The sequence below is a fragment of the Streptosporangium vulgare genome (assembly GCF_042428775.1).
In the GTDB taxonomy this organism is placed as follows: Bacteria; Actinomycetota; Actinomycetes; order Streptosporangiales; family Streptosporangiaceae; genus Streptosporangium; species Streptosporangium vulgare.
Genome location: NZ_JBHMBS010000030.1, coordinates 1 through 94,827, shown reverse-complemented (window position 1 = coordinate 94,827; position 94,827 = coordinate 1). Strand labels below are relative to the sequence as shown.

The 94,827-nt window shown below is 71.5% G+C and carries 76 protein-coding genes and 1 pseudogene; 37 read left to right on the top strand and 40 right to left on the bottom strand.

The genetic code is table 11. From position 1 onward, the window contains the following. The first annotated feature begins 472 nt into the window (after positions 1 to 472). Positions 473 to 2,026 (top strand): pectate lyase family protein, encoded by a 1,554-nt coding sequence (locus ACFFRH_RS37330; protein ID WP_386162270.1) that lies wholly within the window; start codon positions 473 to 475, stop codon positions 2,024 to 2,026. Positions 2,027 to 2,203: 177 nt separating this feature from the next. On the opposite strand, the gene ACFFRH_RS37325 is transcribed toward ACFFRH_RS37330, so the two are convergent. After that, complete coding sequence (locus ACFFRH_RS37325; RefSeq protein ID WP_344744787.1) at positions 2,204 to 2,926, bottom strand: VOC family protein; 723 nt, start codon at positions 2,924 to 2,926, stop codon at positions 2,204 to 2,206. A 377-nt stretch (positions 2,927 to 3,303) separates the two neighbouring features. Between ACFFRH_RS37325 and ACFFRH_RS37320 the strand changes: the two genes are divergently transcribed. Next, entirely contained in the window at positions 3,304 to 3,741 is a 438-nt protein-coding gene (locus ACFFRH_RS37320; protein ID WP_344744785.1) for a hypothetical protein, read from the top strand. A 315-nt stretch (positions 3,742 to 4,056) separates the two neighbouring features. Here the strand turns inward: ACFFRH_RS37320 and ACFFRH_RS37315 are convergent, their stop codons facing one another. The 4 genes from ACFFRH_RS37315 to ACFFRH_RS37300 all read right to left on the bottom strand — a co-directional run bounded on the left by ACFFRH_RS37315 (position 4,057) and on the right by ACFFRH_RS37300 (position 7,920). Further along, positions 4,057 to 5,640 carry a carboxylesterase/lipase family protein gene (locus ACFFRH_RS37315; protein ID WP_344744784.1) on the bottom strand — a complete coding sequence of 528 codons (1,584 nt, stop codon included), beginning with the start codon at positions 5,638 to 5,640 and terminating at the stop codon, positions 4,057 to 4,059. 138 nt (positions 5,641 to 5,778) lie between these two features. Beyond that, positions 5,779 to 6,783: a HEAT repeat domain-containing protein gene (locus ACFFRH_RS37310; RefSeq protein ID WP_344744783.1), complete on the bottom strand. Its 1,005-nt coding sequence runs from the start codon at positions 6,781 to 6,783 to the stop codon at positions 5,779 to 5,781. Positions 6,784 to 6,789: 6 nt separating this feature from the next. Then, complete coding sequence (locus ACFFRH_RS37305) at positions 6,790 to 7,458, bottom strand: HEAT repeat domain-containing protein (protein WP_386162267.1); 669 nt, start codon at positions 7,456 to 7,458, stop codon at positions 6,790 to 6,792. 48 nt (positions 7,459 to 7,506) lie between these two features. Continuing rightward, entirely contained in the window at positions 7,507 to 7,920 is a 414-nt protein-coding gene (locus ACFFRH_RS37300; protein ID WP_344744782.1) for a nuclear transport factor 2 family protein, read from the bottom strand. 106 nt (positions 7,921 to 8,026) lie between these two features. Between ACFFRH_RS37300 and ACFFRH_RS37295 the strand changes: the two genes are divergently transcribed. Next, complete coding sequence (locus tag ACFFRH_RS37295) at positions 8,027 to 8,524, top strand: MarR family winged helix-turn-helix transcriptional regulator (RefSeq protein WP_344744781.1); 498 nt, start codon at positions 8,027 to 8,029, stop codon at positions 8,522 to 8,524. Between the two features lie 34 nt (positions 8,525 to 8,558). Here ACFFRH_RS37295 and ACFFRH_RS37290 read toward each other — a convergent pair whose 3' ends face one another. Continuing rightward, on the bottom strand, positions 8,559 to 9,977 hold the full coding sequence (locus ACFFRH_RS37290) for a sensor histidine kinase (RefSeq protein ID WP_344744780.1): 1,419 nt from the start codon (positions 9,975 to 9,977) through the stop codon (positions 8,559 to 8,561). Between the two features lie 236 nt (positions 9,978 to 10,213). Beyond that, the gene (locus tag ACFFRH_RS37285; protein WP_344744779.1) at positions 10,214 to 11,014 is read right to left on the bottom strand and encodes an IclR family transcriptional regulator; all 801 of its coding nucleotides are present in this window, start codon (positions 11,012 to 11,014) and stop codon (positions 10,214 to 10,216) included. Between the two features lie 130 nt (positions 11,015 to 11,144). Here ACFFRH_RS37285 and betA point away from each other — a divergent pair, with 130 nt between their 5' ends. Further along, a complete protein-coding gene (gene betA, locus ACFFRH_RS37280; protein ID WP_344744777.1) occupies positions 11,145 to 12,785 on the top strand; it encodes a choline dehydrogenase in 1,641 nt (546 codons plus the stop codon). A 95-nt stretch (positions 12,786 to 12,880) separates the two neighbouring features. Here betA and ACFFRH_RS37275 read toward each other — a convergent pair whose 3' ends face one another. After that, positions 12,881 to 14,248, bottom strand: coding sequence for a hypothetical protein (locus ACFFRH_RS37275; protein ID WP_344744776.1), 1,368 nt, complete (start codon positions 14,246 to 14,248; stop codon positions 12,881 to 12,883). Between the two features lie 329 nt (positions 14,249 to 14,577). Here ACFFRH_RS37275 and ACFFRH_RS37270 point away from each other — a divergent pair, with 329 nt between their 5' ends. The 8 genes and pseudogenes from ACFFRH_RS37270 to ACFFRH_RS37235 all read left to right on the top strand — a co-directional run bounded on the left by ACFFRH_RS37270 (position 14,578) and on the right by ACFFRH_RS37235 (position 23,890). Next, on the top strand, positions 14,578 to 15,381 hold the full coding sequence (locus ACFFRH_RS37270) for an IclR family transcriptional regulator (RefSeq protein ID WP_344744775.1): 804 nt from the start codon (positions 14,578 to 14,580) through the stop codon (positions 15,379 to 15,381). 86 nt (positions 15,382 to 15,467) lie between these two features. Then, the gene (locus tag ACFFRH_RS37265; protein WP_344744774.1) at positions 15,468 to 16,925 is read left to right on the top strand and encodes an aldehyde dehydrogenase family protein; all 1,458 of its coding nucleotides are present in this window, start codon (positions 15,468 to 15,470) and stop codon (positions 16,923 to 16,925) included. 40 nt (positions 16,926 to 16,965) lie between these two features. Further along, the gene (locus ACFFRH_RS37260; protein WP_386162263.1) at positions 16,966 to 18,285 is read left to right on the top strand and encodes a quaternary amine ABC transporter ATP-binding protein; all 1,320 of its coding nucleotides are present in this window, start codon (positions 16,966 to 16,968) and stop codon (positions 18,283 to 18,285) included. Further along, positions 18,282 to 20,279 carry an ABC transporter permease gene (locus ACFFRH_RS37255; RefSeq protein WP_386162261.1) on the top strand — a complete coding sequence of 666 codons (1,998 nt, stop codon included), beginning with the start codon at positions 18,282 to 18,284 and terminating at the stop codon, positions 20,277 to 20,279. Before ACFFRH_RS37260 ends, ACFFRH_RS37255 begins: the two co-directional genes overlap by 4 nt. Positions 20,280 to 20,388: 109 nt before the next feature. After that, a complete protein-coding gene (locus tag ACFFRH_RS37250) occupies positions 20,389 to 21,384 on the top strand; it encodes an ABC transporter substrate-binding protein (protein ID WP_344744770.1) in 996 nt (331 codons plus the stop codon). A 425-nt stretch (positions 21,385 to 21,809) separates the two neighbouring features. Continuing rightward, on the top strand, positions 21,810 to 22,172 hold the full coding sequence (locus ACFFRH_RS37245; protein ID WP_344744769.1) for a type II toxin-antitoxin system RelE/ParE family toxin: 363 nt from the start codon (positions 21,810 to 21,812) through the stop codon (positions 22,170 to 22,172). After that, positions 22,169 to 22,507 carry a helix-turn-helix domain-containing protein gene (locus ACFFRH_RS37240; RefSeq protein WP_344744768.1) on the top strand — a complete coding sequence of 113 codons (339 nt, stop codon included), beginning with the start codon at positions 22,169 to 22,171 and terminating at the stop codon, positions 22,505 to 22,507. Before ACFFRH_RS37245 ends, ACFFRH_RS37240 begins: the two co-directional genes overlap by 4 nt. A 204-nt stretch (positions 22,508 to 22,711) precedes the next feature. Continuing rightward, positions 22,712 to 23,890, top strand: a pseudogene (locus ACFFRH_RS37235) (IS3 family transposase). A gap of 228 nt (positions 23,891 to 24,118) precedes the next feature. Here the strand turns inward: ACFFRH_RS37235 and ACFFRH_RS37230 are convergent. Genes ACFFRH_RS37230 through ACFFRH_RS37220 form a run of 3 tightly spaced genes read right to left on the bottom strand, consistent with a single transcriptional unit; the run spans position 24,119 to position 27,958 of the window. Next, positions 24,119 to 26,110: a hypothetical protein gene (locus ACFFRH_RS37230; protein ID WP_344744767.1), complete on the bottom strand. Its 1,992-nt coding sequence runs from the start codon at positions 26,108 to 26,110 to the stop codon at positions 24,119 to 24,121. Then, positions 26,107 to 27,249: a 5'-methylthioadenosine/S-adenosylhomocysteine nucleosidase family protein gene (locus tag ACFFRH_RS37225; protein ID WP_344744766.1), complete on the bottom strand. Its 1,143-nt coding sequence runs from the start codon at positions 27,247 to 27,249 to the stop codon at positions 26,107 to 26,109. Before ACFFRH_RS37225 ends, ACFFRH_RS37230 begins: the two co-directional genes overlap by 4 nt. Positions 27,250 to 27,262: 13 nt before the next feature. Then, positions 27,263 to 27,958, bottom strand: a complete 696-nt coding sequence (locus tag ACFFRH_RS37220; RefSeq protein WP_344744765.1) for an NUDIX hydrolase — start codon at positions 27,956 to 27,958, stop codon at positions 27,263 to 27,265. Positions 27,959 to 28,470: 512 nt separating this feature from the next. On the opposite strand from ACFFRH_RS37220, the gene ACFFRH_RS37215 reads away from it, so the two are divergent. Next, positions 28,471 to 28,887, top strand: coding sequence for a hypothetical protein (locus ACFFRH_RS37215; RefSeq protein ID WP_386162258.1), 417 nt, complete (start codon positions 28,471 to 28,473; stop codon positions 28,885 to 28,887). A 189-nt stretch (positions 28,888 to 29,076) separates the two neighbouring features. On the opposite strand, the gene ACFFRH_RS37210 is transcribed toward ACFFRH_RS37215, so the two are convergent. Continuing rightward, complete coding sequence (locus tag ACFFRH_RS37210; RefSeq protein WP_344744763.1) at positions 29,077 to 29,331, bottom strand: tyrosine-type recombinase/integrase; 255 nt, start codon at positions 29,329 to 29,331, stop codon at positions 29,077 to 29,079. After that, the gene (locus ACFFRH_RS37205) at positions 29,306 to 29,671 is read right to left on the bottom strand and encodes an NUDIX hydrolase (RefSeq protein WP_344744761.1); all 366 of its coding nucleotides are present in this window, start codon (positions 29,669 to 29,671) and stop codon (positions 29,306 to 29,308) included. The genes ACFFRH_RS37210 and ACFFRH_RS37205 overlap by 26 nt, the downstream gene beginning before the upstream one ends. Positions 29,672 to 29,827: 156 nt before the next feature. On the opposite strand from ACFFRH_RS37205, the gene ACFFRH_RS37200 reads away from it, so the two are divergent. After that, positions 29,828 to 33,019, top strand: a complete 3,192-nt coding sequence (locus ACFFRH_RS37200) for an amidase family protein (protein ID WP_344744760.1) — start codon at positions 29,828 to 29,830, stop codon at positions 33,017 to 33,019. Positions 33,020 to 33,105: 86 nt separating this feature from the next. Here the strand turns inward: ACFFRH_RS37200 and ACFFRH_RS37195 are convergent, their stop codons facing one another. The 5 genes from ACFFRH_RS37195 to ACFFRH_RS37175 form a co-directional block, all read right to left on the bottom strand. Then, entirely contained in the window at positions 33,106 to 34,356 is a 1,251-nt protein-coding gene (locus ACFFRH_RS37195; protein ID WP_386162255.1) for an enolase C-terminal domain-like protein, read from the bottom strand. A gap of 74 nt (positions 34,357 to 34,430) precedes the next feature. Continuing rightward, positions 34,431 to 36,371, bottom strand: coding sequence for a heparinase II/III domain-containing protein (locus ACFFRH_RS37190; RefSeq protein WP_386162253.1), 1,941 nt, complete (start codon positions 36,369 to 36,371; stop codon positions 34,431 to 34,433). Positions 36,372 to 36,420: 49 nt separating this feature from the next. Further along, positions 36,421 to 37,305 carry a carbohydrate ABC transporter permease gene (locus ACFFRH_RS37185; RefSeq protein ID WP_344746546.1) on the bottom strand — a complete coding sequence of 295 codons (885 nt, stop codon included), beginning with the start codon at positions 37,303 to 37,305 and terminating at the stop codon, positions 36,421 to 36,423. Further along, positions 37,302 to 38,261: a carbohydrate ABC transporter permease gene (locus tag ACFFRH_RS37180; protein WP_344746545.1), complete on the bottom strand. Its 960-nt coding sequence runs from the start codon at positions 38,259 to 38,261 to the stop codon at positions 37,302 to 37,304. Before ACFFRH_RS37180 ends, ACFFRH_RS37185 begins: the two co-directional genes overlap by 4 nt. Beyond that, the gene (locus ACFFRH_RS37175; protein ID WP_344746544.1) at positions 38,261 to 39,628 is read right to left on the bottom strand and encodes an ABC transporter substrate-binding protein; all 1,368 of its coding nucleotides are present in this window, start codon (positions 39,626 to 39,628) and stop codon (positions 38,261 to 38,263) included. Before ACFFRH_RS37175 ends, ACFFRH_RS37180 begins: the two co-directional genes overlap by 1 nt. Positions 39,629 to 39,791: 163 nt before the next feature. Here ACFFRH_RS37175 and ACFFRH_RS37170 point away from each other — a divergent pair, with 163 nt between their 5' ends. Then, positions 39,792 to 40,841: a hydroxyacid dehydrogenase gene (locus ACFFRH_RS37170; RefSeq protein ID WP_386162250.1), complete on the top strand. Its 1,050-nt coding sequence runs from the start codon at positions 39,792 to 39,794 to the stop codon at positions 40,839 to 40,841. A gap of 102 nt (positions 40,842 to 40,943) precedes the next feature. Here the strand turns inward: ACFFRH_RS37170 and ACFFRH_RS37165 are convergent, their stop codons facing one another. The 3 genes from ACFFRH_RS37165 to ACFFRH_RS37155 form a co-directional block, all read right to left on the bottom strand. Next, on the bottom strand, positions 40,944 to 43,799 hold the full coding sequence (locus tag ACFFRH_RS37165; protein WP_344746542.1) for a glycoside hydrolase family 9 protein: 2,856 nt from the start codon (positions 43,797 to 43,799) through the stop codon (positions 40,944 to 40,946). 69 nt (positions 43,800 to 43,868) lie between these two features. After that, positions 43,869 to 45,080 carry a Gfo/Idh/MocA family protein gene (locus tag ACFFRH_RS37160; protein WP_386162248.1) on the bottom strand — a complete coding sequence of 404 codons (1,212 nt, stop codon included), beginning with the start codon at positions 45,078 to 45,080 and terminating at the stop codon, positions 43,869 to 43,871. Beyond that, positions 45,077 to 45,835 carry a sugar phosphate isomerase/epimerase family protein gene (locus tag ACFFRH_RS37155; protein WP_386162246.1) on the bottom strand — a complete coding sequence of 253 codons (759 nt, stop codon included), beginning with the start codon at positions 45,833 to 45,835 and terminating at the stop codon, positions 45,077 to 45,079. The genes ACFFRH_RS37160 and ACFFRH_RS37155 overlap by 4 nt, the downstream gene beginning before the upstream one ends. A 116-nt stretch (positions 45,836 to 45,951) precedes the next feature. Here ACFFRH_RS37155 and ACFFRH_RS37150 point away from each other — a divergent pair, with 116 nt between their 5' ends. From ACFFRH_RS37150 to ACFFRH_RS37115, 8 genes are all read left to right on the top strand, one after another. Then, on the top strand, positions 45,952 to 47,037 hold the full coding sequence (locus tag ACFFRH_RS37150; RefSeq protein ID WP_344746540.1) for a substrate-binding domain-containing protein: 1,086 nt from the start codon (positions 45,952 to 45,954) through the stop codon (positions 47,035 to 47,037). After that, positions 47,030 to 47,914: an NAD-dependent epimerase/dehydratase family protein gene (locus ACFFRH_RS37145; protein ID WP_344746539.1), complete on the top strand. Its 885-nt coding sequence runs from the start codon at positions 47,030 to 47,032 to the stop codon at positions 47,912 to 47,914. The genes ACFFRH_RS37150 and ACFFRH_RS37145 overlap by 8 nt, the downstream gene beginning before the upstream one ends. A 119-nt stretch (positions 47,915 to 48,033) precedes the next feature. Continuing rightward, a complete protein-coding gene (locus ACFFRH_RS37140) occupies positions 48,034 to 50,460 on the top strand; it encodes a GcvT family protein (protein ID WP_344746538.1) in 2,427 nt (808 codons plus the stop codon). Between the two features lie 101 nt (positions 50,461 to 50,561). Continuing rightward, a complete protein-coding gene (locus tag ACFFRH_RS37135) occupies positions 50,562 to 51,782 on the top strand; it encodes a sarcosine oxidase subunit beta family protein (RefSeq protein ID WP_344746537.1) in 1,221 nt (406 codons plus the stop codon). Between the two features lie 13 nt (positions 51,783 to 51,795). Then, complete coding sequence (locus ACFFRH_RS37130) at positions 51,796 to 52,074, top strand: sarcosine oxidase subunit delta (RefSeq protein WP_344746536.1); 279 nt, start codon at positions 51,796 to 51,798, stop codon at positions 52,072 to 52,074. Beyond that, positions 52,071 to 52,283, top strand: coding sequence for a hypothetical protein (locus tag ACFFRH_RS37125; RefSeq protein ID WP_344746534.1), 213 nt, complete (start codon positions 52,071 to 52,073; stop codon positions 52,281 to 52,283). The genes ACFFRH_RS37130 and ACFFRH_RS37125 overlap by 4 nt, the downstream gene beginning before the upstream one ends. Further along, positions 52,280 to 55,336 (top strand): 2Fe-2S iron-sulfur cluster-binding protein, encoded by a 3,057-nt coding sequence (locus ACFFRH_RS37120; RefSeq protein ID WP_344746533.1) that lies wholly within the window; start codon positions 52,280 to 52,282, stop codon positions 55,334 to 55,336. Before ACFFRH_RS37125 ends, ACFFRH_RS37120 begins: the two co-directional genes overlap by 4 nt. 157 nt (positions 55,337 to 55,493) lie before the next feature. Continuing rightward, entirely contained in the window at positions 55,494 to 56,048 is a 555-nt protein-coding gene (locus ACFFRH_RS37115; RefSeq protein ID WP_344746532.1) for a sarcosine oxidase subunit gamma, read from the top strand. A 128-nt stretch (positions 56,049 to 56,176) separates the two neighbouring features. Here the strand turns inward: ACFFRH_RS37115 and ACFFRH_RS37110 are convergent, their stop codons facing one another. Together ACFFRH_RS37110 and ACFFRH_RS37105 are read right to left on the bottom strand one after the other, a co-directional pair. After that, on the bottom strand, positions 56,177 to 57,616 hold the full coding sequence (locus ACFFRH_RS37110) for an MFS transporter (protein ID WP_386162242.1): 1,440 nt from the start codon (positions 57,614 to 57,616) through the stop codon (positions 56,177 to 56,179). An 854-nt stretch (positions 57,617 to 58,470) separates the two neighbouring features. After that, on the bottom strand, positions 58,471 to 59,265 hold the full coding sequence (locus ACFFRH_RS37105) for a S1 family peptidase (RefSeq protein WP_344746529.1): 795 nt from the start codon (positions 59,263 to 59,265) through the stop codon (positions 58,471 to 58,473). A 148-nt stretch (positions 59,266 to 59,413) separates the two neighbouring features. On the opposite strand from ACFFRH_RS37105, the gene ACFFRH_RS37100 reads away from it, so the two are divergent. Continuing rightward, complete coding sequence (locus tag ACFFRH_RS37100; RefSeq protein WP_344746528.1) at positions 59,414 to 59,614, top strand: hypothetical protein; 201 nt, start codon at positions 59,414 to 59,416, stop codon at positions 59,612 to 59,614. A 10-nt stretch (positions 59,615 to 59,624) separates the two neighbouring features. Then, positions 59,625 to 60,653, top strand: a complete 1,029-nt coding sequence (locus ACFFRH_RS37095; RefSeq protein WP_386162239.1) for a zinc-binding alcohol dehydrogenase family protein — start codon at positions 59,625 to 59,627, stop codon at positions 60,651 to 60,653. A gap of 48 nt (positions 60,654 to 60,701) precedes the next feature. On the opposite strand, the gene ACFFRH_RS37090 is transcribed toward ACFFRH_RS37095, so the two are convergent. The 7 genes from ACFFRH_RS37090 to ACFFRH_RS37060 all read right to left on the bottom strand — a co-directional run bounded on the left by ACFFRH_RS37090 (position 60,702) and on the right by ACFFRH_RS37060 (position 68,065). Next, entirely contained in the window at positions 60,702 to 61,694 is a 993-nt protein-coding gene (locus ACFFRH_RS37090) for an Acg family FMN-binding oxidoreductase (RefSeq protein WP_344746527.1), read from the bottom strand. A gap of 13 nt (positions 61,695 to 61,707) precedes the next feature. Next, complete coding sequence (locus ACFFRH_RS37085; protein WP_344746526.1) at positions 61,708 to 62,370, bottom strand: CBS domain-containing protein; 663 nt, start codon at positions 62,368 to 62,370, stop codon at positions 61,708 to 61,710. Positions 62,371 to 62,502: 132 nt separating this feature from the next. After that, complete coding sequence (locus tag ACFFRH_RS37080) at positions 62,503 to 64,782, bottom strand: heavy metal translocating P-type ATPase (protein ID WP_344746525.1); 2,280 nt, start codon at positions 64,780 to 64,782, stop codon at positions 62,503 to 62,505. A 313-nt stretch (positions 64,783 to 65,095) separates the two neighbouring features. Next, positions 65,096 to 65,617 carry a universal stress protein gene (locus ACFFRH_RS37075; protein ID WP_386162236.1) on the bottom strand — a complete coding sequence of 174 codons (522 nt, stop codon included), beginning with the start codon at positions 65,615 to 65,617 and terminating at the stop codon, positions 65,096 to 65,098. Positions 65,618 to 65,651: 34 nt separating this feature from the next. Beyond that, a complete protein-coding gene (locus ACFFRH_RS37070) occupies positions 65,652 to 66,155 on the bottom strand; it encodes a CBS domain-containing protein (RefSeq protein ID WP_386162234.1) in 504 nt (167 codons plus the stop codon). Then, positions 66,155 to 67,024, bottom strand: a complete 870-nt coding sequence (locus ACFFRH_RS37065; RefSeq protein WP_386162232.1) for a universal stress protein — start codon at positions 67,022 to 67,024, stop codon at positions 66,155 to 66,157. Before ACFFRH_RS37065 ends, ACFFRH_RS37070 begins: the two co-directional genes overlap by 1 nt. Before the next feature lie 147 nt (positions 67,025 to 67,171). Next, a complete protein-coding gene (locus ACFFRH_RS37060; protein ID WP_386162230.1) occupies positions 67,172 to 68,065 on the bottom strand; it encodes a universal stress protein in 894 nt (297 codons plus the stop codon). A gap of 151 nt (positions 68,066 to 68,216) precedes the next feature. On the opposite strand from ACFFRH_RS37060, the gene ACFFRH_RS37055 reads away from it, so the two are divergent. Next, positions 68,217 to 68,474 (top strand): dsRBD fold-containing protein, encoded by a 258-nt coding sequence (locus ACFFRH_RS37055; RefSeq protein WP_386162228.1) that lies wholly within the window; start codon positions 68,217 to 68,219, stop codon positions 68,472 to 68,474. 14 nt (positions 68,475 to 68,488) lie between these two features. On the opposite strand, the gene ACFFRH_RS37050 is transcribed toward ACFFRH_RS37055, so the two are convergent. Then, the gene (locus tag ACFFRH_RS37050; RefSeq protein WP_386162226.1) at positions 68,489 to 69,202 is read right to left on the bottom strand and encodes a universal stress protein; all 714 of its coding nucleotides are present in this window, start codon (positions 69,200 to 69,202) and stop codon (positions 68,489 to 68,491) included. Positions 69,203 to 69,237: 35 nt separating this feature from the next. Beyond that, entirely contained in the window at positions 69,238 to 71,904 is a 2,667-nt protein-coding gene (locus tag ACFFRH_RS37045) for a glycosyl hydrolase family 65 domain-containing protein (RefSeq protein ID WP_386162224.1), read from the bottom strand. 698 nt (positions 71,905 to 72,602) lie between these two features. Here ACFFRH_RS37045 and ACFFRH_RS37040 point away from each other — a divergent pair. The 5 genes from ACFFRH_RS37040 to ACFFRH_RS37020 are packed head-to-tail and all read left to right on the top strand — an operon-like array spanning position 72,603 to position 77,084. Then, positions 72,603 to 73,676 (top strand): 4Fe-4S dicluster domain-containing protein, encoded by a 1,074-nt coding sequence (locus ACFFRH_RS37040; RefSeq protein ID WP_386162222.1) that lies wholly within the window; start codon positions 72,603 to 72,605, stop codon positions 73,674 to 73,676. Then, positions 73,664 to 74,482 carry an FAD/NAD(P)-binding protein gene (locus ACFFRH_RS37035; protein ID WP_386162221.1) on the top strand — a complete coding sequence of 273 codons (819 nt, stop codon included), beginning with the start codon at positions 73,664 to 73,666 and terminating at the stop codon, positions 74,480 to 74,482. The genes ACFFRH_RS37040 and ACFFRH_RS37035 overlap by 13 nt, the downstream gene beginning before the upstream one ends. Further along, positions 74,479 to 75,279 carry an NADH-quinone oxidoreductase subunit B family protein gene (locus ACFFRH_RS37030; RefSeq protein ID WP_386162219.1) on the top strand — a complete coding sequence of 267 codons (801 nt, stop codon included), beginning with the start codon at positions 74,479 to 74,481 and terminating at the stop codon, positions 75,277 to 75,279. Before ACFFRH_RS37035 ends, ACFFRH_RS37030 begins: the two co-directional genes overlap by 4 nt. Then, the gene (locus ACFFRH_RS37025; protein ID WP_386162217.1) at positions 75,269 to 76,555 is read left to right on the top strand and encodes a Ni/Fe hydrogenase subunit alpha; all 1,287 of its coding nucleotides are present in this window, start codon (positions 75,269 to 75,271) and stop codon (positions 76,553 to 76,555) included. Before ACFFRH_RS37030 ends, ACFFRH_RS37025 begins: the two co-directional genes overlap by 11 nt. 25 nt (positions 76,556 to 76,580) lie before the next feature. Next, on the top strand, positions 76,581 to 77,084 hold the full coding sequence (locus ACFFRH_RS37020) for a hydrogenase maturation protease (RefSeq protein WP_386162215.1): 504 nt from the start codon (positions 76,581 to 76,583) through the stop codon (positions 77,082 to 77,084). Positions 77,085 to 77,110: 26 nt separating this feature from the next. Here ACFFRH_RS37020 and mgtA read toward each other — a convergent pair whose 3' ends face one another. The 4 genes from mgtA to ACFFRH_RS37000 all read right to left on the bottom strand — a co-directional run bounded on the left by mgtA (position 77,111) and on the right by ACFFRH_RS37000 (position 82,649). After that, positions 77,111 to 79,801 (bottom strand): magnesium-translocating P-type ATPase, encoded by a 2,691-nt coding sequence (mgtA, locus tag ACFFRH_RS37015; protein WP_386162213.1) that lies wholly within the window; start codon positions 79,799 to 79,801, stop codon positions 77,111 to 77,113. A 154-nt stretch (positions 79,802 to 79,955) separates the two neighbouring features. Next, positions 79,956 to 81,278 (bottom strand): phosphoribosyltransferase family protein, encoded by a 1,323-nt coding sequence (locus tag ACFFRH_RS37010; RefSeq protein ID WP_386162211.1) that lies wholly within the window; start codon positions 81,276 to 81,278, stop codon positions 79,956 to 79,958. A gap of 286 nt (positions 81,279 to 81,564) precedes the next feature. Beyond that, positions 81,565 to 82,308 carry a cation efflux transmembrane domain-containing protein gene (locus tag ACFFRH_RS37005; protein ID WP_386162209.1) on the bottom strand — a complete coding sequence of 248 codons (744 nt, stop codon included), beginning with the start codon at positions 82,306 to 82,308 and terminating at the stop codon, positions 81,565 to 81,567. Then, complete coding sequence (locus ACFFRH_RS37000) at positions 82,305 to 82,649, bottom strand: ArsR/SmtB family transcription factor (protein ID WP_386162207.1); 345 nt, start codon at positions 82,647 to 82,649, stop codon at positions 82,305 to 82,307. Before ACFFRH_RS37000 ends, ACFFRH_RS37005 begins: the two co-directional genes overlap by 4 nt. A gap of 358 nt (positions 82,650 to 83,007) precedes the next feature. Here ACFFRH_RS37000 and ACFFRH_RS36995 point away from each other — a divergent pair, with 358 nt between their 5' ends. From ACFFRH_RS36995 to ACFFRH_RS36975, 5 genes are all read left to right on the top strand, one after another. After that, the gene (locus ACFFRH_RS36995; RefSeq protein ID WP_386162205.1) at positions 83,008 to 84,516 is read left to right on the top strand and encodes a bifunctional aminoglycoside phosphotransferase/ATP-binding protein; all 1,509 of its coding nucleotides are present in this window, start codon (positions 83,008 to 83,010) and stop codon (positions 84,514 to 84,516) included. Positions 84,517 to 84,689: 173 nt separating this feature from the next. Next, positions 84,690 to 87,338, top strand: coding sequence for a bifunctional acetate--CoA ligase family protein/GNAT family N-acetyltransferase (locus ACFFRH_RS36990; RefSeq protein ID WP_386162204.1), 2,649 nt, complete (start codon positions 84,690 to 84,692; stop codon positions 87,336 to 87,338). Between the two features lie 509 nt (positions 87,339 to 87,847). Beyond that, a complete protein-coding gene (locus tag ACFFRH_RS36985) occupies positions 87,848 to 88,522 on the top strand; it encodes a pyridoxamine 5'-phosphate oxidase family protein (RefSeq protein WP_386162203.1) in 675 nt (224 codons plus the stop codon). A 152-nt stretch (positions 88,523 to 88,674) separates the two neighbouring features. Further along, positions 88,675 to 89,418 (top strand): HAD family hydrolase, encoded by a 744-nt coding sequence (locus ACFFRH_RS36980; RefSeq protein WP_386162201.1) that lies wholly within the window; start codon positions 88,675 to 88,677, stop codon positions 89,416 to 89,418. 126 nt (positions 89,419 to 89,544) lie between these two features. Then, positions 89,545 to 90,252, top strand: coding sequence for a CBS domain-containing protein (locus tag ACFFRH_RS36975; protein WP_386162199.1), 708 nt, complete (start codon positions 89,545 to 89,547; stop codon positions 90,250 to 90,252). 83 nt (positions 90,253 to 90,335) lie between these two features. Here ACFFRH_RS36975 and ACFFRH_RS36970 read toward each other — a convergent pair whose 3' ends face one another. After that, positions 90,336 to 91,238 (bottom strand): universal stress protein, encoded by a 903-nt coding sequence (locus ACFFRH_RS36970; protein WP_386162197.1) that lies wholly within the window; start codon positions 91,236 to 91,238, stop codon positions 90,336 to 90,338. Between the two features lie 328 nt (positions 91,239 to 91,566). On the opposite strand from ACFFRH_RS36970, the gene ACFFRH_RS36965 reads away from it, so the two are divergent. After that, positions 91,567 to 92,436: a universal stress protein gene (locus ACFFRH_RS36965; RefSeq protein WP_386162195.1), complete on the top strand. Its 870-nt coding sequence runs from the start codon at positions 91,567 to 91,569 to the stop codon at positions 92,434 to 92,436. 198 nt (positions 92,437 to 92,634) lie between these two features. On the opposite strand, the gene ACFFRH_RS36960 is transcribed toward ACFFRH_RS36965, so the two are convergent. The 3 genes from ACFFRH_RS36960 to ACFFRH_RS36950 all read right to left on the bottom strand — a co-directional run. Further along, on the bottom strand, positions 92,635 to 94,290 hold the full coding sequence (locus tag ACFFRH_RS36960) for a glycoside hydrolase family 27 protein (protein ID WP_386162193.1): 1,656 nt from the start codon (positions 94,288 to 94,290) through the stop codon (positions 92,635 to 92,637). Positions 94,291 to 94,301: 11 nt separating this feature from the next. Continuing rightward, entirely contained in the window at positions 94,302 to 94,457 is a 156-nt protein-coding gene (locus tag ACFFRH_RS36955; protein WP_386162191.1) for a hypothetical protein, read from the bottom strand. Between the two features lie 52 nt (positions 94,458 to 94,509). Beyond that, positions 94,510 to 94,827 (bottom strand): carbohydrate binding domain-containing protein (locus tag ACFFRH_RS36950; protein ID WP_386162190.1); only part of this gene is annotated, 318 nt, incomplete at its 5' end.

Below are 94,827 nucleotides of genomic sequence, written 5' to 3'. Positions count from 1 at the left end.
GGCATGATCCTTCCGTGCCGGCCCGTCCCCGCTCGTCTCCTGCGAAGACCGCTTCCGCCCGGTGGCGGGACGCCCCGCCCCGCCGTGAAACTTCCACTGCTGACGTCGCTGTGACGCGGACCTGTCCGGCCCATTCGGAGAGTGCGGAACAGGTGCCGCCCGAGGTGGGCAGGAGTGGAACGCGGTCCGACCTCACACACGCGTTTGCAGCTTTGTTGCAGCTTCCGCTCTCGCCATTGACGCCTTTTGAAGGCCGACGTTATGGTCCAAATGGCAGGAAAGCGCTTTCCGTGCCGCCTTGTATGGATTCGTGTGACTTCACTCGGCCCAAGAGAGGGCCGATATGAAGAGCCCTGAACCTTCGCGTGCCCGCCACTCCCGCGTTCGGTCCAGGTACGCGCACGTCCACGCCGGTCACGTGGCGGTCGGCGACCCCCCGGAGCAGGTGTTCGAACACGAAGGTGAGACAAGGATGAGACGAGCAGTCGCGTTGCGACTCCAGGCGGCGCTGGCCGTGGCGGCCACCGCGACCGCGGTCGGTGTGGCCGTGCCGGTGATCCAGGCGTCGGCGGCGGCGGTCGGCAGCGCCACCGGCTACGCGACCGGCAACGGCGGGACCACCGGCGGAGCGGGCGGGCAGACGGTGCGGGCCACCACCGGGACCGCGATCCACGCGGCCCTGTGCGGCCGGGCGAGCAGCAGCACCCCGATCACCATCGAGGTCGAGGGGACCATCAACCACGGCAACACCGCCAAGGTGTCGGGTTCGAGCTGCAACACCGCCGCCGGTGTGATCGAACTCAAGCAGATCAGCAACGTCACGATCATCGGGGTCGGCAACGGGGCCGTCTTCGACCAGCTGGGCATCCACATCCGCGACTCCAGCAACATCATCATCCAGAACGTCACCGTACGGAACGTGAAGAAGTCGGGCTCGCCCACCTCCAACGGTGGCGACGCCATCGGCATGGAGAGCACCGTCCGCAACGTCTGGGTCGACCACGTCAGCCTGGAGGCCTCGGGCGGGGAGTCGGAGGGCTTCGACGGCCTCTTCGACATGAAGGACAACGTCCAGTACGTGACCCTGTCCTACAGCACCCTGCGCAACTCCGGCCGCGGCGGGCTCATCGGGTCCAGCGAGAGCGACCGCTCGAACGGCTTCATCACCTTCCACCACAACCTGTACGAGAACATCGACTCCCGTACCCCCCTGCTGCGTGGCGGCATAGCCCACATCTACAACAACTCCTACGTGAGCCTGCACGAGTCCGGCATCAACTCCCGGGCCGGGGCCCGCGCGAAGGTGGAGAACAACTACTTCAAGGACTCCAAGGACGTCCTGGGCACCTTCTACACCAACGAGGCCGGCTACTGGCAGGTCGCGGGCAACATCTTCGACAACGTGACCTGGTCGGCCCCCGGCAGCGAGAACGCCCCCGCCGGGCCCAACCCGCAGTCCAACACCACCGTCAGCGTCCCGTACTCCTACAGCCTCGACGGGGCGAGCTGCGTGCCGGACATCGTCCGCCAGACGGCGGGCGCCAACAAGGGGATGCGGGTGTCGAACGGCAGCTGCTCGCCCCAGACCCCGACCCCGACGCCGACGGTGACCCCGACGGTGACTCCCACGCCCACCCCCACGATCACCCCTCCGCCCGGCGGGACCAACCTCAGCATCGGGGCCGGCTCCGACGGCTCCAGCAAGGCCGACGGGACGAGCTACGGCAACGTGCGGGACGGCAACCTGAGCACCTACTGGTCACCGGCCGGCTCGACCGGTGACATCTCGATCAAGTGGAGTTCCGCCAAGACGGTGGCCGGGATCGTCATCCGTGAGGCGTCGGGCTCCGCGGGCGCCATCACATCCTGGCAGGTCCTCAACGGCACCACCGGCGCGGTCCTGAAGTCCGGCAGCGGAGCGGGCGCCGTCACCTTCGCCCCGACCTCGCTGAGCAAGATCACCTTCAGGATCACCGGCTCGACCGGCGCGCCCAAGGTCGCCGAGTTCGAGACCTACGCCGGATAGCGGGCCGGTCCCACCACCCGCCACCGGTTCCCCGGACGAGGGCGGGGCCCGTCAGTTCGACGGGCCCCGCCCTTCGGCTGGTATGCCTCCGGATCGCCGGACGGCTCCCGTGGTGGTGGGCGCTCACCGGGTTCCAACCGGCGTCGGCCGGGAACCGCCGCTCCCGGGCCAGGTCGCCTATCGAGAGGCCAGCACACAGAACTCGTTGCCATCGGGGTCGGCCATCATCACCCGGCCGACCTCGCGCGGGCCGACGTCGATCCGGGTCGCGCCGAGGGAGACGAGACGGTCGACCTCCGCCTGCTGATCGCCCTGCGGAGACGGAGCGAGGTCGAAGTGCAGCCGGTTCTTCCCGGTCTTCGGCGCCACCGGCGGGCCGCCCCATGTGATCTTCGGACCGCCGTGCGGTGAGCGGATCGCGGTCTCCTGGTCCTGGTCCCAGACCAGCGGCCAGCCCAGCGCCTCGCTCCAGAAGTATCCGACCTCCTGCGAACCGTCGCACGCGAGCGCTCCGACGAACCCGCAGTCGGCGAGGAATTTGTTGTCGGGTCCGATGACGCAGAACTCGTTACCCTCGGGGTCGGCGAGCACCACATGATCCTCTTCGGGGCGTTGCCCGATGTCGATGTGCCGTGCACCGAGCTCAAGTGCCTTCGCCACCGTCTGTCGCTGGTCCTCCAGGGACGTGCTCGTCAGGTCGAAGTGCATCTGGTTCTGGCCGGTCTTCTTCTCCTGGGTCGGAAGACATCGGATCCGGAACCCGGTGTCGTCGCTCGGCAGGAGCGTGATGCCGTCGTGGGGGTCGTCGGCCAGTTCCCAGCCCAGGACCCCGGCCCAGAAGCGCGAGAGACGGAGCGGGTCGTTCGCATCGAAGCAGAGCGCGACGAGCTGGGCAGTCATCCCGCGTCTCCCATCTGTTGGCTCACAGGCGCGGACAGGGCATGTCCATCTGGCGCACGACGGAAGCCAAGCTAGCCCGCTCGGAGGCTCCGGCGCCAACGCTTTTAGATCAACGCCGGCTCCGGCGGAGAGCCGGGTGGCGGCTCCGTCACCCTGTCGAAAACGGACACGAACTCCTGGTTTACCGACAGGAGCGTGCCCGAGCATGGTCCGCGCGAGCGGCTCTGCCGTAGATCTGATGGAGGCAAGGAGAGCCACGCGCCCGCCGGGGGCGGGGTGCACGCGTGGCGCGAACGCACGTCACCAGCAGTCGAAACGGAGAGTGCACACGAATGCGAGTCGAAGAGAACCCTCACGGGCGACGGAAGGGAACCGGCATGCGTACCTGGCGGAAACTGTCGAAGCTCGCGGCCGCGGCCACGGTGGCCGGATGCCTCACGGTGGCCGGAAACCCGGCGGCGGTCGCCGACGCGAACCTGGCCCGGGAGAAGGCCGCGCTCACCTGTGGCGCCGGCGTGTTCCTGGACGGCCTCCGGGCCCTCACGATCACCGAGAGCGGCCGTGACGAGGTGTACATCACGAGCAACGGCGTGAAGATCTGGCCGACGACCTCGCCCTACGTGTCGATGTCCGCGGGTCAGCGGGTCGAGGTCGACAAGTGCGTCTCCGTCGGCGCCCAGCTCCGCCTCATCGAGGTCGACGACCTCGATCCCAACGACACCATCGGGGGCCAGACCGTCAGCGGGGATGTGACCCGGGACTACGAGTTCTGCTGTGGCGACAACGGCCGGTACCGGCTCGGTGCCGTCGCCTGATCCGCCGTTCCCGCATCCCGCACGACACCGCCTCCGGCCGATCGCAGAGGGCCGGAGGCGGCGCCGTGCTCGCGCGGTGTTCCGAGGAGCGTGGTGGTGCGTCTGAGAAGCGCCGCGGTGTTCCGAGAAGCGTGGCGGTGTGTCCAAGAAGCGCGGTGGTGTTCCGGGGAGCGCGCGAAGTGCGCGCACACGTCGCCGTCCACCTCCCGGCCCGCCCCACCCTGGCCCGCCCCGGCCCGGCACGTCACCGGCTTCCCCGGCCGACAGCCCGTGAGGTCCACGGCGGCGACGAGCCCGGACCGGGGGACCCGATAACTACCGGGATCCCCAGAAGGCGAGATTGTGGTCGGCGGCGTAGTCGACCGGTTCGATCGCGTCCGGCTCCAGGGACTGGGTGTGCGGGACGGGGGCGGCACGGTCGAAGCGCTCCCAGCGGGGCAGCCCCGCGCCGTTGGGGTCGCCCGTCCGGGCGAAGTTGGTCCAGTAGGAGATCATCTGGTCGGACAGCCTCCGCTGGGCCGGGGTGAAGGTGACCGCCTTCTCGGTGAACAGGTACGGCATGTCGCCCGCGTGGTAGGCGCCCCAGGGAAAGTCCGCCTTCAACGGCAGGAACATCGGGGCCCGGCGGTCGGCGAACTGGTAGGCGTACGTCGGCGTCCTCCCGCTGAGCAGCCTGTTCTGCTCGAAGGTGGCCCTGGCCCACATGCGGTCGGTGATCACGGCGGCCCACGCCGGCCCCGGCGAGCCGTACCGGGCGACCGGATACTCCGCGCGCACCCTCGCCGCGTCCCCGCCGAACGCGGTTCTCAGCAGAGCGCCGTACCGCTTGGCGGTGACCGGTCTGCCCGCCACGTCGTGGAACAGCCCGACGAAGATCCGGTGCTCGTCGCGGGTCGCCCCGGAGATCACCGGAACCCGGTGGAAACGACCCGCCCGCATCTCCGCGGCCGGCGATCCGGGCAGCGTCTCGCCTCCGTAGGCGTACGTCTGGAACATGTTCATGATCTGCGGCACTTCGAGGATCTTCTCCACCGGGAGGGCCCGCAGGCAGCGGAGATCCTCGCAGCCGAGCCGCGGGGCCACGTACGTCCCCATCCCCTCGACCTCCGCCACCGTGCGCCAGGCGTAGGACGGGTAGGCGGGGACGCCCTCGCCCATGCTGCCGGCGAGCATGTCCATCATGCCCTCGCCGCTCTGCAGGACGGCCCGGTCGAACAGACCTGCGCCGCCCGGCGAGGTCAGGTGCCCGCTGATGCTCAGCGCGCCCCACGAGACGCCGAACACCGTCACGTTCGCCGGGTCCCCGCCGAACACGGCGGCGTTGCGGCGAACCCAGCGCAGTGCCGCCTGCTGGTCCTGCAGGCCGTACGTGCCCGATCCCTTGAGCCCCGGGTACCCGAAGCCGCCGAACACCCCGAGCCGGTAGTTGATCGTGACGACCACCACGTCCCCGCGGGTGGCGATCCGGCGCACGTCGCCGAGGTCGCCGGAGCCCAGGGCGCCGTCGCCGTGGATCCACACCATCACCGGCCGTTTCCCTCCCGGCGTGCGCGGCGTCGTCACGTTGAGGAACAGGCAGTCCTCGTCGGAGCCGGTCACCTTCGCGTAGTCACTCCCCACCTGCGGGCACACGCTGCCGGGCCTGGTGGCCTCCCTGATCCCGGTCCAAACTCTCACCGGCGCCGGCGAGTTCCACCGCAGCTCACCCACCGGCGGGGCCGCGTAGGGAATCCCCTGGAAGATCCGGTGCTCACCGGTCACCGTTCCCCGTACGGCTCCCGCGTCCGTGCGGACCACGTTCGCGCCGGTCTTCTCCGGCGCCCGCTCCGCGGGCGTGCCCGCGCACGCCGACACCAGCATCGTCACCGCCATCGCGGCACTCGTCGATCTCCGTCTCATGCCCTCCACGCTGTCAACGGACGGGCCGCTCCAGCAGATCCATCGATCCCGAACCCCCCGGGACAAATGTCCTGCCGGAGTGGCCCTGGATCCGGGCGCGGGAGCCGAACGGGTACGTGGCACTCCGGGAGGGGTCCGTCATCGCTCGTCGCGCATCCCGAGGAGGTACGTCGCGGTGAGCGCGACGGCACGGTCCTCGTCGTGCGACAGATCCGCGAGGGCGCGGGAGGCCGTGGTTCCGGGGATGTCGGCGAGCGCCTGTGTCAGCCTCCGGCGTGCGAACGGTTCGGCGGTGTCGTGGCCGAGGCGGTCGACGAGCCCGGTCGCGATCCGATCCGTCAACGCGGGACGACTCGCCAGCGTGCTCAGCGCGTCGGCCGCGTCGACGTCGTTCGTCCCCGCGACCACCATGTCGATGAGCGCCGGGACCGCGTCGGCCACTCCACGTGCCCCGAGCGCCAGGGCCGCGTACCCGCGGACCACGATGTCGGGGCTCGCGAGGGCGTCGCGCAGCAGTGCGGTCGCCTCGCCGTCCGGGATCTCGGCGATGGACTGGACGGCGCGTTTGCGCACCTCGGCCACCGGTGAGCCGAGGCCCTCCGCCAGCAGTGCCAGCCCGCTCTCGCCCGATCGCGCCAAGGCCCATCGAAGGGCACCGGCGACGTGCGGGTCCTTCTCGCTCAGCACCGCCTCGACCAGTGCCTCCACCGGCACCGGAACCTCCTCGGCCGAGGACAGGGCCGCGCGCTGGCGCTTGCCGGCGCTCTTCGACCCCAGCGCCTGGAGGAGCGCGACGATCTGGAGGACGTCCTCCCAGCCGGCGGGGTCCGCGGCATTGATCCGGCGGAGCCGCGTGAGCAGCTCCGTCTCACTCGCGATGCGTTCTCGTGCCTGGCGGATGAGGTCGTCGACGAGCTCCGAGGGCACGAAGCCGGGATCGTCGAGCGCGCGCTTGACGTCACGCAGCGACAACCCCAACGACCGCAGGCTCTCGATATGGAAGATCCGCCGGATGTCCTCGCCGGAGTACTCGCGATAGCCGGCGTCGCTACGGCCGGTCGGCCGCACCAGGCCGAGCGAGTCGTAGTGCCTGAGCATGCGGGCGCTGACCCCGGACCGTCTCGCCACCTCACCGATCAACACCCTCCATCATCCCTCCCGGCTGTTCTCGCCGAGGGCCACGACACGCTTCGCCTCCTCGATCGCGAACTCGAATCCGGCGTCCGGGTCGCGCAACAGCCGTTCCGTGGCGACCGCGTGCGCGCGCACGCGAGGCTCGGGATCCGTCGCCGCCGCGCGCAGGGCCGGCACGATCACCTCACCGAGCGCGATCAGCGCCCGGCTGAGGCTCAGCTGCGTCTCACGTCCGCCGCGCCCGAGCTGTGCCGACAACACCGCGGCCAGCTCGGCCTCCTCGCCTTCGGGCACGAGCACGACCGCCGCCCGCCAGGCGCTCCGCGCCACCTCGTCGTCGGCGTCGGTCAGGAGCTCCCGGGTGATCGCCGGCCACGCCCGCCGATCCCCGATCTTGGACAGCGTGTGCAACGCCTGGCTTCGCGCCTGCGCGCGCTCCGAGCGGACCTCGTCGACGAGCCTCGGGACCGTCGTCGACGCCGGATGGCGGGTGAGCGCCCACGTGAGCATGTCGCGCACGTAGAAATCGGGCTCGATCGCGCACCGTTCGACGAGCTTGTCGACGAACCCCGCCTCGGGGGTCGTGCCGGCCGCCAGCGCTGCCCGCAGCCGCACCGACGAGCGGTCGTCCTCCAGCCCCTGGAAAGACCGGATCGTATCCGTGTCCTGTTCCTGCATGGTCATCGGAACCACCTCCATGGCCCCAGTGAAGACCTTGTCACTGTGTCAAGGTCAAGCCTCGCGCGACCAGGTGGGCGTGATCCGGTGCTCGCGGAGTCGCCGGCCCGCCGGCGTCCGCACCGCGGTGCCGGCCAGTCGCAGGCCGCTCGCCAGGTGGGGGGCTCGGCCGTCGCGGTAGAAGTGCACGAGCGAGTTCGCCGAGGCGGACGCCCGGTCGCCGTCGAGGTCCACCAGCAGGTCGGTGGTCACGTGCTGGGTGCGCCCCCCTTCGACCTCGGCCCGCCGCAGATAGCCGACGACCTCGCCGATGCCATGGAGTTCGCCCGCGCGCGGCGAGTGCACCGTCACATCGTCGGTGAAGACGGTGCCGGTGTCCTCCCACCGCCGCTCGTCGAGCAGGCGCGCCAGGCGGGTGAACAGGTCGGCGATCTCGAGACGGTCGGCGATCGGAGTGTCCGTGGACATGACATCCTCTTTCGTTCACTGAATTAACGTTAGGATCTCTAACGTTTCAGACGTGAACGAACCTATACCGTTAGTCGGACTAACGTAAACGGGTAGGATCGGTGTCATGACCAGCAGAGCCGAAGCCGCGGACATTCCGCACGACGAGACGACGACGCCGAACAGGCTGCGCCGCCGGACCAGCCGGTTGCTGTCGCAGATATCCGCGCTGTCGGACCGGCTGATCAACGAGGGGCTGGCCCAGGCCGACGCCCGCAAATGGCACTACGCCGTCCTCGCCTCGCTGGAGGAGTTCGGCCCGGGCAGCCAGGCGATGCTGAGCCGGCGCACCGGCATCTACCGCAGCGACATGGTCGGCGTCCTCAACGAGCTGGCCGAGCGTGACCTCGTCGAGCGGGCGCCGGATCCCGGCGACCGCCGCCGCAACGTCATCACGATCACCGCCCAGGGGCGCCGTCACCTCCACCGCCTCGACAAGATCCTGGACGACCTCCACGAAGAGCTGCTCGCCCCGCTGGCCTCCGCCGAACGCGACCAGTTCACGCAACTGCTCGTCCGCCTGCTGGACCACCACGTGCGGGCGCCCCGCCCGCCGGCCCCCTGAGCCCGGCGTCACACGGGCGGTCGCGGGTCCACGGTCAACGACGCGCCGGGTCGGCCAGGGCGGCCGGTTCCTGCTGGATCGGCAGGCGAAGGGCGAACCGCGCGCCTCGCGGGGTGTCCTCGACGAGCAGGGTCCCGTGGTGGGCCTGGGCGATGTCGCGGGAGATGGCCAGGCCGAGTCCGCTGCCTCCGGGTTCACGGCGCCGCCCCTCGTCCAGGCGGACGAAGCGCTCGAAGACACGTTCGCGGTCCTGGGGCGCGATGCCGTCCCCGTCGTCGGTCACCGTGACGACGACCTGGCCGTCCGCGCGCTCGGCGGTGACCTCGACCATGGTGCCGGCGTGCCGCCGGGCGTTGGCCAGGAGGTTGTTCAGGACCCGGACCAGCTGGATCCGGTTGCCTCGGACGTGCACGTCGCGGTCGACGTGGACGTGCACCGGCACGTCACCCGCCTGGGCCGCCGCCTCCTGGACGACCAGCGCGCCGAGGTCGATCGGCTCGTGCGCCGCCGGGGTACCGGCGCGGAGGCGGGCCAGTACCAGCAGGTCGTCGACGATCGTCTCCAGCCGCCCGGTGATCGACAACGCCTCCCGGACGGTCTCGCGGGGATCGACGTCGTCGGGGTAGAGCACCGCCTCCTCCAGCCGGGTACGCAGGCCGGTGAGCGGGGTCCTGAGCTCGTGGGAGGTGGTGGAGGCGAACCGGCGCTGCAGCTTCACCGCCTCGTCCAGCCTGGCCAGAGTCCGGTTGACGGTGCAGACGAGCAGCGCGTACTCGTTGCAACCGGGCGGCTGGGGAACGCGCAGGCTCAGGTCGCTCACCGTGATGTCGGACAGGTGCTCGCGGATCGTCTCCACCGGGCGAAGGTTCCGGCCCGCCGCCCACCAGTTCACCCACGCGGCGAGGGCCACGCCCAGCAGGACCCCGGCGGCGGTGAGGAGCTGCAGAAGGTAGCCGGTCAGGATGGGCGGCCGCGTCATCCCGGCGTAGACGAAACGGGGCTCGTCCGGCCGGAGACCGGAGCTCTCCGGCTGAGGGACCCTGAAGGCGGCCAGCATGACGCACCCGCCCGGGCCGGAGCACTCCGTGCGGGCCTGGATCCGGTCGTCGGCGGGGGGCCTCACCGCGCTCAGGGGCGGCCTGCCCGCCGCGGCGGCGCTGGCCGTCACCACCCGGCCGCGGGAGTCGACGAGCTGGAGGAGGTCGATGCGCGTCCTCGGAACCGGTTGTCGCGTGCTGCCGGGCTGGAGAGACGCGCCCCAGTTGACGGCGACCCGCTCCGCCTCGTCGAAGATCTGGGCCTGGACCCGGTTGAGGATCAGGAAGTTCGCGCCGGCGCCGATCGCGGTGAGGAAGATCAGAGCCAGGCCGGTGACGCCCAGCGTGGTGCGCGCGCGAAGCGAGTGCGGAAGAAACGATCTGCGGCACCCACCTCCCGAGGATCCACCTCCCAAGGTGGCCCTCCCTTCCTTCTTCCTTCTGAAAGCCGAGGTCGGGTCATCATCGAAGGTAACCGCCCGATGGGCAGTTGTGGAACGAACCGCCCTCATCTGGACCAAAAGCAGACCATTGCATTACCGCAGCTAGACGGACTGTTCGTCGCGCCTTCGCCGGGCGGCGGGGGTCGCCGGTCAGGCTTGTCGGGCGGCCGGGCGTGTGCCTTCCCCGGGACCGGGGCCGGCCTGGGGGATCAGGCCCGTTCGGTGTGGCCCAGGCGGTGGCTGATGTTCAGGGCTCCGGCGATCATGACCGGTGCCAGCTCGTGCAGCCGCTCCTCGCTGAAGCGGTAGGCCGGACCGGACGCGCTGACCGCCGCGACGATCTCGCCGTCGTGGGAGCGGATGGGGGCCGCGACGGCGTTCAGGCCGATCTCGTACTCCTCGACGGTGACGGCGTAGCCCCGCTCGCGGGCCTGGAGCAGCTGCTTCTCCAGCGTCTCGGCCGAGGTGATCGTTTTCGGGGTGTACGGCGTCAGGCCGCCCGCCGTGACCAGCCGGGTCCGGTGCAGGTCGTCGAGGTGGGCGAGCAGGACCTTGCCGCTGGAGGTGGCGTGCAGCGGGGTGAGCTCTCCGACCCAGTTGTGCGTGGTGACCGCCGCCGGGCCGCGTACCTGGTCCAGGTTGACCGCGTAGTGGGAGCGGAGCACGGCGATGTTGACCGTCTCGCCGATCTCCTCGGCGAGGCGGCGGCAGACGGGGCGGCTCTGCTGGGTGAGGTCGAGCCGGGAGGCCACCCCGCCCGCGAGGCGGATGATCCCGAAGCTGAGGCGGTACTTCCCCCGCTCCTCGGCCTGCTCGACCAGCCCGCGTGACTCCAGCGCGCCCAGCAGCCGGAACGCCGTCGACTTGTGGACCGCTATCTCCTGGGCTATCTCGCTCACCCCGGCCTCGCGGCGCTCGGAGAGGATCTCCAGGATGGTGATGGCCCGGTCGACGGACTGGACTCCGCCACTGCTGTCGGCGGTACGGCCGCCGAGGGGATCGTTGCCCATAGCCCGGACTGTAGGCGCTGGGGGTGGCGAATGCCACCGGAGGAACAATGGCCGTTGCGAATAGTGCAGCACATTGCGCTATTCGCTACAATTTTGGCCATTACCTCCTGCTGAACGAGGCGAGGCAGACATGTACGACTTCGTCATCGTCGGGGGCGGCTCGGCGGGAAGCGCCCTCGCGAACCGGCTGTCCGCCGATCCCGCCAACCGGGTGCTGGTGCTGGAGGCGGGCCGCCCGGACTATCCGTGGGACGTCTTCATCCACATGCCCGCCGCGCTGCCCTTCCCCATCGGGAGCCGCTTCTACGACTGGAAGTACGAGTCCGAGCCCGAGCCGCACATGAACGGCCGCCGGATCTACCACGCCAGGGGCAAGGTGCTGGGCGGCTCCAGCAGCATCAACGGGATGATCTTCCAGCGCGGCAACCCGATGGACTACGAGCGCTGGGGCGCCGACGAGGGCATGAGGACCTGGGACTTCGCCCACTGCCTGCCGTACTTCAAGCGCATGGAGAACTGCCTCGCCGCCGACCCCGCCGACCCCTGGCGCGGGCGGGGCGGTCCCCTGGTGCTGGAGCGCGGGCCGGTGCGCAACCCGCTGTTCGGCGCCTTCTTCGAGGCGGTGCAGCAGGCCGGGTACCCGCTGACCGACGACGTCAACGGCTACCGCCAGGAGGGCTTCGCCCGCTTCGACCGCAACATCAGCAGGGGCCGCAGGCTGTCGGCCGCCCGCGCCTACCTGCACCCCGTCATGAACCGCCCCAACCTGGAGGTCAGGACGCGGGCGCACGTCACCGGCATCCTCTTCGAGGGCAGGCGCGCCGTCGGCGTCGAGTACGACGGCCGGACGGTCCACGCGGGCGAGGTGATCCTGTGCGGCGGCGCGATCAACACCCCGCAGCTGCTCCAGCTCTCCGGGGTGGGCAACGCCGCCGAGCTGGACGCCCTCGGCGTCGACGTCGTGCACGACCTGCCGGGCGTCGGCGAGAACCTCCAGGACCACCTGGAGGTCTACATCCAGTACGGCTGCAGACAACCGGTGTCGGTGCAGCCCGCGATGAAGTGGCGCAACCGGCCGCTGGTCGGCGCGCGCTGGCTGTTCCTGCGCAGCGGCCCCGGCGCGACCAACCACTTCGAGGCGGGCGGCTTCACCCGGAGCAACGACGACGTCGACTACCCCAACCTGATGTTCCACTTCCTGCCCATCGCGGTCCGCTACGACGGCTCCGCGCCCGCGGGCGGGCACGGCTACCAGGTGCACATCGGGCCGATGTACTCCGACTCGCGCGGCTCGGTGAAGATCACGAGCACCGACCCCCGGGTCCACCCGGCGCTGCGCTTCAACTACCTGTCCACCGCCCAGGACCGGCGCGAGTGGGTGGAGGCCGTCCGGGTCGCCCGCGACATCCTGAACCAGCCCGCGATGGACCCGTTCAACGCGGGGGAGCTGTCACCGGGCCCGGGGGTCGAGACCGACGAGGAGATCCTCGACTGGGTGGCCAGGGACGGCGAGACCGCGCTGCACCCGTCGTGCACCGCGCGGATGGGCGTCGATCCCATGTCCGTGGTCGACCCGCTGTCCATGCGGGTCCACGGCCTCGACGGGCTGCGCGTGGTGGACGCCTCGGTGATGCCGTACGTGACCAACGGCAACATCTACGCGCCGGTCATGATGGTCGCGGAGAAGGCGGCCGACATCATCCTCGGCAACACCCCGCTCGCCGCCGAGCACGCGGACTTCTACCGGCACCGCGACGGCTCTCCCCGCTGACCGCGCGCCCGCCCGCCGCGTCCCGCGCGTCCTCCATGCCGGCCGGGGGTTCGGTTTCCCGGCCGTCCGGTGTGATCCTCCGCGAAGGCCCGAGGCTAACGGCCGGGGAACCGGTCGCGGGAGGCGAGGGGCGTCGCCGCGCGCAGCAGGGCCAGCAGGTGGCGCACGGGTTCCGTGGCGGGCCGTACGGAGTCGAGCAGGGGGAGGCCGACCGTCCGGAGGGCGGACGAAGGGCGTTCGGCCAGGGTGGCGAGGGCTCCGGCCGCCGGGTCGCGTACGACGTGGACCGCGCTTTCCGTGGCCAGCGCGTGGCGGGAGCCGTCGGGGGTGCTCCACAGCCCGACGCCGATCGAGCCGGACAGCTCACGCGGTCCCTCGACGTCGCCCAGGGTCTCGGCGTCGAGGTAGCGGACCTCGCCGCCCGTACCGGAGCCGGGGATCCCGTCCAGGATCATGATCTCGTGGCGCTGCGGGACCAGGATCGGGCGGTGTCCCCTCCGCCGCGGGCGCAGGCCGACGCCGCGCACCCGCTCCAGGGTCGCGCCGGTCGCCTGCCAGATCTCCAGGCAACCGTCGCCCGCCGCGGCGAGGCGGTCCGGGGACAGGAAGCACAGCTCGCGATGGTGCTCCTGTTCCGGTGAGCGGGCCAGGACCTGGTAGGGCGGCCTGACGATGCGCAGCGTGCGCCCGTCCACGGCGAGCAGGCCGGAGGACGGGTCGGCGGCCAGGTGCGACGGCAGGATGTCCGGCCCCCGCTCGCCCCAGACCAGGTCCTCCTCCATGACGACCTGTTCGACGCGCTCGCCTTCACCGGTGTAGTAGGTCAGGTGGCAGTCGGCGGGCTCCAGGTCGCGGCCGAGCCGGGGGTAGTGCCGGGCCAGCACCGCGAAGCGGTCGCGGTCCAGCCAGGTCAGCGCCGCGATCAGGGAGAACTCCTCGGGCTGCAGCATCGTCCTGTCCGCGGCGTCGTTGCGTACGAGGCCGAGGAAGGGGGTCGGCGGGATCCAGTCCATGCTGAAGACGGACGTGCCCGTGTTCAGCATCGCCCCGGAGCAGGCGTCCCCCGTCCGGCGGGCGACCTGGCGCCCGTCGTGGAGGTCGAACACCTGGACTCCGTGGCGGTGGGCGGAGGTCCAGCCCTTCACGCAGACCGCCAGCCACCGGCCGTCCGGGGACAGCGAGCCGGTGACGATCCAGCCGTCGACGGGGATCTCCAGCAGGGGGTCGGCGGTCAGGGTGGCGTACGCCTCCTCCACGGTTCCGGCCGGGGTCGCGGCGAGCAGGTCGAACAGGGGGCGTTCCGGGCCGTCCGGCCGCCACCGTCCGTCGAACAGCGGCAGGACGCGGTCCGCCTCGACCAGGGGGACCCGCTGCCGGACCAGGTTCCACAGGTCCGCCCAGCGCCGCTCCCGAGCGAGCCTCTCCGCCGCGTCCCGCCAACCGCGCCGATCGGTTCCGGTCATGTGCCCCCTCCTGTTTTCGCGATCAGGCTAGGGACGAGGGCAGGCGCGAGGCGTCCGCCGGGCGGGGGATTCCGAGGGCCGGTGCGGGAGGCAGAATGGCGCGACGATCTCGAACACGGCTGGGCCCCGGGTGCGTCGCCGACGCCATGCCAACCCCATGCCGGTGACATGCCGGTGACATCGACCGGCCGGCGCGCGTGGCCTCCTCCGCGGTGCGGGACACGGCGGCTCGATCACGGTGTGCCGCGCCGGGAGGTACGACAGGGTGCGATGCCGCCGAGGAGCGCCCGGGAGGCCGGGCTCGTGCGTAACCCGCTTAAAGTTGTGTCATGAGCAACGAGCTGGAGAGAGATGGCGCTGCGGTGCAGTCCGTCGACCGCGCGCTGTCCGTCCTGCGGCTGCTCGCCCGGCACGGCGACCTGGGCGTCAGCGAGATCGCCGCGGAGCTGGGGGTCCACCGTTCCACGGCGTTCCGCCTCGTCATGACGCTGGAGCTGCACGAGCTCGTCGAGCAGACCGCCGACCGGGGAAAGTACCGCCTGGGGGTAGGGATCGTCCGGCTCGCGGGCGCCGCGACCGTGAGGCTCGACGTCGTCCGCGAGAGCCGCGCCACCGGCGAGCGGCTCGCGGCGGCGGTCGGCGAGACCGTCAACGTGGCCATCCTCGACCGCGACGAGGCCCTGTACGTCGACCAGATGGCGGGTCCCTCGGCCCTGCAGGCCTACAACTGGGCGGGGCGGCGGGTGGCGCTGCACGCGACGTCCAACGGCAAGGTGCTGCTCGCCCACGCCCCGAGGGAGCGGTTCGAGCGGCTGGCCGCCGCTCCGCTGCTCCCGTTCACCGACCTGACCGTCACCGACGCGGGGCTGCTGCGCGAGGAGCTCGACACCGTCAGGAGGCGCGGGTACGCCACCGCGGCCGACGAGCTGGAGATCGGCCTGACCGCGGTGGCGGCGCCGATCTTCAACGTCGAGGGCACGGTCGTCGCCTCGATGAGCGTGTCCGGGCCGACCTTCCGGCTTCCCCCCGAACGGCTTCCCGAGGTGGCCGAGCAGGTGATGACGGCGGCGGGCGAGGTCTCCTCACGACTGGGCTGGCACGCTATTGAGGACGGCAAAGCCTTGACTGCGTGAACGAACAGGGTCGATTCTGTTCCTCGTTAAGCATTCCAATGCGTCATACGCAACGGATCATGCGATAACCGGAAGGACGGCCGCTCGTGTCAGATCTCTACCTCGGTGGCACCTGGAGGGATCCCGTCGCGGGCGGCCACCGTGAGATCCGCTCACCGGCCGACGGCTCCCTCGTGGCGACCGTTTCCGAGGCCACCCGGGCCGACACCGAGATCGCGATCGCCGAGGCCCGCGCGGCGTTCGACGAGGGCACCTGGGCCTCCACCCCCGAGCGCGAGCGCGGCGCGCTGCTGCTGAGGGTCGCCGACCTGCTCGAACGAGACGTCAAGAACGTGGCGAGGGCCGAGTCGCTCGACACCGGCAAGCGGCTCGTCGAGAGCGAGTACGACGTCGCCGACGTGGTGGCCTGCCTGCGCTACTTCGGCGGCATCGCCGGGACCGACGCGGGCCGCGTGATCGACACCGGCCGCGACGACGCGATCAGCCGCGTCGTCCACGAACCGGTCGGCGTCTGCGGCCTCATCACGCCGTGGAACTACCCGCTGCTGCAGGCCTCCTGGAAGGTCGCCCCCGCGCTGGTCGCGGGGAACACCTTCGTCCTCAAGCCCAGCGAGCTCACCCCGTCCACCGCGATCCTGTTCATGCGCCTGCTGGAGGAGGCCGGGCTGCCCCCGGGCGTCGGCAACCTCGTCCTCGGAGCGGGCGCCGAGGCCGGCGCCCCGCTGGCCGAGCACCCCGACGTGGACATGGTGTCGTTCACCGGCGGCCTGGCGACCGGCCGTACGATCATGGCGTCGGCGGCGGCCACGGTGAAGCGGGTCGCGCTGGAGCTCGGCGGCAAGAACCCCAACATCGTCTTCGCCGACGCCGACGTCGAGACCGCCCTCGACTTCGCCCTCACCGCAGTCTTCCTCCACTCCGGGCAGGTCTGCTCGGCCGGCGCGCGCCTGCTGGTCGAGGACTCCCTGCACGACGCCTTCGTCGACGAGCTCGTCCGCCGCGCCGCCCGCATCCGCCTCGGCGGACCCTTCGACCCCGAGGCCGAGACCGGCCCGCTCATCTCCGCCGCGCACCTGGCCAAGGTCGAGGCGTACGTCGCGTCCGGCGTCGCGGAGGGCGCGGTGCTGCGCTGCGGCGGGGAGAGGCTCCCCGGCGAGGGCCACTTCTACCCGCCGACCGTCCTCGACGAGTGCCACCGGGGCATGCGGGTGGTCCGTGAGGAGTCCTTCGGCCCCGTCCTCACCGTCGAGCGCTTCGGCGACGAGGACGAGGCGGTCCGCCTCGGCAACGACACCGACTACGGCCTGGCCGGGGCGGTGTGGACGCAGGACGCGGGCAAGGCCCAGCGGGTCGCCGGGCGGCTCCGGCACGGCACCGTCTGGATCAACGACTACCACCCCTACGTCCCCCAGGCGGAGTGGGGCGGTTTCAAGCGGTCGGGCATCGGCCGCGAGCTGGGCCCGGCGGGCCTGGCCGAGTACCGGGAGACCAAGCACGTGTGGCAGAACGTCCGCCCCCGCCCGCAGCGGTGGTTCCGCAGCTGAAGGACGACCCCCCCGTCCCCAGACGACCCGTGAGGTGGTCATGACCATGACATCACCGACCCAGCAGGCGCGGCCCGGAGCCGCCGCGCGGAACGAGGACCGGGCCGTCCTCGATGTGCGAGGTCTCTGGAAGGTCTTCGGCCCGCGCCCCGACCGGGTCGTCGGGACCCCGCTCGCGGAACTCTCACGGAGCGAGCTGAGGGCGAGAACGGGCTGCGTCACCGCCGTACGCGACGTCTCCTTCACCGTGCGGCCCCAGGAGGTCTTCGTCGTCATGGGCCTGTCCGGCTCCGGCAAGTCCACCCTCGTACGCTGCCTGACACGGCTCGTCGAGCCGACGGCCGGAGAGGTGCTGTTCGACGGCGAGGACATCCGCAAGGCGGGCGACAGGCAGCTGCGCGAGCTGCGCCGGCACCGCTTCGCCATGGTCTTCCAGAACTTCGGGCTGCTGCCGCACCGGCGGGTCCTGGACAACGTGGCCTACGGGCTGGAGATCCGCGGCATGCGGAAGGAGGCCCGCTACGAGCGGGCCAGGGAGATGGTCGAGCTCGTCGGCCTCTCGGGGTCGGAGAACTCCTACCCCGACCAGCTGTCCGGCGGCATGCAGCAGCGCGTCGGGCTGGCCAGGGCCCTCGCGGTCGACCCCGACGTGCTCTTCTTCGACGAGCCGTTCTCCGCGCTCGACCCGCTGATCAGGCGGGACATGCAGAACGAGGTCATCCGCCTGCACCGCGAGGTCGGCAAGACGATGATCTTCATCACGCACGACCTGAGCGAGGCGCTCAAGCTCGGCGACCGCATCCTCATCATGCGCGACGGCGAGCTCGTCCAGATGGGCACGCCGGACGAGGTCGTCGGGGCGCCGGTGGACGACTACGTGCGCGAGTTCGTCAGCGACGTGCCCCGCTCGAACGTGCTCACCACCCGCTGGATCATGCGCCCGCCCCGGCCCGACGAACCGCTGGACGGCCCCGAGGCCGGGCCGGACGTCGTCGTACGCGACGTCGTGCACACGGTCCTGCGCGCGACGCGCCCGGTGAAGGTCGTCGAGGGCGGCGAGCTGCTGGGGGTCGTGACGGCCGAGGAGGTCCTCGGCGTGCTCGCCGAGCCCTCACCGCACGGGACTTCCGGTGGGTCCGCCGGGTCGCCTCCGGACGCGACCTCCGGCGAGTCCGCCGAGCCGTCTCCGGAGGGGGCTTCCGCTGGGTCCGCCGACTCGTCTTCGGAGGGGGCTTCCGGTCAACCCGCCGAGCCGTCTCCGGACGCGACCTCCGGCGGCCCCGGGGGACCCGGCGAGCCCGGTGGGTCCGCCGAGTTCCCCCGGTCCGCCGGGTCCCCCGGGTCCGGGGGGCAGGGGTGACGGCCACCCAGGCCGCCCCGGCCGGTGGCCTGCGGCGCCCGCCCGCCTGGCCCCGCCGCTACCTGCTCGCCGCCGTCGTGGCGGCGTGGGTGCTGATCTGGGTGTTCGTCCAGGGCCGCGACACCTTCCAGCTCGGCGGCGCGGAACTGACCCCGCTGCACGTAAGCATCAACGAGGCCAGTGAGGTCATCGACAACAGCAGGAACGAGAACCCGTTCTTCCTGTACTTCGTCAACTACATCCGGCTCTTCCTCGACGAGTCCGTCACATTCGTCCAGGCGCTGATCAGTCAGCCGTCCTTCGGGCGGCCGCTGCCGGTCATCGGCTGGCTGGGCGTGGTCGCCGTCGCCACGGCGGTCGCGCTGCTGTGGGGCAACCTGCGGGTCGCCCTGCTGACCGCGATCGGCTTCGCCTCCTTCGGCCTGCTCGGCCTGTGGGAGGAGAGCATGGACACCCTCGCCCTCACCTTCGCCGCCGTCGTGCTCTCGCTGCTGATCGGCATCCCGCTCGGCGTCTGGGCCGGGGTGAACGACCGGTTCAACCGCCTGGTCACCCCGCTGCTCGACTTCATGCAGACGATGCCGACGTTCGTCTACCTCGCGCCGCTCACCCTGTTCTTCCTCATCGGCCCGGCGAGCGCCACCGTGGCGACCGTCATCTACGCCGTCCCGCCCGCGATCCGCATCACCGCGCACGGCATCCGCGAGGTGCGGCCCGCGATCCTGGAGGCGAGCACCTCCCTCGGCTCGACCGCCTGGCAGTCGCTGCGGAAGGTACGGCTCCCGCTGGCCAAGCGGACCATCGTCGTCGGCGTCAACCAGACCATCATGGCCGCGCTGTGCATGGTCACCATCGCCGCGCTGATCGACGCCCCCGGCCTGGGCAAGACCGTCGTCAAGGCGCTGGAGACCCTCGACGTCGGCAGCGCCTTCAACGCGGGCCTGGCGATCGTCGTGATGGCCATCGTGCTCGACCGGGTCACCTCCGCCGCGGGGCGCCGCGTCGAGGCCCAGCACCGGGCCGGGCGCTCCCGCGGACCCGGCCGCCGCCGCGCGGAGGCCGGCGCGGTCCTCGCGGTCACCGGCGTGCTGGTCTACCTCTCCCACGTCTACGTGTGGGCCGCGGAGTTCCCGAGCGAGGCGAACCTGGGACGCTACGTCCGCCAGGGGGTCGACGCGGCCACCCTGTGGGCGCAGGACAACCTCGCGGCATACACCGGCGCGTTCAGGAACGCCGTCTCCTACGGTCTGCTCAACCCGTTCGAGGCGCTGCTCACCGGCTCGCCGTGGTGGCTGGTCGGCGCCGTGCTCGTCGCGTTCGCCGCGATCCTGGCGAACGTCAGGATCGTGCTCGTCACCGCGGTCTGCGTCGCCCTGCTCGTCGCGCTCGGCCTGTGGCAGGACAGCATGGTGACGCTGGCCTCGACGCTGGTGGCCACCGTCCTGGTGATGATCCTCGGGGTGGTGCTCGGCGTCTGGATGGGGCGCAGCGACCGCGTCGACCAGCTGGTGCGGCCCGTCCTCGACGCCGGGCAGACCATGCCGCCGTTCGTCTACCTGGTGCCGATCCTCGGGCTGTTCGGCGCCACCCGGATCACCGCGATCATCGCCGCGGTCGTCTACGCGGCCCCGGTGGCGGTCAAGCTCACCGCGGACGGCATCCGCGGCGTGGCGCCGAGCGCGGTGGAGGCCGCCACGGCCGCGGGTTCCAGCACCTGGCAGCTCATCACCAAGGTGCAGCTGCCGATGGCGCGCAGCGCGCTCACCCTCGCGGCGAGCCAGGGGCTCATCTACGTGCTCGCCATGGTCGTCGTCGGCGGCCTGGTCGGCGCGGGCGCGCTCGGGTACGACGTGGTGGCCGGTTTCTCCCAGCTGCAGCTGCGGGGCAAGGGGCTCGCCGCGGGCGTGGCGATCGTCGTACTCGGGATCATGCTGGAGCGCATCACCCGGACGGCGGCGCGGCGGGCCGACGCCGAGACGCACGGCGCCCATTGAGACGCCGAGGCGCACGGCGCCCATCGAGAGGCGCGGACGAGCGGGGAGACGGACCGGGAAAACGGGCGGAACCGAACACGGCACACGACACCCAACACAGGAGGACCTGGTGACAGTTTCGAGGATCGGGCGACCGCGGGCGGTGGCGCTCCTGGTCGCGGCCGGCCTCCTCGTCTCCGCGTGCGGCGGGGCGAAGGTCGGCGAGAGCGACGGCGGGGCCGCCCCGGCGGCCTCCGGCGCGGACGGGAAGAAGGACTGCGGCGCGGTCAACATCGCCATCAACCCGTGGGTCGGGTACGAGGCGACCGCGGCGGTCATCGCCCACGTGGCCGAGAAGGACCTCGGCTGCTCGGTCACGAAGAAGGACCTCAAGGAGGAGGTCGCCTGGCAGGGCTTCGCCACCGGCGAGGTCGACGCCATCGTGGAGAACTGGGCCCACGACGACCTGAAGAAGAAGTACATCGAGGACCAGAAGGTCGCCGTCTCGGCGGGCTCGACGGGCAACAAGGGCGTCATCGGCTGGTACGTGCCGCCGTGGATGGCCGAGAAGTACCCCGACATCACCGACTGGAAGAACCTCAACAAGTACGCCCACCTGTTCAAGACCTCCGAGTCGGGGGGCAAGGGGCAGCTGCTCGACGGCGACCCGTCCTTCGTGACCAACGACGCGGCCCTGGTGAAGAACCTGAAGCTGGACTACAAGGTCGTCTACGCGGGCAGCGAGGCGGCGCTCATCACCGGGTTCAGGCAGGCGGAGAAGCAGAAGACCCCGATGCTCGGCTACTTCTACGAGCCGCAGTGGTTCCTGTCGGAGGTGAAACTCGTCAAGATCAAGCTGCCCGAGTACACCGAGGGCTGCGACGCCGACGCCGAGAAGGTGGCCTGCGACTACCCGCTCTACGACCTCGACAAGATCGTGAGCAAGAGGTTCGCCGACTCCGGCAGCCCGGCGTACGACCTGGTCAAGAACTTCACCTGGACGAACGAGGACCAGAACCTCGTGGCCAAGTACATCTCCGAGGACAAGATGACGGCCGAGGAGGCCGCGGAGAAGTGGGTCGGTGACAACCCCGACAAGGTGAAGGCCTGGCTTCCCACCTCCTGAGCGCGCTCGCCTCGCAAGCGAGATGTCACTGGTTTGAACCCGGTAGTGTCCACCAAAATGGCTCTGACCTGCGTTAATAGGCCAGAGTCATTCGTGGTTTTGGGCGGGTGTCGGGACTGCGGTGCTTGGTGATCACTCGCCATCCTGGCTTGCCGTCAGCTTCGTAGATGCCAACGAGCCTGAGGACGCGGCGAACGTGGCGTCACGGATGCCGGACATGTCGCTCGACCTCACCACTCAACGCGCCCGCGTGGTCCTGGTCCGGCTCAAGCCCTACGCCGATGTTCTCCAAATGCGCGAGCTGCTGACTCGCTCCACACGTTTAAGATCTTCACAGCAAGGGAGATGGGGCTTTTGTGACGTTGGCGATACGCTGAGTTGCCAAAACCTCTCTTGGATCAGCATAAGAAATTTATTATGCTGGAGTGAACTGGCAGATAGTGATCGTTCCAGAGGTCCGGGACTGGCTTCACGAGCTACGGAAGGCGGATCGGCAGACGCTCCTGCTGATCGCTGCGGCTTTGGATCGGGTCGCCGAGGAGGGCCCCGGTTTGGGGCGGCCCTTGGTGGACACGCTTCAAGGATCGACCATCCGTAACCTCAAGGAGTTGAGACCTGGATCCAGCGGGCGGAGCGAAGTGCGGCTGCTCTTCGTTTTCGACCCCTGGCGTCAAGCAGTGTTCCTGGTCGCCGGAGACAAGTCCGGCGACTGGAGCGGTTGGTATGACGTGGCGATCAAAACAGCAGAGGCGCGTTTTGCCCGATACCTCAAAGAGGGGGAGCAATGAGCGATCAGGCGGTGACATGGGAGGAACTGCGTGCTGAGCTTGTCCAGCCCGGCGATGAGCAGGAGGTCGCTCACCTCCGCGATGGGCTCGTAGCTCGCCAACGTGCCTACCAACTCGCTGAAGCCAGACGCAAGCTCGGCCTACGGCAGGAGGATGTCGCTCGGGCGATGGGCGTGTCACAGGCCCGCATCTCACAGATCGAGAGCGGAGTGATCAGCGAAGTGGCCACCCTGGCTGCTTACGTAACGGCGCTCGGAGGTCAACTCAAGATCGTGGCCGACTTCGGAGACTCGGCCATGGTGCTCGACACGCCTCGCGGTCGTCGTACGGGGTGATCTTGCCCATGATGGATGCCGTGGTTCCGGTGCTCTTCTCTCCCTTGCGGGCTTTCGGGGTGCTGCCGCGCCATCTGGCCGCGTTTTGTAGCTGAGTGACCAACTGGGTGACAACGGCCACGGACGGAGCCGGACTGGAGTTGACCCGGTTTGGTGGACACCTGATTCCTGGGGAACCCTAGTTCCCGGAAGAAGGAGTTCACTGTGCCGAACAACTATCCGCCGGAGTTTCGCCGGCAGATGGTAGAGCTGGTACGCGCAGGACGATCGCCGGAGGAACTCGCCAAGGAGTTTGAGCCCTCTGCGCAGTCGATCCGTCTCTGGGTGCGCCAGGCCGGCCTTGATGACGGTCGCCGCGCCGATGGCCTGACCAGTGCCGAGAAGGACGAGCTGGCCCGGCTGCGCCGCGAGGTCAAGCTGCTGCGCGAGGAGAAGGAGATCTTGCGTAAGGCCGCGGTTTTCTTCGCGAGGCAGACGGATCGGCCGAGATGAGATTTCGGCTGATCGATGCGGAGAAAGACCACCACGGCGTCTCCCTGCTGGCCCGGGTGCTGGGTGTGTCGCGCCAGGGTTACTACGCCTGGGCCGGGCGTGGTCCGTCGGCTCGCGCCCGTCGCGACACGGAGCTGACCGAGAAGATCCGCGCTCACCATCAGGCCTCCGACGAGATTTACGGGGCGCCGCGTATCCACGCTGACCTGCGCCAGATCGACGGCATCGGCATCGGGCGCAAGCGAGTGGCCCGGCTGATGCGCGGCCGGATTGACCGGGGTATCTCGGCGTCGGGGCTGTCGCACGACGATCACGGATCGGAAGGCAGCCGCGGCCTCGGACCTAGTGAGGCGGAAGTTCGAAGCCGACGAGCCGAACCGGTTGTGGACCGCCGACATCACATACGTGCCGACCTGGCAGGGCTTCCTCTACCTCGCGGTCGTCTTGGACGTCTTTTCCCGGCGGATCGTCGGCTGGGCGATGGCCGAGCACATGCGCACCGAACCGGTCACCGACGCCCTGGCGATGGCGATCGCTCAGCGCCGCCCCGATGGCGGGGTCATTCATCACAGCGACAAGGGCGGTCAATATACCTCGCTCGCCTTCGGCCAACGCTGTGAGCAGGCCGGCGTACGCCCCTCGACCGGCCGCACCGGCACCTGCTTCGACAACGCCATCACCGAGAGCCTCTTCGCCTCCCTGGAATGCGAATTGATCGACCGGCGGACCTTCCACACCAGGTCAGAGGCCGAGCGTGCGGTGTTCGCCTACATCGAGGGGTTCTACAACCCACGCCGTCGCCACTCCGCCAACGGCCAGCTCAGCCCCGCCGAATACGAACGACGCCACGCCCTCAAGCCCATCCACGAAGACGACTATGCTGCCGCGTAGCCGCAAGCCCTGAAGTGTCTACCGAACCGGGGCAACTCCACTCGTCCGCATGCCCCCAGGTCACCGGCACGATCGGCAGCGGTGGATGCGCCCGCCAGAACGCAGGTCGGCGGATAAACGCCCCGATGACGCCTCGCATATCGGCCACTTGGCCAACCTTCTGCCGCCCTCAGCTTGCATCTACTGAACCAACGATCATCGTAAGTGGTTCACCGATCGATCGGTTCGTCAGGCGAAGATGGCGTTCACGGCCTTGCTCATCTCCGCGAGGGGCGCTTTCTCACGTTGACGCTCGAAGGCGATCCACTCCTTGCCCTCCGCGGCGACTCCCTCCAGGACGTGGAGGGCGTTACCGAGCCCCGCCGTGCCGAGGGTCACCTGTGATGCGCCTTGTGGATCCTTATCCTCATTCTGAGTGACATCTGTGGGCGGATCGGTCACCTTGACCTTGATCGGATCGCCGTTGGTAAGCGTCAGCTCGAAGACGTTCTCTCCGTTGTCGGTCTCGGCCACCTGGACGGAGGTGAACGCGTCGTAGCGGTAGTTGGTGCGTGCCCGGCTGCGGAAGATGGCCTTCTGGAAGTCGAGGTGCACGGTCAACTGCCGCACGCCGTCTTTGGTGAGCAGAAAAAGTAGAATCTTGTATTTCGAGTAGCGCCATGGCCCCTTTTTGACGCGTGCCCTGTCGTAGGAGGGCGTGGCGGGCGCCTCGATGAAGGCGTGGGCGAGGACGTCCTGCCGCTTCAGCCTGTAGAGGCCCATCGCCTGCTCCATCAGCGCCTTGCGGTCGCACTCCAGCCAGCGGGCCATCTCGAGATCATCCGGTCTGTCGGCGAGTTTGCGCTTCCACCGGTCGAATGCTGCCTGGCGGCCGGCCAGCAGAACCTTCTTTTCCGCCTCGTCGGCGGAGTGCCGCTTGTACTCCACGGCAATGCGCAGCCAGACGCGAGCCGCGAGCCAGACTGAGGCTACGGCGGCGAATGTGGCCAGCGACACGATGAACGGCCTAACCTGCGCGCCGCTCCAGACCAGGAAGGCGCCTGCTGTGACCGCCGCGATCGCGGCGAGCACACACATCACTTTCACGAGCAAGGGGACGCGTAACTCCTTGCGGTAGTCCCATAACTTGCCCGCCCGCCAGCGCCGCGCGACGTCAGCGACCAGGTATCTGGTGAGCCAGGCGACTCGCTTGGCATTGACCGTGCTCTCCCGGTAGATAGTGACGACCTCGTCACGCAAAGCCCGGCGGACGCCCGCTGTCTCCGAGAGCCAGTGGGCCTTGTCCACGTCGCGCGGTGTGTACAACGCGAAATAGTGGTTGAACTGCTGGTCAATCTTGCTCGCGAAACCATCGCCGCGTGTGGTGGGCGGCCGGCGCAGATACTCGCGGTCCTTCGCCTGGCGGCGCTCCTTCCTGCACCGCCACTCGGCACCGCTGCGCACGCTCGCGTAGCAGCCAGCCGCGAGAGTCAGCAAGGCGGGCACCGTCACCGTCCCGGTGTGCTGCCATGCCGTGGCGCCGATGAAGCCGACGGTCACCAGGGCCAGCGCGGTGGCCGCCGTGGCTCCGGTCCAAATACCGAGTCCAATGAGGACAGGATCCGCCGGCCGCACCCGTGCGCCGATGGGCTCCGGCTGGAAGAACTTCCAGGCCCGCCCCAGCCTGCTTTTCGCGCAGCGGTCGCTCCTGGCCGCGTCGAAGGCGCGCGCCCAGAGGGCGTCCTCGGCGGAGCTGTCCAGGAACATCTCCATGTGCTGGAGGAAATCGTTGCGCTGCTCGTCGGTCAACTTCTGGAGCTCCTGCTCTATGTCGGCAGTCCTGCCCCCCGCAGGACGGGACGTCAGGAGGTGGTCGACCAGCTTGATCGCATCGGCCCATTCGTCATCGTCCTTGACGGCACCGCGCACGCAGCGCAGCATGACGATCTCCTTCGGTGGCACCTGCTGCAGGGTGCGTCCGCTGAGTATGGCCAGTAGCAGATAGAAGCAGGAACGGCCGTTGACGTAGTTATGCAGGACCACGGCGTTGCGGATGTGCTTGCGCGCTTCCGGAGCCATCCCCCCGCGCAGGGAATTGAGCCCCACCATGAAGATTTCCTGGGGCGAAGGGGCGGCCTCTACCTGGTAGACGTTGACAGATCCGTGGATGGCCTCCGCCTGGACGGCGACGCTCGCCGAGTCCGTAGCGAGGTTGGTCGGACCGGAGTGGGAATCGTTCACAGTAAGCCTCGAACGGCCGCGATGACGACCGACACGTGCGCCGCCAGTTCCGCCACATCAGCCAGAAGTCCGCGGAGTTTCTTGAGCGCGATCACCGCCTTGCTTCTGCCCTCCTCGGTGCTCTCCGACAGCGACTCGGCGGCGACGGCGATCTCCTCCTCCGCAGCGGTGAACGTGTCCACGTCCACCTCCTGAGCCTTGTGCGCCCTGGCAAGTCGGTCGCGCAGCTCGGCGAGCTGCGCGACCGGGTCGGCTGCCGGGGGCTGAAGCGAATGGCCAATGGTGACGTTGCCGTGGATGTGCCCGGCCTGCACGCCCACTCGGGCGTTGTCGCGGGCGATGTTCTTCACGCTGTCGGTCATGCCTTTTGCCTCTCTCGCCTTGCTAACCGGACGGTTTTCGTGCTCTACGGCCAGTTCCTGAGCGAGGGCCACAGCGAAGGCAGCGGCGTTGGCCGCTGCCCTCGACTGCCAGTTCAGGCCGTCGGTCGTAGTCTTGGTGCCGTCGGCGCGATCGCTGATGCCGCGCACCACGGCCATGGGCAGCGACCTGTTGTGATGGGCGGCCTGCGCCATGCCAGCCGACTCCATCTCGATCGCGAGCGCGTCGTTGTAGGTCTGGCGCACCCACCGGGCATGCGCGGAGATCGCGGAGTCCTGTACGACCTCGCCGGCCGCGATCGGGCCGAAGCGCACCGCAGGCACGGCCGCGCCCGCAGGAAGGCGGCGGCTCCAGGTCTCGGTGCGGTAGAGGTGCCGGGCGATCTGGTCGGTCTCGTGGTCGATCTCCCAGACGCGCGGCCGGGCTTGGAAGCCGTCGTCCTCGCTGGTGCCGCCGTGGTAGGCATACACGTGCGTGGCCACCACCACGTCACCCAGACCGATGCCGGGCCACAAGGCCCCGGCGACCCCCACAAACAGCAGCGCCGACGGCGAGAACTCGGCAATCGCCCGCTCGGTGATCACCGCCGAAGGATGGTTGCCCTTGCCGACCAAACCCAAGGCCACCCGGCGTTCGTCGCCGGCGAGGCGACCGAGCTCGAAGCGGGTGCCTGCGTTGTGGCGGTGCACGCGCGGGTCGGTCAGGTGCCCGCGGACGGCCTGATACTCCAAATCCAGCGCGGTGAGAATCACGATCATGACCGCCTACCTCCTAAGGCCGAGTCATCGGGGGGTTGAGGACGTGGGCTGTGCCCGCCTTGAAGAGCCGGGCGGGCCGCCCGTTCGGGGTCTTGCGCATCGGGCCGTCGGCGACGATGAAGCCGTGGGCGCCCTGGACCTTGCGGTAAAAGTTGCGGGGATCGAGTCGGACGCCCCAGACCGCCTCGTACACCTGCTGTAGTTCCGAGATCGTGAAGGACTTGGCGCAGAACGCGGTGGCCAGGGCGGTGTGCTCCAGCTTGGTACGCGCGCGTTCGATCCCGTCGATGATGATGCGGCGATGGTCGAACGCCAGCTCTGTACCCGGTGCCAGGGCGTCGTCCACCGACGTCCAGGAAGCGCCGGCGGCGTCGGTGCCGGCGATCGGCTCTGGCAGGCGGGGCGCAATGGCCAGGTAGGCGACGGACACGACGCGGCCGCGCGGGTCGCGGCCCGGCTCGCCGTACACAGCAAGGGGCTCCACGTGCACGTTGGACAGGCCAGCCTCTTCCAAGAGTTCACGCCGTGCCGCCACCTCGATGTCCTCGTGCTCGTCGCGCAGGAAGCCGCCTGGCAGAGCGAAGGTCCCTAGGAACGGGTCGATGCCACGTTCCACGAGCAGGACGTGCAGGCGCGCGTCGCGCAGGGTCAGGATCACCAGGTCGACCGCGAGCAGGATGCGCGGCGGCTGCCATGGGTCATCGGGCATGAGCACACCATAGCTTTTTGTCAGATCGACAGGAAGTATTTGTTGAATTCGGCGGTACTCGTGCCGACCTCGCCCACCCGATCATGGAGTCGGCTGATTCGACGGTCGAGAAGAGTTCCGTGATCAAGGGCGGACGCTACGAGAGTCAGGGCGGTGGGTTGCGGTGATGCTGCGAGTGGACGTGAGCAGCTCGGACGTGATCGGCATCGACGTGCTCCAGGGCCTTGTGGGGGGCCAGAGACACCTCGCGCCGTGGCTACCGCCCCCGGCGTCAAAGTGGCGCCGGACGACGGCGAGTGGTCAGCCGTCTGGCAGGCGGCCCCGGCGAACCGCACGACCGGGACAGTAGCCCTAACCGGCGATTTCTCGCTTGCTCTCACGCTCGACGCCGTGCTGAGTGGCTTGCCCGTCAGGATCGAGGTGGTCATCAACGATCGGGCACACGGACGGCGTGATGCGCAAGCCATGCCTGGAGGTCGAGTTGACGGAAGGATGTGCGAGCGCCAAGTCCGGTGATTTCGCAGGGCGTAGCTGGGCAGGGGTGCAAGATCCGGTTCCTGATCGGGGACCTGGACAGCGAGGTCACCCGTCGTCGCGAGGAGGTGGAGAACGTCCCGCTGACCGTCTCCACCCGCATCCGGATCACCCTCTCGGAGATCGAGCAGGTTCGGAATGTCCCCGGCATCGAGGCACGCTTCGGAGACGAGCGCATCGCGATGAGCGTCTTCCGCTTCGACTCCGAGATGCTCGTGACGCCGCACCTGGCCAAGCTCGTCGGCCACGACTCGCCCATGATGCACCTGCGCCGCTACCAGGACGACGGCCTGTTCGACCGGTTCGGCTATCACGCCTCAGAGCTGTGGAGCAACGGCCGGGACGCCTGGGCGGAGGAGCCGCGTAAGCCTGCGGAGAGTGCCGGTTCTGGGTGACCGACTGGGTGACAACGACCCCGGACCACGGTGGACGGTCGTGGACCGTACGCCCAGGTCAGGGTCTGTGTCGGTCCTGGTCGCGCCCCTGCTCGGATCGCCTTGCAAGCGAGATGTCACCGGTTCGAACCTGGTGGTGCCCACCAGCCAAAACGCCCCGTTCCTGATCTTCGGAACGGGACGTGAGGGCTAACTCCCGAAGATGTCATCCATGGCCTTAACGCCCTGTATGAGCACCGGCCGGATCTGCTTCCGACAGACCGTCTTCATGATCACTGTGTTCCGATGGCTGACGAGTCGTGAGATGTCCTCGATCGGGACGCCCGAGCCCGACAGCAGTGAGACGAAGCTGTGTCGCATCTCGCGAGGGGTCCAGTCGGTGCCACGCAGTCCCGCTTTCTCAACGATCTTCCGTATGTCACAGCGGACGTTGCCCGCGTTCACGGCCGTTTCCTCCGAGGTTGAGAAGACAAGGTTCGCTTACGCCCCCGCCTTCTCCTGCTCTTCCCGGAGCGCCCGCAGCGCGTCCACGCACCGCCGAGGGAGCTTGCCGGCCGCGTAACACCGTGCCCTGCGGGAAGCTCCACGAGCGGTGCCGGATCGGATGGCGATATTCCTCGACCAGGTGGAGGCCGTCGTTCTCCTCGGGGATGACCAGGATGAAGTCGGCCAGCTCGATGTGGCCGTAGATGCCGGGGGTGCCGTCGGCGTGGACGGTCTCGTCCTCGCGGATGGTCATCCCGGGGTTGGTGCGGACGACCCGGTCCGAGATCTGCTCGACCATGATCCTCACCGTAGCCAATGGAAGGTTCCAGATAAACGGACACCGTAATAAACCAGTCAGTACGGCACGTTTCTCCCAGGGAACACATGCGACATATCGCCGTAACGGGTGATCTATAGCGTCACGCGCAATACCGGGTTCCTCAAGGAGCACGTGGTGCGCAAAGTCCTCATCTCCCTCACCTCCCTCTCCCTCACCCTCACTCTCGTCGCCGTGCAACCCCAGCAGGCCAACGCCAAGGTCGAACTCGACCTTGAGACGTTGACCGGTGCCGAGGCCGTCTCCCTCATGGCCGCCGGCAAGCTGACCTCGGTCGACCTGACCAAGGCGTACATCGCCCGGATCACCGCGCTGAACAAGCGCGGGCCCGGCCTGAACGCCGTCACGGACCTCAACCCCAACGCGTTGAAGGAGGCCGAGGCGTACGACCGCCTGCGTAAGAAGGGCAGGTCGCTCGGTCCGGCCATGGGGCTGCCGATCCTGCTCAAGGATTTGATCGACGTCGAGGGCATGCCCACGACGGCGAACAACTGGTCGCTGCGCCAGTCCTTCCCGGCCTCCGACGCCGGCATCACCAAGAAGCTGAAGGAACGCGGCGTCGTGATCCTCGGCAAGGTGGGGCTGTCGGAGTACGCCAACAGCTTCGGCTCGCAGCCGTCCGGGTTCGGCAACTACGGCGGCCAGGTCGTCAACGGCATCGACGCCGACCAGAACCCCTCCGGGTCGTCGTCGGGCACCGGCGCGGCCATGGCCGCGGCGCTGTCGACGCTGGGCATCGGGACCGAGACCTCCGGTTCCATCATCTCGCCGTCGAACACGCAGTCGCTCGTGGGTCTGCGGCCGACCGTGGGTCTCGTGCCCGGTTACGGCATCGCGCCCATCTCGGCCTCGCAGGACATCGCCGGTCCGATGGTCCGCACGGTCTCCGACGCCGCGCTCACACTGGCCTCGATCGCCGGGCCCGACCCGGTGGCCGACGCCGGGTACAAGGCCATGTTCGGCGACGACTACATCGCCAAGGGCATCATCCCGCCGCTCCCCGCAACGCTGCCCGACTACACCAAGGCCATCGATCTCGACTTCGTGCGCGGCAAGAAGATCGGGTACAACGGCACCCTCACCGAGGGCAGCCCGCTCAAGATCGCGTACGACGCCCTGACCGCCGCCGGTGCCGTCCTGGTGCCCCGCCCGCAGGCGACGATCCCCTCGCTGCCCGCGCTGCCCAGCGGCTATGAGCAGCACAAGAGCATCGACTCCTACTACGAGCGGCTCGGCCCGCAGGCGCCGATCAACTCGCTGGTCGAAGAGGTGCAGGTCAACCAGGCCGAAGCTCACCAAGCGCTCAAGTTCGGCAACGTCAACCACCTGAACTCGTCGCAGGCGGACGTGACCCCGGGTGGGGCCAACGAGCAGGCGTACCGGACGAACCTCGCGATCCGTAAGGCCGCCTGGCACAAGGCCATCGACGACATGGTGACGTACACCAACTCGGACCCGGCGCAGCCGGCCGACCCGGTGATCGCCATCCTGGGCGGCGCGCCGAGCGCCCCGCAGGCCGGTTACCCGTCGATCACGATCCCGATGGGCTACACCGCGACCCAGCGGCGCGCCCAGAACGTGCAGGTCCACGGCAACGCCTACAGCGAGTTCAACCTGCTCGGCGTCGCCTACGTCATCGAGCAGGCCACCAAGCTGCGCCGGCCGGCCAGCCTCGTGAACCCGAGCATGTACCGCTGCGCGAAGACGACCCCGGCTCCACCGTTCGCCGGGCGCGGCGCCTGCAACCCCGACTACGACGCCGTCCTCAAGGTGACCGGCTACGACTCCCGGCCGCTCGGTTTCTCGCTGGAGACCGAGACGGCGCAGAGCCTGATCCGGAAGCTGAACAAGGACGAGGTCTCGGCCGAGGAGCTCACCCGCGCCTACCTCGACCGCATCGCGCTGACCAACGCCGAGGGCCCGGCCACCCAGGCCGTCCGCGAGATCAACGCCGACGCGATCAAGGAAGCCCGCAAGCTCGACCAGGAGCGGTGGAGGTACCGCACCGGCGAGCCCACCGGCCCGAACGACACGCGCCCGCCGCGTCCCGCCCTCTGGGGCCTGCCGGTGCTGGTCAACGACACCATCGACGCCAAGTCGCTGCCGACCACGGGCGGCTCGATCGCCCTCCAGGGTCTCAAGCCGGCCAACGACTCCACCCTCGTGGCGAAGCTGAAGGCCGCCGGCGCGATCGTGCTCGGCAAGACCAACGTCACCGAGCTGAACGGCGTCTTCGACGCCAACCTGCCGAAGGGCTACTCCTCGCTCGGCGGCCAGGTCCTGCTCCCGAACGACACCGACAAGACCCCGGCGGGTTCGTCGGCCGGCGCCGCGGCGGCCACCGCCTCGGGTCTGGCCGCGATCACGATCGGCATGGAGACCTCCCTCGACTCGGCGCAGCTCCTCGCCCCGGCCGACGCGGCCGGTGTGGTGGGCCTCAAGCCGACCGTCGGCCTGGTCAGCACGACCGGTGTGCTCCCTGTGGCCAAGTCGCAGGACGCCCCCGGCCCGATCACCCGCAGCGTCGGCGACGCCGCGACGATCCTCAACGTGATCGCCGACCCGGCGAGCCCGGTCGACTACACGAAGGACCTCAAGGCCGACGCCCTCGCGGGCAAGAAGATCGCCGTGGTGTCCAGCACGAGCGCCCCCTACCAGGAGGCGATCGCCAAGCTCCAGGGCCTCGGCGCGACCGTCACCCAGGTCTCGATCGCCGCACCGGCCGCGACCGACAGCGTCGTCGCCACCGAGTTCAAGCGTGACCTGAACGCCTACCTCGGCGCGGCCAAGCCCGGCACGACGCTGCGGAGCATCATCGACTACAACGACGCCAACCCGGTCGAGGGCCTGAAGTACCAGCAGGGTCAACTGCTGGCCGCCCAGGCGATCGACCTGTCCGACCCCGCGACGAACGCCAAGTACACGGCCGACCTGGAGGCCGGAAAGGCCGCCAACAAGGCCGTCCTGGACAGCGTCCTGAGCGGGTATGACCTGATCCTGGTCCCGAGCGGCAGCAACGTGATCGGCTACGCCGACCGCGCCGGCTACCCCGCGCTCACCATCCCCGCCGGGTACGGCGCGCAGCAGAGCTCGTCGGGCCGCAACCCCATCGGTGTGACGCTGATCGGCGGCGCCTTCTCGGAGGCGAAGCTGCTGGCCGGCGGCTACGCGCTGGAGCAGGCGATCGACGACCGCCTCGCCCCCAGCTACACCAACCCCAGCATGTGGCGCTGCGTCCCGGAGAGCACCTTCTTCACGGGCGAGTTCTGCCTGCCGGGCGACCGCCTGGCCCCTCGTTACAAGGGCTGACCACTGGTTGAGGAGAAGGGCCCGCGGTCTCTCCCCCCGCGGGCCCTTCTCTCGTTGCGGGGGTACGACCTGAGCCGCCCGGTGGGTCAGGGGGCTTCGAGCCCCCCGTCGGGCCTGCGGACCCGGGCGGCCCACCGTTCGTGCATGTGCGTCGAGGGCGGGTACCTCGCGGCCTGGACCTCGTCGAGCTCGATTCCCCAGCCCGGCGCGTCCGACGGGTACAGGTGGCCCCGCCGGATCACCGGTGTCCCAGGGAACACGTCGTGGACGGCGTCGGCGTACACGTGGCCCTCCTGGATCCCGAAGGCCGGGGTGGTCACGTCCAGCGCGATGTTGGCGGCCATGCCGACGGGGGAGACGTCGGCGGGGGAGTGCCAGGCGGTGCGTACCGCGGCGAACTCGCACAGGGCCACCAGAGCGCTCGCCGGGGTGAGGCCGCCGATCGCCGACAGGTGCAGCCGCAGCAGGTCCACCCCGCCGCCGAGGACCAGCCGCGCGGCCTCGGTGGCCGAGGTGAGCAGCTCGCCGGCCGCGATGGGCACCGGGGACGCGGCGCGGATCTCCGGCAGCCGGTCGAAGAACTCGGGCGCGACCACGTCCTCCAGGAAGAACAGCCGGTACGGCTCCAGCGCCCGCGCCAGCGTCACGGCCTGCTTGGGCGTGAGCCGGGAGTGGACGTCGTGCAGCAGCTCCACCTCCTCGCCCAGCTCCTCCCTGGCCCGGCGGAACAGCTCCGGCGTGGCGCGCAGGTAGTGCTGGACGTCCCACCCGTCGGGATGGGGCGCGCCGGGGTACCCGCCTCCCGCGCGGGGCGTGCCGTAGGAGCCGAACCCGGGCTGCGCCGTCTGCAGCCGCACGTGCGTGACGCCCGTCTCCATGATGGCCCTGGCCTGGTCGAGGGTCTCCGGGATCGTGGCGCCCCCCGCGTGCAGGTACACCGGGGCGGCCGTGCGGACCCGCCCGCCGAGCAGCTCGTACACCGGCATGCCCGCGCGCCGGCCCGCGATGTCCCACAGCGCCATGTCGACACCGGAGATGGCGTTGTTGCCGACCGGCCCGTCCCGCCAGTACGACGAGAAGTGCAGCATGCGGAAGATGTCCTTGATGTCGGCCGGGTGCCGTCCGATCAGCATGGGCGCGAGATGGTGTTCGACGGCGCTCGCCACCGCGTGGAACCGCTGGGTGAACGTCGCGCAGCCCAGCCCGTACAGGCCCGGTTCCGAGGTGTCCACGCGCACCACGACGAGCGGCACGCCGCCGGGGGCGGTGACGACAGGCCGCACCGAGGTGATGCGCAGGCCGTCGCGGGCGGGCCAGGGACTCTGCGTCTCGGGCATCGGGACGCCCGGGGTGCTTGGGCCGCTCGGGCCGCTCGGGGACCCCGGGTCGCCCGGGAGGTTCGGGACGGGGGTCACGGGGCGGCTCCGGGTTTCATGACCAGGCGGGCGGTTCCCGACGCGCGGGGCGTCGTGGCGCGCAGGACGATCCGGTGCAGGTGGTCGCCCCACACGCCGGACAGCTTGGGGTCGTCGAGCGGCAGGCGCTCGACGTCGGCGGTGAACGCGTCCGGATCGTAGTGGACGAGCAGCGGGCGCGACCGTCCCGCGACGGAGACCAGGCCGGGTGAGGCGTCGATCTCGCCGTGCGCCATCAGGCACAGGGCCAGACTCGACGGAGGCCGCCGCAGCTCCCAGCGGTCCTCGACGGTCACCGCGGGGTCGTCGCCCCGCCCGAGCCGCAGGGTGCGGCGCCACTCACGGACACCGGCCTCCTCGGGCCAGGCGGGGGCCAGGTCGAGGGAGAGCTCGGCCCGGTCGCCGGCCAGCGCGCAGGAGACGTCGCGGGCGCGGTGCTCCGGGCCCGCGGCCTGCATGACGCCGTCGACCTCGGGGAGGTTGTGGTACGAGCTCCGCATGGTCCAGATGCCGTACCGGCCGGGGCCGAACGTCCGCGCGGTGTACTCACCCACTCCCGCGTCGACCAGCACCGGCCGGCCGTCCAGCGCGACGATGAACGACCCGACGTCGTTGTGGTTGTGGCTCTCCGCGTTGTGGCCGCCCTTGGCGGCGAGGAACAACCCGTCAGGCGTTCCGCGCCGCTCCCGCGCGACCATCACCTGCACCGACGGCAGCCAGACCTGCCCGACGTACGGCGCCTCGGCCGGGGCCGCGTCGCGCCATCCGGCGTCGAACAACCCGGCCAGCGTCCGGCCGAGGCCGACCTCCTGGTGGACGACCGGCGGCCCGGTCCGGCGCGTCGCGCGGGCGTGCGCGACGACGTCGCCGTCGCCGGTCAGCAGGCCGGCCCGGTACGGGATGTCCAGCGCCGTCTGGTCGGGCAGATGCGCCCCGCCGTCGGCGAAGTTGACGTACCAGTCGCCGCCGATGTGCATCCGGTGCAGGTAGGCGACCATCTCCCTGACGACGGGGACGGCGAACGCGTCGAGCCGGCCGCCGCTCGCCGAGCGCAGCGTCTCCAGGCTCTCGGCCAGGCACGCGCCGGCCCGCCACCAGTACGACACGCCCTCCTCGCACCCGCCGTCGGGCCCGTACCCGGCGACGAAGCCGTCCAGCCCGCGAACCGCCCTGGCGACCGTCTCCAGCATCGCCTCCCGGCTCTCGGACAGCAGGAGCGCGCAGGTGAGGATGTTGGAGTGGATCCACGGGTTCCAGTTGTTGACCGGCCGGACCTCGTCGTCGTACCAGTGCCAGTGGCGGGCGAGGTAGGGGGTGAGGAGCCGGTGGCGCACCTCCTCGCGAAGCCTCCGGCGCACCACGGCGGAGGGCGCGTCCAGTGCGGCGCCCGCCACCAGATCGGTCCAGGCGAGCAGGGCCGCGGTCTCGGCGGCGAACAGGTCGACGAAGGGCCGTCGCGGGTCGGGCAGCTCGCCCCCGTCCTCGCGGGCGAACTCCTCGTGCGCGGGCAGGCACCAGGTGCTCTCCTCGCACAGCAGCCAGACGCCGTCGCGCACCTCGTCCAGCCACCGCGCGTCCCCGGTCACCCCGGCGGCCAGTACGGCGGCCGCGAGCCTGCGCCGCCGTTCGAAGTAGGGCCGCTCGAAGCCGGCGCGGTCGCCCGTCCGGGCGTAACCGGCGAACAGGCTCGCGGGCAGGGCGGGCCAGGGGACGGCGGCCGCGCGCCGGGCCTGCTCGACCAGGCTCCGCCGGGTGGCCGGCTCGATCCGTTCCCAGGCGGGGTCCCCCAGGACGGGGAAGGGGCGCCACGCGCCGGGCTCCGGCAGGTGGGCGGCGAGCTCGCGGGGTGAGAGGACCCGCTCCAGCGGGCGGTCGGTCTCGACGGGGCTCAGGCGGTCGACAGGTTTCGGCGGGTGGCCTGCTTCGGAGGGAGTCACGCGGTCGACGGCTTCCGGTGGACGGCCTGCTTCGGGGGGAGCCATGCGGTCACCCCTTCAGCCCGGTGAAGCCGATCCCGCGTACGATGTGCCGCTGGAAGATCAGGAAGATCAGCAGCGGCGGGACCGTCGCGATGAGGAGCCCGGCCACGAGCAGGGCCGGATCCGCGGCCTGCGCCAGGCGGGGCAGCGCCACCGCGATGGGCTGGGCCCGCGGGTCGGTGATCGCGATCAGCGGCCACAGGAAGTCCTTCCAGGCGTTCATCACGGCGAACAGCGAGATGACGGCCAGGATCGGCGCGGACATGGGCAGCACGATCCTGCGGAAGACCGTCCAGGCTCCGGCCCCGTCCACCCGGGCGGCCTCGAAGAGCTCGCGCGGGATCGCGTCGAAGAACTGCTTGGCGAGCAGGATGTTGAACGCGTGCGCCCCGGCGGGCAGCCACACCGCGAGCGGCGTGTTGGCGATGGAGACGTTCAGGCCGGGCAGGTCGAGGATGGTCAGGTAGAGCGCGACGAGGGTGACCGTGGCGGGCACGAACAGCGTGACGAGGAACGCGCCGTAGACATAGCGGCCGTACCAGGGCCGGATCACCGACAGCGCGTACCCGGCGGTGGTGGCGATGACGAGCTGGGTGAACCACGACCCCGCCACCAGCACGACCGTGTTGAGCAGATAGTGCCTGATCTCCAGGGTGGTCCAGGCGTCGGTGAAGTTCTCCCACCTGGCCTGGGACGGCCACAGCGTCAGGGGGTCGCCCAGCAGGTCGGCGGTCGAGGACACGGCCGCCTTGAAGGTCCACAGCAGCGGGCCGAGTCCGGCGAGCAGCAGGCCCGCCAGGAGCAGCACGTGGGTGACCCGCCACCCCGTCCCGGTGGCGGGCTTGCGCCAGTCGGCCTGCGAGAGCACGCCGCGGCCGGGGGAGGTCGTCATCGGGCCCCCCATCCTCTCGTCAGTCGCAGGTAGAGCGCCGACACGACGGCGAGCACGCAGGCGAGCAGGACGCTCAGCGCGGTCGCGGTGCCGTAGTCGCCGAACAGGAACGCGTAGCGGTAGATCATCAGCAGCACGGTGACGGTCGCGTTCTCCGGCCCGCCGTCCGTCATGACGTACGGCTCGGTGAAGACCTGCAGGCAGCCGATGATCTGCAGCAGGAGCAGCACCAGGATCACCCCGCGCAACTGCGGCAGCGTCACGTGCACGACGCGCCGGGTGACCGAGGCGCCGTCGGTCTCGGCGGCCTCGTACAGCTCCCTGGGCACCCCGGACAGCGCGGCCAGATAGATCAGCACGGCCCCGCCCGCGCCCGCCCAGGTCGCCTCGATCACCAGGCTCGGCATCGCCCAGCCGGGTGACTGCAGCCACGGGTAGGGGCCGAGGCCGACCAGCCCCAGCAGGCCGTTGACCAGGCCGGAGTCCGGGTCGTAGAACAGCTTCCACAGCAGGACCGACACCACCGGCGGCACGATGACCGGCAGGTAGACCAGCACGCGCGCCAGCCCGCCGAAGCGCCGCAGCTCGGAGATGAGCACGGCCACCGCGAGCGGTCCCGGCAATCCGATCAGCAGCGACAGCACGGTGTACCAGAGGGTGTTCAGCAGCGCGGTCGGCAGCAACGGGTCGGCGAACAGGATCTCGAAGTTGCGCAGTCCCACCCAGACCGGCGGGTCGACCAGGTTGGTCTGCTGCAGGGAGAGCACCACGCTGCGGCCGATCGGCCACCAGGCGAAGAAGGCGAAGCACAGCAGCGCGGGGAGCAGGAACACCAGCCCGGCCAGGGCGCGCCGGTCGCGGTCGGAACGCCCGGCCCGGCCCCCGGCGCCGCGCCCGCCGGACCTCGCGGCGGGCGCGGCACCGGCCGGGGGCGGCGCGGTGGTGAGGGCGGGCATCACCGCTGCTTCTGGAGGATGGCGTTCACCCGCGCCTCGGCGTCGGCCAGGAGCTTGGCCGGGTCGGCGTCCTTCCGGGTGAGGACGGCCTGGGCGACGGGGTCGAGGGCCGCGTATATCTCCTGGCTGGCGACCTGCGGTTCGGGGGTGAAGGTGAAGGCGTCCAGCGACTTCACGTAACCGGCGAAGTTCTCCGCGGGCACGTTGGCGTGCGGGGTGATCGCCTCCCTGACCTTGTCGGCGGTGGCCTGGTCGAAGATGGGCAGGACCGGGACGCCGACCGGGGTGCCGTCGGCGGCGGCGGCCTTGGCGTTGGCGACGGCGGCCTCGGTGTCGAAGTTCGGCCGCAGGTAGCGGAACCGGATCCACTTGACGGCCGCGGCCCGCTGCTCGGGTGTGGCCTTGACGTTGACCAGGTGGATCGTGCCGCCCACCAGCGTGGCCGACCCGGCGCCCTGGGGCATGGGGCCGCCGCCGAAGTCCTCCGGCTTGCCGCCGTTGGTGAGGTAGGTGGGGTAGATGTCGGAGGGGGAGGTGACCCACATCCCGACCTTCCCCGCGGAGAACTGGGCGATCAGGTCCTCCTGCTTGCCCAGCACGTTGCCGCCCATCGAGTCGTCCTCCCAGCGCATCGCCCGCCAGCGGTCGAGGACGCCGCGGGCCGCGGTGTCGTTGAAGGACGCCGCCCACTTCCCGGGCTGCGTCTCCTTGATCATCGACCCGCCCTCGCTGTAGGTGTAGGCCGTCAGGTGCCACCCGCCGCTGTTGTTGGTGGTGATCTCCCCGAAACCCACCGCGCCCGTCTTCTCGGAGATCTGCCTGGCGTACGCGCGCACCTCGTCCCAGGTCGCCGGGGGCTTGTCCGGGTCCAGCCCGGCCTTGGTGAACAGGGAGCGGTTGTAGGCCAGGCCGAGGGCGTACGCCTTCTCCGGCAGGCCGTACGTGGCGCCGTCCTTGGTGAGGTACGACATGATGTCGGGGTTCAGCGCGCCGAACTCGGTGAGGGCGGTGGCCTCTTTCGTGATGTCGGCGACCTGCCGCCGCTCGATCAGCCCGGCCGGTTCGGTGAGCGGGACGCGCAGCACGGTCGGCGCGCTCCCCGCGGCGAGCATGGGGGCGAACGTCTTGACGTCCCAGGGCAGGTCGGAGCCCGTCACCTTGATGTCCGGGTTGGCCCGCTCGAACGCCGCCACCTGGTCCTTGAAGAGCTTGAGCGCCTTGGCGTTGGTCGCGGCCGGCATCCCCATGACGGTGATGGTGGTCACGCCGCCCACCTGGGGAGCGTCCTCCTGGGCGCAGCCCGCCGTGCTCGCCGCGAGCGCGAAGACGAGAGCGCCGGCATTCAACCTGCGGAACTGGGATTTCATCCTGTACCTCCATGAACGGAAGCTCGCCGCCCGGGACCGAAGATGACATCGGTGTGACGCCGGGGTGCGCATCCGGTTACGTCCTGGCCATAGTGGTCGGGCATCACACAAAAGACAAGACCTATGAAACATAAGTTTCTAAGTTGTATATTTTGTGTCGCAAGTGCTCAGTTCCTTGACCCGGCAGGAGCTCATCGCAGTGACCCAGCGGCCCGAAGCGCTCATCGTCATGGCGCCGGAGACCTATCGGCAATTGTTCGACGACGCGCGCCGTGAGCGCCTCGCACGCCTGGCCAGGACGGGTACGCCGCTGTGGGCGACGGAGCTGCGGTCGGCGGCCGTACGGGAGCGGCTGGCCGAGGTGGAGGTCCTCATCACGGGATGGGGCTGCCCCCCGCTCACGGCCGAGGTGCTGGCCGGAGCGCCACGGCTGAGGGCCGTCCTCCACGCGGCGGGCACCGTGAAGGAGCACGTCACCGGCGCCTGCTGGGAACGCGGGCTCGTCGTGACGTCGGCGGCGAGGGCGAACGCGATCCCCGTCGCGGAGTACACGCTGGCCGCGATCCTGATGGCGGGCAAGCGGGCACACCGGTTCGCCGCCGCCTACCGCCACAGCCCGGGGACGTGGGAGCCCTGGCGCGACGCCGTGCCCGACCCCTCCAACTACCGGCGCACGGTCGGCATCGTCGGGCTGTCCAACGTGGGCCGCAGGGTGGCCGCGCTGCTGCGCGCGTTCGACGTCACCGTGCTCGCGGCCGACCCGCACGCCTCGGCCGCGAGCGCCGCCGCGCTCGGCGCGTCGCTGGCCGACCTCGACACCCTGCTGCGGCGCAGCGACACGGTGACCCTGCACGCGCCGCAGCTCCCGGAGACGCGGCACCTGCTGGACCGGCGGCGGCTCGCCCTGTTGCGCGACGGCGCCGTCGTGATCAACACCGCCAGGGGCGGGCTGATCGACACCGCGGCCCTCACCGAGGAGTGCGCCGCGGGGCGGCTGGACGCCGTCCTCGACGTCACCGACCCCGAGCCGCTCCCCGCCGGCTCGCCGCTCTACACGCTGCCCAACGTCGTGCTCACCCCGCACATCGCCGGGGCGCTCGGCTCGGAGACGTACCGGCTGGCCGACGCGGCGCTGGACGAGCTGGCGTGCTTCGCGGAGGGCAAGGCGCCGCTGCACGCGGTGGACGGCGCCGACCTGCCGAAGATCGCCTGAGCGCCTGAACGCCCGGTGTTCGAACGCCTGGGCACCGGAGCGCCCGGGTCTCCGGGCGCCGTCTCCCGGCGGGCGGGCCCCCGCCGGGAGACGGCGGGCGGGTCAGTTCACCGTGGGACCGGTCTGCGGGGCCGTCCTCACCAGGGGTGAGGTCGTGTCGGTGGTCCGTACGTAGGAGGAGTGCACCCCCTTGGGCAGCCAGACCTTCAGGCGGTACGCCTTGCCGTCGGTGTAGGTGGTGTCGGACGGGGTGACCTCGGCCATCCGGCGGACGACGCCGTCGAGGACGAGGTCGACGGAGAACGGCGGCCGGTTGTCGGCGTCGGTGTAGGTGGCGGTGTAGGTGAACGCCGTGGTGGCGGTGCCGGTCGCGGGGCTGAGGGCCACCCCGCTCAGCGTCGGCGCGGTGCCCTCCGGCTTGCCGGTGAAGGAGACGTCGTCGACGTGCACCTCGCCGTCGGCGTCGGCGGTCTGCTGGAGCCAGATCTCCATCTTGACCTTGGACTTGTCCATCAGCGGGAACGCGTTCAGGTCGAAGTCGTAGGTCGTCCAGGTGCTCGGCACGGTCAGCGGCGCCGTCCCCGAGACCCGGTAGCCCTTCGTGCCGTCGTTGAGCGCGACCCACATCCGCGCCCCCGGCGACGGGCTCTTCATCACGACGGTGAGATAGCGGTAGCCGGAGGCGTCCACGCTGTGGTGCCAGGGCTGGAACTTCGCCTGGGAGGAGGCCGACGCCGGGTTCTGGAAGAACCGGCCCGCGGTGCGCCCGTCGATGGTCTGTTTGGTGTAGATCCCGATACCGGCCTGGTTGTTCCACCAGTTGACCCACGCCATGTTCTGCGAGCCCCAGACCCCTCCTCCGCCGAAGTCGTCGTAGAGCAGCGGCGTCTGCGGGGTCGGCGGCGGGGGCGCCACCGTGAGGTGGGTGGAGGAGTAGGTGTGCGCGCCGTTCGTCTGCGTCCCGCGCACGTCGACCCGCCGGTTGGTGTACGGCGTGACGCCGTCGACGTTGACCGTGCCGGTGTGGACGCCGTTCACCAGGGGCATCGGCGTGTGCTCGGGCCCGAGGTCCGCGCCGCTCAGCGCGGCGGCCGGCTGGGCGAAGACCGTGACGTCGCCGGTGACGAGGTCGCCGATGACCGGGGAGGTGACGGGCAGCCTGACGGGGGACTGGGCGGCGCTGCTCGGGGCGCCGTTCGACCTGATCAGACCCATGATCGTGTACAGCAGCCCGGCCTGGATGCTGATGCTGTACTCGTTGTAGCGCCACTGCTGGGCGCTGTCCTGCCACATCGGCCGGTCCTGGTACCACGGGCTCGCGCTCCTGGGGTCCTGCGGGTCCCTGGCGTTGGGCCCGCTCACCATCGCCCCCGGCACCACCACGCCGGTGCCGGTCTGGTCGTCGGCCTCGGCGTCCAGCCTGGTGTGCAGGAACTTCACGTGCCTGGCCCCGACCCCGGACACCCAGCTGGTGTTCCACGGGTTGGCGCCGAACACCCAGTACGTGCCCTTGAGCACCGCCCGCAGCACCCGCTGGTCCCCGAACAGCTCGTAGTAGCGCATCATGTCGCCGAGATAGGAGACGTGCGGCTCGTTCACGCCGAAGTTCTTGAACTGGTTGAGCACTCCGTACGGCGTGTCGTCGGCCATCGACAGGAAGAACTCCACCTGCCGGGTCAGCAGGTCCTTGATCTTCTGCTTGGTCGCCGTGTCCGCCACCGGGTGGAACTCGGCCATCGACAGCGGCCGCAGGTCCCAGTAGTTGGTCGAGGCCAGGTCGTCGAAGGTGAGGGCGCCGATCTTGGCGGTGGCGGCCTGGCCGTACGACGCCTCCCCGGTGAGCAGGAACAGCTCGACCTCGGCGAAGAGCATCGAGTTGGACAGCCCGCCACGGGTGGAGTAGGAGCCGATCGGGGCGTCGGGGTGGGCGGCGGCGTAGTCGTGGAAGGTCCTGGCCGTCTCCTCGCACAGCTGGGCGAACGCCTGGAAGTCCGCGACCTTGCCTGCGGCGATGGCTCCCGTGCTCAGGGCGCCCTCGACGGCACGGGCGGTGGCCGCGAGCGCGCCGGCGGCCTTGGCGGAGCCGCCCACGCCGAGCCCGCTGATCCTGCGGTCGTCGGAGGTGCCGGAGACGTTGTCGGTCTGCGCCTCCGGGGGGTCGAAGGTGCCGTTGCCCCGCACGTCGTACATCGCGCCGTCGGCGACGGCGGCCATCTTGACCAGGTACTCCGCGCCGAACCTGGCCTCGTCCAGCAGGTCGGGCACGCCGTTGCCGTCGTTGTCGAACCGCACCGGCGCGGCGCCCTGGTTGCGGAGGTAGGCCAGGGCGATCTCGCCGCCCACCCACTGGTTGCCGCCGTACTTGCCGTAGTCCCCGGCGTCGTACCAGCCGCCGGTCAGGTCGTGGTGGGCGGTGCCGTCCTCGGAGGCCGCGTCGTCGAGGTGCCCGGCGCCGTGAAAGACCTTGGCGGAGGGCGCCACGCTGCTGTAGCCGGGCGGGTAGACCGAGGAGGTGGCCACCGAGGCGCGCTGGATCCGGTAGAACGCCGTCATCTCGTCCTTGTAGCCGTCCCATATGTCGTTCGCGACGTCGAACGGCGGCGAGGAGACGCCGTTGACCCGGAGGGTGTATCCGGTGCCGGGCTGGGTGAGGGCGGTCAGCTCCACGCTGTAGACCCGCCTGCCCCACACGACCCCGTGGTCGGCCAGGACGCAGCCCGGCAGGACCACGGCGCCGCCGCGCACGACCTCGCAGGTCCAGGGGGAGAGCTTGTCGGTGGCCACGACGTAGCCGGCCTTGTAGGAGCCGGAGCTGTATCCGGCCTGGCTGACGGCGACCTGCTCGACCGTCCCGGCGGCCCGCGCCGGGAGGGCGGGCAACAGGGCGGCCAGCAGGGCGACGACCGCGACCGGCAGCAGGCGCCGGAGTGTTCGAGCGTGCGGGGGGAGGGACATCATGGGCTCACGCTCCTTCCATCTGGCTCATGTTCATACACACGAAACCAGATGGCAAGAAGTGTGAAATATTTAGATAGTCATGTTTGCTTCTTGTGCCATTGGTGTCGCGATCCGCGGATCCCACCCCTCCGGGAGCGGGTCCGGTCGCGGGCAGGTGGAGGTGACGTCGACGAACTCGCCCCGCTCGGCGGACTCGCCGATCGAGGTCATCACGTCCAGCACGTGCAGCCCCAGCTCACCGCTCGCCCGGTGCGGGCGGCCCCGCCTGATGGCGACCGCCATCTCGGCGACGCCGACGCCGCGCCCGGTGACCGTCCCGGGCACCGGCAGCGCGCTCCACTCGGTCTCGCCCGCCCGGCGCGACCGGAGCGGGCCGCCGAAACCGTTCGGATTCGGCCCGGCGACGGTGGCCTCGGCGCAGGTGAACTCCAGGAAGTCCTGACGGCCGAGCGGCGAGTCGAAGCTGAAGACCGTGGTGGCGACCGCGCCGGAGGCGAACTCCAGCAGCGCGGTCACGTGCGTGGCGACCTCCACCGGGAAGCTCGTGCCCGCACGCGGCCCCGCGCCGATGACCCGCCGGTCGAGCGACCTGCCCGACATCGCCGTGACGCGGGCCACCGGCCCCAGCGCGGCGACCAGGGCCGTCAGGTAGTACGGCCCCATGTCGAACAGCGGCCCGCCGCCCCGGCGGAAGAGGAACTCCGGATCGTGGTGCCAGCGCTGTGGCCCCGGCCCCTGCATCAGGGCCACCGCCGAGAGCGGCCGGCCCGCGCCGCCCTCCGCGAGCAGCCGGAGCATCGCCTGCAGGCCCGCGCCCAGGAAGGTGTCCGGCGCGCTCCCCACCCGCACCCCCGCCAGGCCGGCCGCCGCGAGCAGCCGTCGCGCGGACTCGCGGTCGAGCGTGAGCGGCTTCTCGTTGTAGACGTGCCGGCCCGCGGCGACCGCGGCCCCGGCGACCTCGGCGTGCGCGGCCGGGACCGTCAGGTTCACCACCAGCTCGACCTCGGGCAGCCCGAGTACCTCCCCGGGATCGCCCGCGTGCGCGACACCGTGCTCGGCCGCCGCGGCCTCGGCCCTGGAGCGGTCGAGATCGGCGCACGCCACCACGCGTACGGCGGGGTAGGCCGTGAGGTTGCGCAGGTACTGCCCGCTGATGACGCCGCAGCCCACCACGGCCACGCCGACCGGGCCATCGGTGACGGGCCCGCCACCTCGTACGCCGCGTGCGCTCCCGATGTCACCGGTGTCCCTGAGGTCACCGGTGTCGCTCACGCCGCTCATGCCGGGAGTCCGGCGAGGCCGGTGAGCCCGGAGAGGTAGCGCCGCGACCGGGCCAGCGCGTCCAGCATGTCGCCGTCGCAGCGGTCGAGCTCCACGATCCGCCACGCCCCCGGGGGGGCCGCCGCCAGGATGGCGGGGATCGGCAGCGTGCCCGAGCCGACGGCGGTCATGGGCGCGTCGACCGTGCCGGGGCCGTCCTTGACGTGCAGGTGGGAGACCCGCTCTCCCAGCCGCCCGAGCAGTTCCGGCACGTCGGCCCCGCCCATGTGGGCCCAGTAGACGTCGATCTCCAGCAGCGCCTCGGGCTCCAGCAGGTCCGCGAACAGCTCGAACGCGGGACGCCCCGCCACGACCTGGGCGAACTCCCAGTGGTGGTTGTGATAGCCGAGCCTCAGCCCCGCCCCGGCCGCCCATCTCACGGCCTCGTTGACACGGCGGGCACTGTCCTCGACGCTCGCCCGGTCGGCGAACCCCTCCGCCGCGATCGCCGGGATGACGACGGTGTCCGTGCCGATCGCCCGCGCGGCGGCGGCCACCGCGTCTCTGCGCTCGTCGAGCAGCGGGCCGTGCAGGGACGATACGGTGAGCCCGGCCGAGGCCAGCGCGTCGCGGAAGGCGTGCGGGTCGTCACCGACCAGGCCCGCGGTGGGCTCCACGGCGCGGAACCCCATCTCGGCGACGGACCGCAGGGTCTCGGCCGGGCGCGTGGCGATCTCGGTGCGAACGGAGTAAAGCTGTACAGCGGGAACAGGCACGAACAACCCCTCATAACTTTACATTTTGGCGCATTTATGTTACGAATACTTTTCGTTAGTGGTCAATAGTTTCAATCAGATGAGCGATTCCACGCCTCGGCGACAGGGGGTCACAGGTGCTGAGTGCTGAGCGAAGGTCGCGGATCCTGGAGTCCGCGCAACGTGAGGGAGCCGTCCGCGTCTCCCAGCTGGTCGGCGAGCTGGGCGTCTCGCACGTCACGGTCCGGCGGGACCTGGAGGCCCTCATCTACGACGGCATCCTGGAGAAGGTCCGTGGCGGGGCGATGCTCAGGCACACCGCCGCCGAGCCCGCGTCCCCGGGCCAGGGCGCGGGGGGCACCCCGGCGCCCCACCGCACGCTGGGCGTGCTGATCCCGGCCGCCTACTACTTCCGCCGCGTGGTCGACGGCATCCGGTCGGTCACCGCCGGCACGGGCGGCGACGTCCGCCTCCTGCTGTCGAACTACGACCAGGCCGAGGAGCCGAAGCTGGTGGCCGAACTGGTCTCCACCGGGTGCGCCGGGCTCCTGCTCGCCCCGTCGGTGGGCGGGGACGACCGCGACGCCCTGGCCTACCTCGACGACGTGCCCGTCCCCGTCGTGCTCATCGAACGCGCCGCGCCCGGCGAGGAGCTGGGACGGTTGTCCACGGTGCGGTCGGCGCACGAGCGGGGGGTCGCCAGCGCCATGCGCCACCTGCGGGACCTCGGGCACACGCGGGTCGCGCTGATCAGCCGGGGCGACTCCCAGAGCGCCGTCTTCGTCCGCCGCGGCTGGGCCGACGCGATCGCCAGGCACGGCATGGACGCCGACGTGCCCAACATCACCGGCGAGCGGCTGGGCACCGGCCCGGCCTGGGAGCCGGGCGGTCCGGCGGCCGTGCTGGAGGAGCTGACCGCGGCCCGGGTGACCGCCCTGCTGTGCCACGGCGACGAGGACGCCCTGGTCCTGCTGCAGCACGCGCGTACCCACGGCGTCTCGATCCCGGGGGACCTGTCGCTGGTCGCCTACGACGACGAGCTGGCCGGTCTGGCCGATCCCCCCCTGACGGCGGTCGCCCCGGGCAAGGAGCAGGTGGGCGTCGTCGCGACCCGGCTGCTGTCCGACCTGATCGAGGGTCGGCTGGGCGAGACGCCCGTGCACATCCAGATCGAGCCCCGGCTGCACATCCGCCAGACCACCGCCCGGGCCCGCAATGCCTGACCGGGTGCTGGTCACCGGCGCGGCGGGCCACGTCGGGCGCGCGGTCCTCGCCCTTCTCGCCCGGGAGAACGTGGCCGCGACCGCCCTCGTACTCCCACCGGGGGACGGGGTGCCGGGCGGGCAGCTCGACGGCGAGCTGCCCGCCGACCGGATCGTGGTCGGCGACGCCCGTGACCCGGCCGCCGTGGCCGAGGCGATGAAGGGCGCCGACGGCGTCGTCCACCTCGCCGCGCTGCCCTCTCCCCGCCTGGGCACGCCGGAGGACGTCTTCACCGGCAACGTGCGGGCGACCTTCGTCGTGCTGGAGGAGGCGGGCCGCCGGGGGGTGGGCAACGCGGTGATCGCGAGCAGTTACGCGATCGGCGGGCTGCCGTTCGCGGTGCGGCCGGTGTCGCCGCCGTACCTGCCGGTCGACGTCGCCACGCCGTTGCGGATCACCGACCCGTACGCGCTGTCCAAGCAGGCGGACGAGGCCACCGCGGCGATGATGGCCCTGCGCCACGGGATGACCACGGTCGCCCTGCGGCTCCCCTTCGTCGGCGACGCGGTCCACCGGCTGCCGGAGACGGCGGCCCGGTACGCCCGCAGCCCGCAGGCGGGCGCGGCCGACATGTGGAGCTACCTCGACATCCGCGACGCCGCCCGCGCCCTCCTGCTGTCGCTGTCGGTCACCGTCCCCGGTTCCCACGTGCTGTACGTCGCCGCGCCGGAGACCCTCTCCCCGCTGCCCACCGAACGCCTTCTCGACCTCTGTCACCCCGGGGTTTCCCGGCGGCGCCGCTTTCCCGGCCGTACCGTGCCGATCGACCTCGAACCCGCGTCGGCCCTGCTCGGTTTCACGGCACGGCACATCCACCCGGTGCCCGCCGAGGACTGACCACCGGCTGGTCCCCCCGCGAACGACCGTCGGCCCGTCCTTGACAGTGTTGTCGACGGGAGGACAATCTGTTGCGGGAAGCGCACTTCGTTTCGGAATGCGCAACGACGGAGGTGGGTATGGCGGGCCGACGCGTCGTCATCATCGGAGCCGGGGTCGTCGGGGCGGCCCTCGCCGACGAGCTCTCCGCCAGGGGCCGGGACGACATCACCGTCGTCGACCAGGGCGCCGTGCCCGCCACCGGGGGATCGTCCTCCCACGCGCCGGGCCTGGTGTTCCAGACCAACCCGTCCAAGACCATGGCGGAGCTGGCCCGCTACACGGTCGGGAAACTCGTCGCCCTCGACTGCTTCCTCCAGGTGGGCGGGCTGGAGGTGGCCACCACGCCCGAGCGGCTCGCCGAGCTGCACCGCCGCCACGGCTGGGCGACCTCCTGGGGGATCGAGGCGCGCCTGCTCACCCCCGGGGAGTGCGTGGAGCGCCACTCCCTGCTCGACGGGGACAGGGTCCTCGGAGGGCTGTTCGTCCCCACCGACGGCCTGGCGAAGGCCGTGCGCGCCGTCGAGGTCCAGCTGGCCCGCGCCCGGGAGCGGGGCGTGCGCGTCCTCGACCGGCACGAGGTGCTGGACATCCGCGTCGAGGACGACCGGGTCACGGCCGTCGTCACCGACCGGGGCGAGATCCCCGCCGACCTCGTGGTCTGCTGCGCCGGAATCTGGGGCCCCAAGGTCGCGGGCATGGTCGGCATGACACTGCCGCTCACCCCCCTCGCCCACCAGCTCGCCTGGACCGGCCCGGTCCCCGCGCTCGCCGGGCAGGCCGAGGAGGCCGTCCGGCCGATCCTGCGCCACCAGGACGCCGACCTGTACTACCGGGAGCGGTTCGACCGGCTCGGCATCGGCTACTACGGCCACCGCCCGATGCCGATCACCGCCGAGGAGATCCTCCCGATCGCCGACGCCGAGGTCATGCCGTCGGTGCTGCCGTTCACCGACGACGACTTCGCCCCCGCCTGGGCCGAGACGAAGGCGCTGCTGCCCGCCACCGGGAAGGCCGGGCTCGAAGCGGGGATCAACGGCCTGTTCTCCTTCACCACCGACAACATGCCGTTGCTCGGGCAGTCGCGCGACGTGCGGGGCTTCTGGGTGGCCGAGGCCGTGTGGGTCACCCACTCGGCGGGGGTGGGCCGCGCGATGGCCGAGTGGCTGACCGACGGCCACTGCTCGTCCTTCGACCTGCACGAGTGCGACGTCAACCGGTTCGAGGCCCACCAGCTCGCCCCCGAGTACGTCCGCACCCGCGACTGCCAGAACTTCGTCGAGGTCTACGACATCATCCACCCGCTCCAACCGGCCGAGAACCTGCGCCCGCTGCGCACCAGCCCCTTCCACACCCGCCAGCGTGAGCTGGACGCGTACTTCCTGGAGGCCGCCGGCTGGGAGCGCCCCCAGTGGTACGGCGCCAACGCGCCCCTGCTCGACGGCCGTGACATCCCCCGTCCCAACGACTGGGCCGCCCGCCACTGGTCGCCGATCGTCGGCGCCGAGGCCCAGATCTCGCGCGAGACCGTGGCCCTGTACGACATGAGCGCGCTCAAGCGCATCGAGGTCGCGGGCCGCGGGGCGGCCGCCTTCCTCCAGCGGATCTCCACGGGCGACGTCGACAAGTCCGTCGGCTCGGTCACGTACTGCCTGCTGCTCGACCACGACGGCGGCATCCGCAGCGACGTCACGGTGGCCCGGCTGGGACGTGACCTGTTCCAGGTCGGCGCCAACGGCAACCTCGACCTCGACTGGCTGCACCGCCACCTGCCCGGCGACGGGTCGGTCACCGTCACCGACCTCACCCCCGGAACCTGCTGCGTCGGCGTCTGGGGACCCCTCGCCCGCGAGGTCGTGGCCCCGCTCGCCGGACCCGCCTTCGGGCCCGGCGGCTTCCGCTACTTCCGCGCCGCGCGGGCGTACGTCGGCACCGTGCCCGTCACCGCGCTGCGGCTCTCCTACGTCGGGGAGCTGGGCTGGGAGCTCTACACGACGGCCGACATGGGCGCGAAGCTGTGGGACACCCTCTGGGAGGCGGGCCAGGAGCACGGGATCATCGCGGGGGGCCGCGGCGCCTTCAACAGCCTGCGGCTGGAGAAGGGGTACCGGTCCTTCGGCGCCGACATGACCTATGAGCACGACCCCTACGAGGCGGGCCTCGGTTTCGCCGTGCGCAAGGCGGACAGGGGCGACTTCATCGGCCGCGCGGCCCTGGCCGAGCGCGGCACGGCCCCCCGGCGCAGGCTCACCTGCCTCACCGTCGACGACCCCGCCGCCGTGGTCATGGGCAAGGAGCCGGTGTACGACGGCGCGTCACCCGTCGGATACGTCACCAGCGCCGCCTACGGCTACACGATAGGCAAGGGCATCGCCTACGCCTGGCTGCCCGCCGGGCTGTCCGTGCCGGGCAGGGAGCTGCACATCGGCTACTTCGACCGGCGGGTGGCCGCCGTCGTCGCCGAGGAACCGCTGTACGACCCGGCGATGGAGCGCCTGCGTGGCTAGCCGGCCGCCGGGACGCCGTGACGGAAGGGCACGCCGATGAGCCCCCTGACGCCGGGATCGGTGGCGCCGGAGTCCGCCGGCGGGATCGAGAAGGGACGACGATGAGCACCGAGGCGCTGCCCGAGCACCCCGACCGGCTGTGGAGCAGTCCCGAGCCGAGGTCCTCCTACGACGTGGTGATCGTCGGCGGCGGGGGCCACGGCCTGGCCACCGCGTACTACCTGGCCAAGAACCACGGGATCACCAACGTGGCCGTGCTGGAGAAGGGCTGGCTGGCGGGCGGCAACATGGCCCGCAACACCACCATCATCCGGTCCAACTACCTGTGGGACGAGAGCGCGGGCATCTACGAGCACTCGCTCAAGCTGTGGGAAGGGCTGGAGGAGGACCTCGGCTACCCGATCCTGTTCAGCCAGCGTGGCGTGCTCAACCTCGCGCACAGCCTCCAGGACGTCAGGGAGAGCGTCCGCCGGGTCAACGCCAACCGCCTCAACGGCGTCGACGCCGAATGGCTCGGCCCCGAGGAGGTGAAGGAGGTCTGCCCGATCGTCGACGTCTCGCCCGACGCGCGCTACCCGGTCCTCGGCGCCACCTACCAGCCGCGCGCGGGAATCGCCAAGCACGACTACGTGGCCTGGGGATTCGCCCGCGCCGCCGCGGCGATGGGCGTCGACCTGATCGAGCACTGCGAGGTCACCGGCATCGACGTCGTGGACGGGCGGGTGGAGGCCGTACGCACCACCAGGGGCCGCATCGCCGCGGGCAGGGTCGCGATGTGCGCGGCCGGGCACTCCTCGGTCGTCGGACGGATGGCGGGGGTGGAGCTGCCGGTGCAGAGCCACCCGCTGCAGGCCCTGGTCTCGGAGCTGCTGGAGCCCGTGCACCCTACTGTGGTCATGTCCAACGCGGTGCACGTCTACGTCAGCCAGGCCCACAAGGGCGAGCTGGTCATGGGGGCGGGCATCGACGCGTACAACTCCTACCGGCAGCGCGGCGCGTTCCACATCATCGAGCGGCAGATGGCGGCGGCGCTGGAGCTGTTCCCCGTCTTCGCGCGGGCCCACGTGCTGCGTACCTGGGGCGGGGTGGTCGACGTCACCCCCGACGCCTCGCCCGTCGTCGGGCTCACCCCCGTCGACCGCCTCTACGTCAACTGCGGATGGGGGACCGGCGGCTTCAAGGCCACCCCGGGCGTCGGATGGTGCTACGCGCACACGATCGCCCACGGCGAGCCGCACCCCCTCAACGCCGCCTTCACGCTCGAACGATTCACCACCGGCGCGCTCGTGGACGAGCACGGCGCCGCCGCGGTGGCCCACTGAAGGAGCCCGACCGATGCTGCTGATCCCCTGTCCGTGGTGCGGTCCACGGGACGAGGCCGAGTTCCACTACGGAGGGCAGGCCGAGGTCGCCTATCCCGGCGACCCCGCCGCGCTCTCCGACGAGGAGTGGGCCCGGTACCTGTTCTTCCGCGACAACCCGAAGGGGCCGTTCGCCGAGCGCTGGCAGCACGCGGCCGGATGCCGACGCTGGTTCAACGCGATCCGCGACACCGCCACGAACGAGTTCCACGCCGTCTACCGCGTGGGCGAGCCAAGGCCGGTGGTCGCGTGAACCGCCGGACGAACGGCGCGGCGGACCACCCGCGGCTCCCGGGCGGCGTGAACGTCCGGGCCACCGGCGACACGGTTCGCCCGGCCGCCGGGGACACGCATGTCAAGGCCGTCGGCGACGCGGCTCGCCTGGCCGTCGGCGACACGGTTCGCCCGGCCGTCGGCGGCGCGGGCGTTCCGGCCGACGGCGAGAGAAGGGCGCGCCGGTGAGCGGGCAGCCGTTCCGCCGGGAGGGCCGTCGCGGGGAGGTGCTGCCGTTCCGGTTCGACGGCCGCGACTACGAGGGGTACCGGGGCGACACGCTCGCCGCCGCGCTGCTCGCCAACGGCGTCCGTACGGTCGCGACGAGCGTCACGCTGGGGCGCCCCCGAGGGATCTTCGCCGCCTGGACCGAGGAGCCCAACGCCGTCGTCCAGATCGAGCACCCCTTCCCCGAGCCGATGCTCCAGGCCACCGTCGTCGAGCTGTACGCGGGACTGGTGGCCACCGGTCTGCCGGGCAGGGGCAGGCTCGCCGCCGAACCCGACCCGGCGCGCTACGACGGCGTGTACGCGCACTGCGACGTCCTGGTGGTCGGCGCGGGCCCGGCGGGCCTGGCGGCGGCGACCGCCGCGGCCGGGTCGGGCGCCCGGGTGATCCTCGCCGACGACCGGCCCTCGCCCGGAGGCAGCCTGCCCGACACCGGCGAGACCGTCGACGGCGTACCGGGCACGACGTGGGCCGCCACCGCGCTGGCCGAGCTGGAGAGCCACCCGGAGACGCGAGTCCTCACCCGTACCAGCGTGTTCGGCTACTACGACGACAACTACCTGGTCGCCGTGGAGCGCAGGGGAGAGGACGCCTCCTCCCGCGAGCGCGTCTGGCGCATCCGGGCCCGCCGCGTCGTCCTCGCCACCGGCGCGCACGAGCGCTCGATCGCCTTCGCGGGCAACGACCTGCCGGGCGTCATGCTCGCCGGTTCGGCACGCGCGTACGCCAACCGGTACGGGGTCCTGCCCGGCCGCCGCGCGGTGGTGTTCACCACCGGGGACAGCGCCTACGCCGCGGCCCGTGACCTGGCCGCCGCGGGCGTCGAGATCGCCGCCGTCGTGGACACGCGTACCGGCGGCACCCCGGGCCGGGACGGCTCGGGCCGCTCGGGCGCGCCGGGTGGCCCGGACGGTCCGGACGGTCCGGACGGCTTGGACGGCCTGGACGGCCTGGACGGTCCGGGTGGCCTGGACGGTTTGGGCGGGGCCGAGGTGCTCACCGGTCACTTCGTCACCCGAGTGAACGGCGAGCACGGCGTCACCTCCGTGACCGTCTCGGAGAGACCCGTCGCGGGCGGTACGCCTCCCGGGACAGCTGCTTCCGGGACGGCTCCTTCTGGGGCGGTCCACTCCGGGATGACCGGTTCCGGGGCGGCCGGTTCCGGAACGCCCGCCTCTGCGGCGGCCGGTTCCGGGACGCACGGTTTCGGAACGGCCACTTCGGGGACGCCCGCTCCCGGCGGGCGCGAGATCGAGGCCGACCTGCTGCTCGTCTCGGGCGGCTGGAACCCCGCCGTCCACCTGTTCAGCCAGGCGGGAGGGACGCTCCGCTACGACGAGGTGCTCGGTTCCTTCGTCCCCGGGAGCACCCGCCAGGCCGTCGAGGTCGCCGGGGCCGCCCGGGGGCTTCTCACCCTGGCCGCCTGCCTGGAGGACGGCACGGCCGCCGGGGCGCGGGCCGCCGGGGCGGCCGGCCTCCGAACCCCTCACACCCCCGGCGCGTCCGTCAGGAAGCCCACCGGGACCACCCCCGCCGAGCACGTGTGGCTCGTCCCCGCCGACGACTACCGGACCCACTTCGTCGACCTGCAACGCGACGTCACCGTCGCCGACGTGATGCGCGCCACCGGGGCCGGGCTCCGCTCGGTCGAGCACGTCAAGCGCTACACCACCGCCGGGACCGGGCACGATCAAGGCAAGACCTCCGGCGTGCTCACCGGCGGTGTCGTCGCCCACGCCCTCGGGATGGACGTCGCGGAACTCGGCACCACCACCTTCCGCGCGCCCTACCTGCCCGTCTCCTTCGCGACCCTCGCCGGGCGCGACAGGGGAGCGCTGCACGACCCCGTCCGGGTCACCGCGCTGCACGAGTGGCACGTGGCGTACGGGGCGCCGTTCGAGAACGTCGGCCAGTGGAAGCGGCCCTGGTACTACCCCCGTGAGGGCGAGGACATGGAGGCGGCCGTCCTGCGCGAGTGCCGGGCCGTGCGGGAGGCCGCCGGAGCCATGGACGCCTCCACGCTCGGCAAGATCGACATCCAGGGACCGGACGCCGCGGAGCTGCTCGACCGGCTCTACACCAACATGATGAGCACCCTCAAGGTCGGCTCGATCCGCTACGGCGTGATGTGCCGCCCCGACGGCATGGTCTTCGACGACGGCACGGTGATCCGCCTGGCCGAGGACCGTTTCCTGGTGACGACCACCACCGGCAACGCCGCCGCCGTCCTCGACTGGATGGAGGAGTGGCTGCAGACCGAGTGGCCCTCGCTGCGGGTCTACTGCACCTCGGTCACCGAGCAGTGGGCGACGGTCGCGCTCGCCGGGCCACGCTCCCGCGAGGTGCTGGCCGGACTCGCCCCCGAACTGGCCGTGGACAACGCGAGCTTCCCGTTCATGACGTGGCGCGACACCCGGGTGGCGGGCCTCGACGCGCGGGTGTGCCGGATCAGCTTCTCCGGCGAGCTGGCGTACGAGATCAACGTCAGCGCCTGGGACGGGCTCGCCCTGTGGGAGGCCGTCCAGGCCACCGGCGCGGTCACCCCGTACGGAACCGAGACCATGCACGTGCTGCGGGCCGAGAAGGGCTACCCCATCGTGGGCCAGGACACCGACGGCACGGTCACCCCCGCCGACCTCGGCATGGAATGGGTGGTGTCCAAGAAGAAGGCCGACTTCCTCGGGAAGCGTTCCTTCGCCCGCGCCGACACCGCCAGGCCCGACCGCAAGCACCTGGTCGGCCTGCTGCCGCTCGACCCGGACGTCCTGCTGCCCGAGGGCTCCCACCTGGTGGCCGCCGACCGGCTGCCCGAGCCGCCGGTCCCCATGCTCGGCCACGTCACCTCCAGCTACCGCAGCGCCGCGCTCGGCAGGACCTTCGCCCTCGCCCTCGTCAGCGGCGGGCGCGAACGCGTCGGCGAGCGGTTGTACGTACCCGTCGGAGGGGAACTGCTGCCCGTCACCGTCACCCACCACGTCCTCTACGACCCCGAGGGAGCGCGCCGCGATGGCTGAGCCACCGGCCGGGACCCGGCCTGGCCCGTCGTACGGAGCGGAGCCGCCCGTGACGGAGCTCTCCAGTACGAAAGCACAGGAAACGAAAGCACCGGAAACGGAGCCGCGGGGACCGCGGACGTCCGGGCGGTCGAGCCCGCCGGCCCGGCTGGAGCCGGTGTCGGGCCCGGACCTCCGCGTCGCGGAACTGCCGTTCCTCACCCAGATCGACCTGCGGGTGGAGCCCGGGAGCGACACCGCCGCCGCCATCGCCCTCGCGCTCGGCGTGCCGCTCCCCACCGAACCCGGCACCTCCGCGAGCACCGCCGGCGACGTGCCGCCGTCCTCCACCTCCGCGAGTGGCCGCCAGGTGCTGTGGCTCGGCCCCGACGAGTGGCTGGTCGTCGGCCCTCCGGGCGACACGGGCCTGGAGGGCCGCCTGCGGGCCGCCGCCGGAACCGGCCACGCCGCCGTCACCGACGTCTCCGCCCAGCGGACCGTACTGCTCGTGACCGGCCCGAAGGCCCGCGACCTGCTCTCCCACGGCTGCGCCCTCGACCTGCACCCCCGCGTGTTCGGTCCCGGCCGCTGCGCCCAGACCATGCTCGCCCGCGCCCAGGTCGTCCTCACCGCCCGCGAGGACGACGGGTTCCACATCTTCGTGCGCTCGTCGTTCGCGGACTACCTCGCGGCCTGGCTGCTCGACGCGGCGGGGGAGTACCTGGGCGGTTGAGGTGATCGCCGGGAGCCTGGGCGGACACGACGGACGCAGCGGCTACGGCGTGACGTAGCGGACATGGCGGACACGCGGAAGGGCCGTCCCCGGCACGTGCCGGGGACGGCCCTCGAACGTGCGGAGACCTACCGGCCGGCCGCGGAGGCGGTCCTGGCCACCGGGGCGGGGGCGGCCGGAGCGTCGGGAGCCGGCTTGCGCACCGGCGGCAGGACGGTCGCGGAGATGATCGCGATGACCACGGAGAGCGCGGTGGAGAGCCAGAACGCCGTCTGGATCCCGTCGATGGAGATCCCCTGCCCGGTCCCGGCGGCCAGCGACGCCACCGCCACCGCGACACCGAGGCACAGTCCGACCCCGAGCTGGCGGTTCGAGTTGTAGAGGCCCGACGCCAGGCCCATCTGGGAACCGTCCACGCCGGACGTGGCCGCCACCGCGGTGCTGATCATCATGACCGTCACGCCGACGCCGATCAGGACGCCGCCGGGCAGCACGTTCACCAGGAACGAGCCGTCGGCGGGCGCGAGCGCCAGCACCAGTGAACCGGCCACCAGGAACAGGGCGCCGACGGTCAGCACCGGACGGGCCCCGATCCGCGCGGTCGTCCTCGCCACCGGCAGCGACGCCAGCACGACCACGAGGGCCTGCGGGAAGAACGCGATCCCGGTGAGAATGGCCGAGAGGCCCAGGATCTGCTGCATGTAGAGCGTGATGAAGAACGTCGAGATGGACATGACACCACCCGACAGGAACGCGACCAGGTTGCCGCCCGTAACCCCGCGGTTACGGAAGATCGAGAGCGGCACCAGCGGCGCGGACACGCGGGTCTGCACGAACAGGAACACGGCCAGCAGCGCGACACCCGCGATCAGCGGGATCAGCACCCCGGCGGTGCCCCAGCCCTCGTCGGACGCGATCGTCAGGGCGTAGGCGATCGCGCACATGCTCGCGGTCACCAGGACGGCGCCGGGCACGTCGATGCGCGCGGACCTCGTCCGCACGCTGTCGTCGTCGAGGCGGATCGCGGCGCGCACGACCATCGCGATGCCGACCGGGACGTTGATGAACATGACGGCCCGCCAGCCGAAGACCTCGGTCAGCACGCCGCCGGCGAGCACGCCGCCGGCGAAGCCCACCGAGGACACGGCGCCGAACACGCCCATGGCCTTGGCCCGAGGCTCACCCTCGGGGAAGTCCGCGCCGATCATCGCCAGCACGGCCGGAGCCACCGCCGCGGCCGAGAGACCCTGCAGGGCACGGGCGACGATCAGCACGATGGAGCCGGTCGCGAAGCCACCCACCAGGGACGCGATCGTGAAGATCGCGAGACCCCACACGAACATGCGCTTGCGGCCGATGATGTCGCCCACGCGCCCACCCAGCAGCAGGAAGCCGCCGTAGAACAGCGCGTACGCTCCGACGACCCAGGGCAGGGCGCCGGCGGTGAAGGACAGGTCGGTCCTGATCCATGGCAGAGCGACGTTCACGATCGCGAAATCGAGCGTCAGCATGAACTGGGCGAGGCACAGAAGAAGCAGCGGTGGTGGCTTCTTGACCTGAGAGTCCATGGTTTCCTTCTCCTGTTTCCTGGTACGGCTCAAGCTGTTGTCGGCGTCGTTTCCGGGCCGGATGAATTGGTGAGCGCCGAGGTCCAGGCCGGCTGGTTCGAGCGTCGTGGCCCGACGTCGCGAAGCCGGACGGCCGGGCTCGCCGGCCCGCCGTCGCGTCGCCCGCGGGAGAACGACGCCGGGAGGCCGGACGCCGAGGCGTATCAGATCTCCGAGCGCGTCACTCGCGCGCCGTGAAGCTCGGCGACGGCGACGCGATCGGCCTCCCGCCTGCGCGGATCGACGCCGGCGGGGCGCCGGACACGGTGTCGGCGGGGTGCCCGGCACGGTGTCGGCGGCGCCCGCCGCGGGAACCTTCACCGGCCTTGCGGCAGCACCGGTGCAGGTGGGATCCGGCCGCTCTCCCGATCGGGACGGACGCCGGGACCCGATGGCCGTCCGCGGGCCACGGGCGAACGCGCGCGTCCGCCGGAGGGCGAGGCACAGCCGGTGCTGACAATTTCGTGCCCCTCGACGCCGACCTGATTGCTTCTGATGTGAATCAATTATGTGGTCGTGGATCAGGGGCAACCAGAGTGTCGATCATCAAAAGCGCGTGCATGTTTCACGCTGGTCAAGATGAATAATTCAGCAATCGGACATCACGGTATGAACGGCTCGCCGGGCAGGCGGCGGGCCATGCCCGGCGCCGGGGACGGCCGCGACCGTGTCGCCGTACGCGGCCCGAGGACGGGTCGTGGTCCCGCTCCGGTCGGGCCCCATGGCGGGTCATCCGTGGATCCCGATGAGACGGAGGTCGCGTTGGCCGGCGGTCGTCGGGGGGACATCTCACCCCCGACGAGGCGGTCACCCGTTCAGGGAAGCGTGACGAACTTCTTGAGGAAGGACCGGACCTGAGGGGTGTCCAGACGATAGTCGTAGTTGGTCAGCCTGCACGCGTCGTCGTCGCCGCTGATCGTCGTGGCCACGAGCAGGTCCGAGGTGGGCCCTCCCAGGAAGTTCGGGCCGCCCGAGTCGCCGAAGCAGGTGCTGCCGTCGCCCTTGGAGGCGAGCGACAGCTTGAGCCACCTGCGGGTGAGGTTCTTGAAGGAGATGGACGCCTGGTGGCGGGTGTCGGTGTAGGTCAGCCGCACCTTTTGCCTCCCCCCGGACGAGACGTGCTTCCCCTTGGCCCCGATCTTGGACGAAGCCACGGCGCCGTACCCGACCGGGGTGAAGCGCGTGATCTCCAGGGCGTTGGCGGCGTCGAGGCGGTCGAGCAGGCCCTCGGTGGGCAGCCTGGCGGGCTTGATGTCCGGGACGGCGGTGTCGAAGATGACGACGGCCATGTCGTGAATATCGGCCTTGTCCTTGTAGCGCGAGTCGACGACGTAGCGGCCCGTGTAGATCTTGTCCCCGTGCCGGTAGCGCGTGGAGAAGGAGACCCGTGCGGTCTTCTGCCCCTCCGCCGCGCAGTGGGCGGCGGTGAGGAAGACGGTCGGCGAGATGAGGGTGCCGGTGCAGTAGGACCAGGTTCCGTCCTCGTTCGGCTTGTCGCCGATGATGGCTCCGACCTGTGGGTGGGCGGCCAGGTCGGGGGATCCGTTGGTGATGGCCCAGGCGGGGGAGGCGGGGGACACGGCGGTCGCGGTGAGCGCAACGGAAATCATGACAAAGGGGATGAAACGCACGCAGGAACTGTAACCGTCCAAGGGTTACATTTGATACGGGGCACAAAAAGATCTACTTCCGCTTGCCGAGGCGCGGCGAACGGGCCGCCGACCAGGTGGATCTTTCCGCCGGGTCGCACGCCCCGCCGTGGCGCACCTGGGCTTCGGCCACGGCGCCCGCTACCGCGTCGGCGCACCCCTGGTCCGCATCGAGCTCCCGGTGGTCTTCTCCCAGCCGGCCGCCCGCTTCCCCACCCTGAGACCGGGCTGCGCACCCCGGGAGCCGACCTTCGACACGCACATGCCGACCGGCGGGCTGAGCGCGCTACCGGTCAGCCGGTACGTGTGACGATGGGAGGGTGACACAGACGATGAGCGCCTGGGTGGTCCGCCATCCCGGTCCCATGGCCACCCACCCGCTGGAGCGGGTACGGCTGCCCGTGCCCGAGCCCGCCCCCGGTGAGGTGCTCGTCCGGGTCGAGGTGTGCGCCGTCTGCCGCACCGACCTGCACCTGGCCGAGGGCGACCTGACCCCCCGGCGGCCCGGCACGGTGCCCGGCCACGAGGTGGTCGGGCGCGTCGCGGCCCGCGGCCCCGGTGCCGACCGGCTCTCCGTCGGCACCCGGGTCGGTGTGGCCTGGCTCCGCTCCACCTGCGGTGAGTGCCGTTACTGCGTCCGGGGCTCCGAGAACCTCTGCCCGTACTCGCGCTACACCGGATGGGACGCCGACGGCGGCTACGCCGAGTACCTGACCGTGCCGCAGGACTTCGCCTATCTCCTGCCCGAGGACCAGCCCGCCGAGAAGCTGGCCCCGCTGCTGTGCGCGGGCATCATCGGCTACCGGGCGCTGCTCCGCGCCGAGTTGCCGCCGGGCGGGCGGCTGGGCGTCTACGGATTCGGCGCCTCGGCCCACCTCACCGCCCAGGTCGCCCTCGCCCAGGGCGCGACGGTGCACGTGCTGACCCGTTCCGCCTCCGCCCGCGGGCTCGCCCTGGAACTGGGTGCCGCCTCGGCGGGCGACGCCTACGACGCTCCTCCCGAACCGCTGGACGCCGCCGTCCTGTTCGCCCCGGTCGGCGACCTGGTCCCGGTGGCGCTGGCCGCCCTGGACCGCGGCGGCACCCTGGCCGTCGCCGGAATCCATCTCACCGACATCCCGCCGCTGAACTACTCCGACCACCTGTTCCAGGAGCGCACGCTGCGCAGCGTCACCGCCAACACCCGCGCCGACGGCCAGGCCCTGCTGGAGCACGCCGTCCGCCACCCACCGCGCGTCACCACCACCGCCTACGACTTCGAGCGGGCCGACCAGGCGCTGGCGGACCTGGCCGCCGATCGTGTCACCGGCGCCGCCGTCCTCCGCGTCGGAGACGGTCGCCTGGGGTGAACCGCGGTGTCCGGCCCGCCCCGCGGCGTAGCCGCCGCGCCGGTCCGGTCAGCGCTCCTCCAGGACCTCGCTGACCGGACGGCGGACGCCCTGGCTGTCGTCGAAGGTGACGCCCAGCCGCATGATCATCTGGGGGTACTCCCGCGAGCACAGCTCCTGCCGCAGGAACTCCCGCAGGTGGGGTGTCTCCAGCGCCTGGGTGTGGAAGGCCGCGCTGAGCCCTCGGGCGGAGGCGCACAGCAGGATCCGCTGCAGTGCCTGGCCGGCCGCGATCCAGTCCTGGCGGGTGTCGTCCTTGGTGGTCAGGACCGCCACGACGCCGGTGGAGGCGGAGAAGGACTGGTCGGCGTCGCTGCCCCAGGGGTGGCCGTGGGCGTAGTCGCGCTGGGCGAAGTGCGGGTGGGTCCGCCGGGGTGCGCGCGGGTAGCTTTCGGCCGGTACTCCGTCCTTGCGGGGGCTGCCCGGCGGCCGTGCCCAGCGGATCAGCTCCAGCGACAGCGGCCGGTCCTGGGACTGCACGTCCTGGGCCGCGCAGGTGAGCGCGGCGAACACCCGGATCGCCGACTCGGAGCGGACCGGCGTCAGCCGCGCCCCCTCGGCGGCGGCCTCGGCCACCAGTGCCTCGAGCAGAGGTTCCGGGACGGGCAACGGTGTGAAGCCGGCCCGGTGGGTGCGGCGGCGCTCGATCTCGGCGTACAGCAGCCGGGTGTCCTCGTCGGCGGTCACGGCCCCTCCCGGCCGCACCGTGGCCAGCAGCGCCGGCCGGTCGGGGTCGGGCAGCACGCGCACCCTCGGTTCGTGACCGAGCGCGCGCATCGCGAGCCGCACGTTCATCAGGGCCGCACCACAGCTGATCAGCAGCTCCCGGCCCGCGGGATCGCCGGCGCGCAGTTGCCTGTCGCTGTCCGCGCGCAGCGCGATCTCGTCGCCGTCGATGCCGAAGGACCAGGGCTGGGTGTTGTGCACCGACGGCGCCCACGTGGCGGCCTGGACCGCCGTACGGACCACCGAGGTGATCTCCTCGGTTGTACGGGCGTTCATGATCTCACCTCTGTCACAGGAACGGCGGAACGGGAGCCAGGTCATCGGCCCGGCAGGTGAGGGCGTTCTCGACGTCGAGAACGCCGTCGATCTCGCGCACCGCCGTGACCAGAGGCGCGATCTGCGACCGGAAGGCGATCCGGCCACTCAGCGTGACCACCCCCGCCTCGACGCGGACGGCCATCGCCTCCGGATTGACGGCGAGCCGCTCACAGGCCTCGGTGACCTCGCGTTCGATCTCCTCGGGCGGGCGGACGAAGACCTTGAGCAGATCGCTCTGATGGACGGTGCCGGTGATGTGCCCGGTGGCCGCGTCGATCACCGGCAGCTGCTTGATCCGATGCCGGTGCATCAGCCGTGCCGCGTCCCGGACGGTGGCGTCCTTCGTGATGGTGATCGCCGGAGTGGTCATGACCTGCCTGGCCGTACCACCCGCGGCTTTGAGATGTTCCTGACGCCTCTTGCGGCTGTCGAAGACGCTGCCGGTGTGCGTGCCGGAGTCGGTCTCCTTGAGCAGGAGATCGTCGTCGGCGACCATGCCGATCGGGTGACCGTCGGCGTCGATGACGGTGAGCGCGCCGACCTTGAAGCGCCGCATGGCGTCGACCATCTCGGTGAACGTCGCCTCCGGCCGCACCGCGATCGCCACGGCGCCCATGACTTCCTTGACCTTCATGACGCACCTCCTCACTCCAACCATCGCAAAGCGGTCCGGAGACCGTCAGCGGCGAAGGTCCCCTGACCGGAGGGACTTATGGTCTGTTCCGTCCCGGGTGAGCCGGCCCCCGTCCCGCCCGCGAACCGGTGATCACAGGGAGGCGAGGGAGAAGTAGGCCTCCTCCTCCTGATCGAAATGCAGGAGGAGGACCGCGTGCAGGCCGTAGAGGCAGGCGCACAGGTCGTCGAGCTGTTCCGGGCGCACTCCGCCGTCCTCGGCGAGAGCCAGATGGCGCCCCAGCCGGCGTACGAGCCGTTCGATCTCCGCGTGTGCCCTGCTCATGGTCATCGTGACCTCGGGGCCGCCGAGAACGCGTCCCATCGCCGGGTAGAGCCGCTGTTCCTCGGCCCGTTCGTGTGGAAGCAGGCGTTCGGTGAGGAAGGCGTGAACCTCCCTCAGGCGGCCGAGGGCCTGCGCCGTGGGGTCGCCGGCCAGCTCGTCGGCGGTCTCCCGGATCAGTTCCAGGGGCGGCCGCAGCGAGGAGTGTTCCGTCTTGAAGCGGCGCAGCAGGGACTCGGTGGTGGCGTCGACCACCGTGCGGGTTCCCCGGGCGGGACGCAGGGCCCGCAGCGCGTTGAGGATCACCGCCACGTCGATGGCCTCCTGCAGCAGGGCTCCGGCCGCCGGCGGCAACGCTCCGGCCGCCGCCACGATCATCGCCAGCAGCGAGAGGGCCATCCCCGCGCCCGCGCTCTGCACGGCGATGCTGCGGGAGCGGCGGGCGACGTCCATGGCGTCGGCGAGCCGGTCCAGGCGATCGGCGGTGAGCACCACGTCGGCCGCCTGGGTGGAGGCGGCCGAACCGTGGGCGCCCATGGCGACCCCGACGTCGGAGGCGGCCAGGGCCGGGGCGTCGTTGATCCCGTCGCCCACCATCACGCTCACCGCTTTGGCCGTCTCCTCTCGTACCGCCCGCACCTTGGCCTCGGGGCTCTGCTCGGCCAGCACCCGGTCGACGCCGAGCACCGTGCCCACGCTCTCGGCGACCTCGGCCCGGTCCCCGGTGAGCATGATCACCCGCTCGATCCCGGCGGCGCGCAGCCGCCGCAGGGTCCGGGCCGCATCCGCCCGTACGGCGTCGCGGAGCAGGATCACGCCCGCGGTCTCGCCGTCCACGGTCACCCAGACGGTCATGGCGCCGTCCAGCGCGGCCCGCGCCCGCTGGGCCCGTTCCCACTCCGAGGAGGAGGAGGTCGTCGCCTTGCCGACCTCTATCCGGCGGCCCTCCACCACCCCAGCGGTGCCGGTGCCGGGCCTCTCCAGGACCGAGGTCGGCTGCGGCAGCCCGGCCTGGCGGGTGCGGGCGGTCTCGACGATCGCGGCGGCGAGGACGTGCGAGGAGATCTGGTCCACCGCGGCGGCCCAGCGCAGCACGTCGTCGGCGCGGACGCCGGGTGCGGCCACGACGTCGACGACCCTGGGACGCCCCGCGGTCAGCGTCCCGGTCTTGTCCACGATGAGCGTGCGGGCCTGCCCCAGCTTTTCCAGCGCCCCTCCGCCCTTGACCACCACGCCGTGCCGTGCCGTACGGGACAGCCCGGAGGCGATGGCCGCGGGGGCGGCGAGCAGCAGCGGGCAGGGGGTGGCCACGACCAGCACGGCGACGGCCCGTACCGGCTGGCCCGACAGCAGCCAGGCGGCTCCCGCCAGCAGGAGGGTGACGGGCAGGAACCACGCGGCGAACCGGTCGGCGAGCCGCACGACGGGGGCGCTGCCCGCCTCGGCCTGCCGTGCCAGCCGTACCACCCCGGCGTAGGTGCTCTCGGCCGCGGTGCGGGTGGCCCGCAGGTCGAAGGCGGAACCGGCGTTCACGACACCGCTGCGCGCGCTTTCCCCCGGGGCGCGCTCCACCGGGATCGATTCCCCCGTCAGGACCGACTCGTCCAGCAGCGCCGGTTCTCCCGCGATCACGCCGTCGACGGGGACCGGCTCGCCGTGGGGGACCAGCAGCAGGTCGCCGGGCCGCACCTGTTCGGCCCTCACCAGGACGGGCGCCCCGTCCTGGTAACGCCGGGCCGAGTGCGGCGCGTGTTCGTACAGGGCGGTCAGGTCCCGGCGGGCTCTGCGCAGGGCGTGCTCCTCCAGCGCCCGGCCGGTGGCCAGCATCACGCCGATCAGGGCGCCGGCGAGATACTCCCGTACGGCGAGCGCGCCCGCCAGGGCGAGGACGGCGATGGCGTCCACGCCCAGCCGGCCGCTTCGCAGCGCCGAGATCACCCATCCGGCCGCGGGCACCAGGGCGACGCCGGTGACCACCGCCCACAGAAGATCGGCGACGGTGACCGCGCCGGCCAGGTGGAGCGCGCCTCCGGCCAGCAGCCCGAACGCGGTCACCGCGAGGAAGGCGATGGTGCCATGACGTCTCACCATCTAAGCCTCCCGCGGGTAACCGTCCCGGCCCAGGGACGGATGTCTGTTTCGATCGGGACCTTGGGCCCGCCGATGAGCGCGGCGGCCCGTAGCGGCTTGTACCTGCTCATACCGCCTTGTACCGGCTTGTACCGGCTTGTACTGGCTCGTCCGGGGGCGTCTTGGCCGGTCCGGGGCCTGGGCGGGGAGCCGATCGCCTGGTCTTGACTGGCTCGTACCGGCTCGTCCGGGGGCGTCTTGATCGGTCCTGGGCCGGGCAGGGCGCCGATCACCCGGTCTTGACCGGCCCGGGGCCCGGTGGCGGGCCGATCACCTACTCGCTCGGGGTGGTCCTCGGCTCACCGAGCCCGGAGTCCGGGCCCGGACACGACCTGATCCCCGGGATCCGGTGGCCGACGGCGATGGGCGACACCCGCGGGGTGGCGTGCGGCGGGATGACCAGCACGGGGCAGACCGCGTGGGCGGCGACATGAGCGCTCACCGAGCCGAGCAGCAGCCCGGTGAGCCCGCCGAGACCCCGGGATCCGACCACCAGGATCCTCGCCGTCCGGCTGAGCGAGACCAGCTCCGGCCCGGGGGCCCCCCGGGCCAGGATCGAGCGCACCTCCCGGCCCGGCAGCAGCCGCTCGGCCAGCTGCACCCCTTCGAACAGGACCCGGCCCGCGTGCCGGCGCCGCTGCTCGGTGATCGCCGCCTCGCGCTCGGCGTGGGGGCCGTCCCAGACGTGGCAGACGGTCAGCTCCGCTCGTCGCGCCCCGCACTCCAGCGCCGCCCATTCGACCGCGCCACGGCTGTGCGGCGACCCGTCGAACGCGACGATGATCTCTCGCCTCATGGAAACACCCTCCGGTCATGACCGTGACGTCACATCAAGGGACGGGATCCCCGCCTCGTCCGGCGGGGACGCGGGACGGCAGGACCGGGACCAGGTGGAACATTCCCGTCATCAGCTCGGGCGGCTCCCGGTGCTCGGTGACGCGGCCGGCCACGGCCCGCAGCACGTCGGTGGCGGTCATCATCCCCGCCAGCCGGTGATCCTCCCCGATGACCCCGATCGCGTCGACGCCGGCGTCGAGCATCGCGGCCACCGCGGTGGCCAGGGGCGTGTCAGGTGTGGTGTGCGGGCGGCGGCGATCGGCCAGGAGCGCGCGCACCTGCACGTGTGACTGCTCGATCGGGCCGCCGGACCAGTGGGCGGTGAGGTCCTCGCGGGTCAGGATCCCCCGCAGGCAGCCGTGCCGGTCGAGGACCGGCAGGTGATGGACCCCCGCGCGGCGCATGATCTCCCAGGCCAGGAGCGGGGACTCCTCGAGGTCGACGGCGACCAGCGTCCGGCTCATCACCTGAGCCACGGTGAGGGCGCCGGTGTCCATCACGCCTCCCCTCGCGCTCGGACCACGGCGACGGGACAGCGGGCGTGGTGCAGGACGCCGTGGCTGACCGAGCCCAGCACGGCCGAGCCGAACCTGCCCAGTCCCCGGGAGCCGATCACGACCAGGTCCGCGGCGGCCGAGGCCTCGCAGATGACACCGACCGGATGCCCGCAGACCAGCGTCTGCTCGACCTCGACCCGCGGGTACTTCTCCCGCCACGGGGTGAGCGTGTCCGTGGCGACGTGCTGTTCGGCGGTGAGGAGGTCCTCGACCAGCGGGGTGTAGACCAGGGCACCCGGTCCCACGGCGGGCATCTGCCAGGTGTGGATCGCCTGCAGCCTGGCACCGCGCCGCAGGGCCTCCTCGAAGGCGTACTCCAGCGCCACCGCCGAGTGGTCGGAGCCGTCGAAGCCCACGACGATCCGGTCGCGCGTCCGCTCCGGCGTACCCCCTCTGACGACCACGACCGGGGTGGCCACGTGCCCGGCCAGGGTCAGGGAGACCGACCCGAGCAGCAACCCGGTGAATCCGCCCAGCCCCCGGCTGCCCAGCACGACCTGTTCGGCGTCCTCGGCCTCGCGCCGCAGGACCTCGGTCACCCGGCCCGCCTCCAGCAGGGGGTCCACCTCCAGGTGCGGGGCACGCTCACGCGCCAGCGCGGCCGCCCGCTCCAGGATCTCCTGGCCGTACTCGGTGACGGAGTCGCGGAAGCCCGGCGGAGTCTGGAGGGGAATGTCACCGGGCCACGGCTCGCACGCATGGACGATCTTCAAGGCGCATCCGCGCCGGACCGCGTCGTCGGCGGCCCATCGGACCGCCTCGTCCGCGGGAGACGAGCCGTCCACGCCCACCACCACATGCGCTGTCATGTCGACCTCCTTGGGTTCTCCTCCCATTCCACCGGCCGACGGCGCTTTCCGCAGCGGCCCAAAGGCCCGTCCGTCAGGGACTTCCGACCTCGCCACCGGCCCGCCCCCGCGGGGCCGATCGCCGGGCCGGCCTCCCGCCGCCCCCGCCTACCCGGTGGGCGGCGTGGGCGAGGAGTCGTGCTCCTGGGAAGGTACGACGGCCACGGGGCAGGAGGCGTGCCTGACCAGGGCTCCGGTGATCGCTCCGAGGTGGCCGGTGCGGGACGCCGTCCGGCCCGTACCGACCACGAGGAGGCCGACCTCGGCCGACGCGGCGAGCAGGGCGTCCCTGGGCGCGGTCGTGGCCGAACGCACCTCCAGATGGACCTCCGCGTACTTCTGCCGCCACGGGGTGAGGCGCTCCTCCATCCGCTCGCGGCAGGCCCGGGCCGAGTCTTCGAGATCGGGCGCGTGGGCCATGGCGATGCCCCACGCCATCGGGCGCGGGTGGCCGGCGTGCACCACCCACAGGGGGAGACGCCGCAGGGCCGCCTCCTGGAACGCGAAGTCCAGCACGGCGTCGGCCGTGGTGTCCTTGACACCCAGGACGACGGGCCTCGGCCCCGGGAGTACGGGCCCCTGGCCCGCTTCGCGCACGATGACCACCGGAGATCGGGCGCGGGCCGCCACGAACACCGCGACGGAGCCGATCACGAACCGGGCGGCCATCCCCCGGTCGTGGGCGCCGACCACGAGGAGTTCCGCGTCGGCGGACAGCTCGACGAGCCGCTGCGCGGCCGAGCCCTCGTGGAGGTCGGTGACCACCTCGACGATCGCGGAGTGCGCGCGGGCGCATTTGACGCCGTGGAACAGCACGTGCTCGGCCGCCTTGCCCAGGTGGAGCCTGGCCTCGCCGTCGGCCTTGCCGTACGGCCACCGCCACGCGTAGGTGACGGTGAGCGGGAGCCCCCGGAGTTCCGCCTCCTCCGTCGCCCATTCCAGGGCCCGCAGGGAGAAGTCCGAACCGTCGTAGCCGACGACGATCCCGCGTTGTCTCGTCATGGTCCTCACCTCCGTTCCATCGTTCGGCGATGCCGGGCCTCACCAGCAGGGCGAAAGGTCCCTTCCTCGTAGGGACCTTCTGCCCTGTTCGGGGAGAAGGCCCTTGACCAGCGTGGATGGTGAACGCCCGTTCGACCGAAAGGGGTCTTCCATGCACGCCAAGCGATGGACCGTACAGATCCACATCACCGAGGACGGCGACACCACCTCCGCCCGGGCGGTCCTGTCCACCGGGGATCGCATCCACCTGGCCGGGACCGGCCACGCGTGCCGCAACCCGGCCGACCCGCAGGTGCCCGAGATCGGCGACGAGCTCGCGGCCGGCCGCGCGCTGGCCGACCTGGCCGCCAGGTTGCTCGCCGTCGGCTCCGAGGACGTCGCCCAGGTCACCGGTCCCACCTCATGGTGAGAGCCCCTCACCCCTCACGGTGAGAGCCCCTCAGCCCGCGCCACCGGGATGAGCATGACCGGGACGCGGGCGCCGGCCGTGGTTTCGCGCACGGTTCGCGCCCTTCCCTCGTCGAGGTGCTGTGACCATCCCAGCGCGATGAGATCCACGTGCTCCGCCGCCGCCACGTTCACCACCTGCTCTCCCGCCACCCCGCCGCGAAGCTCCATGCGTACCCCCGGATACGCGCAGTGACGGGCCAGGAACTCCTGCTCCCACGCCTGCCGGGCGTGCGCGGCCTGATCCCAGAAGCGGGGAACGGTCGCCTCGTCGAAGACGTGCAGGACCACCAGGTCGACACCGGTACGGGTGAACAGCTCCGCGGTCTCGGTGACGGCGGCCGCGGCCTCGAAGGATCCGTCCAGCGGCAGGAGCACCCGGGAGATGACATGGTCGAACGCCCCCGGCGTCGCCGGTGAGGAGGGCAGCAGGACGACCGGTTTGGAGGAGTGGCGCACGATCCACCAGGACATGGCCCGAGGCGAGGCGTCGCCGGCGAGGACGCCGAGGATCGTGCTCGTCCGCTCCAGCTCGCGCAGCACCATCGTGGTGGCGTCCTGCGTCCGGGAGCCGGCCGCGAGGCGAATCTCTCGAACGTCTGTTCGTAGAATCTCTGCCATCGCCCGGGCGACACCGGTCACGGCCGCGGCTCCGCTCGTGTCGTCGACAACGGCCAGCACGTCTTTCATGTCCACTCCTTTCCGTGCGTCATCGGCTCCGTACGTCATCGGCCGCGCGGCAGACGGGCGGAGCCCGCCACGTCCTGCGGTTCGCCGGTGCCCAGCCGCAGCCGCAGCGCTCCGTCGGTTCGCACCTCGACCGCCTCCCGGGTGATGTCCAGCCGCACCCGACGGCCCAGGCAGCGAAACCGCACGCCGAGGCTTCCCCACGCCTCGGGCAGCCGGGGATCGAGGCACAGCGTCCCGTCGCGCACCCGCGCTCCCGCGAAGCCGGTGAGCAGGGCCTGCCACACGCCCCCGAACGTGGCCATGTGCAGGCCGGTGGCGGTGGTCGCGGTCAGGTCCTCCAGGTCCATGGCCAGCGCGATGCGCAGCAGGCTCAGCGCCTCGTCCGGGCGGCCCGCCCGGGCGAGCGAGCAGGCGGTGATCGCCGGTGAGAGCGACGAGCCGTGAGCGGTACGAGGGCCGTAGAAGTCGAGGTCGGCCTCCAGCGAGCCCGCCTCGGTCTCCTCGGGGACCAGGTGGTGAAGCATGAGGACGTCGGGCTGTTTGATGATCTGTGTGGCGGCCAGCCGTTCGCGGCCGAGCAGCAGGTCGGCGGCGACCGGCGGGACGGCGACCTGGGCCATCGTCAGCGGCTCCAGCCGGAAGTACCCGGCGAACTGCTCGTACCCGCCCGAGGCGGGGTCGTAGCCGTCCACCAGGCGGTCCGCGAGCACGCGCCACCGGCGGCCCTCCTCGTCGCCGGGGGAGACGAGCTCGGCCGCCCGCCGCAGGTTCCACCGGGCCATCACGTTGGTGAACGCGTTGTCGGTCACCGCCTCGTGGTACTCGTCCGGTCCGATCACAGGACCGATGTGGGCCCGTCCGGCGTCGTCCACCTGACAGCGCGACGCCCAGTAGCGGGCGGTCTCGATCATGAGAGGGCGTGCGGGCCCGGACAGGAACCCGTCGTCGCCGCTCCAGCGCGCGTAGTGGGCGGCGGCCCAGGCGATGTCGGCGGTGATGTGCTCCTCCATCCGCCCGGTGAGGATGGCGACGGCCTCGCCGCCCAGATGCCCGCGGGCGGGGGTCACCTCCTCGCCCGTGGTGGCGGACTCCCAGGGGAAACGCGCACCGGAGAAGCCCAGGGCGGCGGCGCGGGCCCGCGCCGCCGCCAGGCGGCGGAGCCGGTAGACGACCATGGCCCTGGCCGTGGCGGGACGCATGCTCACCAGGGCCGGCAGGACGAACACGTCGGCGTCCCAGAAGACGTGACCGGCGTAGGCTTTCCCCGACAGCCCTCGCGCGCCGACGGCCACCTCCTCGCCACACCCGGTGTTGCTCCAGAGATGGAACAGCGCGAACCGCACGGCGAGTTGAGTTTCGGGATCATCGGGGATGCGCACGTCCACGGCCTCCCAGCGCGCGGCCCACGCCGCCCGCTGTTCGGCGAGCAGCCGGTCGAAGCCGACCTCTCCGGCCGCCTCCAGCGCCGCGACGGCACCACGCGGCACCGGCCGGTGGGCGGGGTCGGCCGTGTAGGCGACGATCCGCTCCAGGGTGCGTACCCCGCCGTCACGGCCCGTGCGCTGCGCCGCCACGGCGGCCACGCCCGCGTGGCCGGAGGTGACGCGCGACCAGTCGTGGCCGTCGAGCCGGCCCTCGGTGACCTCGCCCTCCGGGGGCCACCTGAGGGGGGATCCCGCCCGCAGCCGTCCGACGCCCGCCTCGGCACGCATCGCCACCACCCCCGGCCGGCTCACGCACGCCAGCCGCAGCGTCCGTACGGGAGGGGAGTGGCCGATCTCCTCCCGGAACAGCACGCCGGCGCGCAGATCGAGCACGCGAAGATCCTCCCGGGGAGGCGGCCGCAGGATGAGCCCGGTCCACCGGGGACCCGGCAGCAGGTGCTGCTCGGAGCCGGTCCCGGTGTAGATCCCGGCGGCGAGCACCAGTGGAACCGACCCGTGGGCGGGCTCCTCCACCGACCCGCGGGTGGCGAAACCCCCGGCGCCGAGGGTGAACAGCGTCTCGGTCACCCGGTGGCGCGACGGGTCGGTGCCCGTCTCGCGGATCGTCCACGCCGGATCGCCGTCCATCGCCGGAACCCGCCGGTGCCGTCTGCGCCGCACCTGCCGGTCGAGCAGGTGGAGCAGCGTGGCCGGCCCGCCGCCCAGGTGCGCCACCCCCGGGGGAAGATCATCACACTCCGGTGCGACCGACACCGCCGTCGCCCGCCGCGCCTCCACGATCGAGGCGATCGCGCCGCCGGGACCTCCCTCGCCGGCCGGCCCGGAACGACCGCCCACGACCAGTACCAGCCCCGCGCCGATTCCCCGCTCGTCAAAACAGGCGAGAATCGCCCGCATGGCGTCAGGTTCACCGGCCGGCACCGTCCCGGCCCACCCGGCGTCACCGGCGCGGTCGGCGTGCCCGGACCGCCGCCATCTCAGCCGAGGACCGTCCTCACCGACCCCGTACAGTTCCAGGCCGCCGCTCACGCACAACCACAGGCGTCCGGGGCCGCCGGGACGGACACGTAACCGTCCGTCGACCGCGTCAAGATCTTCGTCGCTCATCACGGCGACCTCGGCTCCGGCGGCGCACAGCATCGCCACGCGGCGGCGGATCGGTGCGGCGCGGGCCCCGTGCGACACCCCGGTGGCACACCAGTCGAACACCACCGCTTCGAACGTGCGCTCACGCCATCGGCGCTCCGGGTCGTTCATCAGCCCCCATGTCGCCTTTCGCCGGGACGGCCGGCACCAGCCCTCATGTCGTCTTTCGCCGGGACCGCCGGCACCAGCCCCCACGTCGCCTTCCGCCGGGACACCGGCCGGGGTGGTCTCGCCTCGCCGTCGCCACGGCGGCCACCGCGAGTTCCCCGGTTGCGGCGGGCGGACAGTCCACCGGTTCCGGCGGGCGAACGGGCCGAGGACGAGGGCACCCGCCGGGCGGGACGTCGGGACGACAGGGGTCGCCTACAGGGTCGCGCGCTCCCCGTTGCCGCGGCAGAGCCTTCCGCCCCTGGTGGGAAGGACCTTCGTCCCGTTCCATCGGGAGTCCGCTTTCCTCGGGAACCGGCTTCCCTCGGGAGTCACCTTTCCTCGGAAGCCGCCTTTTCCCGGGGCCCACCGTTCTCGGGGCCCACCGCCGACGGGTGCCGGATCACCTCCCCGGGCGAGGTGCCGCGCCGGCGGATCGGGCCGTCCGGCCACGCAGTGAAGGACTTTCGGCCCTGCCCGCGGCCCCCGGAATCCGCCTAACGTCAAACGAGGGCAAGGAGATCACACCGCTCCTTCACCTGGGCCGGAAGCCGTGAACGGCTCTCCCGAACCGATGCCCCGCCGTACGGCGATTCCTCCGAGGCGTGGAGCTTCGTACTGGCAGCATGAACCAGGGAGGCGGGGGCCAAAGGGGACAGTTCATGAACATCGTTGTGACAGGTTCACTGGAACCACTCATCGCCGAGCTGCGCTCGCGGGGCTTCACCGTCGTCGGACCGACGACACGCGACGGAGCCGTTCGCTTCGCCGAGCTCTCCTGCGCCGCGCAACTGCCCGCGGGGCGGGGCGACGAACAGCGGCCCGGCCACTACCGGCTGACCGAGCGCGACGACGACCTGGTGTTCGGCTTCGCCGCGAGCCCCGACTCGGCCAAGCGCTACACCCAGCCGCCCCGGCAGAGGCTGTCCCGGACGCGCGGCGAGACGATGGAGGAGATCGAGGAGCGGGCGCCCCGGATCGCCCTGCTGGGCGTGCGCTCCTGCGACCTGGCCGCGATAGCCGTCCAGGACCGGGTCTTCCTCGGGGGCAGGCATCCCGATCCGGCCTACCGCAGGCGTCGTGAGGCGCTGCTGCTCATCGCGGTGAACTGCGCGGTGCCCGGCGGCACCTGTTTCTGCGTCTCCATGGGCACCGGGCCGAAGGCCACCACCGGGTTCGACCTGGCGCTCACCGAGCTGAGCGGCCCGCACCGGTTCCTGGTCGAGACGGGAAGCGAGCAAGGCGCGGAGATCGCCGCGGCGCTCCCGCACCGGCCGGGCACCGACGACGACCTCGCCGCCGCCGCGGAGGTCTCGCGCCTCGCCGCCACCCGGATGGGCCGTCAGGTGGACACCGAGGGCATCCAGGAGCGTCTGGCCGCGGCCCACGACTCGCCGCGCTGGGCCGAGGTCGCCTCCCGCTGCCTGGCGTGCACCAACTGCACGATGGTCTGTCCCACCTGTTTCTGCACCACGGTCGAGGACTCCACCGACCTGACCGGCACCACCGCGGAGCGGACGGAGGTATGGGACTCCTGCTTCACGCTGGACTTCTCGGAAGTCGGCGGATCCCCCCTGCGCGGCTCGGGTCCGGCCCGCTATCGGCAGTGGCTGACGCACAAGTTCTCCACCTGGTTCGACCAGTTCGGCACGTCCGGTTGCGTGGGCTGCGGCAGGTGCATCACCTGGTGCCCGACCGGTATCGACGTCACCGAGGAGCTGGGATGCATCCTATGACGCCGGTGCCCTACCGGGTACGTTCACGCCGCCCGGACCGGGCCGACACGGTGACCTTGACGCTGGGACCGGTCGAGGGCGCCTGCCCGCCGTTCCTGCCCGGCCAGTTCACGATGCTGTACGCCCCCGGTGTCGGGGAGATACCGATGTCGATCAGCGGCCGTGCCCGCTCCGGCGGATACGTGCAGACGATCCGCGCGGTGGGCGCGGTCAGCGGGGCGCTGTGCCGCATGCGCCCCGGCGACGTCGTGGGGGTCCGCGGACCTTACGGCACGGCGTGGGACGTGCCTGCGGCGGCCGGGCTGGACGTGGTCGTGGCCGCCGGCGGCCTCGGCCTGGCCCCGCTGCGACCGGTGGTCCGCGAGCTGGCCGCGCACGGTTCCCGCTACGGGCGCCTCAGCCTGATCGTCGGCACCCGCACACCCGCGACCCTGATGTATCCCGGTGAGCTGGCCCGCTGGCGGGACGAGCACGGCATCGACGTCAAGATCATCGTGGATCACCCCGACCGCGCCTGGAAGGGGCCGGTGGGGCTGGTCACCCGGCTGATCGACCGGATCGTCTTCGAACCCCGCCGCACCTTCGCCTTCGTCTGCGGCCCCGAGCTCATGATGCGGGAGACCGCGGCCGAGCTGGTACGGCGGGGTGTCCCGGCCGGCCGGGTGTCGCTGTCGGTGGAGCGCAACATGAAGTGCGGCGTCGGCCGCTGCGGCCACTGCCAGCTCGGCCCGCTGCTCACCTGCCTCGACGGCCCCGTACTGAGTTACGAGCGGGCGGCCGGGCTGCTGGCGGTGAGTGAGCTGTGAGGGCCGGGCCCGCGACCGCGCCCAGACGCCCGCGGCTGGCGGTGTGGAAGTTCGCCTCCTGCGACGGCTGCCAGCTCACCCTGCTCGACTGCGAGGACGAGTTGCTCTCGGTCGCCGCCGAGACGGACATCGCCTACTTCCTGGAGGCGTCGAGCGCGGTCGGGCGCGGGCCGTACGACCTGTCGCTGGTCGAGGGGTCGATCACCACCGAGGATGATCTCCAGCGGATCCGGCACGTGCGGCGCGTCTCCAAGCACCTGGTGACGATCGGGGCCTGCGCGACGGCCGGTGGCGTCCAGGCGCTGCGCGACTTCGCCGACGTCCGCGAGTTCCTCTCCGTCGTCTACGCCCGGCCCGACTACATCGCCACCCTGGATCGTTCCACTCCGATCTCCGCCCACGTGCCGGTGGACTTCGAGCTGCGCGGCTGCCCCATCGACAAGCGGCAGCTGCTGGAGGTCATCTCGGCCTTCCTGGCCGGGCGCCGCCCCTTCGTACCCGGCCACAGCGTCTGCGTGGAGTGCAAGGCCCGGGGCAACATCTGCGTCCTGGTCGCCCACGGCACCCCCTGCCTGGGCCCGGTCACCCAGGCCGGTTGCGGAGCGCTCTGCCCGGCGTTCAACCGGGGCTGTTACGGCTGCTTCGGCCCGATGGAGAGCCCCAACGCCCGGGCGCTCAACGCGCGGCTGCGAGAGCTCGGCATGAGCACCCCCGAGCTGGTGCGCGTCTACCGGACCTTCAACGCCACCGAGGAACCCTTCCGCCAGGCGTCCGAGGAGGCCGAGGATGACGCATAAGTCGATCAGGATCAGCGGGCTGGCCCGGGTGGAGGGCGAGGGATCGCTGCTGGTGCGCGCCCGCGACGGCCGCGTCACCGACGTGGAACTGAACATCTACGAACCGCCGCGCTTCTTCGAGGCCCTGCTGCGCGGAAGGGCCCACACCGAACCCCCCGACATCACCGCCCGCATCTGCGGCATCTGCCCGGTGGCCTACCAGATGAGCGCCTGCCAGGCCGTCGAGGCGGCCTGCGGAGTCGAGGTGACCGGGCCCCTGCGGGACCTGCGGCTGCTGATGTACTACGGCGAGTGGATCGAGTCCCACGCCCTGCACATCTACCTGCTGCACGCCCCCGACTTCCTGGGCTACGACAGCGGTGTGGCCATGGCCTCCGACCACCGCCACCACGTGGAGCGGGGGCTGGCGCTGAAGAAGGCCGGCAACGAGCTGGTGGCGGCCCTCGGGGGCCGGGCCATCCATCCGGTCAACGTGCGGGTGGGCGGCTTCTACCGGGTGCCCGCCCGCGCCGAGCTCGCGCCGCTCGCCGAACGGCTGCGCCGGGCCCGCGACAAGGCGCTGGAGACGGTGGGCTGGGTGGCCGGGTTCGACTTCCCCGACGTGGAGCACGACTACCGCTTCCTCTCGTTGAGCCACCCGGCCGAGTACGCCATCCTGTCCGGCTCGATCGCGGTGAGCGACGGCACGGGTTTCGCGGCGGCCGACTGGCCCGTCCACGTCGTGGAGGAACAGGTGCCGCGTTCCACCGCGTTGCACGCGCGGCTCGACGGCTCCACCGGCTACCTGGTGGGCGCTCTGGCCCGCTACGCCCTGAACGCCCACCTGCTCTCCCCGCTGGCCCGGGCGGCGGCTTCGGACGCCGGACTCGGACCCGTCTGCCGCAACCCCTTCCGCAGCATCGTGGTGCGGGCGGTGGAAGTCCTGCACGCCTGCGACGAGGCACTTCGGATCATCGAGGACTACACCGAGCCGGACGCGCCGGCCGTGCCGGCCGAACCTCGCCCGGGGGTCGGCCACGGCGTCTCGGAGGCCCCGCGCGGCACGCTCTATCACCGCTACCGGATCGACGAGGCCGGACTGATCACCGAGGCCGACATCGTGCCTCCGACCTCGCAGAACCAGGCCCGTATCGAGATGGACCTGCGTCATCTCGTCGAGCCTCGCCTCGGCCTGCCGCAGGAGGAGCTGTCGGCCCTGTGCGAGCGGACGGTACGCAACCACGACCCGTGCATCTCCTGCTCGACCCACTTCCTGCGCCTTCACCTGGACCGGTGAGGCCGATCCCCGCCCGGGAGGGCCCATGCGCGACCGCGTCGTCACCGTCGTCATCGGGATCGGCAACGAGTTCCGGGGGGACGACGCCGCCGGGCTGGAGGCGGCCCGGCTGCTGCGCGGCATGCTCTCGCCGGAGGTTCCCGTGGTGGAGAACGAGGGCGACCCGGCCGAGCTGATCGAGGCGTGGACCGGCGCGGGGCTGGCGATCGTGATCGACACGGTGGTCTCCGGCGCGCCCGCGGGCACGGTACGCCGGTGCGACGCCCTCGGCTCCGCCCTCCGCGCCCAGGGTGATCGAGGGACGCCGGCCGCCGCCCGGCACGGCAGCTCGCACGCCCTGGGCGTCGCCGACGCGATCGCGCTCGGCCGCGCGCTGGACCGCCTGCCCCGCGGACTCGTCCTCTACACCGTCGAGGGCACCGACTTCGGACTCGGCGTCCCGGTGACGCCCGCCGTCGGGCTCGCCGTCGAGCGGCTCGCCGAGAGCGTGGCCGAGCTTGTCCGCTCGCAGCCGGCACGGTGCCGTTGAACCGGATCGGGCCCGGTCTCGCCGGCTCACACGTGTTCGGCGGGTGCCACGGACTTCTGGGTGCTGAACCGGCTCGCGCGACGGTGGACGCGGTGGCCGGGGGTGCGCGGACGGGGTGTGGGGGCGACGGGCGCGGCGGGCGCGGCACGGTAGAACCAGCTCTTGCCGGCCTCGATGAGGAGCAGGTAGACAGCCACCATCAGGGCCAGCGCGAGGAAGAACGGCCCCGGGAGGGGCTGGAAACCCAAGGCCGCGGCGAACGGGGCGGAGGGCAGCAGGGCGCCGACGGCGACGACACCGAGGGCGGCCAGCAGCAGGGGGAGGCTGGGGTGGCTGCGCGGGAACGGGACGCGGCGGGTGCGGATGGCGAAGATCACCAAGGTCTGGGTGGCCAGGGACTCCACGAACCAGCCGCTGCGGAACAGCGGCGGTCCCGCGTGGAAGACCTGCAGCATGATGACGAAGGTGGCGACGTCGAACAGGGAGCTGATCGGGCCGAAGAACAGCATGAAGCGGCGGATCAGCCGGACGTCCCAGTGGGAGGGGCGGGCCAGCTGCTCGGGGTCGGCGTTGTCGGTGGGAATGGCCAGCTGGCTGCTGTCGTACAGCAGGTTGTTGAGCAGGATCTGCGAGGGCAGCATCGGCAGGAAGCCCAGCGCCAGCGAGGCGCCCGCGGCGCTGAACATGTTGCCGAAGTTGCTGGAGGTGCCCATCAGGACGTACTTCATGGTGTTGGCGAAGATCCGGCGCCCTTGCACGACGCCGTCGGCCAGGATGCTGAGGTCCTTTTCCAGCAGGATCACGTCGGCGGCGTCCTTGGCGACGTCGGCGGCCGAGTCGACCGAGATGCCCACGTCGGCGGCGTGCAGGGCGACGGCGTCGTTGACGCCGTCGCCGAGGAAGGCCACGTCCAGGCCGCTTCGGCGCTGCAGGCGCACGATGCGGGCCTTGTGCTCCGGGCTGACGCGGGCGAACACGGTGGCCCGGCCGATCAGCTCGGCCAGCCGGGGGTCGTCGGCGGCCTCGACGTCGGCCCCGGTGAGCACCCGCGCCGCGGGCAGGCCGAGGTCGGCGCAGAGCTTCGCGGCCACGGCCGGGTTGTCGCCGGTGAGGACCTTGACGGTGATGCCGAGCCCGGCCAGGCGGCGCAGCGCGTCGCGGGCGCCGGCCTTGGGCGGGTCGAGGAACACCAGCAGGCCGCGGAAGACCAGGTCGCGCTCGTCGGCGGCCGTGAGCGCGGTCGCGTCGGGGGCGTCCCTGGTGGCCACGGCGACCACCCGGTTGCCGGCGGCGAACTCGGCCTCCAGGGCGGCGGACGCCTGGGCGGGGACGTCGGCGCACCGGGCCAGGACGGCCTCCGGCGCGCCCTTGCTGACGATGAGGCGATGGCCGTCGTCACGCTCGACCAGGACCGAGACGGTCCTTCGCTCGTGGTCGAAGGGCAGGAGGGCCAGGCGCCGGTAGCGGCCCAGCCGCTCGTGCACGGTGGCGGCGGCGGAGGAGTCCCACAGGGCCAGGTCCAGCGCGTTGCCTCCGACCGCCCGCCCCCACCCGGCACCGGGTTCGCCACCGCCATCGCCACCGGGGGCGACGGTGGCCTCGTCGCACAGCAGACCGAACTCCAGCGGCTCCTCGCCGGCCCGCCCGGTCGCGTCCAGGGCGCGGATGAAGCTGATGCGGCCCTCGGTGAGGGTGCCCGTCTTGTCGGTGAACAACACCTCGACGTTGCCCAGGTCCTCGATGCACACCAGGCGCTTGACGAGCACCCTGTGCCGGGCCAGTCGCCGGCTGCCGGCGGCCAGGCTGGTGGAGACGACGGCCGGGAGCAGTTGCGGAGAGATGCCCACCGCGATCGCCAGGGAGAACAGCAGCGCGTCGAAGACCGGCCGATGCAGGATCACGTTGATGACGAAGATCGTGGCGGTGAGCACGGCGGCGATACGTACCAGCAGCAGGGAGAAGCGGCGCAGCCCGGTCTGGAACTCGGTCTCGGGATGACGCTCGCCGAGCGCGAGCGCGATCTTGCCGAACTCGGCGCGGCCGCCGGTGGCCACCACGACGCCGGTGCCCAGGCCCCCGTGTACGACGGTGCCCATCAGCGCGCCGCAGCTCAGATCGGCGAGGGCCGTTCCCGCGCCGACCGGCTCCGTGGCCTTGGCCACCGGCAGCGACTCTCCCGTCAGCGCCGACTCCTCGCACTCCAGGTCGCTCACCGAGAGCAGCCGCAGGTCGGCCGGCACGATCTCGCCCAGCCGTAGTTCGACGACGTCGCCGGGGACCAGCGCGGTCACCGCCGCCGTGCCGGGGCGGCCGTCGCGCCAGACCACACAGCGATGCTCGATCTGGGAGTGCAGCGCCTCGACCGCCCTCTCCGCCCGGTACTCGTTGACGAAGCCCAACCCGACCGAGGCCGCCAGGATCACCCCGATGATCAGCGCGTCCCTCGGCTCGCCGAGGAAGGCCGAGGCGAGCGCGGTCACCGCCAGCAGGATGAGCAGCGGTGAGCGCAACTGGCGGGCCAGCACCACCGGCCACCGGGCCCGGTGCGAGCGCACGGCGTTGGGCCCCAGCACCGCGAGCCGATCGCGCGCCTGCGCCGTCGTCAGCCCCTCGCGCCCGCTGCCCAGCCGGGCCAGCACCTCCTCGGCCGGCAGTGCCGCCGCGGCGGCGACGTCCAGCCGGACCACGTCACCCGGGCGGGTCGTCGCAACCGTCATCGGCCTTCCCCTGCCTCGCGTCACCGTCCTCCCCACATCCTGGGCGGTCACGTCGACGGCGCGTTAGAGGCCAAGGTCCCGCGAAGTCCCGGGCCGGACACGCCGGGCGGGGCGGACGGCGTGATCCGCCCCGGGGAGGGAGAGCCGGAGCCCCTCAGCTCGCCGATGGCTCGAAGTGGCGGGCGAACCAGTCCCGCGCGAGAGCCGCGACGCTCTCAAGCGTTCCGGGCTCTTCGAACAGGTGTGTGGCACCGGGGACGATCCGCAGCAGGTTCTCGCAGCGCAACCTCTCCTGCGCCGCCCTGTTGAGATCGATCACCACCTCGTCGCGGCCTCCCACGATCAGGAGGGTCGCCGCCCGCACCAGGGGAAGTCGCGGCCCGGCCAGATCGGGCCGCCCGCCCCGGCTGACGACGGCGGCGATCTCGCCGCCCGGCTCCGCCGCCGCCCACAGCGCGGCCGCGGCTCCGGTACTGGCCCCGAAGTAACCGATCGGGAGACCCGCCACCTCCGGCCGGTCATCCAGCCATCCCGTTACCCGGACAAGCCTGCCGGCCAGCAACCCGATGTCGAACACGTTGCCCCGGTCGAACTCCTCCTCAGGAGTGAGCAGGTCGAACAACAGCGTCGCCAGACCCGCGCGGTTGAGCGTCGAGGCCACGTACCGGTTGCGCGGGCTGTGCCTGCTGCTGCCGCTGCCGTGCACGAACACCACCACCCCCGCGGCGTTCTCCGGAACGACGAGCCGGCCGGGCAGCCGGACCCGTCCGACGTCCATCCAGACCTCCCCGGCGGGGCCGGGCGGATCGGATCCCCGTGCTCTCCCCTCGCGCTCGTCCTCCGAGGCTCCGGCCCGCCGCAGCAGCTCGACCACCTGGTCATCGGTGGCCTGGGCGAAATCGCGGTACCAGGCGCCGATCGCGTAGAAGAACTCCGGTGTCCGCAGGCAGACCACCTCGTCGGCGACCTCCCGCAGGCTCTCGATCGTCTCCGGCGCTCCCACCGGAACCGCCAGCACCACTTGTGAGGCACCACGCGCGCGAGCCACCTGGCAGGCGGCGCGAGCCGTCCCGCCGGTGGCGACGCCGTCATCCACCACGATCACCGTACGGCCCGCCAGATCCAGCGGGGCACGGTCACCGCGCAGGCGGCGCCCGCGGCGCAGGAGTTCGGCGTGCTCCCGCTCCTCCACCATGGTCAGCTCTTCCGGGGGGAGATTCGCGCGCCACACGATGTCGCGATCGATCACGCGCACCCCACCCTCCCCGAGGGCGCCGAACCCGACCTCCGGCTGGAACGGCACCCCGAGCTTGCGGACGATGATCACGTCCAGCGGAGCGCCGAGGGCCTTGGCCACCTCGAACGCCACCGGCACGCCGCCTCTGGGCAGCCCCACGACGACCAGGTTCTCGGCACCGGCGAACCCATGCAGCCGCTCGGCCAGCCGCATTCCCGCCTCACGGCGATCAGCGAACATCTCGACCACCTCGCAACCTGCGAAAACGAGACCTCATTCACCACCTTCGAGGGGAAGACCAGGCCGGCGGTAGGGCTGAAGGTCCCGATCAGCGACCCCGTGTCCGGGAGCCGGCCCACCGGTCACGCGCGGGGTCGCTCCACCGAGAAGGCCGCCTCGTCCGCACGCCGGCCACGGCCGAGGCGCCGCGACCCGCCACGGCCCGGCACCCGAAGGACGAAGGTCGCCGGGCCGTGCGGGCCGGAGCGGCGGGCGGCCCGCACACGGGCGGGCACAGGACGCCCGATCACCGGTCGTCCTCCTTGCCGGGGGCGCAGCAGCCGTCCGCGCACCCGTCCGGCGCTTCCCGCCCCGTGCCGCCGGCGACGGCGAAAGAGGCGGAGGAGCCGGGGGAGGGGGCGGTGGGGACAGCGCAGCAGGCATCTCCGCGCCAGGCCTGGCGGCCTTCCTTGACCGCCACGGCGGCGATGACCAGGGCGGCGATCGGGTCGGCCCAGGACCAGCCGAACAGGCTGTTGAGCGCCAGCCCGACGAGGAGCACGCCGGACAGGTAGGTGCACAGCAGGGTCTGTTTGGAGTCGGCGACGGCGGAGGCGGAGCCGAGCTCGCGGCCGGCGCGGCGTTGCGCGGCCGAGAGGAACGGCATGATCAACAGCGACAGGGCGGCCAGGATCAGGCCGGGCGTGGAGTGCTCGGCCTCGCCGACGCCGAGCAGGGCCCGGACGGCGTCGAAGGTGACGTAGGCGGCCAGCGCGAAGAACGACAGCGCGATGACCCGCAGCGCGGCCCGTTCCCGGCGTTCGTGGTCGGCGGCGGAGAACTGCCAGGCGACCGCGGCGGCGGAGGCGACCTCGACGACGGAGTCCAGGCCGAAACCGATCAGGGCGGTGGAGGAGGCGATGGTGCCGGCGGTGATGGCGACGGCGGCCTCGATGACGTTGTAGGTGATGGTCGCGGCCACCAGCAGCCGGATGCGGCGGGCCAGCGCGGCCCGCCGGGCCGGGGTGGGGCCGAGCGTGATCGCGGTCATCGGCAGCAGCCCTTCTCCTCGGCGTCGGCGCAGGTGCGCCCGGCGTCGGCCGCGACCGCGATGACGGCGCCGCTCAGGTCGGTCAGGGCGTGGCCGAGCCGGGGGTCGGCCAGCTCGTAGCGGGTGCGGCGGCCGACCGGGACGGCGACGACCAGGCCGCAGTCGCGCAGGCAGGCCAGGTGGTTGGACAGCCGGGTGCGGGAGACGCCCAGGAGGTCGGCCAGGTCGGCGGGATGGGCGGGAGCCTCGCGCAGCGCGAGCAGGATCCGGCAGCGGATCGGATCGGCCAGCGCGCGACCGAAGCGCGCCAGGACCTCGATCTCGGAGGCGATCGTCAGCATGCCCTCAAAGTACAGGGCTTCCTGAATTCAGGAAACCCTGTACTCATGTGGCCGGGTCCCGTGCTCAAGAGGCCGGGTCCTGTGCTCACGAGGTTGGACGGGGCTGCTCCAGAACGACCGGGAACGCACGGGTGCGCGAAGACGGCGCCGCGAGTGACCCCTGCCCACGGGCCAGGCCGGAACCATCGGCCGAAGCCGGCCGGCATGACATCGCGGTCGATCGCCGGCCGCGGAGTCACGGACCGTGACGGGGGGAAGGACTGAGGCATGGGGGAGCCTGCCCGTCCGCCCGCGATCACATCGAGGGCGGATCCGGCCGTTCAGCCGGGGCTTCGGCCGCCAGGCCGGCGGATTGAGCGTGGAGGCGTTGCCGATGGGACCGTGGGCGCAGATCAAGGAGACGCACATCGCCGTCGTGTTCATGCTGGGAGATCGTGTTCTCAAGCTCAAGAAGCCGGTGGACCTCGGCTTCCTGGACTTCACCACCCGTGAGGCCCGGCGAGCCGCCTGCCACCGGGAGGTGGAACTCAACCGGCGGCTGGCCCCGGACGTGTACGAGGGGGTCGCCGACGTGCTGGGCCCGGACGGAGAGGTCTGCGAGCATCTCGTCGTGATGCGGCGCATGCCGGAGGAGCGCCGCCTCGCTGTCATGATCCGTCTGGGGCAACCGGTCGAGGAGCCTTTGCTGCGGATCGCACGGATGATCGCGAGCATGCACGCACGATCCCCTCACAGCCCGCGGATCGACCGGCAAGGAGGAAGAGCGGCACTGCAGTCCCGCTGGAGCGCGAGCTTCGACCAGATTCGCGCGCTTCCCGACGCGGCCCTCGAACCCGAGGTCGTCACAGAGATCGAACGGCTCACGCTGCGTTTCCTCCGCGGCCGCGACCCCCTGTTCGCCGCCCGCGTCGAGGAGGGCCGCATCGTCGACGGCCACGGTGACCTGCTCGCGGAGGACATCTTCTGCCTGGACGACGGGCCGCGAATTCTGGACTGCCTGGAGTTCGACGAACGGCTCCGCTTCCTCGACGGCCTGGACGACGTGGCCTTCCTCGCGATGGACCTGGAGCGGCTCGGGGAGCCTCGCCTGGCCGAGGTGTTCCTGCACCGCTACGTCGAGTTCACCGCCGATCCCGCTCCGCCTTCGCTCTGGCATCACTACGTCGCCTACCGGGCCTTCGTCCGCGCCAAGGTCGCCTGTCTGCGGCAGCGGCAGGAAGGCTCCGGCTCGGCCTGGCAGGCCCGGCAGTTCGCAGATCTCACGCTTCGTCACCTGCGAGCGGGGATGATCACTTTGGTCCTCGTCGGCGGGACTCCCGGGACCGGTAAGTCGACCCTGGCCGCCGCCATCGCCGACCGCCTCGGATACACGCTGCTGAACAGCGACCGCGTTCGCAAGGAACTCGCCGGCATCGCGCCCCACCAGCCGGCGGCGGCGCCCTTCGGCGAGGGCCTCTACGACCGGGAGCGCACCGAGCGCACCTACGACGAGTTGCTGTCTCGCGCCGAGAGGTTGCTCCGGCACGGCGAGCCGGTCATCCTCGACGCCTCCTGGATCGACGCCGAGCATCGCGCGGCGGCCGAGCAGCTCGCCCAGCGCACCTTCAGCGACCTCGTGGCCCTGCGCTGCACCGCTCCGCGGCAGATCACCGCCGAACGGCTCGCCCGCCGGACCGGCGGGGTGTCCGACGCCGACCAGGCGATCGCCGAGACCATGGCGGCGAGAATGGCGCCCTGGCCCGCCGCGACCGAAATCGACACCGGCGCGACCGCGGGTCAGGCCCTTGAGCAGGCGCTGACGGTGATCTGCGCTCCCTCGGCCGTCACCTCCCGGCGGTTCCGGCGTCCTCAGATGGAACCCGGCTGAGGACGCCGCCGAGGACGCCGCGGGTGGGGCAGGACATGACCGGTACCCGGCCCGGACCCGCCCGCCGGTATCCGGCCCGGACCCGCCACCCGGGTCCGGCCGGTGACCTTCAGCCGGGCGAAGGGGCCGAAGGACCCCTGACGGGGCATCGGGCTCCGGGAAAGGCTGGCCGCATGGCGAGCTTTGACGAATGTGACGCGCTGCTGCGAAACGGGGAGATCGCCCATGTCCGGCCGCTGCGCGGCACGGATCGCGAGGCCCTGCACGCCCTGGTGGACCAGACCTCCGCGAGATCGGCCTATCTGCGGTTCTTCACCGCCGGCCGCGCCACGGCCCACGGGTACATGGACCGGCTGACCGGCCCCGACTACCGCGGGCACGCCCAGGTCGCCCTCCTCGCGGGGCGGCTCGTCGCGGTCGCGGAGTACATCCCGGGCGAGGACCACCACAGCGCCGACGTGGCCGTCCTCATCGACGACCACGTACACGGGCGAGGCCTGGGCACCCTCCTGCTGGAACATCTGGCGCTCGACGCCGCGGCCCACGGTGTGAGCGAACTGGTGGCCGACGTGCTCACCGGCAACGGGACGATGCTGAAGGTCCTCGCCGACCTCGGCCTGGCGACGACCCGGGAGTTCGCCGGAGACGAGGTGCGCGTCCGGATCGACCTGCGCCCCACGGACACGCTGACGGCCGCGATCGAGCGGCGCGACCACGAGGCCGAGCGCGCCTCGCTGGCGCGGGTGCTGTCGCCCCGGTCGGTGGCCGTCGTGGGCGCGAGCCGCGAGCCGGACCGGGTGGGGCACCGGCTGCTGGGCAACCTGCTCGACGGCGGATTTCCCGGACCGGTCTACCCGGTGAACCCGAAGGCGGACCAGATCCTCGGTGTCACCGCCTACCCTGACCTGTCCTCGATCGGCGAGCCGGTCGACCTGGTCGTCGTGGCCACTCCGGCGAGCGCCGTCCTGGACGTCGCACGCGAGTGCGCTGACCACGGCGTGGCCGGCCTCGTCGTGGTCAGCGCCGGCTTCGCCGAGACCGGCCCCCGGGGAGCGGCACGCCAGGCCGAACTGCTGCGCGTCTGCCGTACCGGCGGGATGCGGCTGATCGGCCCCAACTGCCTCGGAGTCGTCAACACCGGCGCCGCGCTCAACGCCAGCTTCCTGCCCCACCCCCCGCCCCCGGGCGCCATCGCGCTGATGTCGCAGTCCGGAGCGGTGGCCGCCGGGCTCGTCGCCCGCGCCACCGAGCTCGGGATCGGGATCTCCTCCTTCGTCTCGGTCGGGAACAAGGCCGACGTCAGCGGCAACGACCTGCTGGAGTACTGGGAGGACGACCCGGGCACCGAGGTCGTCGCGCTGTACCTGGAGTCCTTCGGCAACCCGCGCAGGTTCGGCAGGATCGCCCGCCGCGTGGGACGGCGCAAGCCGATCGTCGCGATCAAGAGCGGCCGCAGCACCTCGGGCGATCGGGCCGTGCGCTCGCACACCGCCGCCGCCGCGACCCCGGACATCGCCGTCGAGGCCCTGCTGCGCGCCGCCGGGGTCATCCGCGTCGACGGCATGCGGGAGTTGCTGGACACCGCGCGGCTCCTGGCCACCCAGCCGCTGCCCGCCGGAGGCCGGGTGGCGATCGTCGGCAACTCCGGCGGGCCACAGGCGCTGGCCGCCGACGCCTGCGAGCGCCACGGCCTGGTCGTCCCGGAACTGTCGCCCGCCGTCCAGCGACGGATGCGTTCCCGGCTGCGGGCGGCCGCCGCTGTGGCCAACCCGGTCGACCTGACGGCCGACGGGCAGGCCGAGGAGCTGGAATTCGCCGCCTTGACCGCGCTGGAAGACCCGGTGGTGGACGCGGTCCTGATCGTTTACACCCCGCCGTTCGGTTCCGGGCTCGAACGGACCCGTGAGGCGATCGCACGGGTGGCGGGCTCGGCGGGCAAGACCGTGGTCGCCTGCGTGGTCGGCCGTGACGAGACGATCGGCCCGGTGCCGGTCTACGCCTTTCCCGAGCAGGCCGTGCAGGCGGTGAGCCGCGCCGCCGGCTACGCGCGGTGGCGCTCACGTCCGGATCCGCCCTTCGTCCCTCCGGCGGGGACCGACATCCGGGCGGCGCGCGAACTCGTCGAGGAAGACCTGTCGCGACACCCTCAGGGCCGCTGGCTCGACCCGGCGACGGCGGCCCGGCTTCTCGCCTGCTACGGCGTCGCCGTGGCGGAGTTCGCCACCGTGGACAGCGCCGACGGGGCCGCCCGGGCCGCCGCCCGTCTCGGGTTCCCCGTCGCGCTGAAGGCGGCCGGACCGGTGCACAAGAGCGATGTCGGCGGCGTCCGGCTCGGGCTCCGCACCTTGAAGGAGGTCCGTGGCGCCTACCGCGCGATGAAGGACACGATCGGCCCGGAGATGACCGGCGCGACCGTCCAGCCGATGGTCCCCGACGGCGTGGAGATCATCGTCGGCGCGGTCCGTCACCCCTCGTTCGGCCCCCTGGTCATGGTCGGCATGGGAGGCGTGAGCGCCGAACTGCTCACCGACCGAGCCTTTCGCAGCCCCCCGCTGACCGGCCAGGACGCCACGGAGATGATCCAGGAGCTGCACTGCGCGCCGCTGCTGTCCGGATACAGGGGCCGCCCGGTGGCCGACACCGCGGCTGTGGAGGATCACATCGTCCGCGTGGCGAAACTCGTGGACGACCTTCCCCAGATCGCCGAACTGGACCTGAACCCGATCATCGCCGGCCCCTGCGGCGCCGTCGCGGTGGACCTGCGCGTCCGGCTGGCCCCGGTCCCGCCCGCCCCCTCTCACCTGCGCCGTCAGCTCCGTTGACGGACCGGTGCCCCGACGCCGGACAAACCGGTCGAGGCCGTGCTCGTCGCGGGGAACGACCGCCCGGCGGCCACGGTGAACCGGTGCGGCCCGCCTGCCAGGGCGAGCCGGTGCGGCCCGCCTGCCGCGGTGCCCGCCCGGGACGGGTGCCGGAAAAGACCTCGGTCGGGTGTGGGAAAGGGCCCGGGAGCAGGTGCGGGAAAGAGCCCCGGGTCGGGTGCCGGGAAGGACCTCGGTCAGGTGCCGGGAAGGCCCCCGGGGGCCTGAGAAGACGGGCCTGAGAGGACAGGGTCTGAGAAGACGGGACTTGAGAAGACAAGGTCACCCGGCCGCGACGAACAGGACTTTCGGCCCTGTTTCCCGCCCTTTCCCCCGCCGTAGCGTTCCCAGTGAGAAGACGTCCCCAGAGGCCGCCCACCAGAGCCCGGCGCCGTGTCCGACGCGGCCCGCCGCATGCCGCACGAAGTCGGCCTCCGCCGACGATGTCCATCTTTCGAGGGGAGAATCCCATGGCTGAACGCCTCGCCGCCGCCGGTGATCTCGGCCGCCGGATCGCCAGACGACGTGAAAGCCTCGGCCTGGACCGGGAGGAGCTGGCGAACCGCGCGGGAATCAACCCCTCCTACCTCGCCTACGTGGAGCAGAGGGCGGCCGCACCCGCCATCGAGACCATAGAGCGCCTCGCCTCCGCTCTGGACACCAGCACCGCCGAACTCCTCGGAGCGACCATCGACCAGCCACCCGGGCGGGGGCGAGCGGCCCTTCATCCCGAGCTGGAGAGGCTGGACACGCAGGAGTGCCTGCGGCTCATCTCACCCGGCGGGGTCGGCCGGCTGGCCTTCGACGACCTCGGCGGCCCGACGATCCTGCCGGTCAACTACGTCCTCCACGAGGGCTGCGTGATCTTCCGCACCGCCTTCGGCGGCCCGTTCGACGCGAACCTGAGCACCGGGGTGAAGGGGGTCGAGTTCAAGATCGCCTTCGAGGTCGACCGCATCGACGACGCCAACCGCGAGGGCTGGAGCGTGCTCATCCGGGGCGGCGTCCACCACGTCTCCACCGCCGAGGAACAGGCGGCCGTGATGGCCCTGAGCGTCCAGCCCTGGGCCGGCGGCGACCGCGAACTCTACGTCAAGATCACCCCCACCGAGATCACCGGCCGCCGCATCCGGCACGGCCGGTGATCCACGCCGGGGCCGCCGTCCGAACGTCCGTCGGCCTTCGGCCGCTCCCTTTCCGTCCCGTACGTTCTCCCGGCGAAGGTCACCGGCCTCCACACGGCCCGTCCCTGACGGCAGGGCCGGGCGGTGCCGGGGCCACGGGAAGGGGCCGCTTCATGACAGCTCCCGCGGTGGTGGACCTCGAGGAGATCGCCGCGATGATCTTCGACACCGACGGGGTCATCACCGATACGGCCAGGGTGCACGCCGCCGCGTGGAAACAGGTGTTCGACACCTTTCTGGACGAGTACGCCCAACGATCCGGGGAGCGGTTCCCGCCGTTCGACGCCGGTGCGGACTATCTGCGCCACGTCGACGGCAAATCCAGGCTGGACGGGGTGAACGACTTTCTTCGCTCCAGAAACATCGCGGTCGATCCGGACACGGTGGCGGGCCTCGCCGCCGCGAAGGACGCGTCGTTCCTGGCCGAGATCAGCGCACACGGCGTGACCCCTTTCCCCTCGACCCTTGACCTGGTTCGCGAGCTACGGCGCCGCGACGTGCTCACGGCCGCCGTCTCGGCGAGCCGCAACTGCGCGAGGGTGCTTGACGTGGCGAACGCCGCCGACCTGTTCGACGTCCTGGTCGACGGCGTGGCCGCCGCCCGGCTGGGACTGGCGGGCAAACCCGATCCCGCGCTGTTCCTGTACGCGGCCCGGCGGCTGGGCGTGAGCCCCGGCCGGACAGCCGTCGTGGAGGACGCCCTGGCCGGCGTGCGGGCGGGCAGGCGAGGCCGGTTCGGACTCGTCATCGGGGTCGACCGGCACGGCGGGGGACAGGCCCTGCGGGCCGCCGGAGCCGATCTCGTCGTCGCAGATCTGGCCGAACTGCGGCTGAGGGGAAGAGGACGTGACCGTTGACCGGCGGGCCGCGTCTCCTGGGGCCGACAGTCCCCGCCCAAAGAGCACTTGGACCCTACAGATCGCTGTGAGCAGGGCCGATGCTGCCCCTATGAACCGATCGTCGCCGCGTGTCCGGAGGCAGAGATGCGCCATGTCACCGTCAAGGATGTGATGACCTGGAAGGTGATCTCAACGGGTGAGAACACCTGTTTCAAGGACATCGCGGAGATGCTTCTCACCCACGCGCTGAGCGCCCTGCCGGTGGTGGACGACGACGGCCACGTGGCGGGCGTCGTCTCCGAGGCCGACCTGCTGCGCAGACAGGAGCTCCGGGAGTGGTTCCCCGGTGAGAACCATCCGTCGTCCGCCACGCCACCTTGGGAGCCGTGCGCGGGCAGGGCGAAGGGCGAGGTGGCCCGGGACCTGATGAGCGCCCCCGCGGTCACGATCTCCAAGGACGCCTCGGTGGTGAGCGCCGGCCGCCTGATGCACGAGAAAGGCGTCAAACGGCTCCCGGTGATCGACGAGCACGGCCGCCTGGCGGGCATCGTCAGCCGCTGCGACCTGCTGAAGGTGTTCCTCCGCTCCGACCGCGAGATCGAGCACGAGGTCCGGGTGGAGGCCCTGGCGCGATCGTTGTGGATGGACACCTCCCGGGTCCAGGTCACGGTCAAGGACGGCGTGGTGACGCTGAGCGGGCGGATGGCCCTGCGCGGGGACACGCGGGTCGCGCTGTGGATGACCCGGCAGACCAACGGGGTCGTCGACGTGATCGACGAACTCACCTGGGACCGGGACAACACCCCCACGGGGGAACGAGAGGGCGGGCCGCGACGGCCACCGCTCCCATGACGTCCTTCACCTGACCCTCGCCTGAAGCGCCCGGATCCTCAGGTCCTGAGGATCCCTCCCCGTCCCCCTCGGCCACGCTCCGATCAGCCTTCGAAGACCCGCGTGTCGCCGGAGGCGGCGGAGCCCGACGACGCGGGCGCCTTCCGCCACGGGCTCTTCCATTCGGCGGGAACGACCGCGACGGGGCACAGGCCATGTTGGAGAACCGACCTGGAGGTCGAGCCGAGCCTGCCGTGCTCACGCGCTCCGCCGACCACGACCAGGCTCGCCTCCCTGGACGCGTCCACCAGGAGGTCCTTCGCGGACGTGGCGGCGAAACAGGCGTGAACGGCCACCCCGGGGTAGGCGATCCGCCACGGCCCCAGGCGCTCCAGCATGCCGTCCTCCGCCGCCTTCATCGTGATCCGCGTGTCGTGGGCCAGCGGCTGCAGGCGTCCGGCATGCACCGCCGTCAGCTTCAGCCGCCTGAGGCGGGCCTCACGGAAGGCGAACTCGATCACCCCGTCAGGGGTGTCGCCGCTCATCCCCACGACCACGTCGCCGCGCTCCCTCGGCACGGGAATCGGGCCGGGCCCGCGTACGATGATCACCGGGCAGTGCGCATGCGCCGCCACGTATCCCGCGACCGACCCCAGAACGGTCCTGGCGAGGGTGCCCATGCCACGAGAGCCCACCACGACCAACGCCGCCCGCTCCGACAGCTCGATCAGCCGCTCGGCGGCCGCGCCCTCGTACAGATCCGTGGCGACGTCGGTCAGCGTGCTGCACGCGCGGGCACAGTCGGCTCCGTGGTACAGCACGTGCTCGGCGGCCTTGCGCAGATGCAGCTTGGCCTCCTCGCCGGCCTCCCCGTACGGCCACCGCCAAGCGTGGGCCACCTTCAGCGGCAGCCTCCCGAGCTCGGCCTCGTCCATCGCCCACTCCAGGGCCTGCATGGAGAAGTCGGAACCGTCGTAGCCGACGACGACTTCACGGATATCGGTCATCGCTCTCACCTCCCCTTCCATGCTCGCCAGGACGGAGTCCGAGGAGGAGGGCGGAAGGTCCCGACGGCATGGGACCTTCCGCCCTCCTCTCATCACCGTGCTGACCTGGGAAAACAAGGAATACGCCATGATTTCCCACCGGCCGGGCAACGAAGCGGTCCCCGACGGCACCCACGGGACCTTCGCCCCTACCCGGCAGCTGACGGGACTACGAAAAATGAGAGGAATCAGGGCCGCGGAAAGCGCGAGCGGATGATCTCGTCCGGCCGCGGGTCCACCCACCGAGACCGGAGCATCGGCCCCCGGCGACGAACCGAAGGTGATGATCATGACAGACCCCATCGTCGTCGGCGTCGACGGCTCCGCGTCCTCACTACAGGCCGTGACCTGGGCGGCGCAGGAGGCTGCCCTGCGGGAAGCGCCGCTGCACATCGTGCACGCCGCCCTCCGCTGGGCCTACGACGTCCCCCTCGTCCCCCAGCCCGCCCACTGGGGACCCGCCGAGGAGGCCGCCTGCAAGGAACTCCTCCAGCGGGCCGTCGAACAGGCCCGCTCCGACGCCCCCACCCTGGAGGTCACCACCGAGATCCTCGACGGAGGCGCCGCCGAGGCGATCGCCATCGCGGCCGAGGCCGCACAGCTGATCGTCGTCGGCCGCCGGGGGCTGGGCGGATTCACCGGGCTGCTGGTGGGCTCGGTCAGCTACGATCTGGCCGCCCGGTCCCCATGCTCGGTGGTGGTCGTCAATCGGCCCCCCGCCGCCCAGGACACCGAGATCGTCGTCGGCGTCACCGGGCGCGCCGACCAGGACCCCCTCCTGGAGTTCGCCTTCGCCGAGGCGACCCTGCGCCGGCGCCCGCTACGAGCGGTGCACGCCTGGACCCACCCGACCACCAGGGCACCCGGCGACATGCAACCGCTCGTCTACGACATCAAAGACGTCGGTGACGAGGAGGCCCGCCTGCTGGCCGAGTCGCTCGGCGGCTGGCGGGAGAGGTTCCCCGACGTGACCCTCGTCGAGCACGTCGCGCACGAGCATCCGGCCAAAGCGCTCATCGACGCCTCCGAGACCGCCGAGCTGGTCATCGTGGGCGCCCCCGGCCGGAGGCTGTTCCTCACCTCGACCGTACGTGCCCTGCTCCACCACGCCCAGGCGCCCGTCGTCGTCCATCGCCCCCCGCACGCCCGCCGGAACTGAGCCTTCCGGCACAGGGCCGCCGTCACCCCGGAGAGGAGGTGGCGGAGGCCACGTGAACCGCCGGTGTCCGCCGCCGTGTCCTGGAGGCGGACCGGGGCCGGGCCGAGGGCCGGGCCGGGGGCCGGACACCGGCGGCGGACAGGCTCCTCCTCCGGCGGTTCACGCGGGAGGAGGGGCCGGATCGTGAGCGCGTTGCGGTCAGGCGCGGTTCCACCGCTGGTTGGCGCCGCCGGTGCAGGTCCAGATCTGGACCCTGGCGTTGTTGGCCGTGGAGTTGTTCGCGACGTCCAGGCACTTGTTCGAGCCGACGGCGGTGATGGTGCCGTCGGAGTTGAAGCGCCACTTCTGGTTGTTCTGGCCGTTGCAGTCCCAGATGAGGACGCCGGTGCCGTCGGCGGTGCCGTTGTTGTTGACGTCCAGGCACTTGTTGCCGTAGACCCGCAGCTCACCGGCGGCCGTGGAGGTCCACTGCTGGTTGCTCTGGCCGTTGCAGTCCCAGATCACCACCAGGGTGCCGTTGGTCTGGGAGGCGCCGGTCACGTCGAGGCATCGGTTCGACCCCACCCCCCGGATCGGGGTCGTCGTGGAGGACGTGGGCGTGGGCGTGGGCGTGGGGTCGGGGTTGGGCGTACCGCCGCTCACCCGGTACACGACGGTGCCGTGCGCCGGCACGCTCGCCGAGATGTTCCCGGTGGTCGAGGTGACGGCGTTGCTCCAGGCCTCGCGCAGGCCGAAGGAGTTGCCGGACAGGCCGATGGCGGACGCGGTGGTGCTGATCGTGGTGGTGCTGCCGCCCTGGTTGAACAGGGCGACCGCGACGTCGCCGTTGCTCAGGCGCTTGGCCAGGATGCGGCGCGTGCCGTCGTTGCTGACCTGGGTGGCCTGGAGGCCGAGCGTGTCCTGGTTGATGGCGATCAGGTTCTGGTTCTTCATGATCGTGCTGGTCGCGCTGTCCATGTTCCGGACGTCGTTCCCGGCGATCAGGGGCGAGGCCATCATGGCCCACAGCGCGAAGTGGCTGCGCATCTCGGTGTCGTTCATGCCGCCGCGGCCGACTTCCATCATGTCGGGGTCGTTGAACTGGCCGGGCTTGGCGTACGAGGCGAGCGGGACGGTGACGTTGACGATGTTCTGGATGCCCATCGGGTAGCCGTTGGTCTGGCCGGTGTCCCACTTGTTGGTGATGTCCTCGGTGGTCCGCCAGATGTTGGCGATGTCGCCCCAGTTGCGCCGAGGCCCCGTCTTGTCGTGGATGCTGTTGGGGTTGATGCTGTAGAGGATCGGCCGCCCGGTGGCCGCCAGCGCGTCGCGCATCTTGGCGAAGATGCGCACCTGGTCGTCGATGGTGCCGGTGGGGGAGCACCAGTCGTGCTTCAGATAGTCGACGCCCCAGGCGGCGAACTGCTGGGCGTCCTGGACCTCGTGGTTGAGGCTGCCGGTCGCACCCGGGTAGGAGCCGAAGTACTGGGCGCAGGTCTTGTCCAAGGGGGCCTGGTAGATGCCGAACTTCAGGCCCCTGGCGTGCAGATAGTCGCCCAGGGCCTTCATGCCGCTGGGGAATCTCGACAGGTTGGGCTGGAGGTTGCCCGCGGAGTCGCGGTTGGAGTTCATCCAGCAGTCGTCGACGACGACGTACTGGTAGCCCAGGTCGCGCATGCCGTTGCTGACCATGGCGTCGGCCGTCTGCTTGATCAGGGTCTCGTTGATGTTGCAGCCGAAGGTGTTCCAGGTGTTCCACCCCATCGGCGGGGTCCGGGCCACGCCGTTCTCCAACGCCTGCGCCTGGGTGGCCGGGGTGAGCGCCACGGCCAGCGCAGCCAGGCTCAGCAGTACACGTGCTCGTTGTTTTTTCACTGATGTCGCTCCTAGCGAGGGTCGGGCGCCGGCGACCGGGGGGTGGTCGCGCTGCCGCTGGTGATGGGGGCGAAGGTGGTGCTCGCGCCGGCCGCGTACGAGCCGTTCCACCGGGGCGAGACGAAGGTGGTGCTCTCGTCGGCCGGTCGCCGGACGACGAGGGTCACGACCGCGACGGCCGTCGGCGGTGATCGGTGTCCTGGCGCGGCGCGTCTCCCGTCACTGGAGGGAGGCGTCGTCGATGTAGATGCCGTCGGTGCCGGCGGCGGTTTCGACGTAGAAGGAGGCGTTGGTCAGCGTCCCGGTCCACGAGACCGTCGCGGTGCCGGTGAGCTGGGTCCACCCGTTGGTGTTGATCGTCTGGGCGGGGGTGAGCTGGAGGTAGCTGGTGGTGCCGTTCGCGGTGAGCGTCAGGGTGGTCTTCGCGCTGGGGGTGCCGCTTTGGGAGCGGACCCAGACGCTGGTGGTGTAGCTCTTGTTGTTGGTGAGCTGCGTGGTGACGTTCTGGTGCGGGCCCTGCCAGGCGGCGGTGCGGCC

What these genes read in the sequence shown, in the direction of transcription:
- ACFFRH_RS37330 (WP_386162270.1), top strand. Translation starts at nt 473, where the DNA reads ATGAGACGAGCAGTCGCGTTGCGACTCCAGGCGGCGCTGGCCGTGGCG.
- ACFFRH_RS37325 (WP_344744787.1), bottom strand. Translation starts at nt 2,926, where the DNA reads ATGACTGCCCAGCTCGTCGCGCTCTGCTTCGATGCGAACGACCCGCTC.
- ACFFRH_RS37320 (WP_344744785.1), top strand. Translation starts at nt 3,304, where the DNA reads ATGCGTACCTGGCGGAAACTGTCGAAGCTCGCGGCCGCGGCCACGGTG.
- ACFFRH_RS37315 (WP_344744784.1), bottom strand. Translation starts at nt 5,640, where the DNA reads ATGAGACGGAGATCGACGAGTGCCGCGATGGCGGTGACGATGCTGGTG.
- ACFFRH_RS37305 (WP_386162267.1), bottom strand. Translation starts at nt 7,458, where the DNA reads ATGACCATGCAGGAACAGGACACGGATACGATCCGGTCTTTCCAGGGG.
- ACFFRH_RS37300 (WP_344744782.1), bottom strand. Translation starts at nt 7,920, where the DNA reads ATGTCCACGGACACTCCGATCGCCGACCGTCTCGAGATCGCCGACCTG.
- ACFFRH_RS37295 (WP_344744781.1), top strand. Translation starts at nt 8,027, where the DNA reads ATGACCAGCAGAGCCGAAGCCGCGGACATTCCGCACGACGAGACGACG.
- ACFFRH_RS37285 (WP_344744779.1), bottom strand. Translation starts at nt 11,014, where the DNA reads ATGGGCAACGATCCCCTCGGCGGCCGTACCGCCGACAGCAGTGGCGGA.
- betA (WP_344744777.1), top strand. Translation starts at nt 11,145, where the DNA reads ATGTACGACTTCGTCATCGTCGGGGGCGGCTCGGCGGGAAGCGCCCTC.
- ACFFRH_RS37275 (WP_344744776.1), bottom strand. Translation starts at nt 14,248, where the DNA reads ATGACCGGAACCGATCGGCGCGGTTGGCGGGACGCGGCGGAGAGGCTC.
- ACFFRH_RS37270 (WP_344744775.1), top strand. Translation starts at nt 14,578, where the DNA reads ATGAGCAACGAGCTGGAGAGAGATGGCGCTGCGGTGCAGTCCGTCGAC.
- ACFFRH_RS37260 (WP_386162263.1), top strand. Translation starts at nt 16,966, where the DNA reads ATGACCATGACATCACCGACCCAGCAGGCGCGGCCCGGAGCCGCCGCG.
- ACFFRH_RS37240 (WP_344744768.1), top strand. Translation starts at nt 22,169, where the DNA reads ATGAGCGATCAGGCGGTGACATGGGAGGAACTGCGTGCTGAGCTTGTC.
- ACFFRH_RS37225 (WP_344744766.1), bottom strand. Translation starts at nt 27,249, where the DNA reads ATGATCGTGATTCTCACCGCGCTGGATTTGGAGTATCAGGCCGTCCGC.
- ACFFRH_RS37220 (WP_344744765.1), bottom strand. Translation starts at nt 27,958, where the DNA reads ATGCCCGATGACCCATGGCAGCCGCCGCGCATCCTGCTCGCGGTCGAC.
- ACFFRH_RS37205 (WP_344744761.1), bottom strand. Translation starts at nt 29,671, where the DNA reads ATGGTCGAGCAGATCTCGGACCGGGTCGTCCGCACCAACCCCGGGATG.
- ACFFRH_RS37195 (WP_386162255.1), bottom strand. Translation starts at nt 34,356, where the DNA reads ATGCCCGAGACGCAGAGTCCCTGGCCCGCCCGCGACGGCCTGCGCATC.
- ACFFRH_RS37185 (WP_344746546.1), bottom strand. Translation starts at nt 37,305, where the DNA reads ATGACGACCTCCCCCGGCCGCGGCGTGCTCTCGCAGGCCGACTGGCGC.
- ACFFRH_RS37180 (WP_344746545.1), bottom strand. Translation starts at nt 38,261, where the DNA reads ATGCCCGCCCTCACCACCGCGCCGCCCCCGGCCGGTGCCGCGCCCGCC.
- ACFFRH_RS37175 (WP_344746544.1), bottom strand. Translation starts at nt 39,628, where the DNA reads ATGAAATCCCAGTTCCGCAGGTTGAATGCCGGCGCTCTCGTCTTCGCG.
- ACFFRH_RS37165 (WP_344746542.1), bottom strand. Translation starts at nt 43,799, where the DNA reads ATGATGTCCCTCCCCCCGCACGCTCGAACACTCCGGCGCCTGCTGCCG.
- ACFFRH_RS37160 (WP_386162248.1), bottom strand. Translation starts at nt 45,080, where the DNA reads ATGAGCGGCGTGAGCGACACCGGTGACCTCAGGGACACCGGTGACATC.
- ACFFRH_RS37145 (WP_344746539.1), top strand. Translation starts at nt 47,030, where the DNA reads ATGCCTGACCGGGTGCTGGTCACCGGCGCGGCGGGCCACGTCGGGCGC.
- ACFFRH_RS37140 (WP_344746538.1), top strand. Translation starts at nt 48,034, where the DNA reads ATGGCGGGCCGACGCGTCGTCATCATCGGAGCCGGGGTCGTCGGGGCG.
- ACFFRH_RS37135 (WP_344746537.1), top strand. Translation starts at nt 50,562, where the DNA reads ATGAGCACCGAGGCGCTGCCCGAGCACCCCGACCGGCTGTGGAGCAGT.
- ACFFRH_RS37130 (WP_344746536.1), top strand. Translation starts at nt 51,796, where the DNA reads ATGCTGCTGATCCCCTGTCCGTGGTGCGGTCCACGGGACGAGGCCGAG.
- ACFFRH_RS37110 (WP_386162242.1), bottom strand. Translation starts at nt 57,616, where the DNA reads ATGGACTCTCAGGTCAAGAAGCCACCACCGCTGCTTCTTCTGTGCCTC.
- ACFFRH_RS37105 (WP_344746529.1), bottom strand. Translation starts at nt 59,265, where the DNA reads ATGATTTCCGTTGCGCTCACCGCGACCGCCGTGTCCCCCGCCTCCCCC.
- ACFFRH_RS37090 (WP_344746527.1), bottom strand. Translation starts at nt 61,694, where the DNA reads ATGAACGCCCGTACAACCGAGGAGATCACCTCGGTGGTCCGTACGGCG.
- ACFFRH_RS37085 (WP_344746526.1), bottom strand. Translation starts at nt 62,370, where the DNA reads ATGAAGGTCAAGGAAGTCATGGGCGCCGTGGCGATCGCGGTGCGGCCG.
- ACFFRH_RS37080 (WP_344746525.1), bottom strand. Translation starts at nt 64,782, where the DNA reads ATGGTGAGACGTCATGGCACCATCGCCTTCCTCGCGGTGACCGCGTTC.
- ACFFRH_RS37075 (WP_386162236.1), bottom strand. Translation starts at nt 65,617, where the DNA reads ATGAGGCGAGAGATCATCGTCGCGTTCGACGGGTCGCCGCACAGCCGT.
- ACFFRH_RS37070 (WP_386162234.1), bottom strand. Translation starts at nt 66,155, where the DNA reads ATGGACACCGGCGCCCTCACCGTGGCTCAGGTGATGAGCCGGACGCTG.
- ACFFRH_RS37065 (WP_386162232.1), bottom strand. Translation starts at nt 67,024, where the DNA reads ATGACAGCGCATGTGGTGGTGGGCGTGGACGGCTCGTCTCCCGCGGAC.
- ACFFRH_RS37060 (WP_386162230.1), bottom strand. Translation starts at nt 68,065, where the DNA reads ATGACGAGACAACGCGGGATCGTCGTCGGCTACGACGGTTCGGACTTC.
- ACFFRH_RS37055 (WP_386162228.1), top strand. Translation starts at nt 68,217, where the DNA reads ATGCACGCCAAGCGATGGACCGTACAGATCCACATCACCGAGGACGGC.
- ACFFRH_RS37050 (WP_386162226.1), bottom strand. Translation starts at nt 69,202, where the DNA reads ATGAAAGACGTGCTGGCCGTTGTCGACGACACGAGCGGAGCCGCGGCC.
- ACFFRH_RS37045 (WP_386162224.1), bottom strand. Translation starts at nt 71,904, where the DNA reads ATGAACGACCCGGAGCGCCGATGGCGTGAGCGCACGTTCGAAGCGGTG.
- ACFFRH_RS37040 (WP_386162222.1), top strand. Translation starts at nt 72,603, where the DNA reads ATGAACATCGTTGTGACAGGTTCACTGGAACCACTCATCGCCGAGCTG.
- ACFFRH_RS37035 (WP_386162221.1), top strand. Translation starts at nt 73,664, where the DNA reads ATGCATCCTATGACGCCGGTGCCCTACCGGGTACGTTCACGCCGCCCG.
- ACFFRH_RS37025 (WP_386162217.1), top strand. Translation starts at nt 75,269, where the DNA reads ATGACGCATAAGTCGATCAGGATCAGCGGGCTGGCCCGGGTGGAGGGC.
- ACFFRH_RS37020 (WP_386162215.1), top strand. Translation starts at nt 76,581, where the DNA reads ATGCGCGACCGCGTCGTCACCGTCGTCATCGGGATCGGCAACGAGTTC.
- mgtA (WP_386162213.1), bottom strand. Translation starts at nt 79,801, where the DNA reads ATGACGGTTGCGACGACCCGCCCGGGTGACGTGGTCCGGCTGGACGTC.
- ACFFRH_RS37010 (WP_386162211.1), bottom strand. Translation starts at nt 81,278, where the DNA reads ATGTTCGCTGATCGCCGTGAGGCGGGAATGCGGCTGGCCGAGCGGCTG.
- ACFFRH_RS37005 (WP_386162209.1), bottom strand. Translation starts at nt 82,308, where the DNA reads ATGACCGCGATCACGCTCGGCCCCACCCCGGCCCGGCGGGCCGCGCTG.
- ACFFRH_RS37000 (WP_386162207.1), bottom strand. Translation starts at nt 82,649, where the DNA reads ATGCTGACGATCGCCTCCGAGATCGAGGTCCTGGCGCGCTTCGGTCGC.
- ACFFRH_RS36990 (WP_386162204.1), top strand. Translation starts at nt 84,690, where the DNA reads ATGGCGAGCTTTGACGAATGTGACGCGCTGCTGCGAAACGGGGAGATC.
- ACFFRH_RS36985 (WP_386162203.1), top strand. Translation starts at nt 87,848, where the DNA reads ATGGCTGAACGCCTCGCCGCCGCCGGTGATCTCGGCCGCCGGATCGCC.
- ACFFRH_RS36980 (WP_386162201.1), top strand. Translation starts at nt 88,675, where the DNA reads ATGACAGCTCCCGCGGTGGTGGACCTCGAGGAGATCGCCGCGATGATC.
- ACFFRH_RS36975 (WP_386162199.1), top strand. Translation starts at nt 89,545, where the DNA reads ATGCGCCATGTCACCGTCAAGGATGTGATGACCTGGAAGGTGATCTCA.
- ACFFRH_RS36970 (WP_386162197.1), bottom strand. Translation starts at nt 91,238, where the DNA reads ATGACCGATATCCGTGAAGTCGTCGTCGGCTACGACGGTTCCGACTTC.
- ACFFRH_RS36965 (WP_386162195.1), top strand. Translation starts at nt 91,567, where the DNA reads ATGACAGACCCCATCGTCGTCGGCGTCGACGGCTCCGCGTCCTCACTA.